At 50.1% G+C, this 115343-nt stretch carries 118 protein-coding genes, 1 other RNA gene, 1 pseudogene and 1 other annotated feature (1 of these 121 running past the window's edge); of the genes and pseudogenes, 68 read left to right on the top strand and 52 right to left on the bottom strand.

The genetic code is table 11. The features are described 5' to 3' along the window. Positions 1-376 precede the first annotated feature (376 nt). Positions 377-619 carry a DinI-like family protein gene (locus GF617_RS05820; RefSeq protein ID WP_203451281.1) on the bottom strand — a complete coding sequence of 81 codons (243 nt, stop codon included), beginning with the start codon at positions 617-619 and terminating at the stop codon, positions 377-379. A 216-nt stretch (positions 620-835) separates the two neighbouring features. Between GF617_RS05820 and GF617_RS27060 the strand changes: the two genes are divergently transcribed. Next, positions 836-1012, top strand: coding sequence for a tail fiber assembly protein (locus tag GF617_RS27060; RefSeq protein ID WP_239006349.1), 177 nt, complete (start codon positions 836-838; stop codon positions 1010-1012). Positions 1013-1197: 185 nt separating this feature from the next. On the opposite strand, the gene GF617_RS05830 is transcribed toward GF617_RS27060, so the two are convergent. The 3 genes from GF617_RS05830 to GF617_RS05840 form a co-directional block, all read right to left on the bottom strand. After that, positions 1198-2778: a hypothetical protein gene (locus GF617_RS05830; protein ID WP_203451283.1), complete on the bottom strand. Its 1581-nt coding sequence runs from the start codon at positions 2776-2778 to the stop codon at positions 1198-1200. A 142-nt stretch (positions 2779-2920) separates the two neighbouring features. Then, positions 2921-3637 carry a bifunctional 2-polyprenyl-6-hydroxyphenol methylase/3-demethylubiquinol 3-O-methyltransferase UbiG gene (locus GF617_RS05835; protein ID WP_203451284.1) on the bottom strand — a complete coding sequence of 239 codons (717 nt, stop codon included), beginning with the start codon at positions 3635-3637 and terminating at the stop codon, positions 2921-2923. Positions 3638-3640: 3 nt separating this feature from the next. Next, the gene (locus GF617_RS05840) at positions 3641-4573 is read right to left on the bottom strand and encodes a glycosyltransferase family 2 protein (protein ID WP_203451376.1); all 933 of its coding nucleotides are present in this window, start codon (positions 4571-4573) and stop codon (positions 3641-3643) included. 574 nt (positions 4574-5147) lie between these two features. Here GF617_RS05840 and GF617_RS05845 point away from each other — a divergent pair. From GF617_RS05845 to GF617_RS05855, 3 genes and pseudogenes are all read left to right on the top strand, one after another. Further along, positions 5148-5318: pseudogene (locus tag GF617_RS05845) on the top strand (NADP-dependent isocitrate dehydrogenase); the annotation flags it as partial. 203 nt (positions 5319-5521) lie between these two features. Beyond that, a complete protein-coding gene (locus tag GF617_RS05850; RefSeq protein ID WP_203451285.1) occupies positions 5522-5680 on the top strand; it encodes a hypothetical protein in 159 nt (52 codons plus the stop codon). A gap of 27 nt (positions 5681-5707) precedes the next feature. Beyond that, positions 5708-6655: an acyltransferase gene (locus GF617_RS05855; RefSeq protein WP_239006357.1), complete on the top strand. Its 948-nt coding sequence runs from the start codon at positions 5708-5710 to the stop codon at positions 6653-6655. A 41-nt stretch (positions 6656-6696) separates the two neighbouring features. On the opposite strand, the gene GF617_RS05860 is transcribed toward GF617_RS05855, so the two are convergent. After that, the gene (locus GF617_RS05860; protein WP_203451287.1) at positions 6697-8196 is read right to left on the bottom strand and encodes a cyclic diguanylate phosphodiesterase; all 1500 of its coding nucleotides are present in this window, start codon (positions 8194-8196) and stop codon (positions 6697-6699) included. Positions 8197-8436: 240 nt separating this feature from the next. Between GF617_RS05860 and GF617_RS05865 the strand changes: the two genes are divergently transcribed. The 4 genes from GF617_RS05865 (at position 8437) to GF617_RS05880 (ending at position 12933) form a co-directional block, all read left to right on the top strand. After that, positions 8437-8880, top strand: a complete 444-nt coding sequence (locus GF617_RS05865) for a hypothetical protein (RefSeq protein ID WP_181623162.1) — start codon at positions 8437-8439, stop codon at positions 8878-8880. 193 nt (positions 8881-9073) lie between these two features. Beyond that, positions 9074-10612: an EAL domain-containing protein gene (locus GF617_RS05870; protein WP_203451288.1), complete on the top strand. Its 1539-nt coding sequence runs from the start codon at positions 9074-9076 to the stop codon at positions 10610-10612. A gap of 239 nt (positions 10613-10851) precedes the next feature. Next, complete coding sequence (locus GF617_RS05875; protein WP_203451377.1) at positions 10852-12366, top strand: sensor domain-containing diguanylate cyclase; 1515 nt, start codon at positions 10852-10854, stop codon at positions 12364-12366. 318 nt (positions 12367-12684) lie between these two features. After that, positions 12685-12933, top strand: coding sequence for a GlsB/YeaQ/YmgE family stress response membrane protein (locus tag GF617_RS05880; protein ID WP_181623164.1), 249 nt, complete (start codon positions 12685-12687; stop codon positions 12931-12933). 129 nt (positions 12934-13062) lie between these two features. Here GF617_RS05880 and GF617_RS05885 read toward each other — a convergent pair whose 3' ends face one another. Both GF617_RS05885 and GF617_RS05890 read right to left on the bottom strand, forming a co-directional pair. Next, positions 13063-13161 (bottom strand): YoaK family small membrane protein, encoded by a 99-nt coding sequence (locus GF617_RS05885; RefSeq protein ID WP_049003319.1) that lies wholly within the window; start codon positions 13159-13161, stop codon positions 13063-13065. A 45-nt stretch (positions 13162-13206) separates the two neighbouring features. After that, entirely contained in the window at positions 13207-14235 is a 1029-nt protein-coding gene (locus tag GF617_RS05890) for a sensor domain-containing diguanylate cyclase (protein ID WP_203451378.1), read from the bottom strand. A 321-nt stretch (positions 14236-14556) separates the two neighbouring features. On the opposite strand from GF617_RS05890, the gene GF617_RS05895 reads away from it, so the two are divergent. Both GF617_RS05895 and GF617_RS05900 read left to right on the top strand, forming a co-directional pair. Further along, on the top strand, positions 14557-14805 hold the full coding sequence (locus GF617_RS05895) for a DUF333 domain-containing protein (RefSeq protein ID WP_181623734.1): 249 nt from the start codon (positions 14557-14559) through the stop codon (positions 14803-14805). Between the two features lie 78 nt (positions 14806-14883). After that, complete coding sequence (locus GF617_RS05900) at positions 14884-15189, top strand: hypothetical protein (RefSeq protein WP_203451289.1); 306 nt, start codon at positions 14884-14886, stop codon at positions 15187-15189. On the opposite strand, the gene GF617_RS05905 is transcribed toward GF617_RS05900, so the two are convergent. Continuing rightward, complete coding sequence (locus GF617_RS05905; RefSeq protein WP_181623166.1) at positions 15182-15535, bottom strand: DUF488 domain-containing protein; 354 nt, start codon at positions 15533-15535, stop codon at positions 15182-15184. The genes GF617_RS05900 and GF617_RS05905 overlap by 8 nt on opposite strands. Next, complete coding sequence (locus tag GF617_RS05910; protein ID WP_181623167.1) at positions 15522-16025, bottom strand: DUF523 domain-containing protein; 504 nt, start codon at positions 16023-16025, stop codon at positions 15522-15524. Before GF617_RS05910 ends, GF617_RS05905 begins: the two co-directional genes overlap by 14 nt. A gap of 156 nt (positions 16026-16181) precedes the next feature. Between GF617_RS05910 and GF617_RS05915 the strand changes: the two genes are divergently transcribed. After that, on the top strand, positions 16182-16889 hold the full coding sequence (locus GF617_RS05915) for a CTP synthase (protein WP_203451290.1): 708 nt from the start codon (positions 16182-16184) through the stop codon (positions 16887-16889). A 32-nt stretch (positions 16890-16921) separates the two neighbouring features. Here the strand turns inward: GF617_RS05915 and GF617_RS05920 are convergent, their stop codons facing one another. Next, the gene (locus GF617_RS05920) at positions 16922-18109 is read right to left on the bottom strand and encodes a CynX/NimT family MFS transporter (protein WP_181623169.1); all 1188 of its coding nucleotides are present in this window, start codon (positions 18107-18109) and stop codon (positions 16922-16924) included. Positions 18110-18208: 99 nt separating this feature from the next. On the opposite strand from GF617_RS05920, the gene GF617_RS05925 reads away from it, so the two are divergent. Continuing rightward, complete coding sequence (locus GF617_RS05925; RefSeq protein ID WP_203451291.1) at positions 18209-19000, top strand: helix-turn-helix transcriptional regulator; 792 nt, start codon at positions 18209-18211, stop codon at positions 18998-19000. Here the strand turns inward: GF617_RS05925 and GF617_RS05930 are convergent. Next, positions 18984-19430 (bottom strand): DUF441 domain-containing protein, encoded by a 447-nt coding sequence (locus GF617_RS05930; RefSeq protein ID WP_203451292.1) that lies wholly within the window; start codon positions 19428-19430, stop codon positions 18984-18986. The two genes, GF617_RS05925 and GF617_RS05930, sit on opposite strands and share 17 nt — an antisense overlap. A 149-nt stretch (positions 19431-19579) precedes the next feature. Between GF617_RS05930 and yoaI the strand changes: the two genes are divergently transcribed. Further along, a complete protein-coding gene (gene yoaI, locus GF617_RS27065) occupies positions 19580-19684 on the top strand; it encodes a small membrane protein YoaI (protein ID WP_239006351.1) in 105 nt (34 codons plus the stop codon). A 21-nt stretch (positions 19685-19705) separates the two neighbouring features. Here the strand turns inward: yoaI and GF617_RS05935 are convergent, their stop codons facing one another. Beyond that, positions 19706-20206 (bottom strand): YbaK/prolyl-tRNA synthetase associated domain-containing protein, encoded by a 501-nt coding sequence (locus GF617_RS05935; RefSeq protein WP_203451293.1) that lies wholly within the window; start codon positions 20204-20206, stop codon positions 19706-19708. A gap of 164 nt (positions 20207-20370) precedes the next feature. On the opposite strand from GF617_RS05935, the gene GF617_RS05940 reads away from it, so the two are divergent. Beyond that, a complete protein-coding gene (locus GF617_RS05940; RefSeq protein WP_203451294.1) occupies positions 20371-21267 on the top strand; it encodes a diguanylate cyclase in 897 nt (298 codons plus the stop codon). 35 nt (positions 21268-21302) lie between these two features. Here GF617_RS05940 and GF617_RS05945 read toward each other — a convergent pair whose 3' ends face one another. Together GF617_RS05945 and yeaG are read right to left on the bottom strand one after the other, a co-directional pair. Beyond that, the gene (locus GF617_RS05945; protein ID WP_181623174.1) at positions 21303-22586 is read right to left on the bottom strand and encodes a YeaH/YhbH family protein; all 1284 of its coding nucleotides are present in this window, start codon (positions 22584-22586) and stop codon (positions 21303-21305) included. A gap of 71 nt (positions 22587-22657) precedes the next feature. Continuing rightward, complete coding sequence (gene yeaG / locus GF617_RS05950) at positions 22658-24592, bottom strand: protein kinase YeaG (protein WP_154125124.1); 1935 nt, start codon at positions 24590-24592, stop codon at positions 22658-22660. Between the two features lie 433 nt (positions 24593-25025). On the opposite strand from yeaG, the gene GF617_RS05955 reads away from it, so the two are divergent. Beyond that, on the top strand, positions 25026-25772 hold the full coding sequence (locus GF617_RS05955; RefSeq protein ID WP_181623175.1) for a MipA/OmpV family protein: 747 nt from the start codon (positions 25026-25028) through the stop codon (positions 25770-25772). A gap of 90 nt (positions 25773-25862) precedes the next feature. Then, positions 25863-26717, top strand: a complete 855-nt coding sequence (locus tag GF617_RS05960) for an aldo/keto reductase (protein ID WP_203451295.1) — start codon at positions 25863-25865, stop codon at positions 26715-26717. A 51-nt stretch (positions 26718-26768) separates the two neighbouring features. Here the strand turns inward: GF617_RS05960 and GF617_RS05965 are convergent, their stop codons facing one another. Together GF617_RS05965 and gapA are read right to left on the bottom strand one after the other, a co-directional pair. Beyond that, entirely contained in the window at positions 26769-27653 is an 885-nt protein-coding gene (locus tag GF617_RS05965; RefSeq protein ID WP_203451296.1) for a D-hexose-6-phosphate mutarotase, read from the bottom strand. A 75-nt stretch (positions 27654-27728) separates the two neighbouring features. Beyond that, entirely contained in the window at positions 27729-28724 is a 996-nt protein-coding gene (gapA, locus tag GF617_RS05970; RefSeq protein WP_181623178.1) for a glyceraldehyde-3-phosphate dehydrogenase, read from the bottom strand. Positions 28725-29065: 341 nt separating this feature from the next. Between gapA and msrB the strand changes: the two genes are divergently transcribed. Further along, positions 29066-29479, top strand: a complete 414-nt coding sequence (gene msrB, locus GF617_RS05975; protein WP_203451297.1) for a peptide-methionine (R)-S-oxide reductase MsrB — start codon at positions 29066-29068, stop codon at positions 29477-29479. A gap of 41 nt (positions 29480-29520) precedes the next feature. Continuing rightward, positions 29521-29796, top strand: a complete 276-nt coding sequence (locus tag GF617_RS05980) for a YeaC family protein (RefSeq protein ID WP_181623180.1) — start codon at positions 29521-29523, stop codon at positions 29794-29796. 59 nt (positions 29797-29855) lie between these two features. Here the strand turns inward: GF617_RS05980 and yajD are convergent, their stop codons facing one another. The 4 genes from yajD to sppA all read right to left on the bottom strand — a co-directional run bounded on the left by yajD (position 29856) and on the right by sppA (position 33848). After that, positions 29856-30200, bottom strand: a complete 345-nt coding sequence (yajD, locus tag GF617_RS05985) for an HNH nuclease YajD (RefSeq protein ID WP_181623181.1) — start codon at positions 30198-30200, stop codon at positions 29856-29858. A gap of 62 nt (positions 30201-30262) precedes the next feature. Continuing rightward, positions 30263-30904, bottom strand: coding sequence for a bifunctional nicotinamidase/pyrazinamidase (pncA, locus tag GF617_RS05990; protein WP_203451298.1), 642 nt, complete (start codon positions 30902-30904; stop codon positions 30263-30265). A 9-nt stretch (positions 30905-30913) separates the two neighbouring features. Next, positions 30914-31930 carry an asparaginase gene (gene ansA / locus GF617_RS05995; RefSeq protein ID WP_181623183.1) on the bottom strand — a complete coding sequence of 339 codons (1017 nt, stop codon included), beginning with the start codon at positions 31928-31930 and terminating at the stop codon, positions 30914-30916. 61 nt (positions 31931-31991) lie between these two features. Next, positions 31992-33848 carry a signal peptide peptidase SppA gene (gene sppA, locus GF617_RS06000; RefSeq protein WP_181623184.1) on the bottom strand — a complete coding sequence of 619 codons (1857 nt, stop codon included), beginning with the start codon at positions 33846-33848 and terminating at the stop codon, positions 31992-31994. Positions 33849-34014: 166 nt separating this feature from the next. On the opposite strand from sppA, the gene GF617_RS06005 reads away from it, so the two are divergent. Then, entirely contained in the window at positions 34015-34566 is a 552-nt protein-coding gene (locus GF617_RS06005; RefSeq protein ID WP_181623185.1) for an NAD(P)H nitroreductase, read from the top strand. A gap of 554 nt (positions 34567-35120) precedes the next feature. Here GF617_RS06005 and GF617_RS06010 read toward each other — a convergent pair. Next, positions 35121-35426: a hypothetical protein gene (locus GF617_RS06010; protein ID WP_181623186.1), complete on the bottom strand. Its 306-nt coding sequence runs from the start codon at positions 35424-35426 to the stop codon at positions 35121-35123. Between the two features lie 886 nt (positions 35427-36312). Here GF617_RS06010 and selD point away from each other — a divergent pair. Together selD and GF617_RS06020 are read left to right on the top strand one after the other, a co-directional pair. Next, entirely contained in the window at positions 36313-37356 is a 1044-nt protein-coding gene (gene selD, locus GF617_RS06015; RefSeq protein ID WP_181623187.1) for a selenide, water dikinase SelD, read from the top strand. A 4-nt stretch (positions 37357-37360) separates the two neighbouring features. After that, positions 37361-39268 carry a DNA topoisomerase III gene (locus GF617_RS06020; protein ID WP_203451299.1) on the top strand — a complete coding sequence of 636 codons (1908 nt, stop codon included), beginning with the start codon at positions 37361-37363 and terminating at the stop codon, positions 39266-39268. A gap of 54 nt (positions 39269-39322) precedes the next feature. Here GF617_RS06020 and gdhA read toward each other — a convergent pair whose 3' ends face one another. Then, positions 39323-40666 carry an NADP-specific glutamate dehydrogenase gene (gene gdhA, locus GF617_RS06025; protein ID WP_181623189.1) on the bottom strand — a complete coding sequence of 448 codons (1344 nt, stop codon included), beginning with the start codon at positions 40664-40666 and terminating at the stop codon, positions 39323-39325. A 242-nt stretch (positions 40667-40908) separates the two neighbouring features. Here gdhA and GF617_RS06030 point away from each other — a divergent pair, with 242 nt between their 5' ends. Beyond that, positions 40909-41166, top strand: a complete 258-nt coding sequence (locus GF617_RS06030; RefSeq protein WP_239006361.1) for a YnjH family protein — start codon at positions 40909-40911, stop codon at positions 41164-41166. Here GF617_RS06030 and GF617_RS06035 read toward each other — a convergent pair. Further along, on the bottom strand, positions 41126-41542 hold the full coding sequence (locus GF617_RS06035) for a pyrimidine (deoxy)nucleoside triphosphate diphosphatase (protein ID WP_275943329.1): 417 nt from the start codon (positions 41540-41542) through the stop codon (positions 41126-41128). The genes GF617_RS06030 and GF617_RS06035 overlap by 41 nt on opposite strands. A gap of 75 nt (positions 41543-41617) precedes the next feature. Here GF617_RS06035 and GF617_RS06040 point away from each other — a divergent pair, with 75 nt between their 5' ends. After that, entirely contained in the window at positions 41618-42187 is a 570-nt protein-coding gene (locus tag GF617_RS06040; protein ID WP_181623191.1) for a carboxymuconolactone decarboxylase family protein, read from the top strand. After that, the gene (locus GF617_RS06045) at positions 42180-42797 is read left to right on the top strand and encodes a CDP-alcohol phosphatidyltransferase family protein (protein ID WP_181623192.1); all 618 of its coding nucleotides are present in this window, start codon (positions 42180-42182) and stop codon (positions 42795-42797) included. Before GF617_RS06040 ends, GF617_RS06045 begins: the two co-directional genes overlap by 8 nt. Here GF617_RS06045 and GF617_RS06050 read toward each other — a convergent pair. From GF617_RS06050 to xthA, 6 genes are all read right to left on the bottom strand, one after another. Beyond that, the gene (locus GF617_RS06050) at positions 42794-44101 is read right to left on the bottom strand and encodes a sulfurtransferase (RefSeq protein WP_203451300.1); all 1308 of its coding nucleotides are present in this window, start codon (positions 44099-44101) and stop codon (positions 42794-42796) included. The genes GF617_RS06045 and GF617_RS06050 overlap by 4 nt on opposite strands. An 85-nt stretch (positions 44102-44186) precedes the next feature. Beyond that, positions 44187-44807 carry an ATP-binding cassette domain-containing protein gene (locus GF617_RS06055; protein WP_203451301.1) on the bottom strand — a complete coding sequence of 207 codons (621 nt, stop codon included), beginning with the start codon at positions 44805-44807 and terminating at the stop codon, positions 44187-44189. Beyond that, the gene (locus GF617_RS06060; RefSeq protein ID WP_203451302.1) at positions 44807-46342 is read right to left on the bottom strand and encodes a thiamine ABC transporter permease; all 1536 of its coding nucleotides are present in this window, start codon (positions 46340-46342) and stop codon (positions 44807-44809) included. The genes GF617_RS06055 and GF617_RS06060 overlap by 1 nt, the downstream gene beginning before the upstream one ends. Beyond that, positions 46315-47478 (bottom strand): ABC transporter substrate-binding protein, encoded by a 1164-nt coding sequence (locus GF617_RS06065; protein ID WP_203451379.1) that lies wholly within the window; start codon positions 47476-47478, stop codon positions 46315-46317. Before GF617_RS06065 ends, GF617_RS06060 begins: the two co-directional genes overlap by 28 nt. A 22-nt stretch (positions 47479-47500) precedes the next feature. Beyond that, on the bottom strand, positions 47501-48181 hold the full coding sequence (locus GF617_RS06070; RefSeq protein WP_203451303.1) for a TVP38/TMEM64 family protein: 681 nt from the start codon (positions 48179-48181) through the stop codon (positions 47501-47503). Positions 48182-48186: 5 nt separating this feature from the next. Beyond that, the gene (gene xthA / locus GF617_RS06075; RefSeq protein ID WP_203451304.1) at positions 48187-48993 is read right to left on the bottom strand and encodes an exodeoxyribonuclease III; all 807 of its coding nucleotides are present in this window, start codon (positions 48991-48993) and stop codon (positions 48187-48189) included. Positions 48994-49426: 433 nt separating this feature from the next. Between xthA and GF617_RS06080 the strand changes: the two genes are divergently transcribed. The 7 genes from GF617_RS06080 (at position 49427) to ves (ending at position 57170) form a co-directional block, all read left to right on the top strand. After that, positions 49427-50647 carry an aspartate aminotransferase family protein gene (locus GF617_RS06080; protein WP_181623198.1) on the top strand — a complete coding sequence of 407 codons (1221 nt, stop codon included), beginning with the start codon at positions 49427-49429 and terminating at the stop codon, positions 50645-50647. Then, positions 50644-51678, top strand: a complete 1035-nt coding sequence (gene astA / locus GF617_RS06085; protein WP_181623199.1) for an arginine N-succinyltransferase — start codon at positions 50644-50646, stop codon at positions 51676-51678. The genes GF617_RS06080 and astA overlap by 4 nt, the downstream gene beginning before the upstream one ends. Then, the gene (astD, locus tag GF617_RS06090) at positions 51675-53162 is read left to right on the top strand and encodes a succinylglutamate-semialdehyde dehydrogenase (protein ID WP_181623200.1); all 1488 of its coding nucleotides are present in this window, start codon (positions 51675-51677) and stop codon (positions 53160-53162) included. Before astA ends, astD begins: the two co-directional genes overlap by 4 nt. After that, positions 53149-54474, top strand: coding sequence for an N-succinylarginine dihydrolase (astB, locus tag GF617_RS06095; RefSeq protein ID WP_203451305.1), 1326 nt, complete (start codon positions 53149-53151; stop codon positions 54472-54474). The genes astD and astB overlap by 14 nt, the downstream gene beginning before the upstream one ends. Before the next feature lie 10 nt (positions 54475-54484). After that, positions 54485-55450 (top strand): succinylglutamate desuccinylase, encoded by a 966-nt coding sequence (gene astE / locus GF617_RS06100; protein WP_203451306.1) that lies wholly within the window; start codon positions 54485-54487, stop codon positions 55448-55450. A 368-nt stretch (positions 55451-55818) separates the two neighbouring features. Next, on the top strand, positions 55819-56313 hold the full coding sequence (spy, locus tag GF617_RS06105) for an ATP-independent periplasmic protein-refolding chaperone Spy (RefSeq protein ID WP_181623203.1): 495 nt from the start codon (positions 55819-55821) through the stop codon (positions 56311-56313). 299 nt (positions 56314-56612) lie between these two features. Next, positions 56613-57170: an environmental stress-induced protein Ves gene (gene ves / locus GF617_RS06110; protein WP_203451307.1), complete on the top strand. Its 558-nt coding sequence runs from the start codon at positions 56613-56615 to the stop codon at positions 57168-57170. A gap of 40 nt (positions 57171-57210) precedes the next feature. Here the strand turns inward: ves and nadE are convergent, their stop codons facing one another. Next, positions 57211-58038, bottom strand: coding sequence for an ammonia-dependent NAD(+) synthetase (gene nadE / locus GF617_RS06115; RefSeq protein ID WP_181623205.1), 828 nt, complete (start codon positions 58036-58038; stop codon positions 57211-57213). 231 nt (positions 58039-58269) lie between these two features. On the opposite strand from nadE, the gene osmE reads away from it, so the two are divergent. From osmE to cedA, 8 genes are all read left to right on the top strand, one after another. Beyond that, on the top strand, positions 58270-58614 hold the full coding sequence (gene osmE, locus GF617_RS06120) for an osmotically-inducible lipoprotein OsmE (RefSeq protein ID WP_181623206.1): 345 nt from the start codon (positions 58270-58272) through the stop codon (positions 58612-58614). Between the two features lie 279 nt (positions 58615-58893). Next, on the top strand, positions 58894-59214 hold the full coding sequence (locus tag GF617_RS06125) for a PTS sugar transporter subunit IIB (protein ID WP_181623207.1): 321 nt from the start codon (positions 58894-58896) through the stop codon (positions 59212-59214). Between the two features lie 80 nt (positions 59215-59294). Further along, complete coding sequence (chbC, locus tag GF617_RS06130; RefSeq protein ID WP_181623208.1) at positions 59295-60653, top strand: PTS N,N'-diacetylchitobiose transporter subunit IIC; 1359 nt, start codon at positions 59295-59297, stop codon at positions 60651-60653. A 46-nt stretch (positions 60654-60699) separates the two neighbouring features. Next, complete coding sequence (gene chbA / locus GF617_RS06135; RefSeq protein WP_181623209.1) at positions 60700-61047, top strand: PTS N,N'-diacetylchitobiose transporter subunit IIA; 348 nt, start codon at positions 60700-60702, stop codon at positions 61045-61047. A 29-nt stretch (positions 61048-61076) separates the two neighbouring features. Further along, positions 61077-61895 (top strand): transcriptional regulator ChbR, encoded by an 819-nt coding sequence (gene chbR / locus GF617_RS06140; RefSeq protein WP_181623210.1) that lies wholly within the window; start codon positions 61077-61079, stop codon positions 61893-61895. Between the two features lie 111 nt (positions 61896-62006). Beyond that, entirely contained in the window at positions 62007-63362 is a 1356-nt protein-coding gene (locus tag GF617_RS06145; protein WP_181623211.1) for a 6-phospho-beta-glucosidase, read from the top strand. A gap of 11 nt (positions 63363-63373) precedes the next feature. Next, the gene (gene chbG, locus GF617_RS06150) at positions 63374-64126 is read left to right on the top strand and encodes a chitin disaccharide deacetylase (protein ID WP_181623212.1); all 753 of its coding nucleotides are present in this window, start codon (positions 63374-63376) and stop codon (positions 64124-64126) included. Positions 64127-64244: 118 nt separating this feature from the next. Then, on the top strand, positions 64245-64484 hold the full coding sequence (gene cedA / locus GF617_RS06155) for a cell division activator CedA (protein WP_239006353.1): 240 nt from the start codon (positions 64245-64247) through the stop codon (positions 64482-64484). A 48-nt stretch (positions 64485-64532) separates the two neighbouring features. On the opposite strand, the gene GF617_RS06160 is transcribed toward cedA, so the two are convergent. The 4 genes from GF617_RS06160 to hxpB form a co-directional block, all read right to left on the bottom strand. Beyond that, positions 64533-65924: an L-cystine transporter gene (locus GF617_RS06160; protein ID WP_181623214.1), complete on the bottom strand. Its 1392-nt coding sequence runs from the start codon at positions 65922-65924 to the stop codon at positions 64533-64535. Between the two features lie 126 nt (positions 65925-66050). Next, positions 66051-66641, bottom strand: a complete 591-nt coding sequence (locus GF617_RS06165) for a metal-dependent hydrolase (RefSeq protein WP_203451308.1) — start codon at positions 66639-66641, stop codon at positions 66051-66053. 94 nt (positions 66642-66735) lie between these two features. Then, positions 66736-67497, bottom strand: coding sequence for a 2-dehydro-3-deoxy-D-gluconate 5-dehydrogenase KduD (gene kduD / locus GF617_RS06170; protein ID WP_181623216.1), 762 nt, complete (start codon positions 67495-67497; stop codon positions 66736-66738). Positions 67498-67639: 142 nt separating this feature from the next. Then, positions 67640-68311: a hexitol phosphatase HxpB gene (hxpB, locus tag GF617_RS06175; protein ID WP_203451309.1), complete on the bottom strand. Its 672-nt coding sequence runs from the start codon at positions 68309-68311 to the stop codon at positions 67640-67642. Positions 68312-68459: 148 nt separating this feature from the next. Between hxpB and GF617_RS06180 the strand changes: the two genes are divergently transcribed. Continuing rightward, positions 68460-68996 carry a YniB family protein gene (locus GF617_RS06180; RefSeq protein WP_181623218.1) on the top strand — a complete coding sequence of 179 codons (537 nt, stop codon included), beginning with the start codon at positions 68460-68462 and terminating at the stop codon, positions 68994-68996. 36 nt (positions 68997-69032) lie between these two features. Here GF617_RS06180 and GF617_RS06185 read toward each other — a convergent pair whose 3' ends face one another. The 3 genes from GF617_RS06185 to pfkB form a co-directional block, all read right to left on the bottom strand. Next, the gene (locus tag GF617_RS06185; RefSeq protein WP_203451310.1) at positions 69033-69893 is read right to left on the bottom strand and encodes a fructosamine kinase family protein; all 861 of its coding nucleotides are present in this window, start codon (positions 69891-69893) and stop codon (positions 69033-69035) included. 105 nt (positions 69894-69998) lie between these two features. After that, positions 69999-70289: a type V toxin-antitoxin system endoribonuclease antitoxin GhoS gene (gene ghoS / locus GF617_RS06190; RefSeq protein ID WP_181623220.1), complete on the bottom strand. Its 291-nt coding sequence runs from the start codon at positions 70287-70289 to the stop codon at positions 69999-70001. A gap of 103 nt (positions 70290-70392) precedes the next feature. Beyond that, positions 70393-71325 (bottom strand): 6-phosphofructokinase II, encoded by a 933-nt coding sequence (gene pfkB, locus GF617_RS06195; RefSeq protein WP_203451380.1) that lies wholly within the window; start codon positions 71323-71325, stop codon positions 70393-70395. 294 nt (positions 71326-71619) lie between these two features. Here pfkB and GF617_RS06200 point away from each other — a divergent pair, with 294 nt between their 5' ends. Beyond that, positions 71620-72378 carry a YdiY family protein gene (locus tag GF617_RS06200; protein WP_181623221.1) on the top strand — a complete coding sequence of 253 codons (759 nt, stop codon included), beginning with the start codon at positions 71620-71622 and terminating at the stop codon, positions 72376-72378. Between the two features lie 265 nt (positions 72379-72643). After that, complete coding sequence (locus GF617_RS06205; protein ID WP_203451311.1) at positions 72644-72877, top strand: hypothetical protein; 234 nt, start codon at positions 72644-72646, stop codon at positions 72875-72877. Positions 72878-73083: 206 nt separating this feature from the next. On the opposite strand, the gene yniD is transcribed toward GF617_RS06205, so the two are convergent. Together yniD and yncL are read right to left on the bottom strand one after the other, a co-directional pair. Next, positions 73084-73191, bottom strand: coding sequence for a small membrane protein YniD (gene yniD / locus GF617_RS06210; RefSeq protein ID WP_008500658.1), 108 nt, complete (start codon positions 73189-73191; stop codon positions 73084-73086). Between the two features lie 98 nt (positions 73192-73289). Continuing rightward, entirely contained in the window at positions 73290-73472 is a 183-nt protein-coding gene (yncL, locus tag GF617_RS27435) for a stress response membrane protein YncL (RefSeq protein ID WP_309228229.1), read from the bottom strand. Positions 73473-73707: 235 nt separating this feature from the next. Here yncL and thrS point away from each other — a divergent pair, with 235 nt between their 5' ends. The 14 genes from thrS (at position 73708) to selO (ending at position 86333) form a co-directional block, all read left to right on the top strand. Beyond that, positions 73708-75636 (top strand): threonine--tRNA ligase, encoded by a 1929-nt coding sequence (gene thrS, locus GF617_RS06220; RefSeq protein ID WP_181623224.1) that lies wholly within the window; start codon positions 73708-73710, stop codon positions 75634-75636. Positions 75637-75639: 3 nt separating this feature from the next. Then, positions 75640-76182 carry a translation initiation factor IF-3 gene (infC, locus tag GF617_RS06225; protein ID WP_181623738.1) on the top strand — a complete coding sequence of 181 codons (543 nt, stop codon included), beginning with the start codon at positions 75640-75642 and terminating at the stop codon, positions 76180-76182. Positions 76183-76278: 96 nt separating this feature from the next. Further along, complete coding sequence (gene rpmI, locus GF617_RS06230) at positions 76279-76476, top strand: 50S ribosomal protein L35 (protein ID WP_001124225.1); 198 nt, start codon at positions 76279-76281, stop codon at positions 76474-76476. Positions 76477-76530: 54 nt separating this feature from the next. After that, positions 76531-76887: a 50S ribosomal protein L20 gene (rplT, locus tag GF617_RS06235; RefSeq protein ID WP_012017122.1), complete on the top strand. Its 357-nt coding sequence runs from the start codon at positions 76531-76533 to the stop codon at positions 76885-76887. 117 nt (positions 76888-77004) lie between these two features. After that, positions 77005-77128 (top strand) — a sequence feature (Phe leader region). Next, positions 77010-77054: a pheST operon leader peptide PheM gene (gene pheM / locus GF617_RS06240; RefSeq protein ID WP_001386830.1), complete on the top strand. Its 45-nt coding sequence runs from the start codon at positions 77010-77012 to the stop codon at positions 77052-77054. (Overlaps the previous feature by 45 nt.) 40 nt (positions 77129-77168) lie before the next feature. Then, on the top strand, positions 77169-78152 hold the full coding sequence (pheS, locus tag GF617_RS06245) for a phenylalanine--tRNA ligase subunit alpha (protein WP_203451312.1): 984 nt from the start codon (positions 77169-77171) through the stop codon (positions 78150-78152). Between the two features lie 15 nt (positions 78153-78167). Beyond that, complete coding sequence (gene pheT, locus GF617_RS06250; protein ID WP_203451313.1) at positions 78168-80555, top strand: phenylalanine--tRNA ligase subunit beta; 2388 nt, start codon at positions 78168-78170, stop codon at positions 80553-80555. Between the two features lie 4 nt (positions 80556-80559). After that, positions 80560-80859, top strand: a complete 300-nt coding sequence (gene ihfA / locus GF617_RS06255; protein WP_003857805.1) for an integration host factor subunit alpha — start codon at positions 80560-80562, stop codon at positions 80857-80859. 100 nt (positions 80860-80959) lie between these two features. Next, complete coding sequence (btuC, locus tag GF617_RS06260; RefSeq protein WP_203451314.1) at positions 80960-81940, top strand: vitamin B12 ABC transporter permease BtuC; 981 nt, start codon at positions 80960-80962, stop codon at positions 81938-81940. A gap of 35 nt (positions 81941-81975) precedes the next feature. Further along, positions 81976-82527, top strand: a complete 552-nt coding sequence (locus GF617_RS06265) for a glutathione peroxidase (protein WP_203451315.1) — start codon at positions 81976-81978, stop codon at positions 82525-82527. Further along, the gene (btuD, locus tag GF617_RS06270; protein WP_203451316.1) at positions 82527-83282 is read left to right on the top strand and encodes a vitamin B12 ABC transporter ATP-binding protein BtuD; all 756 of its coding nucleotides are present in this window, start codon (positions 82527-82529) and stop codon (positions 83280-83282) included. Before GF617_RS06265 ends, btuD begins: the two co-directional genes overlap by 1 nt. A 74-nt stretch (positions 83283-83356) precedes the next feature. Beyond that, positions 83357-83821, top strand: a complete 465-nt coding sequence (locus GF617_RS06275) for an NlpC/P60 family protein (RefSeq protein WP_181623230.1) — start codon at positions 83357-83359, stop codon at positions 83819-83821. Between the two features lie 294 nt (positions 83822-84115). Then, the gene (locus GF617_RS06280; RefSeq protein WP_203451317.1) at positions 84116-84829 is read left to right on the top strand and encodes an EAL domain-containing protein; all 714 of its coding nucleotides are present in this window, start codon (positions 84116-84118) and stop codon (positions 84827-84829) included. Between the two features lie 61 nt (positions 84830-84890). After that, positions 84891-86333 (top strand): protein adenylyltransferase SelO, encoded by a 1443-nt coding sequence (gene selO / locus GF617_RS06285; RefSeq protein ID WP_181623232.1) that lies wholly within the window; start codon positions 84891-84893, stop codon positions 86331-86333. Here selO and GF617_RS06290 read toward each other — a convergent pair. From GF617_RS06290 to GF617_RS06325, 8 genes are all read right to left on the bottom strand, one after another. After that, positions 86330-87109 (bottom strand): heme ABC transporter ATP-binding protein, encoded by a 780-nt coding sequence (locus GF617_RS06290; protein ID WP_181623233.1) that lies wholly within the window; start codon positions 87107-87109, stop codon positions 86330-86332. The genes selO and GF617_RS06290 overlap by 4 nt on opposite strands. Beyond that, entirely contained in the window at positions 87102-88094 is a 993-nt protein-coding gene (locus tag GF617_RS06295; protein ID WP_181623234.1) for an iron ABC transporter permease, read from the bottom strand. Before GF617_RS06295 ends, GF617_RS06290 begins: the two co-directional genes overlap by 8 nt. After that, positions 88094-88915 carry a hemin ABC transporter substrate-binding protein gene (locus GF617_RS06300; RefSeq protein ID WP_181623235.1) on the bottom strand — a complete coding sequence of 274 codons (822 nt, stop codon included), beginning with the start codon at positions 88913-88915 and terminating at the stop codon, positions 88094-88096. Before GF617_RS06300 ends, GF617_RS06295 begins: the two co-directional genes overlap by 1 nt. Beyond that, the gene (gene chuS, locus GF617_RS06305) at positions 88912-89940 is read right to left on the bottom strand and encodes a hemin-degrading factor (protein WP_203451318.1); all 1029 of its coding nucleotides are present in this window, start codon (positions 89938-89940) and stop codon (positions 88912-88914) included. The genes GF617_RS06300 and chuS overlap by 4 nt, the downstream gene beginning before the upstream one ends. Before the next feature lie 46 nt (positions 89941-89986). Continuing rightward, the gene (locus GF617_RS06310) at positions 89987-91972 is read right to left on the bottom strand and encodes a TonB-dependent hemoglobin/transferrin/lactoferrin family receptor (RefSeq protein ID WP_203451319.1); all 1986 of its coding nucleotides are present in this window, start codon (positions 91970-91972) and stop codon (positions 89987-89989) included. 77 nt (positions 91973-92049) lie between these two features. Continuing rightward, positions 92050-92238: a hemin uptake protein HemP gene (hemP, locus tag GF617_RS06315; protein ID WP_181623238.1), complete on the bottom strand. Its 189-nt coding sequence runs from the start codon at positions 92236-92238 to the stop codon at positions 92050-92052. Between the two features lie 220 nt (positions 92239-92458). Then, positions 92459-93505 carry a 3-deoxy-7-phosphoheptulonate synthase AroH gene (aroH, locus tag GF617_RS06320; protein ID WP_181623239.1) on the bottom strand — a complete coding sequence of 349 codons (1047 nt, stop codon included), beginning with the start codon at positions 93503-93505 and terminating at the stop codon, positions 92459-92461. Positions 93506-93658: 153 nt separating this feature from the next. Then, complete coding sequence (locus GF617_RS06325) at positions 93659-94492, bottom strand: pyruvate, water dikinase regulatory protein (RefSeq protein WP_181623240.1); 834 nt, start codon at positions 94490-94492, stop codon at positions 93659-93661. 337 nt (positions 94493-94829) lie between these two features. On the opposite strand from GF617_RS06325, the gene ppsA reads away from it, so the two are divergent. Continuing rightward, positions 94830-97208 (top strand): phosphoenolpyruvate synthase, encoded by a 2379-nt coding sequence (gene ppsA, locus GF617_RS06330; protein ID WP_203451320.1) that lies wholly within the window; start codon positions 94830-94832, stop codon positions 97206-97208. Between the two features lie 39 nt (positions 97209-97247). On the opposite strand, the gene GF617_RS06335 is transcribed toward ppsA, so the two are convergent. The 3 genes from GF617_RS06335 to ydiK all read right to left on the bottom strand — a co-directional run bounded on the left by GF617_RS06335 (position 97248) and on the right by ydiK (position 99402). After that, a complete protein-coding gene (locus tag GF617_RS06335) occupies positions 97248-97904 on the bottom strand; it encodes an epoxyqueuosine reductase QueH (protein WP_203451321.1) in 657 nt (218 codons plus the stop codon). Between the two features lie 83 nt (positions 97905-97987). Next, positions 97988-98095: antisense sRNA RprA (gene rprA / locus GF617_RS06340), an RNA gene on the bottom strand. 194 nt (positions 98096-98289) lie between these two features. Further along, the gene (gene ydiK / locus GF617_RS06345; protein ID WP_181623243.1) at positions 98290-99402 is read right to left on the bottom strand and encodes an AI-2E family transporter YdiK; all 1113 of its coding nucleotides are present in this window, start codon (positions 99400-99402) and stop codon (positions 98290-98292) included. 325 nt (positions 99403-99727) lie between these two features. Between ydiK and GF617_RS06350 the strand changes: the two genes are divergently transcribed. The 3 genes from GF617_RS06350 to GF617_RS06360 all read left to right on the top strand — a co-directional run bounded on the left by GF617_RS06350 (position 99728) and on the right by GF617_RS06360 (position 103481). Further along, the gene (locus tag GF617_RS06350) at positions 99728-102784 is read left to right on the top strand and encodes an FAD-binding and (Fe-S)-binding domain-containing protein (RefSeq protein WP_203451322.1); all 3057 of its coding nucleotides are present in this window, start codon (positions 99728-99730) and stop codon (positions 102782-102784) included. After that, the gene (gene menI / locus GF617_RS06355) at positions 102781-103191 is read left to right on the top strand and encodes a 1,4-dihydroxy-2-naphthoyl-CoA hydrolase (RefSeq protein ID WP_042715638.1); all 411 of its coding nucleotides are present in this window, start codon (positions 102781-102783) and stop codon (positions 103189-103191) included. The genes GF617_RS06350 and menI overlap by 4 nt, the downstream gene beginning before the upstream one ends. Before the next feature lie 95 nt (positions 103192-103286). Next, on the top strand, positions 103287-103481 hold the full coding sequence (locus GF617_RS06360) for a YdiH family protein (protein WP_181623245.1): 195 nt from the start codon (positions 103287-103289) through the stop codon (positions 103479-103481). A gap of 55 nt (positions 103482-103536) precedes the next feature. On the opposite strand, the gene GF617_RS06365 is transcribed toward GF617_RS06360, so the two are convergent. Beyond that, entirely contained in the window at positions 103537-104166 is a 630-nt protein-coding gene (locus GF617_RS06365) for a winged helix-turn-helix transcriptional regulator (protein WP_181623246.1), read from the bottom strand. Between the two features lie 86 nt (positions 104167-104252). Beyond that, positions 104253-104900 (bottom strand): helix-turn-helix domain-containing protein, encoded by a 648-nt coding sequence (locus GF617_RS06370; RefSeq protein ID WP_203451323.1) that lies wholly within the window; start codon positions 104898-104900, stop codon positions 104253-104255. A gap of 367 nt (positions 104901-105267) precedes the next feature. Here GF617_RS06370 and GF617_RS06375 point away from each other — a divergent pair, with 367 nt between their 5' ends. From GF617_RS06375 to fdxH, 8 genes are all read left to right on the top strand, one after another. Further along, positions 105268-105774, top strand: coding sequence for a fimbrial protein (locus GF617_RS06375; protein WP_239006364.1), 507 nt, complete (start codon positions 105268-105270; stop codon positions 105772-105774). Between the two features lie 60 nt (positions 105775-105834). Then, positions 105835-106512, top strand: coding sequence for a molecular chaperone (locus tag GF617_RS06380; protein ID WP_203451325.1), 678 nt, complete (start codon positions 105835-105837; stop codon positions 106510-106512). A 47-nt stretch (positions 106513-106559) separates the two neighbouring features. Further along, positions 106560-109097 (top strand): fimbria/pilus outer membrane usher protein, encoded by a 2538-nt coding sequence (locus tag GF617_RS06385; RefSeq protein WP_203451381.1) that lies wholly within the window; start codon positions 106560-106562, stop codon positions 109095-109097. Beyond that, positions 109073-110041, top strand: a complete 969-nt coding sequence (locus GF617_RS06390; RefSeq protein WP_375289668.1) for a fimbrial protein — start codon at positions 109073-109075, stop codon at positions 110039-110041. Before GF617_RS06385 ends, GF617_RS06390 begins: the two co-directional genes overlap by 25 nt. 10 nt (positions 110042-110051) lie before the next feature. Beyond that, positions 110052-110561 (top strand): fimbrial protein, encoded by a 510-nt coding sequence (locus GF617_RS06395; RefSeq protein WP_181623250.1) that lies wholly within the window; start codon positions 110052-110054, stop codon positions 110559-110561. A 51-nt stretch (positions 110562-110612) separates the two neighbouring features. Beyond that, positions 110613-111272, top strand: coding sequence for a LuxR family transcriptional regulator (locus GF617_RS06400; RefSeq protein ID WP_203451326.1), 660 nt, complete (start codon positions 110613-110615; stop codon positions 111270-111272). Between the two features lie 151 nt (positions 111273-111423). Beyond that, complete coding sequence (gene fdnG, locus GF617_RS06405; RefSeq protein WP_181623252.1) at positions 111424-114474, top strand: formate dehydrogenase-N subunit alpha; 3051 nt, start codon at positions 111424-111426, stop codon at positions 114472-114474. Positions 114475-114486: 12 nt separating this feature from the next. Continuing rightward, positions 114487-115343 carry the 5' portion of a formate dehydrogenase subunit beta gene (gene fdxH / locus GF617_RS06410; protein WP_181623253.1) on the top strand. 31 nt of this gene lie beyond the right edge of the window, so only the first 857 of its 888 coding nucleotides appear in the window; its start codon is at positions 114487-114489; its stop codon lies off the right edge, out of view.

Genomic DNA, 115343 nt, shown 5'->3' on the forward strand with positions numbered 1-115343 from the left:
ACAATCGCACTTCACAAACTCATGTGGTTACGCGAGTTTCGGTAATGCGAAGGTCGTAGGTTCGACTCCTATTATCGCACCATTTCAAACTCTTCCCAGTTCTACAGAAATCAACTCAAATCACATAGACTGCGATTTATAGCCCGTAACTTATCTCCTGTTATCAACTGGACTCAACCGAAATCAAGTCATAGTGGGGGCACTTTGTGTTCGGTCCAGGCAGATGCCCCAATGAAGCTAAATGCTCGATAGATAGACGCTGCCGCCATCACCAACGATTTAGAGTGTTGGTCATTCAATAAGAAGTTTCCAACAGGATGAATACTTATCTGCTACAGCATTCGGCAAAATAAGCCGTAGCCGAACACAGAAAACATTATTCACTTACAAGCCAAAACTCAGCCTCTTCGAACATCTCCTGAACAGCTTTACTGATCTGCTCCTTCTCATGCTTACTGGCATCAGTATTGATCGCAGGTAACGTCATCATTGGTTTAACGCGAACTTCAGCATCCGGGAAAACGCGGGAAATCCTCTTGCTCAGCTCGTTAAGAATAATGTCTTTTGCTCCCGGCAGACCTTCAAAATTGCGTTTGTCATAGACGAGTTCGACGAACATAACCGTTTCCTTAAGTGTGAAAAATGCCTGTGCTTGATCTGTACTCATAAAAACATTACTGTATACGTATACAGTCAAACAATGAATGGAGGTACAGGTAATGCCTCGTCTGCCAGATATTCACGCCGCGTTCGTCGCGGCAGTGCAGTTGAACCCGAAAGGGTATTGCTGCCTGCACACAGAAGACTTTGTTGGAACCCTGAGAGAAAGGAACTTTTGCGTTTACATGCTGATTCAGAAATATCCTGGCGACAGGATGCGGTAACTGATCGTTACGCTACTGAAAGTGAAACTGAAGAACTAAAGGCATGGAAAAAGTACCGCGTTTTTCTTATGCGTGTTGATTTAGCAGAAGTTCCTAATATTAAATGGCCTGTTGCTCCATTAGACTAAATTATATGTCAACACACTTTTATGGCATGCAAATACAGGGCCTGGCTGATGCCTTTAAATATATCCATGAGTTATTAAGTTATCAAGGTTAAATCTTAATAACACTTAGTAGATATATGGGTGTATAAAAGCTGCATATATTATGCAGCTGTTATGTAATAGATAACTGTCTATTATGATCTCTGTTAATCGCCACACGCGCCGGGTGCGATATATATATATACTCCACTAGGTAATGTAGTGGTGTTTATTTTTTTATATTTTTTTTCAATGTAGCCCATTAGGTCTCCATATGTGTATTTTAGCTTCAGTCTTTCAAGCCCATCTACAGTTGCATCAGGAGAAATTAATATGACCTTAACTTTAGATATTGCCTTGATATGGCGAAGCTGAAATTCTGAAGATCTCTGATATAAATAATACATTTCCCAAAATGGAGCTTTTAGCCCTAGGTATGCGTAAATTCCGGGGAATTGTGGCAAAGCCAAAAATTCATTATCAGTAACTTCGCATTTTTGCGTAATTCTGCGAACCTCGCTGAGGATATTAGCTTGGGAGCTATTTATCAAAAATTTATTATTATCTATCTGATAGCTAACAATGGAGCCAGGAAGCGAAGTTTCTGCTCTTAACATTCTTGTTATTGGTAAGCTAGTAACCCAAGCACTGAGACAAACTATTAATGAAAGAATACAAAAAATGTAAGATGCAATACGGAATCGAGGATGCTTTGAAAACTCGCATATCATTGCCGCTATTGCAATAAAAACAGGCAAAATAGATTGTGCAATGTGTCCAAAATCAGCTCGGTCGAAAGCTTGATGTAAGTAAGGTAATCCCGCTAACGATGCCGCACCTAATAGTAAAACGGTATGGTTTTTTGATCCTCTCTTGAATGCGGTTATGAATAAAATGAATAACCCGATTAAATAAACGAGTGGAGCTAAAATACAAACCAGACCAACGGAAAGATAATTTATTGTATCAAAATTAACCCCGGATGAATAATTCATCCTCCAGAAGAAGGGCATCGGTAATGAAAGTTGCCAGTTAAGGACCGATAACACAGAATCTATAAATTCAACCCTGAATTGTTGGTCGAAGGAGATAAGTGATAATATTGGCAGATAACCGACAATGATTCCAGTAATATAACATAAAGCTAAATTACGTGGATTCTTGAGACTTTTATCTATCCAGAGGTATAAAACTAAGATTAATGCAGAAATAACAAAGAAAACACCATGATTTCTACCGAAAAAAGCAGCTATACCAGTAAGTATACCAAAAAAGAACCATCGTTTAATCGAACTAGGTGAAAGAAGAATAAAATAAATGATTGAAACGAGTATCAGTGACAGAGTTTGCTCATAGACTTTATGTCTTGGATAGCATAATGCAATAGCTATAATGATTGCGAAGGTTAGACGCCATGGGAAAGTAATTTTTGCAACCCCCATAGTGTACCAGGATGTGGCCAAACCAACACCACCAAATGCCGATGCTGCTATCAGTAAACTGTTTAGTCCTGAATTTCCAGTTAGATAAAAGATAAAACTATTCCAAAAATACCGTCCTGGATCATAAGCAAAAAAATCTCTTATGGCTAATTCCCCGACATGTGTTCTTTGAGATGCATACCACAGCAATCCTTCATCTTCAAAACCAAAACCGTATTTTGAAAACAATAAGAAAAGGAGTGAGCAAAGTAATATCGAGCCGGATAATGCCTCTATAATTAGATGGTTTTTCGAAAAGATTTTCATTTTTAAATTACATATAGTGAATGAGATTTCATCGCTGCCATTCCTTTTGAAGGAACCGCAGTAGGATGAATATCCCCAAAATAGGGTGGTAATAAATAGTTATGCTTCAATGGGATATGACCTTCATCAGTAGGCAACATAATCACGGTTTTTCTGCCACACAAAAGACTGTCAGTCCAGCTAAGCGATTGCTTGAAAAGAATGGCATTTCGGCAGAGCACATTGCAGTCAAAACTGCATTGACCAAAGGGTGGTGGTTGGATAATTGTGAGTGCGCTTTACTATGGTCACGTTGTACCAGATTACTCGCCAGGCGAATTGTTGATGCTATCGGGAAAACTGCACCAAAAAAATAAGCCCCATGGTTAACGGTTAAGCCGGACTGACGAACAACGTCTTCCAATTGGGTCAAACGGTAGCGTCGTTTGTGTTCCAAAAATATATCATGACCGCTCCACAAAAATTGGAAGGCAGGGACAGAAATTAAAAAACGTGCTCCACTCGGGACTTTGGCAATATATTCTTTCAACAGGCCAACGTCATCATCAACATGTTCCAGAACATCCATTAGGAGCACTAGATCTGCATCTACTTTATCAATTGATTTTCTGTAATGAATAGGCTTCCCAGCCTCTAATGCATCAGAATCGGCTTTGTAGCTAATATCTACACACCAAACTTCTTTTGCTGCAGTGTCCGATAGCAATTTTTTCGAGAAGAATCCTGAACCAGCTCCAATATCTAAGATAGTTGAAGGGGATGTACCAGAGATCAGGCGAGTCATCGCCTTTGCCTTAGATTTGTAGTACCAATGTTTCCCAATATTGGAACCAAGAATATCAATTTCTTTCAGATCCATATTTTAATCCTTCTTAGAGTAAATTCGTCTGACGAGGTAAATTGGACGTCTCTTCGATTCTATATAGGAGCGTCCAAGGTACTCACCAATAATTCCTATGCCAATTAGCTGTAAACCGCCAAGAAATGTCACTGCAACTGCAACTGAGGCATATCCTGGAACATCTATTCCAGAAATTAGTACCTTTAAAACCAAAAAAATAGCAAAAAGAAAAGATATAAAGGCAAACACTCCTCCCAAGTATGTCCAGATTCGTAAGGGGTCAGTGCTAAAACTGGTTATTCCTTCAAGTGCAAAATTCCATAGTTTCCATCCGTTGAATTTTGTGTTCCCGGCAACGCGTTCAGGTCGCGTATACTCCACTTCAACGGTCTTGAACCCTACCCAGGCAAAAAGTCCCTTCATAAATCGTCGTGACTCTGGAAGCTCTTTCAATGCATCCACAACCAAACGGTCCATCAGCCTGAAATCACCAACATTTTCTGGTATTTTAGTTTCCGAAATTTTGTTATGAATACGATAAAACCAAGATGCAGATTTTTGTTTGGCCCACGTATCAGAGTCGCGATTAATTCGTTTTCCCACTACAACGTCATATCCTTCGCGCCATTTTGCAATCATTTCAAGTATGAGTTCGGGGGGATCTTGTAAATCGACATCAATCGGGACCACAACGTGCCCGGATGCAATGTTCAATCCTGCAGTAAGTGCGGCCTCTTTGCCAAAGTTACGACTTAAGTCAATTATGCTGACTTCTGGATTCTGTTTTTGTAACGCAAGGAGTCGTGAGAGAGTATCATCACTGCTACCATCATTTATAAAAATGATATCGAGTTTAACGTTTGTATGCTTGCTGAAAATCACCTTAACGGTATCGGTGAATATCGAGACTGTTTCTGACTCATTAAAAACAGGAACAACGAGCGACAATTTAATATTGTCAATATTTCGAGTCTCTATAATTTCTTCCAATGAATCAGAATATCGCATCACTTCTTTGTCCCAAACAGTTGGTTATCTTGATACACACATTGTTCAATGTTGAAATCATGGGCCTTATATATTACCCAGCTTTTTGGTACAAATCTACCGAAGAAGGGGCTAAACAAAGATTGAAACAGCAGATAATGAGACTGCGAGTAGAGACTGCGCGCGTACCACTTTAAGTACGAGATTGAACTGAGTGAAGCCACAGAAGAAGAACTGGTGCTTCTGATGAAATTGATACTCTACAGTGTGCGACTGAACCTGTTTGATATCACTGTCTGAACTAGACTGCCGCCATTACTCGCTTCGCAACATCAAAGTTGCAGACTTGCCATATGGGGGCGGGGCTGAACCTGATCGGAAAACGTTAGCCATGGCGAAGGCAAAGAAGCTAAAAATTGGTTATCAAAACTCAAAAATGATTACGATAAATCAGGTAGTTAGAAAGGTGGCAAAAAGTGGCGGAGAATTGTGATTTTAATGTGTTTTTCTTTATAAATCATAAGTTAACTTTTTACTCAATGAAATACTGCTGCGTCATATGGAATGGTTCGAAGCGGCCGACCTGATCGTGAAAGGTATGGAAGGCGCAATCAACGCGAAAACCGTAACTTATGACTTCGAACGTCTGATGGAAGGCGCTAAGCTGCTGAAATGTTCAGAGTTTGGTGACGCGATTATCGCGAACATGTAACCCAGACTCTGGGTTAAACAAGAACGGGAGCCGATGGGTTCCCGTTTTTATTGTTAAATAACGACGCCAGCCAGCCTTATTTATCTTCTGGATAAGAGCAAGTTTTCATATTTGTTTGTTATTTTTTGGTTCGCTTCAATAGAAACTTCACATATAATAACCCCCTTTTTTATTGGTAGAATATATTCAGGGTGTGAATTTTTATGTCTGCTTCAGTTAACCATGAAGTGATGCCCAAAAAACGGTTTGAGTTTCTTGATGGTATTAGAGGATGGGCTGCACTGATAGTTGTTTTTGGTCACACGATGGTTGGTGTTATTGCTTTAGACGCTCCCGATTTTGTGCATCAAATTTATCTTTAATTTATTACTCACGCATATCTGTCTGTGATGATTTTCTTCGTATTATCTGGGTACGTTCTCTCTATAAGTCAAATTTTAACAACTAAGCGAAACTTAGCAATAACAACAGTAGCCAGATATTTTCGGTTGTTAATCCCGGTCTTTGTTGTAACAGTTATTGCCTACTTATTTCTCAAAATGGGTTTTTTTTACAATGTCGAATCGTCAACTACTGAGGAGGCAAAGTCGTGGTTAGGTCGTTTTTATACCTTTAGTCCAGATATTATCGATGCTCTAAGATTTGCGTTTTTTGATACATTTTTTAATTATGATGGGCAACATACGTATAATTCGTCTTTATGGACAATGCCAGTGGAGATGATGGGCTCCATTCTCATTTATTCGTACATTGCTATATTTAGGGTGATGGATAAAATATACTGGCTAGTCGCTGCTGTATTGGTTGTTTATTTTTATAACGTTTCGCCATACATGTTTTGTTTTATGGCAGGATATATGTTAGCAGAGCTAAAAATACGGCAAAGAAATTTCACCAACGATATCACACAAGTATTGCTTGTTTTACTTTTTATCGGTGTTATTTTTTATGATACGTTTAATCGTCCAGCGACGGATCAAGGCAATTGCCTGGAAGCCGTAATCCTTATCTTTTGTATCTCATATTCTCAACCATTGATGCATTTCTTTTCAAACTCTTTCTCTAAATATCTTGGGAGAATTTCGTTCTCATTATATCTCATTCAGATAGTCGTTATTTGCTCATGGTCCTCATATCTTCGTATTCACTTACCTGCGTATGGTTTTGGGATTTATGTTGATGCAACTATTAACCTGATATCAACAATCGCAATATGTATTGGTTTTGCACATTTATTGACTCCTGTTGATATTGCTGCGGTGAAATACTCTAAAATTATCGCCAGGAAAATTTTGTACATTAAAACTGGGGAAACAAAACCCGTGGAGATAGGTTAATAGGGGCAGGCGGGAGTCAATAGATTCCCGTTGATTCCTTTTTATCTCTGGAGAGGTGATAAGATGTTGTTCAGTTCGTTTTTGCTCAGTGATTTAGAAAAATACCATCCCTGGATAAGAGAGTGAGGGTATCGGGATGCAATAAAATCATATTGAATATGATCTTCGACTCCTTCGAAAACAAGTGTTTTATTAAGTTTCATCAATGCATCGCAGAAAATAATGAAAATATCTTGTTTATAATTTTCGCTAATACCATCAACAAGTGATTTGTCGATTTTTATTTCATCATACTCAAGTTTTGCCAGTCTGGATATATTAGAGTTTTGCACACCAAAATCATCGATAGATATTTTAACGCCAATTGATTTTAGCTCTTTACAAAACTCTTCGAGAATACCTTCACTGGCGACAGCTTTTTCAGAAAGCTCGATTTTTATCAATGACAACGGTATGTTGTTAAGTAAACACTCGCGATGTAACACTTTACTGAATGTTTTATCTTCAATTTCGGTTCTGCCGACATTCAATGAGATAAGTAGTTGATGTTCCGTAATAAGACTTGATATTTCAGAAAATGCTTTTCGCATTATATGTGTATAGTACTCGTCATAAAGTCCCAACTTTTCAATTAGAGGTATGAAAAATTCTGGTGATATATGCATATGGTTCGTATCACGCCATCTGGACAGAACCTCAACACCAATTATTTTTTGATCATAGGTTCGAATGATTGGCTGGTAGTTGACCTCAAAAGCATTAGCTTTCACTGCTTTGACGAGTGTCCTTTCAAGAGAGAAACGATCTTCATACAGTCTGATAGTGAAAAGTAACAGTGAGAACCAGATAAAATAAAGCACAGCCCCAAGAAGTATAAATACCACAACTGATAGCGAAGCCAGTCCTGCATCATTATGTTTGACGGTAACGCATAAATCCCAGGTTGAACTGCATTTTGTTATGGTCAATGTAAATAACTTTGAGGATAACCAACTTCGATTTTCTGATGATGGAGATGCGGTAAAAAAAGTCCTGCGGAAATCTTTTGTTGTCGAATTTAATGAATAGCTTGCAGTTACCGGAATAAATTTATCATAAGCATATCTGGACGTAAAAATGATAATGTTATTATAAATAGCAGCATTGCCTGTGAAAAAATTTTTTTGCGAAAATTGAACCAGAGTAAAGCCATTTGGGGTCCGATGTAACTCATTGGGAAGTAATATAGGGGTTGTCAGTTTTCCCCAGAATGCCGTGCAGAGTATTTTACCTTTTTGTACAAAGCCAATATCACTGAAGTACAGACTGTCGAGTTTTACTTTTCGGTAATTATCGATGCTTTCTTTGTCACATCCCTGAGAGGTCATACTTTTAAGTGTACTGGCGACACTTAATGATAAATTTTCAGAATACTGCAACAACGTATTGGCGATCTCACGCTGTTTGCTTTTTTGCTGTTGTACAATTGCTGAATTAACCGCACAGAAAGACAGGATAACCAGGATGGTTGAAATGATAGACACAACAATGATCTTTTTCATTTTTATTGCCCTGTCTACTTGTTATCTTAAATAGCCCAGATTTTAACACAAACAAGAGAAGCCTCAAGCCTACCAATAACAGGATGTATCTGTACTTTGCTCATCAATTTTGACTCAGGACTTCGTTTCATTGACTGTTTTAGGGCGTGGATAACATAATAAGTGAGAATACTTCTTGTTGGTGATGTTTTCTGTGCCTTCTGAGTAATCGATTTGGCAACTCTGACGTTAAGGAAAACGATGAAATTTTATGCGATGGCTCTCCTCTTTTTATCCTCAACTTCTGCTTTGGCAACTTACCAGGCTCGTGAATACAATACGTGGTACGCAAAGGATGCTGTCTTGTCTGTTATGACGCAGACATCTGAGGGATTGCCCGTAATGGTGAGCTTCTCTCATCCGGGACAGAATTCTGCTAATCTCGTCATTTCACAGGCAACAGATGGCGAGTGTGCCGATGGCATTCAGACTCTTAATGTGAATGGTGCGATTGTTCCGGCGGCTTATACTTGCATCGATCTGTCCGGAAAAAGAATTGAACATTTTACTGTTGTCGATGCAGATCATGTGAATGACATGTTTGCCCACTTGAGATCAGACTTCACACTTCTGCTACAGGGAAACATCAAAGTCTGGGCGGCAAATGTGAAAAAACCGCGATATGGCATTGCGCCAAAATTTTGAAATGCCTTGCGTCACTTGGCTTTGCGTCGGCTCACTCGGGGTAGAGCCAGTGAAAAAGTCAGGCGCGGTAGCCAGGCCTTCAACTTAAATCTCAGCTATGCTCTACTCATCGCCATAAGCGGCGCTGAGTCAGTCTCTGTCTCTCATTCAACCTGACAAAACGGCTTGTTTTTTCTGTATAAAGGAAAAAATTGTGCGCAACGTTTTTATCCCCTTGCTCAGTGCTTTGTTTCTGTTTATGGCCGGGTCGCTGATCATAAACTGGCAACTTTGGCATATGGCGACGATGAGCACCGCCGAGGCCGCCAGGATCAGCACGCATAAAATAGACACTATTCTTAATGAGGCTCTGAGCGCAACAAATACTGCGCAGCGAGTTGCCGAGCAAGGATGCACGGACCGAGGACAACTAGACTTAGGGACCGAAGCGGCACTTAAACCGCATTTGCGCGCAATTATGATAGAGCAGAAGGGGAGAATTATCTGCACCTCACTTCCCGGAAATGGTGTATTAATTATTCATCCTGAAACTCTGCCCAACCTAAAATTAATGTTGCTTCCTGGTAGGCGGTTATTAAATGATGTTCCTGTTCTTATTTTTCAGACCCCCATCGCTAATGGACGCATTATGATCAGCATCAGTGATGCGCATTTGCGAGATGTGATGGCTGGTGTATCAGAAGGGCTGAATTTGTCATTACAGGTAGGGGATCATAGTCTGAAACGTACAGGGGATGTCAGTATTGTGGCGTCATCGCATGAAGTTCCTGTCATGGTGTCCTCGACAATGTTCCCCTTCAGCATAACCTGGCAGCCTCTACCATTTTTTAACTCAACGCGGTTAGTGCAACAGGGTTGGAGCCTCCTGTTATTGATTTTCTTTCTGTCCGTTGTCATGGGAATTTTGTTGCGTCGGTATATGGGTAAAAGCACTACATTTGAAGATGATCTCCGTAAAGCCATCACCAAAGGAGAAATTACTCCGTATTACCAGCCAGTGGTAAACGGCGAAACCGGTGGGCTTTATGGTGTAGAGGTACTTGCAAGATGGAAGCACCCGAAATCAGGATTCATCCCGCCAGATGTATTTATTCCGATAGCTGAACGTAGTGGATTGATTATTCCTCTTACGAAAAATCTTATGGCGAAGGTCGTTAGTCAACTTAAACCTCTCTCACCTAAGCTACCTGATGGTTTTCATATTGGGATCAATGTGAGTGCCAGTCATATTAATTCGTCCTCCTTTATTGGGGACTGCCACGCGTTTGGTCAGGGATTCAAGGGAAAAAAAGTAAAACTGGTCCTGGAAATCACGGAAAGGGAGCCTTTGCTTGACAATCCTCACTTGATTGAGAATTTAAACACGCTGCATGATGCCGGATTTGTTATTGCATTAGATGACTTTGGCACAGGTTATTCAGGTCTCTCCTGCCTTAATAATCTTGCAATTGACTACATCAAAATTGACAAGAGTTTTGTGAACAGAGTAACAGAGCAGAAAGATTCAACGATGCTTCTGGACTGTGTTATTGAGTTAGCGAAAAAACTATCATTAAGTATCGTGGCTGAAGGGGTCGAAACAAAGGAGCAACTAGACTATCTTAATCGCAATGAAATTACTTTGTTGCAAGGGTATTATTTCGGTAAACCGGTCTCATACATTGAGCTTATTAAGCTATTACTTTCCAAACCCAGGGAGAAGATCAAACTCTACGAAAATGAGAAGATGTGAGCTGGTGTTATCACTGAAAATGTATCCTTTATTGTAGCGATAATATGGAGTTTTCATCGATACATGGGCCTTATCTTTACCATATAATGGGTATCACGACTCCACACATCCGGTTTGCAATGCGGTTGCGAAACTTTCGACGCCTAAGCACAATTTGTTTTTCTCTCCTCTTGACCTTTGCTACAGTAACGAGACGTGCCAGCAAGGGAGTTTTAAGGTGCGATAAGGTGGGTAAGATAGTGCATGTGAAGAGTGTTTTTTACACAACAACCATTACTGTTATCATCGTCTCATTTGTTATTTCGCTGTCGCTTGCTTTTCAAATCACTACATCCAGGCAGCAGTCAATTCATCAAATTAACACGAGTGTCGCCAACCTCAGTCATACGCTAGATGTTTATACTGAGGGGATCATGCGTCAGAGCGAAATGCTTATAACCACGATCTCTGATATGACTGAAATTTATGGCATGATCCCACAACAGGCCGCCAATATTCAGCGGATGATGAAAAATCAGGACGACCTTCTTTCTCAAATTAATAATGTGATCATTTACGATAGCAGAGGAGATGTGGTCACGGCATTGCATGAGGATTTTTCAGGGCGACGAAACAGTGCAGACAGGGCATTTTTCATCTATCACCGGGAACACAGCGGGAAGCGTGTTTTTATCGGACAACCGGTGATCAGCAGGACTAATGGTAAATGGGTTATCACTATCAGTAGACGACTCGAAACCCATACTGGTGATTTCAACGGTGTCGCCGTCGTCACCCTGGGCATTGAAAACTTTCTGGCGCTGTATGGACAGATTGATATTGGCCATTCGGGCGTTATTGGGTTAACCACGGAGTCAGGGGTGCTATTGATAAGATATCCCTTCAAGAATAACTATATTGGTGCGATCGTTTCCGACTCTCCGCTTTTCAGAAAATACCTAAAGGTCCAGAATTCAGGTATTGCCAGGTCAATATCGCGGTTTGACAACATTGAGCGAATATACGCGTTTGAGAAGAATAAGCGTTACGGTTTAGTCACTACGGTCGCCGTTAGTACTGATGAGGCAATGTATTCATGGCGAAAACAGGCTATTCAGTTAGCTGTACTGATATTCATCTTTACTGTGGTCCTCATTGTAGCTTCCTATTTCCTGTATTCAGATTTATCAAAAAAGCACAAAATGAACAAAGAACTTGCTGCCGCTAAAAATGTGTTAAAGCAAGCAAATGAAGAGCTTAAGGTTATTGCCTCAGAAGATGCTCTGACGGGTCTTAATAACAGACGTATTTTTGATGAAAAATTACTCTCTGAAATTGCACGTTGTGCACAGCAAGATTCCCTGATTTCAGTCCTGATTGTGGACGTCGATTATTTCAAAAAATTCAATGACAACTATGGTCACCCGGCGGGGGATCGCTGCCTGGCGCAGCTCGGTGAAATCCTTAAAAAGAGTGTAAGGGGTGACGATCAGATTGTCGCGAGGTATGGCGGCGAAGAATTTACCCTGATCTTACCCCATATGGGCAACGCGGAGGCGATCAGTCTAGGGGCGTCTATAATCCGGGAGGTCAATGCAGAAAATATTGAGCACGGGTTTAGTCCATTTGGTCGTGTCACGGTGAGTGTGGGAATTTCAACGGCGCGTGCTGTCACGCTTGCCGGTAAAGAACAAAGTATCGTCATGTCTGCCGACAATGCGCTGTATCAGGCGAAACGCTCAGGACGAAATCAGTATGCCTTTGTGGCTGGGTAGCTGTGGGCAGGAAAGCCCCTTAAAGAGAAGGGCGCGCAAAAAAAAGCCCACTCGAAAGTGGGCAAGAAATACTGGAAGCAATGTGAGCAATGTCGTACTAAATACCTGAGCGTTTAACTCAACTATTCAGTGTTGAGAACAATAATCTTTCTCAACAAAAGATGCAACCCCGCATTTCATGTGGAAAGCCATTTTTTTCAGCCAGAAACTGCGTCAGGTCATTTTGTGATGTATATCACAAATCATCTTTTGCTCATCTTGTGCTATCCTTTCCTGTGTTGTTGATTTAATGACAAAAACCATACAGAGAGGAAAGCTATGGGAATCATATCCTGGATTATCTTTGGGTTAATAGCGGGTATTCTGGCTAAGTGGATCATGCCGGGCAAGGATGGTGGCGGATTCTTCGTGACCGTCATTCTGGGGATTGTCGGTGCGGTCGTTGGCGGCTGGATCAGCACCTTCTTCGGTTTTGGCAAGGTCGATGGTTTCAATATCGGCAGCTTTGCTGTTGCGGTGATTGGCGCGCTGGTACTTCTGTTTATTTACAGAAAGATCAAAAGCTAAATCTGATATGCGTTGAAAAAGGCTGCCTGATGGCGGCCTTTTTACCTTCAGGCACTACCACCAGCCTAATTGCGCTCCCGCAACGGCCACGATCGCAATGATCAACATAATGATGGTTGTTTTTCTCATTTATGCCCCCGGAGCGGCGTATCCGCCGACGAAAAACCACGTTAAAAAAACCACTGCCGTTATGAAAATAACGACCGGGAAGAGTATTCCAATTCTCATGCCATCACCTGTGTCGGTTTACGTAACATTGCAGAGTGTACGGGCTTAATCCATTGTGAGAAAGCGCGTTTTATTTTTTCCTTTTTTATCCTGATACATCGCCACATCCGCAGCGCGTAATGCGCTGTCTGCATCCGTCTGGGTAGGATCGACTTCAATGACGCCGAGGCTTGCTCCGGGATAAAAAATATGGACGTTTCCCAGCCAGTATTCGCCTGCGATACGGGCGCTGATACGCGTTTTGAGCAGGCTGATCTGGCTCTTTTCTCCATCATTCTCGTTGTGGCTCAGACACGCGACCAGAAACTCATCGCCCCCCAGACGGCCGATAATATCGTCCTCAGTCTGTTCCTGAGTGAGTCGCTTCCCCACCTCAATCAAAAACTGGTCGCCGGCTTCGTGCCCGTGGAGATCGTTAATCAGTTTAAAATCATCAAGGTCGATAAATGCGATGATGGCATTTCGTTTCAAATGCTTCGCGAGGGAGAACAAGGTTGCGAGATGTTCAAATATCGCCCGGCGATTCGGTAATCCGGTAAGCGCATCGGTATAGGAGTGCGCGACGAGTGCGGCATTGGCTTCACGAAGCTGGGCCACCAAAGACTCTTTTTGAATGTACTGCGCAATTAATCCGGCGAAAAGCCTCAGAACCTGTTCACCGCGTTCGCTAAGCTCTTGCTTCTGCGTACTGGTTGCACAAAGTGTGCCGTAGAGTGAGCCATCAGCAAGGTGAATGGGAATGCTCATATAAGTCGTGATTCCCAGTGCTTTGGCTGCGTCGCAGTCCGCCCAGCGTTCAGCCACCTCGTTACTGAAAAAACTGCTGCTATCAATTGCGCGTTTGCACAGTGTGTCGCCCCAGGGAACGCTGAGTCCCTCCGGGATCTGCATTTGCTTGCTGTTGCGGGCATACAAAATATGCTGCAATCGCGCATTGATATCGACTTTCGTCAGGTAGGTTGACTCCATATCGGTCACAATCTCCAGCATTTCCAGTAACTGACGTACCAGGCTTTCGAGGGATTGTTCAGTGGCGAGAGTTTCTGAAACACGGGCAAGAATAATATCCGACATGACGTAGGTGGACTCCCATGCAGAAGACGTCTGTATCTGCATGTTATGCTGAAATTTTCGACTCTTGCCATAGTAAAACATGAATATTAAAAATTTTATATATCTTAAATAGGGGTGGGCTGCAGGAGAGAGAGGGGAGAAAAAGGCCCCGTTGTTGAGACCGGGGCAAAGACATCTTGATTACGGAATGATGTTCTCAGGTCATTGCGAGAACCAGCTCACTATAGAGTTGAAAAGTGCAGGTTTAATGGAGAAATCATGGAGAAAGCCGTGACGACTCGTTACTCTTACGTTTTCAGTTTGTTTAAAAAGGTCAAAGAGATGAGATCCCTGTTGCTGATGCTGGCATTTCCGCTAGCGGCGTGTACGACAACAACGCCACCCGATGCGCCGAAACCTCCACAAATCGGGATGGCCAATCCTGCCTCAGTTTACTGCTTGCAGAAGGGCGGAGAGCAGATCCCGGTGCAAAGTCCGCAGGGGGTTCGTACCGAGTGCAAATTGCCTGGTGGTGAGGTTATTGAGGAATGGGATCTCTATCGTCGGGATCATCCAACACCGGCCAGGTGACAGAGGTATGTTGACTGCGATACACTTCTCTTTAGGATTATTCTTAGCCCCTGCGGCTGCATTCAGTGCGAGAGAAGTATGTTTCAGCTAAAACCGGGTAGCCTGGCAATGGTTATTGGCGCCCGTACGGCAGCAGGCCGTCGTAATATCGGTAAATCTGTAGAGCTGTTTGCGCTTTGCCAGCCGGGTGTACAATTTGTAAACCCGGTCAATGGGATCATGGCGCAATTACCCGCCACCGCGGATCGCGCGCTTTGGCTTGTGACGGGAGATGTTTACGCGTTTGATAACCAACTGGGTTTTGCCTTTGTGCGACCAGAACATCTGATGCCACTTTCTCCGGATAGTGCGCCGCACATGCTGGATGAACTGATGCTCAACTGAGCTCGAGGTGGCGCAGCCAGTCGGCTAATACCAGCGCATGGTTCTGTTTGGTATTTTTCGCGCCATAGAGCAGCGTCAGGGGCTGTTTTTTGCTGAGTTCGACAAGACGCAGGCCTTCATCCTTATGTTGTGCCAGCTCTTCGCGATATTGCTTGCTGAAAGCAGCAAAATCAATTACCTCACCGTGGAAGGCTTTGCGTAACGCATCTGACGGCGTTAGCGTTTTACACCACTCATCACTGTTGAGATCGGTTTTTTTCATTCCTCGTGGCCAAAGTCTGTCCACCAGCACCCGGTAGCCATCCTCTTTACTTGCCTGCTCGTAAACACGTTTACACTGAATCATTGTCCCTCTCCTCAACCCAGGCGATAAGTTCTGCCAATTGGTTATCTGAAAATACCTGAATTCCATTTTTTTGCAGTAGTGCTGCGGCAACCCCCATTCCGGCCTGACGCTGACCGCTAAACGTGCCACTGTAAATCTCCTGGCTTCCGCAGGTTGGACTTCCGTCTGTCAGTATTGCCGCACAACATCCTGCCTCTTGCGCCGCACGTAATGCCAGCCAGGCGGCAAGCTGATAGTGTGCTGTGACATCATGACCGTCACTTTCCAGTATACGGGCGCGACCCTGCATCACGTCATACCCTGTGCCATCCACGATCTCGGCGGGCAAACGAGGAATGGAAAGCCCTGCCGCCAGTTCCGGGCAGTGTGTGACCAGGCGATGCTCATTTTGCCAACGTCTGAGCGTCTCCTCAAGGTGCGCTTTCTCGCTGCCGTTATAACGAACTTTGTGGCCCATCAGGCAGGCACTGACCAGAATTTTCGATTTCATGACGTCATTATCGGTTCGTAGTAAAGGAAGATACGCTATCACACTATAGCCCTCGGTATTTTTCCACCCAATTTAAGGTATTGTGATAATTGCAAAAGATCGGTAGTCTGAGGTTCCTTATGTTATCTGATAATACTCTGGCATAAGGACCCTTTCATGGAACTCTCCCCGGTTAAAAATACACTGCGCATTGCGTTGGTCGGCGATTACAATCCTGCTGTGATTGCGCATCAGGCTATTCCCCTGGCTATCGATGATGCCGCTGCGGTACTGGAACTCACGGCCGATTATGACTGGCTTGCCACTCCGGATTTGACCAGTCCTGAAGATTTAGTGGGGTACGATGCCATCTGGCTGGTTCCCGCAAGCCCGTATAAAAATGCAGACGCGGCGTTCATTGCTGCTCGTTATGCCCGTGAAAACAGCATTCCTTTTCTTGGAACATGCGGAGGGTTCCAGCATGCGTTAATTGAATACGCACGTAATGTACTGGGCTGGAGTGATGCCGCTCATGCTGAGACGGACACTGAAGGCACGATGGTGATTGCGCCATTAGCCTGCTCGCTGGTGGAAAAAAAGGATGCAATTGAACTGCGGGACAACACGCTGATTGCCAAAGCGTATGGCAAATCAGAGATTGAAGAGGGGTATCACTGCAATTATGGCGTTTCACCTGAATTTGCTCAGGCGCTGGAAAGTGGTGATATGCGCGTGACCGGATGGGATGACCAGGGCGACATTCGGGCTGTCGAGTTGGTTACGCACCCGTTCTTTGTTATTACGCTGTTCCAGCATGAACGTGCCGCGTTGGATGGGCGTCCGGTTGTGCTGGCGCAGGCAATGCTACGCGCCGCTCGCGGATAAAAAAAGGCAGGCCAAATGGTCTGCCTTTTTGCTTAGCGGGGGGTGATCTCCCGGTCACGCCCGGCAAGTACCCCGCAGACCGCCATCACCACAGAGGCGAGTGCACACGCCAGCAACGGAATGCGCCAGTCGCCAGTGGTATCGTGAATTTTCCCCATCAGAGGCGGTCCACAAGCAGCCAGAAGATAGCCGATGGATTGCGCCATGCCGGAGAGGGCTGCGGCCTGGTGTGCTGAGCTGGCACGGAGTCCGATAAACGTCAGACCCAGGATCATGGTTGCGCCAGAGCCGAAACCAAACAGCAGCGTCCACAGCACTGCCTGGGAAGGAATAAACCAGAAACCCGCAGCGCTTACCGCACACATCATCGCAACCAACCCGGCGATACCGCGCTGATCTTTCAAACGATGGAGGATCAATGGAACAGCAAGACCTGGCGCGGCAGTGGCGAGTTGCAATAAGCCATGCATGGAACCCGCCTGCGTTTCGCTATAACCGTGGCTGAGCAATATGGCCGGAAGCCAGCCGATAATCACATAGTAAATCAGCGAGTTAATACCCAAAAACAACGTCACCTGCCAGGCAAGGGCAGAGCGCCAGATGGCGTGATTGTGCAGAGTACCGGCTCCGGTCACGGATGCGACTGGCGTCTGACGCCACTGCGGAAGCCAAAGCAGCAAAGCCAACAACGGGAATACCATCAGCATTAACAGTGCGCCATGCCAGCCTCCATTTCCCTGTGCCAGCGGAACAATCAGTGCCGAACCCAGCGCCGCAGAGGCCCCCATTGTCAGGGAGTACGCGCCCGTGAGTTTTGCCACCTGGCCTGGGAAGTCTCGTTTGATAAGCCCTGGCAGCAGCACGTTTCCGAGAGCAATACCGCAACCGATGACTGCCGTACCGCCAAACAGTAGCGCGGGCGAGGGCATCGAACGAATACCAATACCGATGCAAATCAGTAGCAAAGCGATAAAGAGACTGCGTTCCATGCCAATCTTGCGCGCGAGCCCGGCGGCGAGCGGCGAAACTAACGCAAAGGCCAGGAGGGGAAGGGTGGTGAGCAGGCCGGTTTGTGCTGTGGTGAGCCCATAATCAAGGCGGATCATATCGAGCAACGGCGCTGCACCCGTGAAGGTGACGCGCAACGTTGTGGCAATCAGCAGGATGCCTGTAATCAGCAGCATCCCGTGTTTCCCTAAAGTACGAATGGCAGTAGTCATTTTTTTCTCTTACGTCGAAGCAAGCGCACACAATACCGATTTTCACGACTGTTGAAATCAAGCTAAAATGACAGTTTATCGCTAATATCGGACAACTTAATGATTGGTCTGGGACTTGACGGCTATGATCCTGATAGCCAGCACGATGCTGCCGTGGCGTTTCGCATTCGTGTTGTCGAAGACGAACAACGCATCCCTCTGCACCAGCATCGAAAAGGGCAATTAATCCTGGCTCTTCGGGGCGCTATCACTTGTGAAGTTGAAAATGCAATGTGGATGGTTCCACCGCAGTATGCGGTGTGGATCCCAGGCCAGGTTGCACACAGTAATAAAGCCACACCAAGTGCCCAGCTCTGCTTTCTCTTTATTGAACCCAACACGGTTGCGTTGCCCGATCGCTGTTGTACCTTAAAAATCTCCCCGCTGGTTCGGGAACTGATTTTGTCTCTGGCAACGAAAACGCGTGAGCAACTGCTGTTACCTGCCACATCACGTCTGGTTGAAGTTCTTTTTGACGAATTACCGCAGCAGCCTCAGGAACAGTTGCAGTTGCCAGTATCTGCTCATCCTAAAATTCGTCTGATGAGCGAAACCATGGCCCAAGAGCCTGCGGCATGGCAGACGTTAACTCAGTGGGCGCACCATTTTGCGATGAGTGAACGCAACCTGGCGAGGCTGGTCGTGAAAGAGACCGGGCTGAGCTTTCGCCGCTGGCGGCATCAGTTACAGTTAATTCTGGCGCTGCAATTATTGATCAGTGGCAAATCTGTGCAGCAAACGGCGCAATCACTGGGCTACGACTCAACCACGGCGTTTATCACGATGTTCAGAAAAGGGCTGGGACAGACGCCCGCTCGTTACATCACAAGCCTTTCTACGACTTCCCAATAAACAGAGACACCAGCCCGGCCGCAATTAACGGACCAACCGGAACACCACGGAACAAGGCTACACCGAGTACGGTCCCTACCAGTAATCCCGCCACTAATGATGGCTGTGAACTCATCAATGTGACACCCCGCCCGCCAAGCCAGGAGACAAAAATACCGACGGCGATGGCAACCAGCGATTTCCAGTTAACAAAGGAGTGGAGTAGCGTTGACGCTGGTAATGTGCCGCTGGCAATCGGCGCCATTACACCAATCGTCAAAATGATGATCCCGACGGTCAGACCCTGTTTTTCGATCCAGGGGAAAAAAGTATTGAGCGGTGTGACGCGCACAATAATCAGCACCAGTATGGATACGGCGACGGTCGTGTTATGGCTGATAAAGCCCAGTGCGGCCAGCCCCATTAGAACCAGCAGGGTAGGGTCAAACATGATTCATCCTTGCCAAAAAAAAGTAAGCCTGCTTACTGTACGCGTAAAAACTTTTGTAAGCAGGCTTTTATAAAAATATCTTTTGGCTGTCATTTAGCTGTCATGCCTGGGGGATAAAAAGGGCTAAATAAGGCAGAAGGAGATACATCATGAACGATCAAATGTTTCTTGAAACGCTGGTTATCTCGTCATCTTTCTTTACGATCGCAATCATTCTGGTGGCATCGGTCATTTTTCTGGAGAAACATGGCTGACCGCGCCACATATTATGAGCTTCAGGCTTTTCTGAAGGTGACCAGCTCAGGCCGGGCAATACGCAGGTAGTCCTGGGTGTCCATAATGACGGACTTTTCCAGCAAACCGGCGTTAAACGCGATCTCGTCAAAACGCTCGAACAGCAGTGGGTCGGCAACCAGCGTGAGATCAGGGTGAAAGCTAAAAGGCGGAATCGCGCCAAATACACAGGCAGTCAGGTTATCGACTTCTACCGGGCTCGCAAGTGAGGCTTTGAGACCACCAAAATGGCTGGCAAGTTGCGCCAGATCAGCGTGTTGATCGGCTGCAAGGATTGCCAGAATGTGTTTTTTAACGCCGTTTCCCTTTACTTTGCACACCAGCGCTTTTGCCCCTTGTCCCAGGTCAGTTCCTCGAATTTCACTCACTGCTTCACATTTACCGACAGGCTCATGCTCCACAACACGGTATTTTGCCCGTTGAGCAGTTAACAGTGAAATTAATTGCTGGTGGGTTGCTGTCCCTCTTATTTCTTCAGACATGACGTTCATTACCTGTGGGAGATTAAGTCAGCCTTCTACAGTACCACATATTATTTCTCCGATGTGCTGTTACAGCATCAAGGTTATATACGCCCTGCTGACAAATATAGAGATACCGTTTGTTATTATTCTGAACAGTTATTAACTCATTAGCAGGAGCGCTTATGAACAGAAAGTTCAGGGAAATTGACGCAACCCTTCGGGGATTGAATTATTCCACAGATGCCCATTTTAAATGGTTAGTGACCATACTGCGGTTTGTTGCTAACCGGGATGTTGAGCTACCAGAGATCACCCATGATGATGCTCATCATCGCTGTGAGTTTGGGCTGTGGCTAAATAATCAATTACAGGATGAGCAAAACGACAGTCATTATCTGCTCGATATTTCAGCAAAGCACCATCAGGTGCATCAGACGTGTCGACAAATCATGGCGTCTATTGAGCGACAAGAGGAGTGTCCGGCCTCGTACGATGCGTTTGAAGTTGCGCTGCTGGCATTCACTGAATCGCTTTCTCATTATAAGGCACATTTACTCCAGCTCCGCACGAGCTACGATGCGTTGACGGGGCTTCCCTTGCGCCGGATTCTGGACGAATCGTTTGATCGACTTAATGCCGGGGCAGAAGAGAGAGGACTGTATCTGCTGTTGCTCGATATCGATCATTTCAAAAAGGTGAATGACAATTACGGTCATCTGACCGGTGATGCCGTGTTGCGTTCTTTGGCGCTGCATCTTGAGGATAATGTTCGTCGCTCTGAGTCGGCGTACCGTTACGGAGGTGAAGAATTTATCATTCTTCTTCGGGCGAATAACGACCGTGAAGCCGCCGCTGCTGCAGAACGTCTGCGGCACATTATTGCTGACGCTGAAACCATCTTTGGCGGGCATACTATCCGCATCACCTTTACCTCTGGATTGACGCGGGTCCATCGCGGTGAGCCATTACGCGAAGTGTTGGAAAGAGCAGATATGGCGCTATACAGAGGTAAACATGGAGGGCGAAATTGCACCATGCTTATTAACCGGAATCTGGATTGTATTAATGTCAGCACGTAAATAAATGGCCAGCGGGTTATCCGCTGGCCATTGAGTCAGGCGTTACTGGTGGTTGATTGCTTGTGAAACAGCTCTCGGAATACCGGATAAATATCATCCTGATCGCGGATGTGCTGCATCGCAAAGTTATCGAACATGGACTGCAGATGCTCATATTCACGCCAAAGCGTCTGATGTGCCCGACGGGTTATTTCGATATAGCTGTAATAACGCACCACGGGCAAAATTTTCTTCGCCAGAATTTCATGACACAACGGTGAGTCATCAGCCCAGTTATCACCATCCGAGGCTTGCGCTGCATAGATGTTCCACTGCGCGGGATCGTAGCGTTCTTTCACCACATCATCCATCAGCTTCAGCGCGCTCGATACAATCGTTCCTCCGGTCTCTTGCGAGTAGAAGAACTCGTGCTCATCCACCTCTTTCGCCTGCGTGTGATGGCGAATATAGACAACTTCTACGTTCTTATAGGTTCTGCTTAAAAACAGATAAAGCAGGATATAAAAACGCTTGGCCATGTCTTTGGTGGCCTGGTCCATGGAGCCCGACACATCCATCAGACAGAACATGACCGCCTGGCTTGAAGGTTCAGGGCGTTTTTCGTAGTTTTTATAGCGCAGGTCGAACGTGTCGATAAACGGGACTCGCTCGATTTTTGCGCGCAGTTCGGCAATCTCTTTACGCAGGCGCTCCTCTTCCAGTAACTGCGCAGGTTCCGTGTTTTCAACCGTTTTGAGACTGGTTTCCAGTTCACGTAACTCACGGCGTTTACCGGCCGTCATCGCTGTGCGTCGTGCCAGTGAATTTTGTAATGAACGCACGACACTAATATTTGCAGGTACGCCATTGGCGGTATAACCCGCACGGTGGGTTTTATACTCGTTCAACTGGCGATGTTGATTCTTTTTGAGATTGGGTAAGGCCAGGTCTTCAAAGAGCAGATCGAGATATTCGTCTTTTGAAATCTGAAAGACGAACTCATCCTGACCTTCACCGTCCTGGCCTGCCTGCCCTTGACCACTTCCCGAACCGCCTCCGCCCCCTTGTGGACGCTCGATTCTGTCGTTCTGAACGAAGTGATCATTACCGGGATGGACACGATGGCGAAGCCCGCCACGCCCCTGATGGAACATCGGTTCGCTGATATCATCCGTCGGGATAGAGACGGATTCACCGCTATCGACGTCAGTCACCGAACGCTTGTTGATGGCTTCGGAGATCGACTGTTTAATTTGCGCTTTATAACGTCGCAAGAAGCGCTGGCGGTTCACCGTGCTCTTGTTTTTGCCGTTAAGACGCCGGTCAATAAACCAGGTCATATGCCCCCCGTACTGCCAACTATTTGCAGATGTTGTCAGCCCGGCGAGTATCGCGTCGCCGGGCATATGTTTTACGACGATTTACGGACACGCAGATACCATTCGCAGAGCAGGCGAACCTGTTTGCGGGTGTATCCTTTCTCCATCATCCGGTCGACAAAATCGTCATGTTTTTTCTGCTCATCGGTTGAGGTCTTGGCATTAAACGAAATGACCGGCAACAACTCTTCGGTGTTAGAGAACATTTTCTTCTCAATGACCGTGCGCAGTTTTTCGTAGCTGGTCCAGTTCGGATTCCGCCCGCTGTTGTGCGCTCTGGCACGCAGCACGAAGTTCACAATCTCATTACGGAAATCTTTCGGGTTACTGATCCCGGCGGGTTTCTCAATTTTTTCCAGCTCGGCGTTCAGTGATTCCCGGTCAAACAACTGACCCGTATCTGGGTCGCGATACTCTTGATCCTGGATCCAGAAATCTGCATAGGTGACGTAACGGTCAAAAATGTTCTGCCCGTATTCAGAATAGGACTCCAGATATGCTGTCTGGATCTCTTTGCCGATGAACTCAGCATATTTCGGGATCAGATAGCCTTTGAGGAATTCAAGATAACGCTCTGCTTGCTCTTGCGGGAATTGTTCGCGCTCAATTTGCTGTTCCAGGACGTAGAACAGATGAACGGGGTTTGCGGCCACTTCAGCATGGTCGAAGTTAAATACGCGGGAGAGAATTTTAAAGGCAAAACGGGTGGAGAGACCATTCATCCCTTCATCAACCCCAGCGTAATCCCGATACTCCTGATAGGACTTCGCTTTCGGATCGGTATCTTTCAGGCTTTCACCATCATAGACACGCATTTTAGAGTAGATGCTGGAGTTTTCCGGTTCTTTCAGGCGCGACAGAATGGAGAATCGCGACAAAGTTTCCAGCGTGCCTGGGGCACACGGCGCATGTACCAGTTCACTATGATTAAGCAGTTTCTCGTAAATTTTGATCTCTTCGGAGATCCGCAGGCAATAAGGCACTTTGACGATATACACGCGGTCAAGGAACGCCTCATTGTTTTTGTTATTACGGAACGTGACCCACTCTGATTCGTTTGAGTGCGCCAGAATAATACCGTTAAACGGCAGGGCTGAAATACCTTCGGTCCCGTTGTAGTTCCCTTCCTGGGTCGCTGTCAGCAGGGGATGCAGCACTTTAATCGGTGCTTTAAACATCTCGACAAATTCCATTACACCCTGGTTCGCGCGGCAGAGAGCACCGGAATAGCCATAGGCATCCGGGTCGTTTTGTGCGTGGTGTTCAAGTTTACGGATATCAACTTTACCCACCAACGCTGAGATATCCTGGTTGTTCTCGTCGCCAGGTTCTGTTTTGGCGATAGCAATCTGTTCCAGAATGGACGGCCATACTTTGACAACGCGGAATTTGGTGATATCTCCGCCGAACTCATGCAGACGTTTTGCTGCCCATGGCGACATAATTGTGCCGAGGTAGCGATGCGGAATGCCAAATTCTTTGTCCAGAATCTGCGCATCTTCCTGCGGATTAAATAGGCACAGTGGATGATCGTTCACTGGACTGCGTTCACCATTCGCGCTCAGCACATAGATAGGTACGCGTTGCATCAGCGCCTTAAGCCGTTCTGCCAGTGAGGATTTACCGCCACCTACCGGACCGAGTAAATACAGGATCTGTTTCTTCTCTTCCAGCCCCTGTGCGGCATGTTTCAGGTAGGAGACAATCTGTTCTATGGCATCTTCCATGCCATAGAACTCTTCAAACGCGGGATATCGGGCGACGACCCGATTCGAAAAAAGACGGGAGAGCCGTGGCTCCAGGGCAGTATCAACCATGTTTGGCTCACCAATAGCCATCAATAGCCGTTCTGCCGCATTGGCATAGGCACTGCGATCTTGCCGACAAATGGTAAGAAACTCCTGCAGTGTGAACTCTTCGTCCTTGGCAGCTTCATAGCGCTGGCGATAGTGATCGAATATATTCATGGCATGCCGTCCTTTCGTTTTTTAGCACAGGATAAGAGCCGTTCGTATAAGTAATGGAGGCTCCCGGAAGAAAGTTTCTCGCCTCTCACTCTCCAGTGCAGCAACCTGTGTGCCAGGTCAGACGCTGGAAACCGCTGGGCGTTCAGGAAAATTTCTTCTTACGTTAAAGCGTAGATGGCATTTGCAAAACTTGCATGCCAGGAAAATCTAATTTCAATGACATATCAATAACTCATCAAAAAATTTCCACCTTTGTTATAAGGCAAAAGTGTCGCTTTCATTTCGTCGTCACATAAATGAAAGCTGCTGGTCATCTGAAAAGTTGAAATTAAGGGGTTAATCAAACGCATTAGCAGGCAAAAAATTTTGGGATGTACGGGAAGGGCAGGTACACTTCACCCGCTGATTATTTGACTACAGGAAAGAATGGATTGTGACCAAACTCAAACTTCTGGCATTGGGCGTCCTTGTTGCCACCTCTGTAAGTACTGCAAATGCAGCCGACCAATGGTCTGTTGGTGCGGGCGTAGGTGTGATCAATAGCCCTTACAAGCAGTATGATCGCGATGTGTATCCGGTTCCGGTTGTCACCTATGAAGGCGATAACTTCTGGTTCCGTGGCCTGGGTGGCGGCTACTATCTGTGGAACGATCAGGCGGATAAGCTCTCCATTATGGCGTACTACGATCCTATGCACTTCAAGCCTGGCGACAGTGACAGTACCCCACTGCGCCGTCTCGACAAGCGTAAGAGCACGATGATGGCAGGTCTGTCGTACGTGCATAACACCCAATATGGCTTCCTGCGTACCGCGCTGGCGGGCGACACGCTGGACAACAACAACGGCTTTATCTGGGATCTTGCCTGGCTTTATCGCTACACCAATGGCGGTCTGACTTTGACCCCGGGTATTGGTGTGCAATACAGCAGTGAGAACTATAACGACTACTATTATGGTGTTTCCAAAAACGAATCCCGCCGCAGTGGTCTTAAGACCTACGGTGCTGATGACGGCTGGGATCCGTACCTGGAGCTTACCGCGAGCTATAATTTCCTCGGCGACTGGAGCGTATACGGCACAGGCCGCTATGTGCGTCTTAGCGATGAAGTGAAAGATAGCCCGATGGTGGACAAATCCTGGTCAGGTATCTTCTCAGTCGGTGTTAGCTACAAATTCTGATTGTGCATTATTACAGTGCATTCTATGCATCATGATGGGGCGCTTGCGCCCCGTTTGCTTTATGGTGGTACAGAAAAACAGGAGAACACTATGAACGCAAAATCGGTGACTTTTTCTCGTTCGCATACGCTTGCCGCAATCGGGCAAGGCACATGGTATATGGGTGAAAAAGCCAGCCAACGCAACGACGAAGTGAATGCACTGCGCGCGGGCATTGATCTTGGCCTGACATTGATTGATACCGCTGAAATGTATGCTGAAGGCGGGGCTGAACGGGTTGTAGGAGAAGCGATCAAAGGACAACGTGATAATGTCTACCTGGTCTCTAAAGTTTATCCCTGGAATGCAGGTGGTTCTAAAGGTCAGGCTGCTTGTGAAGCCAGCCTTCGACGTCTGGGAACCGATCATATTGACCTGTACTTGCTGCATTGGCGAGGCGATATCCCTCTGGATGAAACCCTTCAACTCATGATCCGGCTTCAGCAGCAGGGCAAGATTGGTCGCTGGGGCGTCTCGAATCTGGATCTCGGAGATATGCAGGAACTGTGGAGCGAGGAAGGGGGGGCTGATTGTGCAACCAACCAGGTTCTGTATCATCTGGCTTCCCGTGGTATTGAATATGACCTGCTTCCCTGGTGTCAGGAACATGCGATACCGGTGATGGCCTATTGTCCGTTAGCTCAGGCGGGACGGCTGAGATCGGGTTTAATGAATCATCCTGTCGTGAACGAGATTGCCCATAATCATCAGTCCACAGTTGCACAGATTTTGCTGGCGTGGGTCATCAGTCATCAGGATGTTATGGCTATCCCTAAGGCGGCGTCGATTGCACATGTCAGGGAAAATGCTGGTGCACTCGATATCATGCTGAGCGCTGAAGAGCTGATTAGACTGGGCAGTGCATTTCCTGCACCAAAACATAAAAGCCCGTTAGATATGGTGTAACGGGCTTTTTACCCTCTCATCACTGGAGAGGGTAAGGCGTCGGCATCAGCATCAGCGTTTAACGATGCGGATCGTCTGAGCCAGACGAGAAGGTTTATCTCCGCTGGCTTTTTGCAGTGGAGAGACACAGGCTGTTTCAACACAGACGAAGGTTTTGTAACCGTCATCCGGAACATCGCCCATGCTCACAGAAAGTGCGGGACCTGGATTCCAGCCCACAACGTTACTGTTGTGGTGGTGGATAACCTCGATGCCACGATTCAGTTTTGTATCGTGGATCACGCTGCATGCTTCTGGGTTCAGATAAACACGGTCTGTGCGGTCAGGGAAGGTCTGCACGCCGTCGGTTAATTTTCCTTCTTTGGCGTTATCGACTTTGTCGATATAGGTATCGCCAAGTCCGCTTACTTTTACTGCATTGATATCACCTACGTTGAAATAGGTGTGCAGGGCAGAAGAGGTTTCGAAGTCACCGTGGGCTTCGAGTTCGATTTCGCAGGTTTTGCCCAGCTTGAAGCGTGCGTACAGGGTGAAATTGTGCGGCCAAAGTGCGCGCGTTTCATCATTGCTGTGCAGCTCAAAGGTCAATACAGCACCGTTGTCATCTTCGTTATGTGCTTTCAGTGTCCACTGCTGGTTACGGGCGAAACCGTGAGAGGGCAAACCTTGTTCTGCTGCCGGGCCAAACCATGGCCAACAGACAGGAACGCCTCCGCGGATCGCGGCCCCTTTTTTGAAAGAGGTGACAGCGCTCAGCCACAGACCTTCTTCTTCCCCTTCAGGCTTCCAGGAGAGAAGGTGCGCACCATTGAGTGCAACAGATGCTTTAACACGCGGATGATCGACGACAATAATGTCAGCTTCATCAATCTTGCGGCGGGAAAGCACAGGGGTAAGTTGTTCGACTACCGGAAGTGCAAAAATTGTTTTAATCATTACGCAATCCTCTGTCTTTAAAGCAATAAAAAAGGCGACCGAGGTCGCCTTTTTGGATCAGTTTCTCATCTCAACTTATTTGGAGATGTGAGCGATCAGGTCCAGTACTTTGTTAGAGTAACCAGTTTCGTTGTCGTACCAGGATACCAGTTTCACGAAGTTGTCGTTCAGTGCGATACCTGCTTTAGCATCGAACACGGAAGTGCACACTTCACCGTTGAAATCGGTAGATACAACGTCGTCTTCGGTGTAACCCAGAACGCCTTTCATTGGGCCTTCGGAAGCAGCTTTGATTGCTTTCTTAATTTCTTCATAAGAAGCAGCTTTTTCCAGACGAACGGTCAGGTCAACTACAGATACGTTAGGAGTTGGAACGCGGAACGCCATACCCGTCAGTTTACCGTTCAGCTCAGGCAGTACAACGCCTACAGCTTTAGCAGCACCGGTAGAAGAAGGTATGATGTTCTGAGCCGCGCCACGGCCGCCGCGCCAGTCTTTGTGAGACGGGCCGTCAACAGTTTTCTGAGTAGCGGTGGTTGCGTGAACAGTGGTCATCAGGCCTTCAACGATACCGAAGTTGTCGTTGATAACTTTAGCCAGTGGAGCCAGGCAGTTGGTGGTGCAGGATGCGTTGGACACGATGTCCTGGCCTGCGTATTTTTCAAAGTTTGCGCCTTTAACAAACATTGGGGTTTTGTCTTTGGACGGACCAGTCAGAACCACTTTTTTCGCGCCAGCAGTGATGTGCTTACGAGCGGTTTCGTCGGTCAGGAACAGGCCAGTTGCTTCAGCAACAACGTCAACGCCCACTTCGTCCCATTTCAGGTTAGCCGGATCACGCTCAGCGGTAACACGGATTTTTTTACCGTTAACGATCAGATGACCGTCTTTCACTTCAACGGTACCGTTGAAACGGCCGTGAGTGGAGTCATATTTCAGCATGTAAGCCATGTAGTCAGCGTCTAACAGATCGTTGATTGCAACAATCTCGATGTCAGAACGTTCCTGAGCAGCACGGAAAACAATGCGACCGATACGGCCAAAACCGTTGATACCTACTTTGATAGTCATATATTCCACCAGCTATTTGTTAGTGAATAAAAGGTTGCCTGTAAAATTACAAAAACCTTACGCAGCGTCAAGCGGAATCGTGTCAATCATTGCGACAAATCAATCCTGTGACTAACGTTTGTGCGACTGACTCGCCTCACTTTCCCTTTGAGCTAGCAACCACATGGGGGCTGCGCCCGGAATTTTAAAGGCCCGTCAGTATAAAAATGTGATTCGCATCACAATTGACTGACCGGCTTTTCGCGACAAGTAAGTTTAGAACAAAAGTTCAGACTTCAGTGTTAATGTTTTGTTAGAATCCGGGTGAGAAGGTGTCTGTTTCTACAGCGAGATGTAAGCATATGTCGAACCAACGTAACCCTGATGAACTGAAAAAAAATCTCACCGAAATGCAGTTCTATGTCACCCAAAATCATGGGACAGAACCGCCATTTACCGGGCGTTTATTGCACAATAAGCGAGACGGTATCTACCACTGCCTGGTGTGTGACGCACCATTGTTCACTTCGCAATCAAAATACGATTCTGGCTGTGGCTGGCCGAGCTTTTATGAGCCGGTAGGCGATGACGCAATTCGTTACCTGAATGACACAACCCACGGTATGCAGCGCACGGAAATCCGCTGCGGAAACTGTGATGCACATCTCGGGCATGTATTCCCGGATGGCCCTCAACCGACAGGCGAGCGTTTCTGTGTTAATTCCGCATCATTGAGCTTCAGTGATGATGAAAATGGTGACCAGACTAAAGGTTGAAAAAACGATTCAGCAAATTATTCCTTTGAAAGGGAGATATCATGAATATTGAGGACATGATTCACAGCATGACGCCGGACATTTATCAGCGTCTGGTCACTGCCGTTGAACTCGGAAAATGGCCTGATGGTGTGGCGCTGACTGCGGAGCAAAAAGAGAACAGTTTGCAACTGGTGATGCTGTGGCAGGCTCGCAATAACACGGATGCCCAGCACATGACCATCGACACACAAGGTCAGATGGTGATGAAAAGCAAGCGTGAGCTAAAAGAAGACTTTGGTATCACGCCGAAGCCGATTGCGACATTTAGATCCTGATTGTTCTCATCCCTCTGGGGCAAATCTTTCGTTTGCTCCGGAGGAAGAGAACAGGGCGATCACTTCTTATCCATCATCGCTTTAAGATTGGCAAACGGGTTGTATTTGGCTTCGCCAACGCTATCCTGCGCGTCTTCCCCTGCCACAACCGTTGAACCATATTGGTCGGCTTCGGTGTATTTCGAATGTTCATGGTCATGGCAGTACAGGCACAACATTTCCCAGTTGCTGCCATCCTCAGGGTTATTCGAGTGGTCGTGGTCGATATGATGCACGGTCAGTTCGCGCAAATTCGAATAGACGAACTCACGAGAACAGCGCCCACAAACCCAGGGGAAGAGCTTTAGCGCCTTTTCCCGATAACCGACTTCCAGTCGCGCGTAATTTTTAGGGATAAAAGCCATAATCCTCAAGTCTCCTGCTTAAATGATGAGCGATAGCCAAGGTGCTATCGCTGATTGATGCTTTACGGCTGGGTCTCTTCCCAGTCTGCCAGTGTATACAGCGTTGCACCCGCAACTGACATCTCCATAAAGGCTAATGTGCTGTCCTGCGTCTGAATGTTGACGCCCCGACATCCGTCGGTGATTACGCTGACGTTGTACCCGAGTTTGAGTGCGTCCAGTACCGTAAATTTCACGCAGTAATCTGTCGCCAGCCCCATTACGATGAGAGCGCGGATCTCATGGTGGCGCAACCAGGCATCCAGTTCCGTCTTTTGGCGATGACCGTTGTCAAAAAACGCACTGTAGCTGTCAATGCGTGGGTTTTCACCTTTGTGGAAGACAGCATCAATCGCTTTCTGGTTCAGCAGCGGGTGCAGTTCCGCACCGGGCGTTTGCTGAACACAATGATCGGGCCAGAACGTTTGCACCAGTCCATCAAGTTCTCCCTGGGTGAAGGGAGCAACGTGATGCTGGCTGGCGAAACTGCCGTGGTTCGCAGGATGCCAGTCCTGGCTTGCGACAACGGCGTCTTCGCGCGCGTTGCACCAGGCAATAAGCCTGTTTGCCACGTCGATGGTACTGTCACCTTCGGTGACAGCCAGCGCGCCACCCGCACAGAAGTCATTTTGCAGATCAACCAGTAGCAAAGCACGATGTGACATACGAGCTCCTTATTCGTCTGGCGTCAGTTCGCCGCGCAGATTTTGCATCATGGCATTGCGGATGGACTGTACATCCAGATCCTGACTGAGTAAGTAGTGAAGTTTAGTCAGCGTCGCCTCGACCGTCATATCAAAACCGCTAATCACCCCCGCATGCGCCAGCGCATTCCCGGTGGCATAGCCTCCCATGTTAACTTTGCCAGACATACATTGAGTCAGGTTGACGACGACAATCCCGCGTTCACTTGCTTCCTGTAGTTCTTTCAGGAACTCGCCGTTCTGCGGGGCATTACCCACACCGTAAGAACGCAGGATCAGGGCCTTCACTGGCTGGCGCAGGAAGTTGCGCACCACGTCGGCGGAAATTCCCGGATAGATGGTTACCACGCCGATAGGTTGTGGCGTAATCGGATGGACAATCAGTTCACCTGCGGTATGGGGGGCAGGCGGTGTTCCCAGACGGCGAATATGGATCCCCGCTTCCAGCAAGGGTTGCAGATTTGGCGAGGCAAAGGCATCAAAACCATCGGCATGGGCTTTCGTGGTGCGGTTGCCGCGATACAGACGATTGTTAAAGAACAGCGATACTTCATTGATCGGGTAGTTAGCCGCCACGTACAGAGAGTTAAGCAAATTGATCTGCCCGTCTGAGCGCAACTCGGCCAGCGGGATTTGTGAGCCAGTGACAATGACAGGCTTACCCAGATTTTCCAGCATGAACGAGAGGGCCGACGCGGTAAACGCCATGGTGTCAGTGCCGTGCAGAATGACAAAACCATCATACTTGTCGTAGTTAGCCTGAATATCGTCAGCAATATGCTGCCAGTCTTCCGGCGTCATATCTGAGGAATCCATCAATGGTTCATATTCGTGGATGGTGAAATCTGGCATTTCCGGGCGATGAAACTCCGGCATCAAGGCGAGCTGGCGTTGCAGGTGACCGGATACCGGGATATAGCCATTTTCAGAGCGCTGCATACCAATAGTCCCGCCGGTATACGCTACATAGATTGATTTCTTCTGCATGATAGTGAGTTTCTTGTGCTTCAAAGAAAAATCCCCTCTTCTCGCAAAGAGGGGACCGGTTTTAACGTACGTTTGCGCAGGTCAGGCAAAACGCATAACGGCTCTGTGGATCATTAAAGGTGGCGAGTTTGTCGCTTTCCACTTTCATCGCTTTTGCAGCAGTAGCGACAGGGGCTGGCAGGTACGCCTGCAAAGCGTCTGGCAACATGGCACGCACGGAGCCAGACATACTATCCATCACCATATCGAAGAAAGACGGTTCATCCTGGTAATATTCAACATGCCATTGTTTGAGTTTTGCCAGTTCAGCCGCTTTGGCTACGGCGTCATCAAAATCACCAAGGCTGTCCACCAGACCGTTGTTCTTCGCATCTTGCCCGGTCCAGACGTGACCTTGCGCAATCTGGTCGATCTGTTCAGGTGTTTTTTTACGGGAATCGGCCACCAGCGAGATGAAGCGCTTATAGCCGCTTTCAATGCTGAGCTGCATCATTTCCGACACTTCTGGCGGCAGGGCTTTCGTTACGGAGATGTCAGCCAGGGGAGAGGTCGAAACGCCATCCGTATGAACGCCCAGATAATCAAGGCTGTTCTCAACGGTATTAATGACGCCGAAGATCCCGATGGAGCCGGTCAATGTGCTTGGGTTGGCCACAATATAGTTAGCAGGCGTGGAGATCCAGTAACCACCTGATGCCGCCATTCCCCCCATGGAGACCACAACCGGCTTGCCTGCCGCGCGGGCGGCGACCAGTTCAGCGCGGATCACTTCAGAGGCGCTAACGCTACCACCAGGACTGTTGACGCGCAGGACGATGGCTTTGACTTTTGGATCAAGGCGGGCATCGCGGATCTGTGAGGCCGTGGTATCACCGCCGACATTTCCCGGCGTTTCCTGGCCGTCCATAATGGCGCCGTTGGCGAATACCACCGCCACGCTGCTGCCAGTTTCCGCTGGTTTCTTCGGCGTGTAATCGTACAGGCTTATCGCACTGTAATTTTTATCTTCTTTGCTCCAGCCAAACTGTTTGGTCAGGGCTTTTTCTATTTCTGCACTGGAACCCAGTGCATCCACCAGTTTGTTATCGAGGGCATATTTCGCGGTATCACCCTCCGCTTTACGCAACCCAGCCAGCATTCCTTGTGCTCCAGGGAAGACTTGCTCAGCAGTGATCTGGCGGTTGGCCGCAATCGTGCCCAGATAGTTCTGCCACAGCTCGCCAATCCAGCGGCTGTCTGCTTCACGGGCAGCAGGTGACATATCATCACGGATAAACGGTTCTACGGCAGATTTATAAGTCCCGACACGGAAAACATGCGTGGTGACTTTCAGTTTATCGAGCAGCGATTTGTAGTACAGACCGTTGGTTGCAAACCCATGCAGATCGACAGTACCTTGTGGCGAAAGCCAAATTTTATTCGCAAAACTCGCCAGATAATATTGTCCCTGGCTGTAGCTATCACCGACGGCAATCACTGGTTTGCCGCTGTCGCGGAATTCGCGTAATGCTTTACCGATGTACTGCATCGAGGGTTGATCAGCCCCGGCAAAGTTTTTCAGATCGAGAACGATCCCGGTAATGTTGCGATCGTCTTTTGCCTGGCGAATAGCATCGACGATATCAAAGAGCGAGTTTTCCTGCAGACGATCGGATGTTGCACCAAACAGTTGACGGCCAATCACGCCCAGGCGGTTGCTGGTGGATGGCTTATCAACGATAACTCCGGCAATATCAAGCAACAATGCGCCGCGGGTCGAATGTTGCGCCTGGCTGGTGCTGCTGATGTGCATCCAGATGCCCGCACAAACCAGAACCAGGAAGATGAAAAACAAGTTCATCATCAGTTCGCGGACAAAGTTGAGCAGTCGCCACGTCCATTTAAAGAAGCCGGCAAAGATTCGCCAAAGGGTTCGCATGTATTCTCCCTAACCAGATAATAACGGTTCCGTCGCTACTGGACGGCAATGTGGGGTTATCGTAATGACCCAACCGCCACTTGTCAGCAGGAATCGCCCACCGCGCTGTAACAAAATCTGCTGTCGTGTTAATTTTGTGAGCAAATTTCAAGACAGGAGTTAATTAATGGACGCACTTGAACTGCTTGTTAACCGTCGTAGTGCTTCGCGCCTGGCTGAGCCTGCGCCTGCAGGCGAGCAACTGGACAACATTTTGCGTGCCGGTATGCGCGCGCCGGATCACGGTACGTTGCAGCCATGGCATTTCTTTATCATTGAAGGTGAAGGCCGCGATCGCTTCAGCGCCTTGCTGGAGCAAGGGGCTATTGCTGCAGGTCAGGATGAAAAAGGGATCGAGAAAGCCCGCAGTGCACCGTTCCGCGCGCCAATGATCATTGCCGTGGTGGCGAAATGTCAGCCTGAACATAAAGTACCGGTGTGGGAACAGGAGATGTCTGCGGGTTGTGCGGTAATGGCGATGCAAATGGCTGCTGTCGCACAAGGTTTTAACGGTATCTGGCGTACGGGGCCGCTCACCGAAAGCCTGGTGGTGCGTGAAGGTCTGGCGTGCGGCGAACATGATAAAATCGTCGGATTCCTTTATCTCGGCACGCCACAGCTTAAAGCATCCAGTACAATAAACGTGCCGGACACGACGCCTTTCGTCAGCCGTTTCTGACCGCGCGCTAACTGTCTGGATCCTGATCACCTGCAGCAGAATTCAGACAGTTAAACTTTTCTTTTTCCCTCAACGTATTATCAAATACCAAATCCGGTTTCGACGTTCCAGACTATAGCGAACATCAGATATAATCTGTTCGAACGTTAACTCCTCCCATACCGCCAAACATTCCAGCATACCTTTAATTTGTCGACTGGAAACCTGGTGGTAAATTACATCCTTTATTTCTTCCTTTGAGTACCAAACAGGACATTTATTTTTGTAATCAAAAATAGGGAACTTATTCATGTTGACTGTAATAACCCACAGCATGTTGATTTTTTTATTTTAAAAGCCGAATCCTTTACACCCTGTAACTGCTATTTTTCGATAACAGGCCAAACCATCTCTGTTTAACAAACGGAGTAAACGTTCTCAGTTGCTTAAACATAGCTTGCTAATACAAGTAAAAAGAAATACAGATTGATCAGGATTGATATTGCAAACAGTGACCAGAAAATGATTTTTTTCATTGACGATTAAAACGTAAAAGGTTGAGCCCGTACAACACATTAAAACCAACACGTCGACCCGTTGTCTGCTTGTGAACCTCCAGTTTCGCCGCAAGCAGGGAGGGTTTTTCCGTCATGGGTAATCATGGTGTAGCCATCGCTGCTTTTATACGTTGAGCTTTGCTTCTTGTGTTTAGGGTGTGGTTTGACATCGCAATCACCGTGAGCCTCCTGGACTTGTGTACAATAGCCGCTTGCATAAAGATCGACATCATCGCCGTCTATACGATGTTTATGAGAATGAGGGGCTGCGACAACACAACCACTTAAAACCATCACCCATGCTATCAAAATGACTTTTTTCATTTTTTAGAACCTATACATTAAACAGATTAAGGAATATTTTTATTATTGATGTAAAACCAATTGTAAGTAACACGAATAACACCCATGTGAAAAAATAGAGCTCACTCATTTCATTGTGCTTGCCTCAGTATAAAATCAACGATCAAATCCATCAAAAAAGAATGTTCAATCCAATGAACTATTTCTAGCCACAAAAGAATACCTATAATTAAATAAAGGCAATGCCAAATACCTTTAATTTGGTTCATTTATTCACTCGGAAGTGTTGTTTTAGTTTAATACCTGATAGTCAGGGGGAGTTGATATAACAGATATTAACAATGCACCTGTTTAACAATCTTCTCCATAGTGTTAACGATAAATGGATAAAGCCAATGTGTTAACGCCGGAAGTATTCATCATTTAATGTGTACTGCATTTTTACTTTAAACATATTTGTCGGCCTTTAATTTCGGCGTGAAATAATGGTAACCCGGTAAAATGCAGGGATCAATGTGTTTCTATAAAAGATACATTAAAGATTTTTATGAACATGCATATAAAATAAATGTTTACTTATTCTGACCCTTTCGTTCGAAATTAGTTTGCTGACCATTAGCCGCCTAAATTAAATGATTGTTGTAAATAACCATTTACTGAGTTAAATCGGGTTCCACATCCTTCATCAGACCCGGTAATAACGCAATGGCCCTGTCAGGCAATTGTACTTCACGCGTATTCTTTTCACCGGGCGGGAGATTAGTCCTGAAGATGAAACACGTCCTTTAGCGGTGATGCCCGCCATGATAGAATTCTTCTAAATTTACACCGATTTTACGATGTGCTATGTGAGATTCTGTAATATATACATCTACTTACATGGCTTTCATCCGGTCAGGAGATGTCAATGAGCGAGCAAACTATTCGTTTAACGCAATACAGCCACGGAGCGGGTTGCGGTTGTAAAATTTCCCCAAAAGTGCTGGAAACCATCCTGCACAGTGAGCAGGCGAAGTTTGTCGACCCGAACCTGCTTGTTGGTAATGAAACGCGGGACGATGCCGCGGTCTACGATTTAGGTAACGGCACAAGCATTATCAGTACTACTGATTTCTTTATGCCTATTGTCGACAATCCGTTCGATTTTGGGCGCATCGCGGCAACCAATGCCATCAGTGACATTTTCGCGATGGGCGGCAAACCGATTATGGCCATCGCGATTCTGGGTTGGCCCATCAACACGCTTGCACCGGAAATTGCTCGCGATGTGATTGAAGGCGGCCGTTTTGCCTGCCAGCAGGCGGGTATCGCCCTTGCTGGAGGTCATTCTATCGATGCTCCTGAACCTATCTTTGGTCTTGCCGTCACCGGCGTTGTGCCAACTGAACGTGTCAAACGCAACAGCACGGCGCAGGCCGGGTGTAAACTTTTCCTCACCAAGCCACTGGGTATTGGCGTGCTCACCACGGCGGAGAAAAAATCGCTGCTCAAACCGGAACATATTGGTCTGGCAACAGAGGTGATGTGTCAGATGAACCTCGCTGGGGCAGCATTCGCAAATATTGACGGCGTTAAAGCGATGACGGATGTGACCGGCTTTGGTCTGCTCGGCCATTTAAGCGAAGTGTGCCAGGGTGCAGGTGTGCAGGCGCAAGTCTGGTATCAGGATGTGCCGAAGCTGCCGGGCGTTGAAGCTTATATTGCACAGGGCGCAGTGCCGGGCGGTACACAGCGTAACTTCGCCAGCTACGGTCATCTGATGGGTGATATGCCTGCCGAATGGCGCGACCTGCTGTGCGATCCGCAAACTTCCGGTGGTCTGTTGTTGGCTGTAACGCCAGATGCCGAAGCTGACGTTCAGGCCACGGCCGCAGAGTTTGGTATCACGCTGACCACGATCGGCGAGCTGGTAACCGCGCGCGGTGGTCGTCCAATGATTGAGATCCGTTAATTCGATGCGGTTGTTTATTGCCGAAAAGCCGAGCCTGGCCCGTGCTATTGCTGATGTGCTGCCAAAGCCACATCGCAAGGGCGACGGTTTTATCGAATGCGGTAACGGGCAGGTGGTCACCTGGTGTATTGGTCACCTGCTGGAACAGGCGCAACCTGATGTTTACGACATCCGCTATGCTCGCTGGAACCTCAACGACCTCCCCATCGTGCCGGAAAAGTGGCGTCTGCAACCTCGTCCGTCGGTGACAAAACAGCTTAACGTGATCAAGCGTTTCCTGCATGACGCGTCTGAAGTTATCCACGCGGGTGACCCTGACAGAGAAGGACAACTGCTGGTGGACGAGGTGCTGGATTATCTCGAACTGGCTCCGGAAAAGCGCCAACAGGTGCTGCGTTGTCTGATAAACGATCTCAACCCGCAGGCGGTAGAGCGGGCGATTTCCCGTCTGCGTGCTAACAGTGAGTTTATTCCATTGTGCGTTTCCGCCCTGGCGCGTGCGCGTGCGGACTGGTTGTACGGGATCAACATGACCCGTGCTTATACCATTCTGGGACGCAACGCGGGCTATCAGGGCGTGCTTTCTGTCGGGCGTGTTCAGACCCCGGTGTTAGGACTGGTGGTACGCCGTGACGAAGAGATCGAGAATTTCGTCGCTAAAGATTTCTTTGAAGTCAAAGCACACATTGTTACGCCTAAGGATGAGCGTTTCACGGCGACATGGCAGCCAAGCGATGCCTGTGAATCCTATCAGGATGAAGAGGGGCGGTTGTTGCACCGTCCGCTGGCGGACCATGTGGTCAACCGGATCACCGGCCAGCCCGCGTTTGTCACCAGCTATAACGATAAACGGGAATCAGAACCTGCTCCGCTGCCATTTTCCCTTTCTGCATTGCAGATTGAGGCTGCCAAGCGGTTTGGTCTGAGCGCGCAAAATGTGCTCGATATCTGCCAGAAGTTGTATGAAACCCATAAGTTGATCACCTACCCGCGTTCAGATAGCCGCTATTTGCCTGAAGAACACTTTGCGGGACGGCAGGCGGTCATGAACGCGATTAGCGTTCACGCCCCGGATTTACTACCGCAACCAGTCGTCAACCCGGATACCCGTAATCGTTGCTGGGATGATAAAAAAGTGGATGCCCACCACGCGATTATCCCGACAGCGCGCAGCAGTTCGGTCAACCTGACGGAGAATGAGTCGAAGGTATATAACCTCGTTGCCCGCCAGTACCTGATGCAATTCTGCCCTGATGCGGTGTTCCGCAAGTGTGTGATTGAGCTGGATATTGCCAAAGGCAAATTCGTCGCTAAAGCACGCTTCCTCGCAGAGGCTGGCTGGCGCACGCTGTTGGGCAATAAAGAGCGTGACGAAGAGAATGACGGCACGCCGTTGCCGGTGGTGGCAAAAGATGACGAACTGTTGTGCGAGAAAGGGGAAGTGATTGAACGGCAAACTCAGCCGCCGCGTCATTTCACCGATGCCACACTGTTATCTGCAATGACCGGGATCGCCCGTTTTGTGCAGGATAAAGATCTGAAAAAGATCCTGCGTGCCACGGATGGTCTGGGAACTGAAGCGACACGCGCAGGTATTATTGAGCTGTTGTTTAAACGCGGTTTCCTGGTCAAAAAAGGGCGCTATATCCACTCTACTGACCCAGGACGGGCACTGATCCACTCCCTGCCTGAACTGGCGGCTCGCCCGGACATGACGGCACACTGGGAGTCGATCCTGACGCAAATCAGTGAGAAGCAGTGCCGCTATCAGGATTTCATGCAGCCACTGGTGGGAACATTGTTTGAGTTGATTAACCAGGCGCGTAGCACGCCGGTGAAGCAGTTCAGAGGAATGGTTGCGCCAGGCGGCGGCGCGAAGAAACCGTTCAAAAAGAAGAAAAGTGCGGCCTGACACCCGATTGTGGCCCTCTCCCGACGGGAGAGGGCCAGCCGCACGATCAATATCTTAAATTACACCTTGTCCGATCATGGCATCGGCAACTTTCACAAACCCGGCAATATTGGCTCCGCGCACATAATTGGTTTGCTTCGCCTCACCGCCGTATTCCACACATGCGTGGTGAATATCCAGCATGATGTGGTGCAGACGCGCATCCACTTTCTCCGCTTTCCAGCCCAGACGTGCGGCGTTTTGCGCCATTTCCAGCCCAGAGGTGGCCACGCCACCTGCGTTTGCCGCTTTACCTGGCGCAAACAGCACGCCAGCTTCCAGGAACAGATCGGTTGCTTCAATGGTGGTTGGCATGTTGGCGCCTTCCGCGACCGCTTTCACGCCATGCGTAATCAATGCGCGCGCGGCTTCAGCGTCCAGTTCGTTTTGGGTTGCACATGGCAAGGCGATATCAACAGGCACAGACCAGGGTTGTTTACCTTCGAGATAGATCAGGCCAAACTCGCGGGCATAATCTGCCACGCGGCCATCGCGGCTGGCCTTGATTTCACAGAGCCGCGCCAGTTTTTCTGCCGTAAAGCCCGCTTCATCTACGACTGTGCCACTGGAATCTGACGCTGTTACTACGCGCGCCCCAAACTGCATCGCTTTTTCAATGGCGTACTGCGCAACGTTTCCAGAGCCTGAAACCGCCACCCGCATCCCTTCAAAACTCAGTCCATGACGCTTCAGCATGGCCTCCGTGAAATAGACCAGCCCATAGCCAGTGGCTTCCGGGCGAATCAGGCTGCCGCCAAACGAGAGGCCTTTTCCGGTAAAGACGCAGGCACTGTTATTGGACAGTTTTTTCATCATACCAGCCATAAAGCCGACTTCACGGCCACCCACGCCGATGTCTCCCGCAGGGACGTCAGTGTCCGGGCCAAGATGACGGTACAGTTCCGTCATCAGCGCCTGGCAGAAGCGCATCACTTCACCTTCGCTTTTGCCTTTTGGATCGAAATCACTGCCGCCTTTGCCGCCACCCATTGGCAGGGTGGTGAGCGCATTTTTAAAGGTCTGTTCAAAGCCCAGGAACTTCAGGATCGACAGGTTTACGGAAGGGTGGAAACGCATTCCCCCCTTAAAAGGACCAATGGCCGAGTTAAACTGCACGCGCCACGCGCGGTTCACCTGTACCTGATTGCGATCATCGACCCAAACAACGCGGAACTGAATCACTCGTTCTGGTTCAACCAGGCGTTCGAGCAGAGACATCTGACGATAACGTGGGTTTTCTTCGAGGAATGGCCACAAGGTGGTCATGACTTCGCGTACGGCTTGTGCAAACTCGCTCTGATGCGGGTCGCGCTGTTGAACATGGGTTAAAAACGATTCCAGAGAGCGTGTCTGATCCATAGATATAAGAACCTCTTATAATATTTTATGTATGTTGTGTAGGCGATTTGTGGTCTTTTTCGACTATACCACCCGTACCGCTTTGCCAGGCAAGCAGAAATTGACCGCTAAAGGGAAATTCATTATCGGGCGCGGGTCATAACAAAAAGCGATGACAAGAGAAATTAAAGGTTCGGCGTTGATTTACCGTTATAGTCAGTATCAGGAGACAACAGGAAGAGACCTCTATGAATCGTTATGTGATGACCGCTGTGTTTGCCCTTTTATCTGCCAGTGCGCAGGCGGACCGTCTTCGTCCGGATGTACAGGTGAATGTCCCGCCGGACGTGTTCAGCTCCGGCGGACAAAGTTCGCAGCCCTGCAATCAGTGCTGCATCTATCAGGATCAAAATTATTCTGAAGGGGCGGTGGTGAAGGCAGACGGTGTGCTGTTGCAGTGTCAGCGTGATGAGAGAACCATCAGCACGAATCCGCTGGTCTGGCGTCGCGTAAAAGGATAAACGCGTGCAGCAGCGGGATATCTGCCGGGGCTAAGGAATAAGTCAACGCCTCTTCAGGCGTACACCACGCCAGGGCGCTGTGGTAGTGCGCCGTAAGTTCGCCAGTATACGCGGGAACATGCCACGCATGCAGATGGATGAGCCTCTGCGAGACCTCCCGCTGATGACTGGCGATATAGCATCCAGGCTGCGCAACAATCCCCAGTTCTTCACGCAATTCGCGGGTGAGTGCCTGCGGTTGCGTCTCTCCTGCTTCCACTTTTCCTCCGGCAAATTCCCACATTCCCGGTTGATCGGCATGGGCGGGGCGTTGTGCCAGCAAAATGCGACCGTCTTTTTCGAGGATTGCAGCCACTACATCGATGGTTTTCAGCATGGTCGTCAATAACAGGTTACGGAAAACGACATAATATCTTGCGCGTCAAAAGAGTCCACCCATCAGGAGAATCAGGTGAAAGAGACAACCGCCTGGGTAGCCCCCGTAAAACATCTTCCCGTCAGCGTAAAACCCATCGCCGCAATGCAACAAAAACACTTCGGTGCGGTACTGAACCCTACACGTTGGTGGGGAAGAATGCCTCGCCTGTTTTGGCTCGTGGCTCTGTTTGTGGGGTTTCTGGAGCGTCGTGCTGCGCGTGTCAGCCCCGAATTGCGTTCGTTGTTAATGACGCGGGTATCGCAGCTTTGTCATTGTGCGTTCTGTATTGATGCAAACAGTCTCCGTCTGGCTGAACGCTCCGGGGCGCTCGATAAAGTTCAGGCCGTTAGCCACTGGCGAGAAGCGTCGATTTTCAATGAAGAAGAGCGTGTTGCACTGGCGTATGCGGAGGCTGTCACCGCCACGCCACCACAGGTAGACGAGGCTATTAAAATGCAGATGAAGCGTTATTTTACCGATGACGCAATTGCCGAAATGACGGCGTTGATTGCATTTCAGAACCTGTCAGCTCGCTTTAATGCTGCCCTGGATATTCCGGCCCAGGGCCTTTGTGCCACGTTCCAGGGGAAACCTCATGCTTGATCGCCATCTGCATCCGCGTCTGAAACCGGTACTGAATCAACTGGCGAGCTTGCTGGATAAGCCCGTTATCTCCCCCGATGGCCTGACGTTAACAGGGTTTGCGACAGGCGTGCTGGCGTTGCCCTTTTTGGCGCTGGGCTGGTATCCGGCGGCACTGGTTGCCATTGTGCTGAATCGACTACTGGATGGGCTTGATGGCGCACTGGCCCGTCGGCGGGGGTTAAGCGATGCGGGCGGATTTCTGGATATTGTGCTCGATTTTCTCTTCTATGCGCTTGTGCCGTTTGGATTTGCGCTGGCTGCACCTGCGGAAAATGCGCTGGCATCCGCCTGGCTGTTATTCGCGTTTATCGGTACGGGAAGCAGTTTCCTCGCGTTTGCAGCGCTGGCGGCGAAACACAATATTGCTAACCCAGGCTATGCGCACAAGTCGTTTTATTACATTGGTGGGTTAACGGAAGGGACAGAGACAATCGCGCTGTTTGTGCTGTGCTGCCTGTTTCCGGCATACTTCCCTCTGTTTGCCTGGATCTTTGGCGCGTTGTGCTGGCTCACCACCACAACGCGCATCTGGAGCGGTTATGTCACGTTAAAATCGCGGGTGCGTTAACGTGAACTTTCCGGCCCGCGCGCTCCCACAGAGACCGGGTTTTGCGGATGGCTGCTCCATTCGTACCAGCCACCATCGTAGACGGCGACATTTTTCCAGCCCATCGCACGGGCGTACATAAAGGTTTCAGAGGCTCGCCAGCCTGTGCCGCAATAAAACGCCACGTGCTGGTCGGGCAGAATGCCCCACTGTTTCCACATCGCGGCGATGTCATCGGCGCTACGCATTGTGCCATCCGGGTTATGGAAGTCTTCCATGTGAGTGGCGTCGCTGCCCGCATGCCCCCATCGAGCACCCGCAATCTCGCCTTTTGGTTTGATGTAGCTATAGCCGCTGGTTTCACCAATGAATTCTGGCCATGAACGAATGCTGACCAACGAGGCATCCTGGCGGTGCAACATGCCGCGCGCGCCTTCCATGTCCACCATCAGCTGTGGCTGGCCAGGGATCGGTGCACCAAAATCGGGGGCAGGTTTCACCTCCGCAGGCATGCCACGCTCAACCGGAAGACCTGCATCGGACCAGGTTTTCCAGCCACCATCAAGAATACGTACATCCTTGACCCCGGCGTAGAGCATGATTTGCGCCACGCGTGCCGCGGCATACACGTCCCGACCGTACAGGATCACCGTAGTGTTGTGACGGATCCCGTGTTTAGCCAGCATGGCTTTTAGCTTATCGTCAGAGACTTTATTCCACAGCGGTTCACTTTCGACTTCATTGGTATCAATGTAGCCCGCGCCAGGGATGTGATTCAGCAGGAAAAACTTCGGCGCGCCCCAGCCGGCTTCAAGTACCTTCCATTCGCCCGCAGGCGCGGCGGCGATCGGTTTACCCAGCTGTAACTGATGGATCCACTGAGGATAAACCAGTTGTTCAAAGTGCGGTAAGCGTTGCAGACGGCCAGCCTGTTGCAGGGCATCACTCAGGACCGATACTTGTGAATACCCGGCTTTTTTCAGACGCGTTCTCACCGCCAGGTTATCGGCCTCGCTGCCATAGAGAGCAATGGGGGCTGAAGGCGCAAGATGATGCTGTTTCGCCCAGCCAGCAAGCTGTTCGTCGCTCATGGCGCTGAGCCAGGAGGCCGAGAGGTTGAGCGCTGCCGGTTCATGTCCAGATGGTCCGCTCAGGGACTGTGGCCAGCCGTTGTAGAAGGCACTCACTCGGGTGTCGATGACGGCCCCGTGTTGTTGTTGCACCTGTTCCAGCGTCAGTGAGTGGGGCATATCAGCAGCCACTGAGGAAAATGAGGCGAGGCCACAGAGCAGAGCCAGCGCGGTCAGTTGAGAAACACGTTTCATCGAAAAGCCTGACGTCAAAAAAAGAGGCGGTCATTGTCATCTCACCTGAAACAGAAAACATTGCGTTAGCACAGATTGAAGCACGTTATTGCCAGCGGGATAGCTGAATCACCTCACCATCTGGTGGAATATCCTCTTCGTCGTGAGTGACCAGTATCACGGGGATTTTGCGTGCGCGTACGGTGGCAAATACCCAGGCCCGAAAGGCGGTGCGCAGAGTTTTGTCCAGGCGGCTGAAGGGTTCATCAAGCAGCAACGCCTGGGGCTGAGCCAGCAAGGCGCGTAATAAACTGACCCTGGCACGCTCGCCGCCGGAGAGCGTTGCTGGATCGCTGGCATAGTGATCTGCCAGACCTGCCGAGGCCAGTGCCTGGTGTACTTCCACTTTTCGCGCGTGCCCGGTGATATGTGCCGGAAGAGCCAGCAACAGGTTTTGCCCTACGCTGAAGTGATCAAACAGCAGAGCATCCTGAAACAATATCCCAAGGCCGCGTTCTTCCACGGGGAGTGTGTCGCAGCGACGATCAGCAAGCCACAGCTCGCCCTGGGCATGAAAATTGGCGGTAAGCGCCCCGACCATCCAGGAAAAAAGTGTCGATTTTCCGCTGCCGGAAGGTCCCATCAGGGTGACAATTTCACCACACTGTACGCAAAAATTAACCTGGCGGAAAAGCGGTTCAATGGAGAGATTTTTCACCATCAGCATTAACGTAATCCTTGTCGGTAACGGCCTGCGAGCCGGGATAACAGGGCCGCAATACTGAATATTGCGCCTGTTAATAATAAAAGTCCCAGCGCACGGGAAGCCAGAATGGGGACGCTGCCGCCACTGCTGAGTGCGACCGCTTCGGTGGTGAGTGTGGCGTAACGTCCCGCACCTAACCAGAGTGTCGGCATGTACTGTGCCATGCTCACGGAAAAACCGGTGGCAAAAGCCAGTAGTGCGGGGCGAAGCATTAGCGGGCATTTTAGCAGCCAAAAGCACTTTACGCGCCGCCAGCCCAGCGTTCGGGCAATCAGGATGAGCCGGGGATCAAGCCTGCGCCACGCAGGTTGCATTACCAGCAACATCCACGGAAATACCCACAACAGATGGCCCCATAATATGGTTGTAAACAGCCCATCGATCCCGAGGTGCAGGGCAATGAAATATTGCCCGGAGACTAACGGTAGCGCAGGAAGTGCCAGCGGCAGCCAGACCCAGACCGCACCACGTTGCGGCCCCCATTCGAGCCAGAGGAAGATCACGACCAGCGCCAGCAAGCTGGAGAGCAGGCCAAAAGAGAGGCTGATGATGAGGGGGGCGAGCGCGGTTTCTCTGTGCTGCGCCAGTACGCCGAGAATCAACAGACTGGCGATCCCGATACCGGGCAGCAACCACTGAAGTACGGCGCCGGGAAGAGGGATGCGCGAGGCGTGACGAACGCCGGAAACATTCGGCAGTCTCCTCCGCCATACTTTCCCTATGCACAAGCCAGTGGCTGCCAGTAACGCCAGCATCAGCACTAAAACCAGGCACAGCAGGGCGCCTTTCGTCTGTTGCTGCGCATCGCCCTGGCTGAGCCATTGCCACGCCAGCACCGCGAGCGTCGGGGGATTTCCTGGCCCCAGAATTATCGCCACATCCACGACGGCGAGCGACCATGCCAGCACTGCCAGCATTACCGCCCCGAGGGCAGGGGCGATGGTCGGGATGACCAGCCAGCACAGTGTCTGAAAACGCCCATAGCCGAGGGTTTGTAATACCACTTTTTGTTGCGCCAGACCTTTGACCGGTAACACGGCATAAATGGCCCACAGCACAAAAGCGCTCTCTTTGAGCGCGAGCGTTAGCCCCAGTCCTACGCCAAACCGGTCAAACGGGGGGGTACAGAATGAGCACAGCTGATACCACAGCCCACCCTCTGCAAACATCAGCAGAAGGCTGGTGGCGAAGGCCACATGGGGAATGGCCAACAGCCACGGCAGACGCGTACTCAGGCGATGCCAGCGTTCTCCAGGCCAAAGCGCGGCAACGAGAAAAAGGGCAATAATGAGTGACCCCAGGGTGGCGATAAGCGTTGAGCTTAGGGTGGCGGCAAATGCCTGTGGGAGCTGCGGATCGCTCAGCAGCGACCGCCAGTTTTCAGCGGAGAATGCCGGAGCCAGTATCGTGACTCCGGCAGGAAGCAGCGGGATATAAATGACCGCAACGGCAAGCCAGGCCAGCCCGCTTAGCGGGTTCCGTAACGGCGAAGCCATTCCTGCTCCAGCAACGGGATCCACGCTGCATGAGGTTCCCCTAGCACATCAGGAAGACCTTCAGGCGTATGCCCGTTCAGTTTTTCTGCATCGCTGTCCGAGAGTTTTTTGACATCCAGTACGCTGGGATCGCCCCAGATGGCCGGATCGGCTTTGCGCAGTTGTGCCCTGGGCGACAGCAGGAAGTTAGCGACAACTTTGGCTCCTGCACTGGCACTGGCGTTAGCCGGGATGGCAACAAAATGTACATTACCGATCATCCCGTTGCGAAAACCGAAGCTGTAACTGTCGGCCGGGAGTTCACCGCTGGCCACTTTTTGTCGGGCATGAGCGGGGTTGAACGTCAGCGAGAGGTTGATGTTGCCACTGGCAAGCAAGGCATCCATTCGCGCGGGGGAAGGCGGAAAATCGCGCCCTTCACGCCACAGATAAGGATGCAGTTTGTCGAGGTATGCCCACAATGGCGCGGTGACCTGAGCCAATGTCGCGGTGTCCGGGGCCGTTTTTAGCGCGTCCGGGTGCGTAGTCAACGTCAGTAAAAGCTGTTCCAGGAACGCTGTACCGGTAAAGTCAGGCGGTCGTGGATAGGTCACTTTTCCAGGATGCTGCTGCACATAATCAAGCAGCATGGCGGGATCGTTCAGCGGCTCAGGCAGGCTCGCGTTGCGGGCGATAAAGGTGAGCTGCGCGCCGCCCCACGGAGATTCTGCCCCATCGGTTGCGATGGCGAAATCTTCCGTCACGGGTTTACGGGTATCGACGTAACGCCAGTTGGGGAGGCTTTGTGCCCAGCCTGTCTGTAGCAGGTTGGCCTCTTTTAAGGTGCGGAAATTCTCGCCGTTGACCCACAATAAATCGACAGAGCCGTTGGTCTTACGCCCGGCGGCGTGCTCGGTCTGAATACGTTTAACCGCATCGGCCGCATCGGCAAGATGAACGATCCTGAGATTGATGGCGTAGTGGCTTTTCATCTCGCCACTGACCCAGTCAAGGTAGCGGTTAACTGCCTGATCGCCGCCCCAGGCATTGAACCAGACGGTCTGGCCACTGGCTTCCCGTTGGATAGTCTGCCAGTTAGTGTCGGCAAAAGCGGGACTTGCCAGTAACAATCCCGTCAGAAACGCGCAAAAACGCACACGGCGCATGATGCCTCCCTGTTTACAGCGAAGAGTGGTAGAAACGAGAAAACAGCCAGCGTGTGACCAGTGGTAATAACCCCAATAGTGTAAAGGCGAATACCATTCCCGGCGACAGAATATCGCGCAGGGAGGTCAGTTTGCCCAGTTCGCGTCCGGCATTAAGAAAGATAACAGTGGCGGGTAGCATCGCAAGCTGGCTGACCCACCAGTACTGGCGCACACCCAGGCGCGTGAGCCCTGCGAGTAGATTCACCAGGAAAAAGGGAAACAGCGGCATAAGGCGGAGTGCAAAAAGATACCCAGCACCGTCGCGATCCATACCGTGATTGACCGTTTTCATCTGCTCGTTAAAACGCTGCTGTACCCAGTCGCGAAGCAAGTAACGGCTCATGAGCATGGCGAGCGTTGCGCCGAGCGTGGAGGCAAAAGAGACTAACAACACGCCTTGCCATAGTCCAAACAGCGCCCCGCCCAGCAGCGTCAGAATCGCCGCGCCCGGAATCGACAACGTCGCGACCGCCACATAGACCGCAAAGTAGAGAGCTGCGCTGCGTACAGGATGATCTTCAACTAGGAGGAGGAGCGTCTGATGGTGCGTTTTTACCGAGTCGAGAGAGAGCGTGCCTGGCGGTAAAAGGGCAAAAGCCAGCAAAAATGCGCCCAGAAGGGCGCACAGGAAGACGATTTTTTGAATGTTCACACAGGTTACAGCTCGAATTTAGCCCACACAGGCGCATGGTCAGACGGTTTTTCCATGCCACGAATAGCGTAATCAATACCGGTTTCGATGCAACGTTCTGCCAGAGGGGCGCTTGCCAGCAGCAGGTCGATACGCAGACCACGGTTATCGTCAAAGCCTTTCGAGCGATAGTCGAACCACGAGAAACGATCCTGCGTTTCCGGGTTCGCGGCGCGGAAGGTATCAACCAGCCCCCAGTCCTGGAGTCGCTGCATCCATTCCCGCTCTTCCGGCAGGAAGGAACATTTACCGGTACGCAGCCAGCGCTTGCGGCTGTCTTCGCCAATGCCGATATCCAGATCGGTTGGGCTGATGTTGACATCTCCCATGATCAGCACCGGGTTGTCTTTGTTCAGTTCGGTGTTCAGGTAATCCTGAAGATCCTGATAAAACTTCGCTTTTGCCGGGAATTTGGTCGGATGGTCACGGCTTTCGCCCTGCGGGAAGTAGCCATTAATCACCGTAATGTTACCCAACGGTGAGGGGATCTCGGCCATGATAATGCGACGCTGTGCCTCTTCATCGTCACCAGGGAAACCACGACGAACGGCAACAGGGGTCTCTTTGGTCAGCAGCGCGACGCCATAGTGACCTTTCTGCCCGTGATAAAAGACGTTGTACCCCAGCTTTGCCACTTCTTCGAGAGGGAACATATCGTCGTGAACTTTTGTCTCCTGCAGGCCAATCACATCCGGTTGATGTTGCTCAACAATGGCTTCCAGTTGGTGAGGGCGGGCGCGCAGGCCGTTGATATTAAAAGAGACAAATTTCATAGTCGCTGCCAATGCAAGGTGAATAGTGCATGGATGGTAGCAGAAATTGCACCGTCTGTTATGCGGGATGACCAATAACTGCAACAGAAAATGCCAACGGTGCAAGATTTGCACCATTCCAACGCGCTACGCCCCTGAATGGTGCGTAAACGGCCAATAAATTTCGCGAGCGATCACAATTCCAGAATTATATTTGGCCTGTGAATAGTCTTTCATGTTTTCGTTCGGCAAACCGCCGCCCGTCATAAAAATATTCACTTTTTATGCAATAACAGTGAATAACTCCATATTGCAACTCGTTGATATTCTGTCCTCCCCTGCCATTTATGCATTTTTATCGCTGGCTGGCACGAACCCTGCAATCTACATTTACAGCGCAAACACTCAATTATTTAACATTTAAACAACTATTTATTTACCGGATGAGGTCGCTATGTCTCTGTCAATTACGCGTGAAAATTTTGATGAATGGATGATGCCGGTTTACGCTCCGGCGGCTTTTATTCCGGTACGTGGGGAAGGTTCGCGCCTGTGGGACCAGCAGGGCAAAGAGTATATCGATTTTGCTGGCGGTATCGCGGTTAACGCACTGGGACATGCGCACCCGGCATTGCGTCAGGCGCTGAACGATCAGGCTGCGAAGTTCTGGCATACCGGTAATGGTTATACTAACGAGCCGGTGCTGCGTCTGGCGAAGAAACTGATTGACGCGACGTTTGCCGAGAAAGTCTTTTTCTGTAACTCCGGTGCAGAAGCCAACGAAGCGGCACTGAAGCTGGCGCGCAAATACGCGCATGACCACTTTGGTGCGCAGAAAAGCGGGATTGTGGCATTTAAGAATGCGTTCCACGGTCGCACGTTGTTCACCGTCAGCGCCGGTGGGCAACCCTCCTATTCGCAAGACTTTGCGCCTCTGCCTCCGGATATTCGTCATGCCGTTTATAACGATTTGCGCTCAGCAAGCGAGCTGATTGACGACAATACCTGTGCGGTCATTGTTGAGCCGATGCAGGGGGAAGGCGGGGTCGTCCCGGCGCAGAAGGCGTTCCTGCAAGGGCTTCGCGAGTTATGCGATCGCCACAACGCCCTGCTGATTTTTGATGAGGTTCAGACGGGGGTGGGACGTACCGGCGAGCTGTATGCCTATATGCACTATGGTGTAACTCCGGATGTGCTTTCGACGGCGAAAGCGTTGGGTGGCGGCTTCCCGGTGGGGGCCGTGTTGACGACCAACAAATGTGCCAGTGCCATGACGGTAGGCACGCACGGGACAACCTATGGCGGTAACCCGCTGGCGTCGGCAGTGGCGGGGCAAGTACTGGACATCATCAATACGCCGGAAGTGCTGAACGGGGTGAAATTGCGTCATGACTGGTTTGTCGAACGCCTGAATGCCATCAATACCCGGACCGGGCTGTTTAAAGAGATCCGCGGTCTGGGGCTGTTAATTGGGTGCGAGCTGGCCCCTGAGTTTGCCGGAAAAGCTAAACTTATTTCACAGGAAGCGGCAAAAATGGGCGTAATGGTGCTGATTGCTGGCGCTAACGTGGTGCGGTTTGCCCCTGCGCTGATTGTCAGCGAAGAAGAGGTAAATACCGGCCTGGACCGTTTTGCGCAGGCCTGTGAACACGTGAAGTCAGAGGTGTCATCATGATGGTCATCCGTCCCGTTGAGCGCGGCGATCTCGCCGGGCTCATGCAGCTCGCGGGGAAAACCGGGGGAGGGTTGACCTCGCTTCCTGCTGATGAACAAACGTTGTCGGCGCGTATAGATCGTTCCCTGCAAACATGGCTTGGAACGTTGCCAAAAAGCGAACAGGGCTACGTATTCGTGCTTGAAGATACCGATACAGGAACCGTGGCCGGGATTTGCGCCATTGAAGTGGCGGTCGGGCTTAATGATCCCTGGTACAACTACCGCGTCGGAACACTCGTGCATGCGTCGAAAGAGCTGAATGTCTACAACGCATTACCGACGCTGTTTCTCAGTAACGATCACACTGGCAGCAGTGAGCTGTGTACGCTGTTCCTCGATCCGGCCTGGCGTAAAGAGGGTAATGGCTATTTGCTCTCCAAATCGCGCTTTATGTTTATGGCTGCGTTTCGCGATCGCTTTAATGAGAAAGTGGTGGCCGAAATGCGTGGCGTGATTGACGAGACGGGATATTCCCCGTTCTGGGAAAGTCTCGGCGAACGCTTTTTCTCGATGGAGTTCAGCCGCGCGGATTACCTGTGCGGTACGGGGCAGAAAGCCTTTATTGCGGAATTGATGCCTAAGCATCCTATCTACACCCATTTCCTCAGCCCTGAGGCGCAGGCGGTGATCGGCGAAGTTCACCCGCAGACTGCACCCGCGCGTGCGGTGCTGGAGAAAGAAGGTTTCCGTTACCGGAACTATGTTGACATTTTCGACGGTGGACCGACGCTGGAGTGCGATATCGATCGCGTACGTGCGATCCGTAAAAGCCGTTTGGTTACGGTGTCCGAAGGCCAGCCTGCGCCGGGGGAGTGGCCTGCGTGCCTGGTCGCCAATGAACAATACGACCACTTTCGCGCCATGCTGGTACAGGCCAACCCGAAATGTGAACGTCTGGTGTTGACTGCCGCCCAACTGGATGCCCTGAAATGTAGCGCAGGCGACACGGTTCGTCTGGTGCGACTCTGCCCTGAGGAGAAAACAGCATGACATTATGGATTAATGGTGACTGGGTCACGGGTGAAGGCGCACCGCGCGTGAAAACGAACCCGGTGAGTAAAGATGCGTTGTGGCAGGGAAATGATGCCAGCGCGGCCCAGGTGGAACTGGCCTGCAAAGCGGCAAGACGAGCGTTCCCGGCCTGGGCGAAACAGCCGTTTACTGTCCGTCAGGCGATTGTCGAAAAGTTTGCCTCTTTGCTTGAGGCGAATAAAGCCGAACTGACACGCGTTATTGCCTCGGAAACCAGTAAACCGCGCTGGGAGGCCGCAACCGAAGTTACGGCGATGATCAATAAAATTGCGATCTCGGTGAAGGCGTATCACACCCGAACCGGAGAGCAACACACTGAGATGGCGGATGGTGCAGCGACACTGCGCCACCGTCCGCATGGCGTGCTGGCCGTATTCGGTCCCTATAATTTCCCAGGGCATCTGCCGAATGGCCACATAGTGCCAGCGCTACTGGCGGGGAATACCGTCATTTTCAAACCCAGCGAATTAACGCCGTGGAGCGGCGAAGCGGTAGTGAAATTGTGGGAGCAGGCCGGTTTGCCGCCAGGCGTACTGAACCTGGTTCAGGGGGGCCGTGAAACCGGCCAGGCACTGAGTGCGCTGAACGATATCGATGGATTACTGTTTACCGGCAGCGCCGGAACAGGCTATCAGCTGCATAAACAGCTGGCAGGTCAGCCGGAAAAAATTCTGGCGTTGGAAATGGGCGGCAATAACCCGCTGATCGTCGAAGATCCGGATGATATTGACGCGGCGGTACATCTGACGATCCAGTCGGCCTTTATTACCGCCGGGCAACGTTGTACCTGCGCACGACGCCTGCTGGTGAGACGCGGCGAACGGGGCGATGCTTTCCTGGCGCGCCTTGTTGAAGTCGCTGCACGTCTTGTTCCTGCCCGGTGGGACGCTGATCCCCAGCCGTTTATGGGGGGACTGATTTCCGAGCAAGCCGCACTTCAGGTTCTGAAGGCCTGGCAGGAGCATGTTGCGCGGGGTGCTAAAACCTTGCTGGAGCCGAAACAACGACATCCTGGAACATCTCTTCTGACTCCTGGGATCATTGAGATGAGCGAGGCAAGTCATGTACCGGATGAGGAGGTCTTCGGCCCGCTGTTGTGTGTCTGGCGCTATGACGCGTTTGAGGATGCCATCCACATGGCGAATAACACGCGCTATGGCCTGTCGAGCGGATTGATCTCTCCTCAGCGTGAAAAATTCGAACAATTGCTGCTGGAGGCGCGAGCCGGCATTGTGAACTGGAACAAGCCGCTCACAGGGGCCGCAAGTACCGCGCCATTTGGTGGGGTGGGAGCGTCGGGTAACCATCGCGCCAGTGCGTGGTATGCCGCAGATTATTGCGCATGGCCAATGGCGAGCCTGGAAACGCCGGCATTAACGCTACCGGAAACGTTGAGTCCGGGGCTGGATTTTAGTCAGGGGAATGCTCATGAAAGCGCGTGAAGTTAACTTTGATGGGCTGGTTGGGCTGACGCATCACTATGCCGGGCTGTCGTTTGGTAATGAGGCGTCGACGAAACACCGTTTTCAGGTCTCGAACCCGAAACTGGCGGCTAAGCAGGGGCTACTGAAAATGAAGGCGCTCTCGGATGCCGGGTTCCCGCAGGCGGTTATCCCGCCACAGGAGCGTCCGAATGTGCCTGTCCTGCGTCAGTTGGGTTTTAGCGGTAGCGACGAGCAGGTGGTCGAGAAAGCGGGGACGCAAGTGTCGCATTTACTCTCTGCGGTCAGTTCTGCCTCTTCAATGTGGGTGGCGAATGCGGCAACCGTTGCGCCTTCGGCGGATACGCTGGATGGCAAAGTGCATTTGACGGTTGCGAACCTGAACAACAAATTCCACCGCGCGACCGAAGCCGGGACCACAGAGCGTGTGTTGCGTGCCATCTTCCGCCATGAGGGCCATTTCAGCGTGCATGGCGCGCTGCCTCAGGTCGCGATGTTTGGGGATGAAGGGGCCGCTAACCATAACCGCCTGGGCGGGGATTATGGCGATCCTGGTCTGCAGCTTTTTATTTATGGGCGTGAAGAGGGCGGTCATTCCGCACCGTCACGTTATCCTGCACGGCAAACGCTGGCGGCGAGTCAGGCCGTTGCCCGCCTGAACCAGGTCAATCCATCGCAGGTGATTTTTGCGCAACAAAACCCGCATGTTATCGATCAGGGCGTGTTTCATAATGATGTGATTGCCGTTTCTAACCGACAGGTGCTGTTCTGTCATGAACAGGCGTTTGCCCATCAGGAAAAGCTCCTTGCTACGCTCCAGGAGCGTGTGCCGGGGTTTATGGCGATCCAGGTTCCGACCGGGGCCGTAAGTGTACAGGACGCAGTTGAAACGTATCTCTTCAATAGCCAGCTGTTAAGCCGTGATGACGGCAGTATGATGCTGGTCCTGCCGCAGGAATCTCGCAATCACGACGGCGTGTGGCGCTACCTGAGTGAACTCGCGAAGGCTGATAACCCTATTTCTGAACTCAAGGTGTTTGATCTGCGCGAAAGTATGGCAAACGGTGGTGGGCCTGCCTGTTTACGCCTGCGGGTGGTGTTGACCACGGATGAGATGAAAGCGGTTAATCCGGCGGTGATCATGAATGAGGCACTCTTTAATACCCTGAATAACTGGGTCGATCGTTACTATCGCGACCGGTTGACGCAGGCTGATTTGGTTGACCCGCATTTGTTGCGCGAAGGGCGCGAGGCGCTGGATGCCTTAACGACGATCCTGCAACTGGGTTCTGTCTATCCGTTCCAGCGTTAAAGGAGATGTTATGGAGAATTTACTGGCACTGACGCTGGCGGATGAAACGCCGGACGCAAGTGAAGGGGAAGGTCCTTCATTCGGCTGGCGATGGCTGGGAAGTGGCATACTCGAACTGACGCCGTTCGAGGCCAGTGAGCAGTCTCTGGTGCTGTCAACGGGCATTCACGGTAATGAAACCGCGCCCGTCGAGATCGTTGATCTCCTGCTGCGTACGTTATACCGCGGGGATATTACGTTACGCTGTCGCGTGCTGGTGGTGTTGGGGAATCCTCCGGCTCTGGCGCAAGATAAGCGCTTTCTCGTGAGCGATATTAACCGGATGTTTGGCGGTCGCTGGGCACAGTTCCCGGACAGTGAAGAGACGCGGCGAGCTCAATGGCTGGAAAATGTGGTGGAGGCCTTCTTTTCCTCTGCTGGAGAAAATCGGTGGCATCTCGATCTACATACGGCGATCCGCGCCTCATATCATGTGCGTTTTGGCGTGTTACCGCAGCGGACGCGGCCCTGGGATGACGATTTTCTGACCTGGCTTGGCGATGCGGGGCTGGAGGCGCTGGTATTCCATCAGTCGCCAGGCGGTACGTTTACTCATTTCACCTGCGAAAAATTCGGTGCATTTTCGTGCACACTGGAGCTGGGAAAAGCCCTGCCGTTTGGGCATAACGATCTTGCGCGTTTTGCAATAACACATCGCGCGCTTCAGGCGCTGCTGTCAGGAAGTGCGCCTGAACACAATGCGGAGACGGTGGAGCGCTATCAAGTGGTTCAGCAGATCACGCGGCAAAGCGAGGCATTCTTATTGCACATGGCGGCGCACACGCTTAACTTCACGCCGTTCAGGCAGGGCTACCTGCTGGCAGAGGATGGTGAGAAACGCTATGAAGTTCACAAGACCACGGAGTATGTGTTGTTCCCGAACCCATCGGTAGCTTTTGGGCTGAGAGCCGGGTTGATGCTGGAAAAAATAACGTAATGTTTATCGCCCCTCTTTCGTAAGTAGAGGGGCGGTATCACTGGTGTGTTTTTTCCAGGGCTATTCCATTTATTTTCTTAGCGATTATGGCGGTCTGATTTTTTTTACGGATTATTCCTGGCTGTTTGCTTTCAAAATAAACACCGTTTCGCTATACTCATAAACAATCCATTTAAAATCAGTAAATTGAATATTTTCATTTCAACTCTCCACGCTTTTTCCTTAATTTCTCCACATTTGGCGATAATTTGTTTTTTACACTTTCATTGTTTTACTGTTGCTCTGACTAATTGACGATAAACCCCGTAAAGTTAATCTCGTCAACACGGCATAGCGCCGAAGAATAACTGAAAGTAAGGACATAAATTATGCGTAAATTAACTGCACTGTTTGTTGCTTCTACCCTGGCTCTGGGCGCTACCAGCATGGCGTTCGCCGCCGATACTGCGACCACCACCGCAGCGCCAACGGAAGGAAAAATGATGATGCATCATAAAGGCAAACCGGGTCCGCATCATGAGATGATGATGTTCAAAGATTTGAACCTGACGGATGCACAGAAACAACAGGTCCGCGACATTATGAAAAGCCAGCGCGACCAGATGAAACGCCCACCGCTGGAAGAGCGTCGTGCAATGCATGACATCATCGCGAGTGATTCTTTCGATAAGGCAAAAGCCGAAGCGCAGATTGACAAGATGGCTGCACAGCATAAAGCCGGTATGCTGGCCCGTATGGAAACACAGAATAAAATCTACAACATTCTGACACCGGAACAGAAAAAACAGTTTAATGCCAATTTTGAGAAGCGTCTGACAGAACGTCCGGCCCCAGAAGGTAAAATGGCTCCGCCTGCTGAATAATCAGCACATCACATTAAGACCGCCGGAATCCTGTTCACAAAAGCGCTATCGCTGTGGACAGGTCCGGCGGTTTTTTCTTTCATGCCCTCTTGCCAGCCGCCAGAAGCGCGGTATTCTCCTGTAGTCGTCCCAGAGAATGTATAACAGAGTCATGGCGTTAGTATTTTTCTCAACGCCTGGCTAATACATGTCTGCTCTGCTGCCGATAATACGTCTGTGATTACCCAACGATAACAATCAAGATAGCGACGATAGGCATATCGTTGCACTGGCGCATGTTGTGCCTTTCAGGAGTGGTGATGGAGTTTTTTGATATCCGTAAGATGCCTGTCAGTCTCTGGCGTAATGGTGCTGGCGAGACACGAGAAATTTGTTGTTTTCCTCCCGCGACGCGCGATTTTTCCTGGCGCGCCAGTATTGCTTCCCTTGCCAGTAACGGTGAGTTCTCTTCTTTCCCCGGAGTTGATCGGGTGATTACGTTGCTTGAAGGCGGTGAGGTGACACTTGATGCAGGTAAGGCTTTTTGCCATACCCTGAAAACTCATCAACCGTTTAGCTTTCCGGGCGACCAGCCAGTAAAAGCCCAGCTTACAGATGGCCAGATGTCGATGGACTTCAATATTATGACGCGAAGGGATCGCTGCCGGGCTAAAGTCCGCGTGGCGGATCGCACCTTTACGACATTTGCTTCTCGTGGTGGGGTGGCGTTTGTGCTCAGTGGCGCATGGCAACTGGGGGATAAGCTGTTGACGGCGGATCAGGGAGCAAGCTGGGAGGAGGGGATCCATACTCTGCGCTTACTTGAATCTGAAGGGAAACTGCTATTCAGTGAAATTATCTGGCTGGCAGGGCATTAATCCCAAAAAGAGGCGGCGTTAGCGCCGCCTGTATGTGTGATTAACGTTTCCAGAAATCATCAAATACGGTGATGGGTGGACGGCGTTTGTGCTCCGTTTTCAGATACCAGCCTTCAATAATCCGCGCCGTACCTTCATCAAGGGTTTTGCCTTCCAGATAGTCATCAATGTTGTCATAGGTGACACCCAGTGCAGCTTCGTCTGGCAGAGAAGGGCGGTCGTCTTCCAGGTCCGCCGTTGGTGCTTTATTGTATAAGTGCGCCGGGCAACCCAATAACGCGAGCAACTGTTTACCCTGACGCTTGTTCAGACGGAAGATCGGGTTAATATCGGTTCCACCATCACCGTATTTGGTGAAGAAACCTGTCACAGCTTCTGCTGCATGGTCGGTCCCAACCACTACGCCTTTTGTCATGCCTGCAATACTGTACTGCGCTTTCATCCGCTCGCGGGCTTTCTCATTACCGCGTACAAAATCGCTTAATTCGATACCGGCTTCACGTAAGGCTTGCTCACTTGCCAGCACAGACCCTTTGATATTTACGGTGAGCACACGGTCAGGCTGAATAAAGGTGATCGCGTCCTGACAATCCTGCTCATCAGCCTGGACACCATAGGGGAGGCGTACGGCGATAAACTGTAATGCCGTGTCGCCAGTTTCTTCACGCAACTCTGAAATCGCCAGTTGGCACAATTTCCCGGTGAGTGTGGAATCCTGACCACCACTGATGCCCAGCACCAGGGATTTCAAAAAGGGATGGGTTTTCAGATAGGATTTTAAAAAATCGATGCTACGGCGGATTTCATCGTGTGCATCGATCGCAGGCTTAACGCCAAGCGCCTGAATAATCTCTTGTTGCAGAGCCATTACGCCCTCCATATGCAGTACTAACCAGAATGTGTGATCTGTTAAAACTAACCCTTTGGGCGTAAAACGACAAGGATCACAGTTTCGAGTGCGGCAAATTGCGGCGATTTAGCAAGTTATCTTTGTTTTATTGGAATCTTCCGAAAGTCATCCTGTAAAGCCCGCATAGTTGAAAAATGATATTTTATATTCCAGGCTTAGATAACACGCTGATAAAAAAGAGGACGAAATATGAACAAGAACGTAGCAGGCGTTTTGGCAGCAGCAGCGGTAGTAACGATGTTGGCAGGCTGTTCAGCTTACGATCGTACGAAAGATCAATTTACACAGCCGGTCGTAAAAGACGTCAAAAAGGGGATGACCCGTGCGCAGGTGGCTCAAATTGCGGGTAAACCGTCTTCTGAGATCACGATGATTCATGCCCGTGGTACATGCCAGACCTATATCCTCGGTCAACGGGATGGTAAAGCAGAGACCTACTTTGTGGCGCTTGATGACACAGGACATGTGATTAATTCTGGTTATCAGACCTGTTCGGAATATGACACTGATCCTCAGGCAGCCAAAGCCCAGTAGGGTCATTTACTGAGCATCGAATGAAACCGGCCCTATGGCCGGTTTTTTTTACTGAGTATAATCTTATTTATTTTCGCGAATTATTTGCCCGAAATGTGAAGGGAGTCAATGCGCGAGGTCAATGAGAGACAATTTTAGGTCATCCGGTAATATCCCCTCCTTGTACCATGCCGTATACTCACTTTAACGATAAACAACGGTAAGCAAACTACCCGTCAGCCAGGATAGCGAGTCGTCTGATGATGCGACGGTGGGTAGTCATACAAGAGGGAAGTTACTATGGAAAAGAAACATATCTATCTGTTCTGCTCGGCGGGCATGTCAACCTCACTGCTGGTTTCCAAGATGCGCGCTCAGGCTGAAAAGTATGAAGTACCTGTGGTAATCGAAGCATTTCCTGAAACGCTGGCGGGCGATAAAGGCCAGACAGCGGATGTCATTTTACTGGGGCCACAAATCGCATACATGTTGCCTGAAATTCAGCGTTTGTTGCCGAATAAACCGGTTGAAGTGATCGATTCTGCGCTGTACGGCAAAATCGATGGTTTGGGTGTATTGAAAGCTGCAGTTGCAGCAATTAAAAAAGCTGCTGTTAATTAATTTATTATTTTTCCCGTCAAAGAGTAATTTCACACACATTACGCCGCAACGTTTGTTGCGGCATTTAAGGGTATTTTCCTATGAGTAAAGTCATCGCTTCACTTGAAAAGGTACTCCTTCCTTTTGCTGTAAAAATAGGAAAGCAGCCTCACGTTAATGCCATCAAAAACGGTTTTATTAAAGTTATGCCGTTGACGCTGGCCGGGGCAATGTTCGTTTTAATTAACAACGTATTTTTGAGCTTCGGAGAAGGGTCCTTCTTTTATTCATTAGGTATTCGATTAGACGCCTCCACTATTGAAACTCTCAACAGCTTTAAAGCTATTGGGGGTAATGTTTACAACGGTACATTGGGTATTATGTCACTGATGGCGCCGTTCTTTATTGGGATGGCACTTGCAGAAGAACGTAAAGTAGACCCGTTGGCGGCTGGGTTACTATCCGTGGCTGCATTTATGACCGTGACGCCATATAGTGTAGGTGAAGCTTATGCGGTAGGGGCGAATTGGTTAGGTGGGGCAAACATTATATCCGGTATTATTATTGGTTTAGTGGTTGCTGAGATGTTCACTTTTATTATTCGTCGCAACTGGGTTATTCGCTTGCCGGATAGCGTACCCGCTTCTGTATCTCGTTCATTTTCCGCGTTGATCCCGGGCTTTATTATTCTCTCCATCATGGGGATTATTTCCTGGGCGCTCTCTCATTGGGGTACAAACTTCCATCAGGTCATCATGGACTCAATCTCAACGCCACTGGCGTCGATGGGTGGTGTGGTCGGGTGGGCGTATGTGATTTTCACCTCTCTGCTGTGGTTCTTCGGCGTACACGGTTCACTGGCACTGGCTGCGCTGGACAGCGGTATCATGACCCCATGGGCACTGGAAAACGTGGCCCTTTACCAGCAGTACGGTTCCGTTGATGCGGCGCTGGCGGCAGGTAAAACCTTCCATGTGTGGGCGAAGCCGATGCTTGATTCCTACATCTTCCTGGGCGGTACAGGGGCGACACTGGGTCTTATCATCGCGGTCTTTATTACCTCTCGTCGTGCTGACCATCGTCAGGTTGCGAAACTGGCTCTGCCATCAGGCATCTTCCAGATTAACGAACCGATTCTGTTTGGTCTGCCAATTATCATGAACCCGGTCATGTTCATTCCGTTCATCCTGGTGCAGCCTCTGCTGGCCGCGATTACTCTGACGGCGTACTACCTTGGCATTATTCCGCCGGTGACGAACATTGCACCGTGGACCATGCCGACAGGCCTTGGCGCATTCTTTAACACCAACGGTAGCGTAGCGGCCTTCCTGCTGGCGATATTCAACCTCGGCGTAGCAACACTGCTGTACATGCCGTTTGTGGTTATCGCGAACAAAGCACAAACCGCTATTGATGAAGAAGAGAGCGAAGAGGATATCGCGCTCGCACTGAAATTCTAAGATTGACCGGCGCGGGGAAACCCGCGCCCGCAAAGGAGAGAAAGAGATGTTAGATTTGGATACAATCGTGGCAGAAGACGTGGTCGAGAACGATCTGGAAGAAGTGGTGATGGGGCTTATCATCAATTCGGGGCAAGCGCGTAGCCTGGCCTATGCTGCACTCAAGCAGGCCAAACAGGGTGATTTCGCCGCCGCGAAAACCATGATGGATCAGTCCAGAACCGCGCTGAATGAAGCGCATCTTGTCCAGACTAAACTTATCGAAAGCGATCAGGGTGAAGGAAAAATGAAGGTCAGCCTGGTCCTGGTGCACGCGCAGGATCATCTGATGACCTCAATGCTTGCACGCGAGTTGGTTGCAGAGTTGATTGAGCTTCACGAGAAAATGCAGTAAGTCGAAACAGGTAGCAGGAGGTCAGCACGATGGAAATTAAAACCGCACTTGAGCAGCAACTGTTTAATGGCAAGAATTTTCACGTGGTTATCTACAACAAAACGGAAAGCGCCAGTGGTTTGCATCAGCATGATTACTACGAATTCACGATTGTTCTGACCGGGCGTTACTACCAGGAGATTAACGGTAAACGGGTCTTACTGGAACGCGGCGATTTTGTCTTTCTTCCGATGGGCTCCTACCACCAGAGCTTTTATGAATTTGGCGCGACGCGCATTCTCAATGTAGGGGTGAGCAGGCGTTTCTTTGAGAAGCATTACCTGCCGCTCGTGCCATTCTGTTTTGTTGCCTCGCAGGTGTATCGCGTCAAGAACGAGTTTATGACCTGGATCGAAACGGTTATCGCCTCGCTCAACTTCCGTGACGGTGAATTTGATGAGTTTATTGAAACCGTGACGTTCTACGTGATGAACCGCCTGCGTCATCATCGTGAAGAGCAACAGGTGATTGATGATATCCCGCAATGGTTACGCAGCACCGTTGAAGTGATGCACGATAAAGGACAGTTCAGCGATAATGCGCTGGAAAATATGGTAGCGTTGTCAGGCAAATCGCAGGAATATCTTACCCGCGCAACCCAGCGCTACTATCGTAAAACCCCTGTGCAAATTATTAATGAAATTCGTATTAATTTTGCTAAAAAACAGCTGGAAATAACCAATTACTCTATTACAGATATTGCATTTGAGTCAGGTTATAGCAGTCCCAGTCTTTTTATTAAAACGTTTAAAAAACTGACTTCATTCACACCGAACAGCTACCGGAAGAATCTGACGGTAATTAATTGATTTCGGCGGAATACTTCGCCGTAAATATTGACGTGGTCGCTTGCCCAAAATAGCGGGACTGGAACGCTATACCTTGCAGGTGACTAACCTGATACGCTAAGGGAGATATATATGCAACAGAAATTAAAAGTCGTAACCATTGGCGGCGGCAGCAGCTATACCCCAGAATTACTCGAAGGTTTTCTGAAACGCTATCATGAATTACCGGTCAGCGAATTATGGCTGGTGGACGTTGAAGAAGGTCAGGAGAAGCTCAACATTATTTATGACCTGTGCCAGCGAATGGTTAAAAAAGCTGGCGTCCCGTTAACCGTTTATAAAACGCTGGATCGTCGTGAAGCGCTGAAAGGTGCGAACTTTGTTACGACGCAATTGCGCGTGGGTCAGTTGAAGGCACGCGAACTTGATGAGCGTATTCCATTGAGCCACGGTTATCTGGGACAAGAGACCAACGGTGCGGGTGGGCTGTTTAAAGGGTTACGCACTATCCCTGTTATTTTTGACATTATTAAAGATGTAGAAGAAATTTGCCCTGATGCCTGGGTCATTAACTTCACCAACCCGGCAGGCATGGTCACAGAAGCGGTTTATCGCCACACGGGTTTCAAACGCTTTATCGGCGTATGTAATATCCCGATCGGCATGAAAATGTTCATCCGCGATGTGCTGGAACTCTCGGACAGCGATGATCTTTCTATCGATCTGTTTGGCCTGAACCACATGGTCTTTATCAAAGATGTGCTGGTAAATGGCAAGTCACGCTTTGCTGAACTGCTGGATGGTGTTGCATCAGGTCGCCTCACTGCGGCATCCGTGAAAAACATCTTTGATTTACCGTTCAGTGAAGGTCTGATTCGTTCTCTTAATCTTCTGCCGTGTTCATATCTGCTGTATTACTTTAAGCAGAAGGAGATGCTGGCGATTGAAATGGGAGAATATTATAAAGGCGGTGCGCGCGCTCAGGTTGTACAGAAAGTGGAAAAGCAGCTGTTTGATTTGTATAAAGATCCAAACCTGAATATCAAACCAAAAGAGCTGGAGCAGCGCGGCGGCGCTTACTATTCGGATGCGGCATGTGAAGTGATCAACGCTATTTACAATGATAAGCAGGCCGAGCACTACGTTAACGTTCCTCACCATGGGCATGTTGGCAACATTCCGGCAGACTGGGCTGTTGAAATGACCTGTATCCTGGGACGTGATGGCGCGAAACCTCATCCGCGTATCACCCACTTTGACGATAAGGTGATGGGACTGATTCACACCATCAAGGGGTTTGAAGTGGCAGCAAGCCATGCTGCACTCAGTGGCGAATTGAATGATGTTCTGCTGGCGTTGAACCTGAGTCCACTGGTGCATTCTGACCGTGATGCAGAATCACTGGCTCGCGAGATGATTCTGGCACACGAGAAATGGCTGCCTAACTTTGCTGCGACAATTGCGAAGCTGCAAGACGAATGCCATTAAGAGGGATAACGATGGAAAACCTGTTGATCGTTAATGCCGATGATTTTGGTCTGTCGAAGGGACAAAACTACGGCATTGTTGAGGCTTGTCGCCATGGCGTTGTTACGTCAACCACGGCGTTGATCAATGGTGAAGCGGTTGAGCATGCGGCATTGCTCAGCCGTGAATTGCCTGAATTGGGTGTCGGCTTGCATTTTGTGCTTACGCTCGGAATGCCACTTTCGCCGATGCCTGGTTTGGCCCGTGACGGGCTGTTGGGTAAATGGATTTGGGAAATGGCAGAGCAGGGAGCATTGCCCCTGGATGAAATGACGCGCGAACTGGATTGTCAGTTCAACCGTTTTGTCGATGTCTTCGGCCGTGAACCGACACATATTGACAGTCATCACCATGTCCATATGATCCCGGCACTGTTCCCGTTAGTGGCAGAGTTTGCACAGCGAAAAGGTGTGTCGTTGCGCGTTGACAGGCAGGCATTACAGGAGGCTTTGTTACCCTCGGTTGTAACGACTGATGGTTTCAGCAGTGGATTTTACGGCGATGAGATCAGTGAATCGCTATTTCTGCAGGTTTTGGATGATTCATCACAGCGCGGGGAACGTTCTGTCGAAGTGATGGCGCACCCGGCATTTGTTGATAATACCGTGCGTAAAAGTGCTTACTGTTGGCCACGGCTGGCAGAACTGGATGTGCTGACCTCCTCATCACTGAAATATGCCATTGCGGAGCGTGGTTATCGCCTGGGAACATTCAGGGATCTCTGACACAACGCGGTTTAGCTAAAGCTGGCAAGGATTGCATGCAAGGCGCGACTTACGAGGCGGGAATCGGCTATGATAGAGGTTTCCGTCTCTGGAATTTGCTTTAGTGAACCCGTCGCTTATGAAACCATTTCGCCAACAAAACCGTCCTGTTATTAGCTACGTGCCCCGCGTCGAACCAGCGCCGCCTGAACACGCCCTGAAGCTTGATGGCTTTCGTGACGTCTGGCAGTTGCGTGGGAAATATGTGGCATTTGTTATGACGGGAGAGCATTTTCGTCGCTCTCCTGTATTCGCCGTACCGGAGTCGGCTCAGCGGTGGGCAGAGCAAATCCGTCAGGATGAAGATGTTGAAGAATAGCAGACATAAAAAAACCGCCAACTGGCGGTTTTTTTATGTCTGAATCGATTAACGATGTGCGAGTTCGACGTCGTCTTCACTTTCCAGAACTGTTTTGTCTGTCTGTTTCAGCCACTGGCTGGTCAGTGTACCTGCAGTCATGGAGCCGCTCACGTTCAGTGCTGTACGACCCATGTCGATCAATGGCTCAACAGAAATCAGCAGGGCGACCAGTGTCACTGGCAGACCCAGAGCGGGCAGTACAATCAGGGCTGCGAAAGTCGCACCACCGCCAACACCTGCAACACCTGCGGAGCTCACGGTAACAATTCCTACCAGCGTGGCAATCCACACCGGATCCAGCGGGTTGATACCGACGGTTGGGGCAACCATTACCGCCAGCATTGCCGGGTAAAGGCCTGCACAACCGTTTTGTCCGATGGTTGCACCAAAGGAGGCTGAGAAGCTGGCAATCGATTCGGGTACACCCAGGCGACGAGTCTGTGCTTCAACATTCAGCGGAATAGACGCTGCACTGGAACGGCTGGTGAAAGCGAAAGTCAGTACTGGCCACACTTTACGGAAATATTTCAGTGGGCTCACGCCGTTTACCCCCAGCAGGATACCGTGCACCACGAACATGATGCCGAGACCCAGATAAGAGGCAATCACAAAGCTACCGAGCTTAATGATGTCCTGCAGGTTAGAACCCGCAACGACTTTGGTCATCAGTGCCAGGACGCCGTAAGGGGTTAACTGCATAACCAGGCGTACCAGTTTCATCACCCAACTTTGCAGCGTATCGATAGCGGTGAGAACACGCTGGCCTTTCGGCGCATCGTCTTTCAGCAGTTTCAGCGCAGCGACACCGAGGAAGGCTGCAAAAATCACCACACTAATAATCGAGGTTGGGTTTGCGCCAGTCAGGTCAGCAAATGGGTTCTTAGGAATGAAGGAGAGCAGCATCTGTGGAACGGTAAGGTCTGCCACTTTACCCACATAATTACTCTGAATCGCAGCCAGACGCGCTGTTTCTGCGGACCCCTGAACCAGACCTTCAGCCGTCAGGCCAAACAGATTAGTGACCAGCACACCAACCAGCGCGGCAATGAGCGTGGTGAACAGCAGTGTACCGATAGTCAGGAAGCTGATTTTACCCAACTGGCTGGCGTTGTGCAGGCGTGCAACGGCACTGAGAATGGACGCAAACACCAGTGGCATAACAATCATCTGCAGCAGTTGTACATAACCGTTACCGACAATGTTAAACCACTGGATAGAATCTTTCAGCACGGGATTATCAGAGCCATAAATAGCCTGCAATGCCAGACCAAATACGACACCCATGGCCAGACCGACCAGTACTTTTTTTGCCAGACTCCACTGTTTATGACGAGCCTGTGCCAGAAGCAATAACAAAATAACGAACACGACTACGTTCGCGATGAGTGGAAAATTCATCCCCGTTCTCCTGATTTATTATGTGGTCGGTATAACCGACTCTGTTGGCGCAAGGTTAGCAGAAGTGTGATGTTGCGCTTATATCCAAATGGAATGGATTATGACAAATGAGATTATTTTGCTGATTTAGTGTTCAATCTGGTGATTAATAAAACGATCAAACTGAAATTGCAGCGAATTGATCATTTGTGATGACCAGCGGACTGCACCATTTTCGGGCAGCGTCTGCGGCATCCAGACGGCATAAGCGAAGAGTGCCATACAAAGAACGCGTTCCAGTTGATTGCCTTTTTGCGGAGCCAGTATCGGGAAGCGAAAACGCCACCGACAGGGCCACAGCAAGGGAACACCGGCAGGCGTTAGCATATCTGCCAGTATATGGCTGAGGTAGCCGATCACCATACCCTGAATGGCATCTGCCGGGAAAATCCAGCTGTCAGGGACTTTCAAATAAAACAGCGTTAACAGGCCAAATACAGCCAACAGACTGTGGGTAAATCCACGATGACCAAATGCCCGGGCGATGGGTTTTGCGATCCATTTTAAACGCTGACCAAGGAAGGATTTTGGATGGTCAATGTCGGGTAACAGACAGGTCAATACGGCGGAAGGGATAATATGCCACCAGTCCCCTTGTGTCAGCACAGGCGTCAGCTCAGCGTTTTTGGCAAACACTGCGCATGCAATAGAAAAAAGCAGATGGCCTTCCGCCGTCATGATAAAACCCACAAAACTGTCAATTCATACAGTATAGGGTTTTTATACAGTGGGCGGAAGAGGTGACGGTGTAACTCTTTGTCACAAACAGGCGCTAGCGCGCCAACCAACCACCATCCACGGCTAAGGTGTGACCATTAACGTAATTTGAGGCGCTTGACGCCAGGAAAACCACAGGGCCTTGCAGGTCTTCCGGTAACCCCCATCGGCCTGCTGGAATGCGTTCGAGGATTTCCTGGCTACGTTGTTCATCGTCGCGTAATTGCTGCGTGTTGTTGGTGGCCATATAGCCTGGCGCAATGGCATTGACGTTAATGCCATGTGCGGCCCATTCGTTTGCCAGAAGGCGAGTGATACCCAGCACGCCACTTTTGGACGCGGTATAGGAAGGGACGCGGATCCCACCCTGGAATGAGAGCATGGAGGCAATATTGATGATTTTTCCACCCTGACCCTGATGAATAAACTGCCGGGCAACAGCCTGAGAGAGAAAAAAGACCGATTTGAGGTTCAGATTGATCACCTCATCCCAGTTTTTTTCGCTAAACGAGAGTGCATCTTCCCGGCGGATCGTCCCGGCATTATTCACCAGAATATCGACCCGCCCCATTTCGGCGACAGCTTTCTTCACTACGTCAGGAATACTTGCCTGCTGGCTGAGGTCGGCCTGAACAGCCACGAAGCGTCTTCCTGTCGCTATAACGCGCGCAGCGGTTTCTTCAGGGATCTTCCGATTAACACCGACGATATCGCACCCGGCCTGTGCCAGTGCAATCGCCATTCCTTGCCCCAGACCGGTATCGCATCCGGTGACGACAGCCACTTTGCCTGAAAGAGTAAAGGCATTCAGTATCATATACACCTCAGAGGTAGGGTTATTTTCTCTCTGAGCGTAAGAATAGGAGGGGGATAAAATAAAATCAATTAAAAATGAAACGATGTTTTATTTTATTTTTTTGGGAAGGTTTCAGGCAGCATAACGCTGCCTGACGAAAACACTACTTGCCGTGCAGGTGTTGGGCTGTCAAGTCTGCAAGTGATGTCAGCTTGACATCCGCCAGCGCAAAGCGTGGGTCGTGTTGGCCTTCTTCGGCAGGTACGACAATTGAACGCATTCGAGCGGCTTTTGATGCCACCATTCCGTTAACGGAATCTTCCAGCGCCACGCAGGCGAGAGGGTCGATCCCCAGTTTCGCAGCACAGTCCATATAGACTTGTGGGTGTGGCTTGCTGTAGGGGAGCTTTTCCGCAGAGGCAAGGGCGTCGAAGCTGTCCCGAAGCTCAAACATGGTCAGCACTTTTTCCAGCATATGCAGGGGCGATGCCGAAGCCAGACCAATTTTCAGGCCTTGTGATTTACACAGCGCGATAGCTTCACGGACACCTGGCAGAAGGGGGCGATTCTCTTCGACCAGCGCAATCGCGCGGTTGATGATGAGCGTTGTAACGTCTTCGCGGCCAGGGCCTTCCCACGGCTGATGGGCATACCAAAGGTCAACCACCATATCGATGCGCAGCCCCAGAGTATCGGGAAGCTCATTACGGCGACGAATATCTACGCCCAGGCTAGCGATTACCTCCAGTTCAGCGCGATCCCAAAGTGGTTCGGAATCGATCAGCAATCCATCCATGTCAAAAATAGCGGCAAGAATTTGGCGCGGTGTCGACATTACAACTTCTCCTTATCTAAGGCGTACGGCAGACGATGCGTACTCAGCACTGATTGCAATTTACCATATCGACCTTAAAGATCGGGCGAAAATGATGAGCAGCGGGTAGACTTAGGCACAAATAACGCGTCTTTTGAAAGGGGAATAGATGACGTATCAACAAGCTGGACGCATCGCTGTATTAAAACGTATTGCCGGTTGGGTTATTTTTATCCCGGCGGTCATTTCTACGCTGATTTCTGTGTGCAAGTTTATGTATGACCACAGCGAGAAACAGCCTGGCATTAATGCAGTAATGCTCGATTTTGCCCACGTCATGATTGAGATGATGCGTTTTAATACGCCTTTTTTAAACCTTTTCTGGTACAACTCACCCACACCTGATTTTCATCAGAAACTTAACATCGTATTTTGGATTATCTACGCGTTGATTTTTATTGCGATGGCGTTGCAGGCGTCAGGCGCAAGAATGAGTCGCCAGACGCGATTTTTGCGCGAAGGTGCTGAAGATCAACTGATCCTGGAGCAGGCAAAAGGAGCAGAAGGGTTGAGCCGCACACAGATCGAATCACGGATTGTTGTTCCACGCCACACGATCTTTGTGCAGATTTTCCCGCTCTATGTGTTGCCCGTTATTATCATTATTGCAGGGTATTTCTTCTTCTCACTGCTCGGTTTTTTATAAGAAAAAATGGGTGGCGTTAGGCCACCCATTTCTATCCTATGCCGCCAATACGCGTTCCAGCGCACGCTGCGCCGTAACAAGATGCTCACCGCCAAACAATATTGCGCGGTTAATCAATGTGTAGAGCTGATAAACGGGTTGGCGCTCCAGAAAATCCGTTGGCAGCGGGGAAATTGACTGATAACCGTCGTAAATCTGTGGGGGCTGTTCTGGATGCAGGGGCAACATGGCAAGATCGCACTCTCTGTCGCCCCAGTAACAGGCAGGATCAAAGATATACGGGCCGTTTGGCCCAAGCGCACAGTTTTCTGACCATAAGTCTCCGTGCAAGAGTGAAGGCTGAGGCTGATGCGATGCCAGGCGCTGTTGCACATGATCAACAATGGCGTCGATATTGCCAAATTCCAGCCCCCTTTCAGCAGCCAGTTCCAGTTGCCAGCCAATTCGTTGCTCGGCAAAAAAGGTGGACCAGCGACGTTGCCAGGCGTTAGGTTGCGGGGTGGTGGACAGATCGTTATCAAAGTCGAGACCAAATTGCGGCTGATCGCTCCACTGATGCAGGCGGGCAATTTGCTGTCCCAGAATGAAGGCGTTATGGGCGTCTAACGGACGGGCAGGAAGATAATCCATGACCAGGAAACTGTAGTCGCGATCGCTGCCTACCGCCCAGACCTGAGGAACGGCGACGGTTTTGCTGCGTGACAACAGTTCGAGTTGATCGGCTTCGGCGGTAAAAATAGGGAGTAATTCCCGTTCATCACACTTAACAAAGAAATCACGTCCAGCGTAGCGTAAATGCCATGCGGCGTGGATCTCCCCGCCTGGCAGTTCGTTACGCAGTTCAATTTCACCTTCACCCAGTTGTTCACTTAAAAGATGACTGATAGCCTGCCACATGATGTCTCTCCCATGTTGTCTGCCAGATCATAACGTTAGCGCAAAACCGTGGTTAAAAAACAAGAACTGACGCACACCTGAGCCGTTTAGATTCATGCAGGGCACTTATTGTCCTTGTTTTTGCCAATTTTCCCAGGTGTCCACGTCAATTTCTGCTGTTCTGTGGATAGCGCTTTCTACGAGGCCGCTTGCCAGTGCTTTCACTTCATCTTTACTGAGGGAACTTATCAAAGCAAATGTTAGTGTGCCAAGTTCGTGAATAGTGCCCTCATCATCTGTCAGCGTGAGCAAGAAGTTTGCGCGGGTCAGGGTGTTATTGATTTCGTTGAGCTCGGTCAGTGATGCTTCATGAAATTTAACGACTATGACGTAGCGAATGATGTCACCACTGCTCATATTTCACCTCATTGTTATCATGGAAGTTTTCTTAGCTTAGTCGATAGCACCGGTTTGGCGACTTTTGATCGTACTCCCCTTGTGCTGGCAAGGGGAGTCGCTGTCAGGATCGGGATAAGTACTCGACGATTTTCTGTGTGTCGGCAAGTGAACACAAGCGTGTTCCGTGATTAATGGTCGCAGCGCTACCGGCGGCAACACCGTAGCGAGTCATCTCCAGCAAAGAAGCGCCTTGTGCGAGTTTTAACGTCATCGCCCCCACCATGCTATCGCCAGCACCAACGGTGCTCTGACTTTTCATCGGTGGTGGCACAACCTGTACAAAGCCTGTTTCATCGACCGCAAGCGCCCCTTGTGGGCCCAGAGAGACGACCACGCGACGCGCTTTTCCACTGCATACCAGCTCCTGTGCAGCGGAACGTACATCGTCGGGTTGGGTCAGCTCACGATTAACCAACGCGCTTAACTCTTTCTGGTTTGGTTTGACAAGTTCAAGATTGCCCGGTATCAGAGCCGCATGAAGCGCCTCACCGGAACTGTCGACAATGCAACGGATCCCTTTTTTCTGCACTGCACGAATGAGCAGAGTCAGTTTTTCTGTGTCAACACCGGGTGGAAGACTGCCGCTAATGACCAGCAGAGCACCACTCTCAATGGCAAGCACTTTTTCCTCTAATTGACAAAACTCATCATCGCTCAGGCGTGCACCAGGCATCACAAAACGGTACTGTTCTCCACTGGACTCAACATGGACGTGTAAGTTTTGCCGCGTCCAGTCTTCAGCATTGACAGTCTCAACGGCCACGTTTTCGTCTGTAAGAAGCGCGACCAGATGTTCCCCGGTTGCTCCACCAACAGGAAAAATGGCGGTGGCTTTACCGCCAAGATGCGTAATTGCCCGCGCGACATTAATACCGCCACCGCCAGGTTCAAAAACAGGGGCGCTGCAGCGCAGTTTACCTTCCGGGTAAATCTGAGGTGTCAGGGTTGCGGAGTCGAGAGAAGGGGAAAGTGTCAGCGTATAGATCGGAACCATCATGACCTCCTTTTTATATGGATATCAGTAAGCCTGGCATCAATTAAGCCGAAGGGAAAGTAAATAACAGTATGATTTTAAAAATGAATGCCGACAAATGTGATGGAAGGTTATTATAAATTAAATGCTGCTTTGAGAGCGTTCTTATTCAAAAAATGAAAGAATAAATCATTGCTATGTTATTAGCGCCTTTTTATAATTTGTTACCTTTCTCTGGACGCCTTGTCATTGATCCTCAAGAAAGTTTCCGGGACCGTGGTGGTCTCTTTTTTTGTTGTACGGACTCCTTAATAAATGAAGCTTTTGAAGACAGTACCTGCTGCACTGATGCTGGCAGGTGGTGTGTTTGCATCAATGAATGCAGCCGCCGATGATACCGTTTTTACTGTCATGGACGATCCCACGACTGCGAAAAAACCCTTTGAAGGTAACCTGAATGCAGGGTATCTGGCGCAGTCGGGTAACACGAAAAGCTCTTCCCTTACCGCTGACACAACCCTGACCTGGTATGGCAGTAATACGGCCTGGTCGCTGTGGGGCAACGCCAGCAATACGTCCGCGAACGACGAGCGCTCCTCGGAGAAATATGCTGCGGGTGGACGTAGCCGTTATAATGTGACTGACGCTGACTACCTGTTCGGTCAGGCAAGCTGGTTAACTGACCGCTATAACGGTTATCGCCAGCGTGATGTATTCACCGCAGGTTACGGTCGTCAGTTCCTGAACGGGCCTGTTCACAGCTTCCGTTTCGAATTCGGTCCGGGTGTTCGTTACGATGAATACACCAACGATGAGACGAAGACACAACCGTTAGGTTATGCGTCTGGTACGTATGCCTGGCAGTTCACTGATAACGCGAAATTTACTCAGGGTGTTTCTGTTTTCGGTGCTGATGATACGACGCTGAACTCTGAGACTGCATTGAACGTTGCCATCAACGAACACTTCGGCTTAAAAGTGGCTTATAACGTGACCTGGAACTCTTCACCTCCAGCCTCTGCGCCGGATCATACCGACCGCAGGACCACGATTTCACTGGGCTACAAGATGTAATTTAGATGGGCCGATATATTATCGGCCCATCTATTTATTTTAACAGGTTGTGCTATTTTACATTGAACAGTGTTTTAAAATAATTGACCTGACAATATCTCCATATTTTCTTCATAATTAGAGCCTGGGATATACAATCAGTTTATTTGACACGAATTGATAAATAAATTGACTAGGAAAAAGTGTGATCAAGATCTACACTCATATCACAGGCAACATTTCGCCTTAAGACGTTCTGCATTAATTTAGAAAGAGAACAACGATTATGAAAAAAATCAAATCCGCTGCTGCAGCAATGGTGCTTTCTGCACTTTCATTTGGTGTATTTGCTGCTGATACAGTCAACCAACCTGCCAGTACCACCACTAGCCAAATTGGTATTACTCAAGCCTCTGATGTAGAGGCTGGCTCTAACATCGCCCCAGACTCTCAATCAACGGGTCAGTCAATGAATGATGCCTTCGATGTGCACAAACTCGTTGCCGGTGAGTGGTCCTGATAAATACACTGTCGTGTTGTTATTGAATTTCAAGCAATAAATCAACCGTCAAAAAACCGGATTTTGTTGTACCGGTTTTTCGCAGTGAATAGTGTAAGGTTATTTAAGTTTTACTATTAATCTGTATTTCGTATTGACAAAAAATGAGCCGCTGTAATTTATTGTCTGAAACGTAGTTTCTTGTTTTTACTTATTCATTTAATTCACTATCCCCAAATCATTGCGGCCCAGCGTAATAACAGCATTGCGCCACAAATGGCAATTAACACCAGCACCATCTTCCAGTGTTTTACGGCAAAACGTTTTGTTGGCATAACTCAGTCCTTGTCAGTTGATACTGTTAGTGTATCAAACCGAGGGGAGAAATGCTGGCATCCTGGGATAAGCTTATACGCCATGAGTGCAGGCAGACTTAAAACCAGTGAAATTTATCGGCGAGAATCAACACGACACCGGCTGCTGAAAGAATGTTCAATATCACCACAGTTCTGCTGGATACGTTCATCGTTTTCCCCTTTGGATTAGAGAACCTGTTCAAGAATAGTTCAGCGCATGTGAAATGCGAGCACCGGGAACTGACCGTTTGTAAACTCATGCAAAAGTATCAGACGCATCTATCTGACCTCAGAGGGTGCATTCTCCCTTTTGTTAGTGTTAACATTGCAGGGCTTGCCGTGAATCATCCTTTATCTGAATTTCGGGCGAGTGCATGATGACGAGCCAATTTGACGATTGTTGGTCAGATGGCGTCGCAATCTACTGTTAAAACACGATTATTTTCTTTGTATATGCTCTTATGTGTGGGGCATCACTGCAAATAAGGATATAAAATGCCTGTAATTACTCTTCCTGATGGCAGCCAACGCCATTACGACCACGCCGTTAGCCCAATGGATGTTGCCCTGGACATCGGTCCTGGACTCGCAAAAGCGACCATCGCTGGCCGTGTTAATGGTGAACTGGTTGATGCGTCCGATCTGATTGAAAACGATGCGCAGTTATCCATCATCACCGCGAAGGACGAAGACGGTCTGGAGATCATTCGTCACTCCTGTGCGCATTTATTAGGTCATGCGATCAAACAGCTTTGGCCGAATACTAAAATGGCAATTGGTCCGGTAATTGACAACGGTTTTTACTATGACGTTGACCTTGACCATACCCTGACCCAGGAAGATATCGACGCGCTCGAAAAACGAATGCACGAGCTCGCTGAAACCAACTACGACGTCATCAAGAAGAAAGTCAGCTGGCACGAAGCGCGTGAAACCTTCGTAAAACGCGGCGAGAACTACAAAGTTTCTATTCTTGATGAGAACATCGCGCATGATGACAAGCCAGGCTTGTATCATCACGAAGAATATATCGACATGTGCCGTGGACCGCATGTGCCGAATATGCGTTTCTGTCATCACTTTAAATTGATGAAAATCGCAGGTGCATACTGGCGTGGCGACAGCAACAATAAAATGTTGCAGCGTATCTATGGTACTGCATGGGCAGATAAAAAAGCCCTGAATGCGTATCTGCAGCGTCTGGAAGAAGCCGCTAAGCGTGACCACCGTAAAATCGGTAAGCAACTTGACCTGTATCACATGCAGGAAGAAGCGCCGGGTATGGTGTTCTGGCATAACGACGGCTGGACTATCTTCCGTGAACTGGAGACTTTTGTTCGCTCCAAGCTTAAAGAGTATCAGTATCAGGAAGTGAAAGGCCCGTTCATGATGGACCGTGTGCTGTGGGAAAAAACCGGGCACTGGGACAACTATAAAGATGCAATGTTCACTACCTCTTCAGAGAACCGTGAATACTGCATTAAGCCAATGAACTGCCCTGGGCATGTTCAGATCTTTAACCAGGGTCTGAAATCCTACCGTGACCTGCCGTTGCGTATGGCCGAATTCGGTAGCTGCCACCGTAACGAGCCGTCAGGCGCGCTGCACGGGCTGATGCGTGTTCGTGGCTTTACTCAGGATGATGCACATATTTTCTGTACCGAAAATCAGGTGCGCGATGAAGTTAACGCCTGTATCCGTATGGTCTACGATATGTACAGCACCTTTGGCTTCGAGAAAATCGTCGTCAAACTCTCAACGCGTCCGGAAAAACGTATCGGTAGCGACGAGACATGGGATCGTGCTGAGGCGGATCTGGCTGTTGCACTGGAAGAAAATAACATCCCGTTTGAATATCAACTGGGTGAAGGTGCATTCTACGGTCCGAAAATTGAATTTACCCTGTATGACTGTCTCGATCGTGCATGGCAGTGCGGTACTGTACAGCTGGACTTCTCTCTGCCGCAGCGTTTAAGCGCCTCTTATGTGGGCGAAGATAACGAGCGTCAGGTCCCGGTTATGATTCACCGTGCGATTCTTGGCTCTATTGAACGCTTTATCGGCATTCTGACCGAAGAGTTTGCTGGTTTCTTCCCGACCTGGCTTGCGCCAGTTCAGGTTGTCGTGATGAACATTACTGATTCTCAGGCTGATTACGTTAAAGAATTGACGCAGAAACTACAAAATGCGGGCATTCGCGTAAAAGCGGACTTGAGAAATGAGAAGATTGGCTTTAAAATCCGCGAGCACACTTTACGTCGTGTCCCGTATATGTTGGTCTGTGGTGATAAAGAGGTGGAAGCAGGCAAAGTTGCCGTTCGCACCCGCCGTGGTAAAGACCTGGGCAGTCTGGACGTAAGTGACGTGATTGAGAAGCTGCGACAAGAGATTCGCAGCCGCAGTCTTCAACAACTGGAGGAATAAGGTATTAAAGGCGGAAAACGAGTTCAAACGGCGCGCCCGAATCGTATTAATGGCGAAATTCGCGCGCAAGAAGTTCGCTTAACAGGTCTGGAAGGCGAGCAGCTTGGTATTGTGAGTCTGAGAGAAGCTCTGGAAAAAGCAGAAGAATCCGGAGTAGACTTAGTCGAAATCAGCCCTAACGCCGAGCCGCCAGTTTGTCGTATTATGGATTACGGCAAATTCCTCTATGAAAAGAGCAAGTCTTCTAAGGAACAGAAGAAAAAGCAAAAAGTTATCCAGGTTAAGGAAATTAAATTCCGACCTGGTACCGACGATGGCGATTACCAGGTAAAACTCCGCAGCCTGGTACGCTTTCTGGAAGAGGGTGATAAAGCTAAGATCACACTGCGTTTCCGCGGTCGTGAGATGGCTCACCAGCAGATCGGTATGGAAGTGCTTAACCGCGTCCGTGACGATCTGAGTGAACTGGCAGTAGTCGAATCCTTCCCAACGAAGATCGAAGGCCGTCAGATGATCATGGTGCTCGCTCCTAAGAAGAAACAGTAAGGCCTTCAAGTAGCAATTCCTGTGGAGCCTATAGGTTTTACAGGCATTGCTCGCCTATGTTTCGTTTATTAACAATGCGAAGTGGAAGTTATTAAGATGCCAAAAATTAAGACCGTACGCGGTGCTGCTAAGCGCTTCAAAAAAACCGGTAAAGGTGGTTTTAAGCACAAGCACGCAAACCTGCGTCACATTCTGACTAAGAAAGCTACCAAGCGTAAACGTCACCTGCGTCCTAAAGCCATGGTTTCCAAAGGCGATCTGGGCCTGGTAATCGCGTGCCTGCCGTACGCATAAGTCGTTAACGTTTTTTAAACCTTTTTTAATTAGAATAGATACAGGAGAGCACATATGGCTCGCGTAAAACGTGGTGTAGTTGCCCGTGCACGTCACAAGAAAATTTTGAAACAAGCTAAAGGCTACTACGGTGCGCGTTCTCGCGTATACCGCGTTGCCTTCCAGGCTGTTATCAAAGCTGGTCAGTATGCTTACCGTGACCGTCGTCAACGTAAGCGTCAGTTCCGTCAACTGTGGATTGCGCGTATCAACGCAGCAGCACGTCAGAACGGTATTTCTTACAGCAAATTCATCAACGGCCTGAAAAAAGCCTCTGTTGAAATCGACCGTAAGATCCTTGCTGACATCGCAGTATTCGACAAATTAGCGTTTACCGCGCTGGTCGAAAAAGCGAAAGCAGCACTGGCATAAGCCAGTTGAAAGAGGGAGCTTTTGCTCCCTCTTTTCATTTAACACCATCAGAAGATTGACTTTTATCCGTTGAGCCTTTTCAATAAGAGCTCAAGATCCTTACCACACAAGGTAACGCAAGCATGAATGCTGCTATTTTCCGCTTCTTCTTTTACTTTAGCACCTGAATTCAGGAGGCTAGCGCGTGAAAGATGAAACGAAAAACAGCGCCAGAAAGCCTCCGAATGGAGGCTTTTTTTGTATCTGCAGCTGATGAATATCGCCACATAATGAGGAAAACCATGTCACATCTCGCAGAGCTGGTTGCCAGTGCAACGGCTGCCATTAACCAAGCGTCAGATGTTGCCGCGTTAGATAACGTCCGCGTCGAATATCTGGGCAAGAAAGGACATTTAACCCTTCAAATGACCACCCTGCGTGAGCTGCCGCCAGAAGAGCGTCCAGCTGCGGGTGCGGTCATTAACGAAGCGAAAGAGCAGGTGCAGCAAGCGCTGAACGCGCGTAAAGCCGATCTGGAAAATGCCGCACTGAATGCTCGTCTGTCTGAAGAGACCATTGACGTTTCCCTGCCTGGCCGTCGTATTGAGAACGGTGGTCTGCACCCGGTAACCCGAACAATCGATCGTATTGAAAGTTTCTTCGGTGAGCTCGGCTTTACCGTGGCGACTGGTCCGGAAATCGAAGATGACTACCATAACTTCGATGCGTTGAACATTCCTGGCCATCATCCGGCACGTGCTGACCACGACACTTTCTGGTTTGATGCCACCCGTCTGCTGCGTACTCAAACTTCGGGCGTACAGATCCGCACGATGAAGGATCAGGCGCCGCCAATCCGTATTATCGCGCCGGGTCGTGTCTATCGTAACGACTACGATCAGACTCACACCCCAATGTTCCACCAGATGGAAGGCCTGATTGTCGATAAAAATATCAGCTTTACTAACCTGAAAGGGACGCTGCACGACTTCCTGCGTAACTTCTTTGAAGAAGATCTGCAGATCCGTTTCCGTCCATCCTATTTCCCGTTCACCGAACCGTCTGCGGAAGTTGATGTGATGGGTAAAAACGGCAAATGGCTGGAAGTGCTGGGTTGCGGCATGGTGCATCCTAATGTACTGCGCAACGTGGGTATTGACCCGGAGGTGTATTCCGGTTTCGCATTCGGTATGGGCATGGAGCGTCTGACCATGCTGCGCTACGGCGTAACCGATTTGCGCGCATTCTTCGAAAACGATCTGCGTTTCCTCAAACAGTTTAAATAAGGGCAGGACAGAACAATGAAATTCAGTGAACTGTGGTTACGCGAATGGGTGAACACCTCTCTTGATAGCGATGCGCTTTCAAACCAGATCACCATGGCCGGTCTGGAGGTTGACGGTGTTGAGCCAGTTTCAGGTGCATTTAATGGTGTGGTTGTCGGTGAAGTTGTTGAGTGCGGCCAGCATCCAAACGCGGATAAACTGCGTGTAACAAAAGTTAATGTAGGTGGCGACCGCCTGCTGGATATCGTCTGCGGCGCGCCAAATTGCCGCCAGGGCCTGAAAGTGGCTGTGGCAACGGTGGGTGCTGTTCTGCCAGGTGATTTTAAAATTAAAGCGGCGAAACTGCGTGGTGAGCCTTCTGAAGGCATGCTGTGTTCTTTCTCTGAACTGGGTATTTCCGACGATCATAACGGCATTATTGAATTGCCACAGGATGCGCCAGTTGGAACAGATATTCGCGAGTATCTGAAACTCGATGACAACACCATTGAAATCAGTGTGACGCCAAACCGTGCAGACTGCTTAGGTATCATCGGCGTAGCGCGTGACGTTGCGGTATTGAACCAGACTGAACTGAACGTGCCGGAAATCACACCGGTTGCGGTAACCATCAGCGACACGCTGCCTATCCAGGTTGAAGCGTCAGATGCATGCCCACGTTACCTCGGTCGAGTGGTGAAAGGCATCAATGTTAAAGCACCAACGCCGATGTGGATGAGAGAGAAGTTACGCCGCTGTGGTATCCGTTCTATTGATGCCGTTGTTGATGTGACTAACTACGTCTTGCTGGAACTCGGTCAGCCGATGCACGCGTTCGATAAAGATCGTATCGAAGGCGGTATTGTCGTGCGTATGGCGAAAGAGGGCGAAACTCTGGTTCTGCTGGACGGTAGCGAAGCGAAGCTGAACGCCGACACGCTGGTGATTGCCGATCACGCTAAAGCACTGGCAATGGGCGGTATCTTTGGCGGCGAGCTCTCGGGTGTAAATGACGAAACGCAAAATGTGTTGCTGGAATGTGCATTCTTCAGCCCGCTGTCCATCACCGGCCGCGCACGTCGTCACGGCTTACATACTGATGCCTCTCACCGCTATGAGCGTGGCGTGGATCCAGCGCTGCAATACAAAGCAATGGAACGTGCGACACGTCTGCTGATCGATATCTGTGGCGGTGAAGCTGGCCCTGTTATTGATGTCACGAACGAAGCGACGCTGCCTAAGCGTGCCACTATCACCTTGCGCCGCAGTAAACTGGACCGTCTGATTGGTCACCATGTTACTGACGCACAGGTAAGCGACATTCTGCGTCGCCTGGGTTGTGATGTAACTGAAGGCCAGGACGAATGGAAAGCGGTTGCGCCAAGCTGGCGTTTCGATATGGAAATCGAAGAAGATCTGGTTGAGGAAGTGGCCCGTGTATACGGCTATAACAATATTCCCGATGAACCGGTACAAGCGGGTCTGATCATGGGTACGCACCGTGAAGCGGATCTGTCCCTGAAGCGTGTGAAAACCATGCTGAATGACAAGGGTTATCAGGAAGTGATCACTTATAGCTTCGTTGACCCTAAAGTACAGCAACTGGTACACCCAGGTCAGGAAGCATTGATTCTGCCAAGCCCAATCTCCAGTGAGATGTCCGCCATGCGTCTCTCTCTGTGGACGGGGCTGCTCGGAACGATTGTGTATAACCAGAATCGTCAGCAGAACCGCGTACGTATTTTCGAAAGCGGTTTACGCTTTGTGCCGGATACACAGGCTAACCTGGGGGTTCGTCAGGATCTGATGCTGGCGGGGGCAATAAGTGGCAACCGTATTGAAGATCACTGGGATCTGGCAAAAGGTACAGTTGATTTCTACGATATGAAAGGCGATCTGGAAGCTGTTCTCGATCTGACCGGTAAATTGTCTGAAATCGAGTTCCGTGCAGAAGCCATCCCTGCTTTGCATCCCGGTCAGAGCGCTGCTATTTATTTAGAGGGCAAACGCGTTGGTTTCATTGGCGTTGTTCACCCAGAGCTGGAGCGTAAACTGGATCTGAACGGTCGCACAATCGTATTTGAACTGGAGTGGAATCCGGTTGCAGACCGCGTCATACCTCAGGCACAGGACATTTCTCGCTTCCCGGCAAACCGTCGTGATATCGCTGTTGTGGTCGCTGAAAATGTTCCTGCAGCAGATATTTTGGCCGAATGTAAGAAAGTTGGCGTAAATCAGGTAGTTGGCGTAAACTTATTTGACGTGTACCGCGGTAAGGGCGTAGCGGAGGGTTCGAAGAGCCTCGCTATTAGCCTTATCCTTCAGGATACCAGCCGTACACTCGAAGAAGAGGAGATTGCCGCTACCGTTGCCAAATGTGTAGAGGCATTAAAAGAGCGATTCCAGGCATCATTGAGGGATTGAACCTATGGCGCTTACAAAAGCTGAAATGTCAGAATATCTGTTTGATAAGCTTGGGCTTAGCAAACGGGATGCCAAAGAGCTGGTAGAGCTGTTTTTCGAAGAGATCCGTCGTGCTCTGGAAAATGGTGAGCAGGTAAAACTCTCCGGTTTTGGCAATTTTGATTTGCGAGACAAAAACCAACGTCCGGGCCGTAACCCGAAGACGGGGGAAGATATTCCCATTACAGCTCGCCGCGTGGTGACCTTCAGACCCGGCCAGAAGTTAAAAAGCCGTGTCGAAAACGCAACGCCCAAAGCAGAGTAATATGAACTAACTAAAAAGGCCGCATTCGCGGCCTTTTTTCTTTGCTCTCCCGCAAACCCACCGTAAAATCAAATACCTCTCATCCTGGTAAACAACATCCATGCTTGATTTCGTGCATCGCCAACGCCAATCTGACCTCCGTACTCTGTCGGTGCTCATGATTCTGCTCGTGATAACGACGGGGGTTAGCCTGTGTGCAGGTGACAGATGGCTCGGCCCCGAAAACTGGTTTGGCATTGATGGGCAACTTTTTGTCTGGCAGATCCGTCTGCCGAGAACCCTGGCGGTGATCCTTGTCGGCGCCGCATTAGCCTTGTGTGGAACCATTATGCAGGCCTTGTTCGACAACCCGTTGGCAGAACCTGGTTTGCTGGGTGTCTCAAATGGGGCGGGCGTTGGCTTTATCGCAGCCGTCATGTTGGGCGGTGGAGAACTTTCAACGCCTGGTATCAGCGCGAGCGCTATTGCTGGCGCGCTGGTAATAACCATTATCTTACTCCGTTTTGCCCGACGCCATCTTTCCACCAGTCGGTTGCTTCTGGCGGGGGTGGCATTGGGGATTATTTGTAGTGCGTTGATGACCTGGGCGGTCTATTTTTCGACCTCGTTTGATTTACGCCAGCTTATGTATTGGATGATGGGCGGTTTCGGCGGAATTGACTGGCGACAAAGCTGGCTGATGGTACTGCTTGTTCCTGTGATGTTATGGGCCTGCTGCCAGTCTCATCCGCTTAATATCCTGGCATTGGGGGAAACAACAGCCCGCCAGCTAGGTATGTCGATCGGCCTGTGGCGTAACATACTGGTTATCGCGATTGGCTGGATGGTGGGGGTGAGTGTGGCGCTGGCGGGGGCAATTGGTTTTATTGGTCTGGTCATTCCGCACATGTTACGCCTTTGCGGAATCACCGATCACCGTACCTTACTCCCGGCATCAGCGGTAGCGGGGGCCGCAACGTTACTGGTCGCGGATATCATCGCGAGGCTTGCACTGTCCGCCGCGGAGTTACCGATTGGCGTGGTGACTGCTACGCTGGGCGCGCCAGTCTTTATCTGGCTACTATTAAAATCCGGACGTTAAAACGACATAATCGTGAGACAAACTGAGGGCATGCTATGCAATACGATATTCTGAATACCGAAGTGACGACGATCGACGGCGAAAAAACCACGCTGGAAGGCTACAAAGGTAAGGTGCTTCTGCTGGTTAATGTGGCCTCTAAATGTGGCCTGACACCACAGTATGAACAGCTTGAAACACTGCAGCAAGAATGGGAGAAAGAGGGCTTTACCGTGCTCGGTTTCCCATGCAACCAGTTCCTGGGACAAGAGCCGGGCAGTGAAGAGGAAATTAAAACGTTTTGCAGCACGACCTATGGCGTGACATTCCCGATGTTCAGCAAAATTGATGTGAACGGAGAACATCGTCATCCGTTGTATGAAAAACTGGTTACTGCTGCGCCTGTTGCTGTTGCGCCGGAAGGGAGTGGTTTTTATGAGCGAATGGCCAGCAAGGGCCGCGCACCGCTTTCTCCTGAAGATATCTTGTGGAATTTCGAAAAATTCCTGATTGGTCGTGATGGTCAGGTCATTCAGCGTTTCTCGCCAGATATGACCCCGGATGATCCTGCGGTAATTAAAGCCATTAAACAGGCCATTGCTCACTAATGACCTTGCTGATGCAGCTGACAGATGTCGCAGAAAAGGGACGTCTTAAGCCCATCACGGCTGCGGTAAATGCAGGAGAAATCCTGCATCTCGTGGGGCCTAATGGGGCAGGGAAGAGCACGTTGCTGGCGCGTATGGCGGGGCTAACCAGCGGTGTGGGCAATATTGCGTTGCAGGGCCATTCTCTTTCTGAGTGGCCCTCCCTGGCGCTTTCAAATCGCCGCAGTTATCTTGTTCAGCAACAAACGCCTCCGTTTGCGATGCCGGTTTGGCACTATCTGATGCTGCATCTGCACGATAAAAACCACACTGAGTTACTGAAGGATGTCGCCCGGTCGCTGGGGCTGGAAGATAAACTCGCGCGTCATGCCAGCCAGCTTTCCGGTGGTGAGTGGCAGCGTGTACGGCTTGCAGCCGTTATTCTCCAGATTCACCCTGCGGGAAATCCATACGGATGTTTGCTTTTGCTGGACGAACCCATGAGTGGTCTGGATGTAGCCCAACAGGCCGCGTTGGATCGAATGTTAAGCGCACTTTCCCTAAAAGGCATTGCGGTGGTGATGAGCAGTCACGATTTGAACCATACACTGCGCCACGCGCATCGGGTGTGGTTATTGGCCTGTGGGGAGATGATTGCCAGTGGGTCGCGTGATAGCGTGCTGACCCCCCCAAACCTTGCCATCGCGTACAATATGCCTTTTCGTCGTCTGGATATTGAAGGGCACAAGATGTTGATTTCTACTGCACAAGAGTAACCGTTTCTTGCGCAGGGGCGTATTTGCACGCTAAATTACGGAAAGAACAATAAAAGCAGAGGATTCGTCTGAAAATGCGATTCTGGATTATCCTTGCAGCGGCATTATTCCTTGCGGGATGCAGTAGCCATCGTGCGCCGCCACCTAACCCGAGGTTATCGGATTCTATCACGGTCATTGCCAGCCTGAACGACCAGTTGAGTCACTGGCGCGGCACGCCCTACCGTTATGGCGGTATGAGCCGTGGCGGTGTGGATTGCTCGGGTTTTGTGTTAATGACGTTTCGCGATAAGTTTGATTTACAGCTCCCGCGTGAAACGCGTAAACAAGCCGAAATTGGCACGGAAATTGATAAAAACGATTTACTGCCAGGCGATCTGGTCTTTTTCAAAACAGGTTCGGGCGAAAGTGGTCTGCATGTCGGTATTTATGATACAGACAACCAATTCATTCATGCTTCGACCAGTCGCGGTGTGATGCGTTCATCGCTGGATAATGTTTACTGGCGCAAAAACTTCTGGCAAGCGAGACGTATTTAATACACCGTAAAAGAAGTCTTTATGCAGGCGCGGTCGCTAAAAAGCCGCGCATGGGTTTCGGATATATGTTGCTTAAAGTTAAATTTCCGCCTAATTAATTATACGCGTATGTGCCTGTTTTACCTAAAACTGGCTATTATTCGGCAACCAGGATAAGATTATTTTAGATTCAGGGACAAATCTGAAAGTTAATACGGAACGAATGAAATTAATCTTATTAAAATCAATACAGTGGAATTGTGCCTGCAATTGCTCCAGGATGTCCTCTATCATCTTTAATGCGGGGCGAGCGCGATGATTATCACGCTAGATAATGCTTACCAGTCTGAATTTTTACTTCTTCCTGCACGTAATAGCGAAGGGGAGCTTAAAGGTTTAGAGATTATGGTTAACTTTGTTGGCGTTGACACGGATGTGCGAATTCCCACTGAACTGGTTATCCCACACCTTTCTGCAGAAGAAGAGTTAGCGCTTTTCAATGAAAAACTGCAGCTGCTTGATACCTGTAAACTGTTCTTTATTCAGCATCATCTAATTGCATGGATAAGTATTACTCCAGTCATTATTGCGTTTTTATTAACGAGCGAAAATGCGGTTTCAATTCTCGATCGTTATCCGTTTCTGGAGTTCACCATTAGTGAGAATTATCCTGGTTTAAATAACGGGAAAGACGATCTGGATCTGGCGAGAATGGCGATCCGTTTCCCGCTCGTTTTAGCCAACTTTGGTGCGGGGGCGGCGTCGCTAAAACCTGTATACGACGGGTTATTTAAACGGGTTATCCTGGATAAAGGGTTTGTTCATCAGCACGTATTTGACCTCTCTTTCGAGCCTTTTATGCGCGCGATCCTCTGGCAAATAACACCACATTGTCAGTCGGTCATTGTGTCCGGAATTGACGATCACAGCATATTGCAACGCGTCATGTCATTTAGCATTGGTGCAATGCAAGGAAATCTCTGGCCTGCGGTCGCGGCAGAGCAAGTCACCACTCTCGTTCAGCGATAACCCTATTTTTCACCCGTGTTTAACCTGGGGTAAACACTCTACACTAAAAGCAGGAGGACTTATGACCCTGTCTTTTACTGCTCACTGGCATGATGAATTACCCGGTTTTTACACGGCGCTCAAACCGACCCCTTTAGATAATGCTCGTCTCATCTGGCATAACGATGTGCTGGCCGACGCACTGAATATTCCGCCCTCGTTGTTCCAGCCAACTTCAGGTGCGGGTGTCTGGGGCGGCGAAACCCTGCTTCCGGGTATGCAACCGTTGGCTCAGGTTTACAGTGGACACCAGTTTGGCGTCTGGGCCGGCCAGTTGGGTGATGGCCGTGGCATTTTATTAGGTGAACAGCACTGCGCTAATGGCCAAACGTTTGACTGGCATCTGAAAGGTGCGGGTCTTACCCCGTATTCGCGTATGGGTGACGGCCGCGCAGTGCTTCGTTCGACAATCCGCGAGAGTCTCGCCTCCGAGGCGATGCACGCTCTGGGTATTCCCACTACGCGAGCTCTGTCGATTGTCACCAGCGATACGCCAGTTGCGCGCGAAACGATGGAGCGCGGTGCGATGTTGATGCGTATTGCGCAAAGCCATTTGCGTTTCGGCCATTTTGAGCATTTCTATTATCGCCGGGAGCCGGAAAAGGTTCGCCAGCTTGCCGACTACGCCATTCATCGCCACTGGCCTCAGTGGCAGGACGAGGCGGACAAATACATGCTCTGGTTCCGTGATATCGTCGCCCGGACGGCGGCAACGATCGCTCGCTGGCAAACGGTAGGCTTTGCTCATGGGGTGATGAACACCGATAACATGTCCATTCTGGGGCTGACCTTTGATTACGGCCCATTCGGTTTTCTTGATGATTACCAGCCGGGTTATATCTGTAACCACTCTGATTATCAGGGGCGCTATAGCTTTGATAATCAGCCCGCGGTGGGGCTGTGGAATTTGCAACGCCTTGCTCAATCTTTGTCACCGTTTATTGATGTTGAGGCTCTCAATGACGCGCTTGATAGCTATCAGGAAATCCTGCTGCGCGAGTATGGAACCCTGATGCGCGGTAAGTTGGGGCTACAGACGCAAGAGAAGGGCGATAATGAGATCCTGAATGGGTTACTTGCACTGATGTCACGTGAAGGGAGTGATTTCACGCGTACTTTCCGCCTGCTGGGCCAGACGGAACAGTACAGCAGTGCGTCACCCCTGCGCGATGATTTTATCGATCGCCAGGCTTTTGATGACTGGTTCCGTCTCTACCGGGAACGCTTACAGCGAGAAAGCATCGATGATGTGATGCGTCAGGGGCAGATGAATGCAGCTAATCCGGCGATGGTCTTGCGTAACTGGCTGGCACAGCGTGCGATTGAGCAGGCGGAGCAGGGGGAATATGAAGAACTGCACCGGCTGCACATTGCCCTGCGCACGCCCTTTGCGGAGCGTGATGATGACTATGTCAGCCGCCCACCGGACTGGGGCAAGCGGCTGGAAGTTAGCTGTTCAAGCTAGGGGGCGAGGAAAACGTGTGGTGCAGCATGAGCCGGATGCCTGCCGACATGAACCTGCGCGCCATACCAGTGCGCCAGGGCGTCGGCCTGTAATACCTGGTCGGGTGTGCCGTGGGACACAATACGACCGTTGTGCAGGAGTATGATGCGGTCCGCCCACAGTGCCGCCAGGTTAAGATCGTGTAGCACCACGCACACATGCAGATGCCCTTGGCCGGTCAGCGTTTTCAGCAGGCGCAACAACTGTTGCTGGTGGTAGAGATCCAGTGCCGAGGTGGGTTCATCCAGAAATAGCCATCCGCGCGGGCTGCCATCGTGCCAGAGTTGCGCCAGTGCGCGGGCAAGCTGAACGCGTTGTTGTTCTCCCCCCGACAGTGCCGCGTAAGATCTTCCGGACAACGGCAAACAGCCGGTTATCTGCATCACGTCGTGGATCACTGATGCTTCCGGCTGGCGAGTCCAGGGCGCGCGACCCATCCCGACGACGGCTTCCACTGGCCAGTCAAAGCCCAGTTGCGTTTGCTGGCGCATCACAGCCCGGCAGCGAGACAGCGCTTCGGTACGCCATTCGGTAAGGGGTTTTCCCCCCAGGATACACTGCCCACCTGACGGAGGGAGATAGCCTGTCAGCAGGCGCAATAATGTCGACTTCCCTGCACCATTGGGGCCAATCAGGGCGACGAGTTCACCTTGTGACAGCGAAAGCGAGACGTCCTTGATAATGGTGCGTTGCGCCACCCGGCAGGAGAGGTGTTGAGCGCTAAAGTGTTCAGCCATGCTGGCCTCCGCGACGGAAAATAAGCCACAGGAACCACGGTGCGCCGAGAAGGCTGGTCAGTAACCCCACGGGCATTTCGGCGGGTGCGACCAGGGTTCGCGCAACTGTGTCGGCTACCAGTAACAGAAATGCCCCCGCCAGCACAGAGCCAGGGATCACCGCCCGATGGTCAGCACCAAGCCACATGCGCATCAGATGCGGCACAACAAGGCCGACAAATCCAATCACTCCGCTAACGGCGACGGCGGCAGCAACCAGCAACGCGCTACACAGCAGCAAAATACGCTGTACAACGCGAACATCCACCCCGAGGTAATGAGCCTCTTCCTCACCCAACTGCAGCAAATTGAGTGTGGCCGCGAGACGCCAGATAATCCACACCGTAGGGACCATCAACGAGGTGACAGCCAGGAGTGTAGACCACTGCGCCTGACCAAGACTGCCCATGCCCCACAGGGACAATTGACGTAACTGGGCGTCGTTACTGACCCAGGAGAGAACCCCTACAGCTGCGCCGCACAGGGCGTTAATGGCAATACCAACCAGCAGCAGGCGTGATAATGAACTGTCCTGCTGTTGGCTGAGAAAGAAGATCACCACTGTTGCGGCAAGCGCGCCGAAAAAGGCAGCTAACATTGGTGCGTACAGCATCATCAGAGCGGGTAAGGTGAACGGAATGACAACCCATAACGCCACGGCAAGTGCCGCGCCGCTACTGATCCCAAGCAGGCCAGGATCGGCAAGCGGGTTGCGAAACAACCCTTGCATCACGCAGCCAGCCAGTGCCAGCGAACCACCAATTACCAGCGCCAACAATACTCTTGGCAGACGGATGATGAACCAGATCTGACGGAGTGCCTCATCGCTGTTATTCCACAGCAGGCTGACGGGCAGACGCAACGCGCCAAACCCGGTCGCCAGCAGGGTCATTAACAGTAATGTTGCGGTTAGCCCCCAGAGTGAAAGCGTGATACGCCGGGTCATCAGGGTAACTGCTCCGCTTTGGTTCGCAATGCCTGAATGGCATGAGGAGTCCGCACACTAAAGCCCAGCAGCGCCATATCATCAATGGCAAGAACCTGCTTATTACGTCCTGCGGGTGTTTGCGCCAGACCCGGCAGTTTCCACAGATTCTCCTCCCCGCCTAATGCCTTTACACCGTCCCTGGAAATCACCACCAGATCGGGCTGGCTGGCAATAACCCCTTCCTGCGAGAGCGGTTGGTAGCGGGTGAATCCTTGCATCGCATTCTGCAAACCTGCGGCGCGAATGGCTGCATCCGCGCCGGTTTGCTGCCCGGCGGCCATGGCGGTCATCCCGCCATGATTGAGGATAAACAGTACGCGTTTATTCAGCGGTGATGCGGGAAGTGCCGCCAACTCCTGGCGTAGCGTATTGCGCAGGGTTTCACCCTGCGCTTCACGATGTGTCGCCTGGGCAATCACCCGTATTTTTTCATCAATAACGCTGAGATCGTTGCTACCCGGAACGGTAACGACCTTCACGTTGCTCTGTTCGACCTGCTGCAATGCAAGAGACGGCTGCGCCTGTGCGCTTGCCAGGACCAGCGTCGGACGAACGGACAAAATGCCCTCCGCATTAAGCTGGCGCAGATAGCCCACATCCGGAAGTATGGTTGCAGGTTGCGGCCACTGGCTGGTGCTGTCGCGGGCAACCAGCGAGGACTGCGCGCCGAGCGCGTACACAATCTCAGTAACATCTCCCCCGAGCGTGACAATTTTCTCAGACGTCGAGGCAAAGGCCACCAGAGGGAAGATGCTCAGCAGGGCGAACAGTTTTTTCATGCCGCCAGTCCTTTTGGTGTCAGGGCGTCAATCTGGCTACGCCACTGGCTTTGCTCTGGTTCGCCTTCGGTACGTTGACCATAAAGCTGGGCGATTTGCGTACCGTCAGCGGCAAACAGCTCAAGGCTGGTGACGTGACCGTCGGCGGTGGGTTTACGCGTTACCCAGGTTTCTGCAATGGTCTCTTCCAGCAGATGCAGGGTAAAGGCGGGGTTAAAGATATTCAGCCAGCCTTTCATCGGAACCAGTTTTTCCACGACGCCAGTAAAGATCTGCACACATCCACGGTTACCGACAAAAACCATAATCTCGTTGCCATCCTGGCGTGCGGTGTCTAAAAGCTGTGCCAGCGCGCGGTTATCCACTTTACAGGCGAGGTCATCACCGACCAGACGGAAAGCCTGTTGGCGGCTCAGGTTGTGACGTTTCAACAGGGTAAAGAACTGGTGTACATCCGTCATGGCGCGCCATTCTTGATCGACGGTCCCGGCATCGGCGTGAGAGGTATTGACCACCGCTTCTGCAGGTTTCAGCGCCAGCGGCGGGTTATCAGCAAAGATAAAGCGGGTCAGCACATCACCCCATGCAGACATGTCAGTGTTGTCCGTGGTGTACACCTTCAGGAGTGCATCACCCTGATGATCGAAGAACTGAATGCTCTGACGCTCACCGCGTGCAGTGGCTTCGCTGATGTGAAAGACGCTCGCCCATTGGTTAAGGAACAGGCGTAAATCAAGGGCGCGTGGGTTCAGCACCAGACCTGCGTGGCCATTGAGATGCTGATTGGTAAAGCTGCCGACCTGCTCGTGTACGGCATACTCGTTGCGGCAGATGCATTTGGTTTCACCAACGGCTTCGAGCGCACTCAGGATGTCACGAATTTCCCCGTGCAGACGCCACGCATCGTGTCCGACGCGGGAGAATGTCAGCTCAGCTTCACTGATGTTCATCAAACCTGCGATGTCACGCGCGTACTTACCTGGGTTTTCTTCTTTTAGCTCAAGCCAGCGTGTGTAGTGATTCATTGTCTCTTCCTTCCAGATAAATGCCCCGGCGAACCGGGGCGAGGGGTTACCACTGATAACTCACAAAAATCTTACCGTTACGGCCATCCTGCGGAATGCCCTGCGGCGACCAGTACTCTTTGTCGAAGGCGTTACCCAGTACCAGCGTGGTGGTCACGCCTTTGAGCTGCTCTTGCCCCTGGTAACTGACGTAGAAGTCATTTACCGCGTAGCCTGGTTGCTTACTGTAGCTGCTGCTGATGTGCGTTGAGCGATCAACGAACGTACCGATCCAGCCTACGGAGAATCCGCTCTGTGCAACAGGGATATCCAGCTTGCTGGTGACGGTATCCGGGTTAATGCTGGAGATGTACTCACCGGTATCGGTGTCTTTGCCACGCGTGCGGTTGTAAGCCATATCCAGGCTGAACAGATCAGCGGAGTATTTAGCCATCACATCCCAGCCCCAGATTTTGGCGTTAGGAACGTTATAGGACATGGTGGTTGCCGCTGCAAAGTCGACGGTGGTCGAGATGTAATCTTTAGCTTTCGTGTCGAAGTAGCTGGCTTTGAACTCCAGCGCATCGTTGGCAAGCATCAGATCGTCAAAGCGCAGACCGAAGCCGTACTCTTGCGTTTCGTTAGTTTCCGGACGCAGATTCGGGTTCGGAACCCAGTAGTTGGTATAGAAACGGCCAATAGAGAAGTGTTTTGCGTCGTTATACATCTCACCCATGGTTGGGGCGCGGAACGCCTGAGCGTAAGAGCCGAACAGCATCAACCAGTCTGTTGGGCTAACCGTTACGCCCGCACGGGATGACCACTGGTCTGCATCGACATCATCGTAACCGTCACTGCTGCCGCGATAATTGTCATAGCGCGTGCCGCCAAGGAGAGTAATGGGCAGATCGCGCAATGTGATTTCATCCTGTAACCAGCCAGAACTGAAATCGATTTTGGCGTCCGGGAAGCCAGTAGTCATCCCGCCCGGATTCTGCTCCTGACGGTAATATTCTCCGCCATAGGTCAGCAGGTGTGAGGCGAATGAATCGGTAAACAGGCGCGTGCGGTTTTCAACTTTACCGCCTTTGGTGGTCTGCTTGCGGAACTCGCCAGAACCATCAACATTCTGAGCGTTAATGCGAGCCTCGGACCAGTACACCTTCGCACTGGCGTTCAGCCAGTCATTGCCTTCGGGAGCAATGGCGTAGCCCAGCTGTGCATCACGCTGAATGGTGGAGCGATCGGTCATCGGGTTGCTGGTGTCGTCCGCTTCAGACGTCTGTGGGTTTTTTGGCTCCTGGGCATCGTTATTGTAGTAACGCAGCGAGCCACTCAGGGTCTGAGCCGGGTCGATCTTCCAACTGCCTTTGGCCAGCATATTGTTGATAGATTCATCGTTTGGGGCGGTTGTGCCATTACTCTGGCGAATATCGCCACGATCGCGGCTTGACCAGGCGACCAGACCATCCAGCGTGTCAGTGCGTCCATACGCGCTAGCGCCCATGCCGATGCTGTGATCGCCGGTCGCGCCTGTGCCAAATACGCGATAACCACTGTTTTTACCCGACTCCAGCAGGTCTTTCGCATCTGCTGTGTCATAAGAGATCACGCCGCCTAATGCGCCGCTACCGTAAAGCAGTGCCGAAGGGCCACGCACGACTTCAATACGTTTGATCAACGCCGGATCCAGGAAGGTACTGTTGAGATGGCCGGTGTCAGTACCCTGACGAACACCATCCACCAGGACCAGGACGCCACGGCGATCGTAACCACGCAGGTTAACATCCTGACCGTTGGTACGACCGGTTCCGTCCAGCGTCAAACCCGGTACTTTACGCAGCAGGTCAGCGGCGGAGCTGGCGGTCTGGTTTTCCGGCGCGGTGGCGTCAATAACGCTCACCATCATCGGGGCTTCAAATGCACTGCGGGCGTTGCCCGTCGCGGTAACGGTTATATCATCTGCGGCAGCAAACGCGACGCCCGGCAGGGTGCTGACAATGGCCAGCGCCAGCAATGATGGACGTAAAGACGCGGAATGCGGGTATGGCATAGCAACTCTCCATTATGAATCGAAAGCGCTGGCTGCCTGGGGATCACCTGGGTGGCTGGCGTATTTTTTTGTTTAGTTTATTTAGTAAGAATGAGTTTTCCGGCATGGGTCTGGCGCAACAGGTACTGCTGGCCGTCATGCTCGATAATCACCCGACCTTCATCGCCCAGCAGAGTTTTGCTGTCAATGCGACGATCGGTAGCGGCGGGGGATGGTGCTGTGTGGTTTTTTGTAGGCGTTGCCGCTGTGTTATCCATACGTGACATAATGTTTACAAATGACAATCAATGTAACAATGATAATCATTATCAATAAAGTTAAATTTCACAGCAAGTCTTTTTGTGAAAAAATTGTGACGGGATCAATTTTGATGTGATTTGTATGGTGTGATGCCTTCGCTTCAACCCCTTCCACGGGCAAGGGAGGAAGAAAAAAACGACAACAAATGTTGCCGTTTTGCATTTACCTTACCAGCCGGAATATGTCTTAAAAACGTGTGTCCACCGCGGTGGCTAGCTTCTCAAGCAGCAATTCACTGTCTTCCCAGTTCAGGCATGGGTCCGTGATCGACTGGCCGTACACGAGGGGCTGCCCTGCGACGATTTTCTGTGTGCCTTCTTTCAGGAAACTTTCGGCCATGATACCGGCCACGGCAGTCGAACCGCTGCGGATCTGCTGACAAATATCGTCGCAGACATCCAGTTGTCGACGATGCTGTTTCTGGCAATTGCCATGGCTGAAGTCCACCACCAGATGTTCCGGCAGATCGAATTCACTCAGCGTTTCACACGCTGCGGCGATATCCTCGGCATGGTAGTTCGGCTTTTTCCCGCCACGCATGATGATATGGCCATACGGGTTGCCGCTGGTCTGGTAGATAGTCATCTGGCCATTTTTGTCTGGCGAAAGGAACATATGGCTGGCGCGAGAGGCACGAATCGCATCGACCGCGATGCGGGTATTGCCGTCGGTTCCGTTTTTAAACCCGACAGGGCAGGAGAGCGCCGATGCCATCTCACGGTGGATCTGGCTTTCGGTAGTGCGTGCGCCAATGGCCCCCCAACTGATCAGATCGGCGATAAACTGTCCGGTCACCATATCAAGAAACTCGGTGGCCGTGGGTACGCCCAACTCGTTCACCTCGAGCAGCAGTTTGCGTGCCAGCTCAATACCGTGATTGACGCGATAACTGCCGTTCAAATCCGGGTCGGAAATCAGCCCTTTCCAGCCGACAACCGTACGTGGTTTTTCAAAGTAGGTACGCATGACAATTTCAAGGCGATGCTGGTGTTTTTCTCGCAGGAGCTGAAGGCGTTTTGCGTAATCCATGGCGGCATCCAGATCGTGGATGGAACAAGGACCGATAATTACCAACAGACGGCGATCTTCACCATTAAGAATTTTTTCAATGCGGCGGCGTGAAGCCGTGACATGTTCCGCAACATGGGCGGAAACAGGGTGTCGCTGCGCCAGTTCAGCCGGTGTCACCAGGCTGTCAATGCGCGCAGTGCGAAGTTCATCGGTTTTATTCATGGGATATCTCAGAAATTTTTTGCTTCATCGGCAGACTACCGGGAAGTGATGGGCATCACCTTAAACCAATCTCTGCTGATTTCAAGTTCGGGGCAAATGAGCCCCCGACGATGTGCAAGATAATACCTGAATCAGAGTTAACGTACTAGCTTATTAGTACATTCGACGATTCAGTCCCATAATGTCGAGGATTTTGGTCGCGATCTCTTCGACCGAATAGTTGGTACTGTTGAGCCACGGGATCTGGTTTTTACGGTACAGCGCTTCAACTTCAGTGACTTCCATCCGGCACTGGCGCATAGAGGCGTAACGACTGTTCTCGCGGCGTTCTTCGCGAATTGCGGCCAGACGTTCGGGGTTGATCGTCAGCCCGAATAATTTGTGTTGCAGCGGTTTGAGGGCGGCAGGCAAAACCAGGTTATCCATGTCGTCGGCAATAAACGGGTAGTTTGCCGCGCGGATCCCAAACTGTAGGGCCAGATAGAGGCTGGTGGGGGTTTTCCCGCAGCGTGACACTCCCAGTAAAATAACCTGCGCCTGATCGAGGTTGCGCATCGAAATGCCATCATCGTGAGCAAGGGTGTAATCAATCGCCGCGATGCGCGCATCATACTTCATAAGGTTACCAGGGTTCAGGCCGTGAGTACGGTGAGCAACCGGAGTCGGGTCGAGCTTTAACTCGCTCTGGAGTGGAGCAACCAGTGCCTGCACGATATCCTGACAGAAACCTTCACTTTGCAAAATGATGCTGCGAATTTCCGGGATGACAATCGAATAGAACACCAGCGGGCGTACGCCTGATTGCTGGTAAATGGCATCTATTTGCTCTTTCACGGCTCTGGCGCGGCTTTCATTTTCCACAAACGGCAGTGTGATGCTGTTGATGGACACCGGGAACTGTGACATCACGGCGTGCCCCAGCACTTCGGCGGTAATCGCCGTACCATCAGAAATATAAAAAACATGGCGATCGACAGCATTATCCATTTTTCTCACCCTGAATATCATACCTAATTGACTGAAAGCATAAATTAAAAAAGTAAAATACAACAGAGAGTAAATTGTCTTAATTATAAATGAAACGGTATTTTTAATTTAAGTGAAAAGTGGATTTCATTTTTTAAAAAGAGGGTATAAACCGATGGTTTTTGTGGGAATCCATTATAATCATTGAGTTAGCTACTGGTGGGGAAGTGTCCGAAAAATGAAAAAATAAAGTTGCTTACACGATTCACCGTTTTTTTCCCGAGAACAAATATGCCAGGATAAATACGCATTAAGGTGTTTCTTAAACCCGTTCTAATATCACAAAAGGATTGTTTCGATGTCCAACAATGGCTCGTCACCGCTGGTGCTTTGGTATAACCAACTCGGCATGAATGATGTAGACAGAGTTGGAGGCAAAAATGCCTCCCTGGGTGAAATGATTACTAATCTGTCCGGTATGGGTGTCTCCGTCCCGAATGGATTTGCGACTACCGCCGAAGCGTTTGACCTGTTTCTTGACCAGAGCGGTGTAAACCAGCGTATTTACGAACTGCTGGATAACACGGATATTGATGATGTCTCCGCGCTTGCCAAAGCCGGGGCGCAGATCCGCCAGTGGGTCATCGACACACCTTTCCAGCCGGAGCTGGAAAAAGCCATTCACGATGCTTACGACCAACTGTCTGCTGACGATGCTCAGGCATCATTTGCGGTGCGCTCGTCGGCTACAGCAGAAGATATGCCGGATGCCTCGTTTGCCGGACAACAGGAAACGTTCCTTAATGTCCAGGGCTACGATGCCGTTCTGGTGGCCGTGAAGCACGTCTTTGCGTCGCTGTTTAACGACCGCGCTATCTCTTACCGTGTACATCAGGGCTATGACCACCGCGGCGTGGCACTATCCGCAGGCGTACAGCGTATGGTGCGTTCTGATGTGGGTTCATCCGGCGTGATGTTCTCCATCGATACCGAATCTGGTTTCGATCAGGTGGTATTCATTACCTCAGCCTGGGGCTTGGGTGAAATGGTTGTTCAGGGGGCGGTGAACCCGGATGAATTCTACGTGCACAAACCGACGCTGGCAGCCAACCGTCCAGCCATCGTTCGTCGCACTATGGGTTCGAAAAAAATCCGTATGATTTACGCGCCGACGCAGGAACACGGCAAGCAGGTCAAAATTGAAGATGTGCCGCAGGAGCAGCGCGACCGCTTCTCACTGACCGATGACGACGTTCAGGAGCTGGCAAAACAGGCTGTTCAGATCGAGAAACACTATGGTCGTCCAATGGATATCGAATGGGCGAAGGATGGCAACACCGGCAAATTGTTTATTGTCCAGGCTCGTCCTGAAACCGTGCGCTCGCGCGGTCAGGTGATGGAGCGCTATACGCTGCACGCGCAGGGTAAAGTGGTCGCTGAAGGGCGTGCTATCGGCCACCGCATTGGTGCGGGCCCGGTAAAAGTCATTCAGAACATTAGCGAAATGAACCGCATTCAGCCAGGCGATGTGCTGGTGACCGACATGACCGACCCTGACTGGGAACCGATCATGAAAAAGGCGGCGGCTATCGTCACTAACCGTGGTGGCCGTACCTGTCACGCAGCCATTATTGCTCGTGAACTGGGTATTCCGGCGGTCGTGGGATGTGGTGATGCGACTGAACGCATGAAGGACGATGAGAACGTCACGGTCTCTTGTGCCGAAGGCGATACGGGTTATGTCTACGCGGATCTGCTGGATTTCAGCGTGAAAAGCTCCAGCGTTGATACCATGCCTGATCTCCCGCTGAAGATCATGATGAACGTGGGCAACCCTGATCGTGCGTTTGACTTCGCCTGCCTGCCTAACGAAGGTGTGGGTCTGGCGCGTCTGGAATTTATCATCAACCGTATGATCGGCGTTCACCCGCGTGCGTTGCTGGAGTTCGACGACCAGGATGCGCAACTGCAGCGCGAAATCCGCGAAATGATGAAAGGCTACGACTCGCCAAAAGAGTTTTATGTGGGTCGTCTGACGGAAGGGATTGCGACGCTGGGCGCGGCATTCTGGCCGAAACGTGTGATTGTCCGCCTGTCAGACTTCAAATCTAACGAATATGCCAATCTGGTTGGTGGCGAACGTTATGAACCTGAAGAAGAGAACCCGATGCTGGGCTTCCGTGGTGCTGGACGTTATGTGTCCGACAGCTTCCGCGATTGCTTTGCGCTGGAGTGTGATGCGGTTAAACGTGTTCGCAACGACATGGGGCTGACAAACGTCGAAATCATGATCCCGTTTGTACGAACGGTTGATCAGGCGAAAGCGGTCGTTGAAGAGCTCGCGCGTCAGGGGCTGAAGCGTGGCGAGAACGGGCTGAAACTCATTATGATGTGCGAGATCCCGTCTAACGCCTTGCTGGCAGAACAGTTCCTCGAATATTTCGATGGCTTCTCTATCGGCTCAAACGATATGACACAGCTGACGTTGGGGCTGGATCGCGACTCTGGCGTGGTTTCTGCGCTGTTCGATGAACGTAACGAGGCGGTGAAAGCGCTGCTGTCGATGTCCATCCGCGCGGCGAAGAAACAGGGCAAATATGTCGGAATTTGTGGTCAGGGTCCGTCCGATCACGAAGACTTTGCGGCCTGGTTGATGGAAGAGGGGATCGATAGCCTGTCCCTGAACCCCGACACCGTGGTGCAAACCTGGCTTAGCCTGGCTGAACTGAATAAGTAATCTAAAATACCCAGCGGGCAACACTCGCTGGGTAAACACTTAACTCTCATCATCCCCGTAAAACAGTTTTCCAATTTTAATCAGTGGTCGACCCTGTGTTTTTCGGTGCATATTTGAATCACGCAGAGAATAGACGCAGCCGCAATACTCCTGCTGGTAGAAACGCTCGCGCTTGCTGATTTCTATCATCCGTGATGAGCCGCCTTGCTTACGCCAGTTGTAATCCCAGTAGATCATCCCTTCATAAGGGGCGACAGCCCGCTGACCGCAGTCGTTGATTTGCTGCATATTCTTCCACCGGGAAATACCAAGGGAACTGGAAATTGTACTGAAGCCATTTTCCCAGGCGTACAGTGCCGTGCGTTCAAAACGCATATCAAAACACATGGTGCAACGTACGCCGCGCTCAGGTTCCCATTCCATACCTTTTGCCCGTTCGAACCAGTTGTCGGTATCGTAATCGGCATTGACAAATGGCACACCGTGTTTTTCGGCAAAACGAATATTCTCCTCTTTACGGATGAGATATTCCTTTTGCGGATGAATGTTGGGGTTGTAAAAGAAAATAGTGTAATCGATGCCGGATGCCTGAATAGCTTCCATGACTTCCCCGGAACACGGGGCACAGCATGAGTGGAGCAGAAGCTTTTCTGCTGCGTTAGGGAGTTCGAGTTTAGGACGTTCAAATGGCGGCATGTTGCACCCGGTACTGTTAATAAAGGGTTAAGTATAGTTTTTTTGGCGGGATGGGTCGAAACCCAATACCTGGTGGGGCGCGGATAAAAAAAAGCCCATCGTGGGAGATGGGCAAAGACTACACACAGCAATTCGTTGTTTCACTCAGGGGATTTCCATGCTTATAAATCAAGGTGTTGATTTATAACCGTGACCTAATAGTAGGCATGGCGAATTTTTGCGTCGATCAGATTCGTCTCAATAGTTAAAGAGACGTAAAGATTCTTTGGCAGGAATCAGTGGATTAAGACGTTTCCGTGGCATGACGAGGCGAAAGGGAGGTAAGAATGGTTAATGTTTCTTAATGTTACCTGGGCGGTCAAGATTCCGCCCAGGCCGAACAATATCAGGTATTGCGTTCTTCGATTTCGCTCAGCTCTTCCAGGATCTGGTCGGGATCGTCACTCGGCGGCGGCACTTCATGCACCCAGGCGGAGAACAGACGCCAGGTCACGGCGAGCAGGACCGGGCCGATAAAGAGGCCGATCATCCCAAACGCAATTAACCCGCCGATGACGCCAGACAGGATCAGTATCAACGGCAGGTCTGCCCCCATGCGGATCAGTATCGGGCGGATCACGTTATCCATCGTCCCGACCACGCAACTCCACACCAGCAATACGGTTCCCCAGGTGGTGTCACCACTCCAGTAGAGCCAGATGATGCAAGGAACGAGTACCAGCAAAGGCCCCAGTTGCGCAAGGCAGGTCAGGATCATGATGACGGTAAAGATAGTGGCGTAAGGAACCCCTGAAATGGCAAGACCAATTCCCCCCAACACGGCCTGAACGAGCGCCGTCACCACGACCCCGAGAGCGACCGCACGGACGGCCTGAGCCGCGAGGAGTATTGCGGCATCCCCGCGTTTGCCTGCCAGTCGGGTTGCAAAGTGACGCACACCGAGCGCCACTTGTTCACCACGCCAGTACAGAAGGGCGCTAAAGACCAGCATCAGCGCACAGTGCATCATAAAGCGGCCGATATGCGCGGCCTGACCGACAAACCAGGTCGTTGTCGTGCCAATGTACGGGCGCACTTTCGCCATAATCGCGCTACCGCCCATCTCCAGCAGGCCGTGCCAGCCGCTGTAGAGTTTCGCTCCAATCACCGGAATGCTGTTAAGCCAGGCGAGATCCGGGAGGGTCATATCTCCGCTGCTTATTGCGCGGATCACGGGGCCACTGGTATCGACCAGGCTGTTGACCAATAGCGCAATGGGAATAATAAAGAGCAGAAAAAGCAGTAATGTCATCACCAGTACAGCAAGCGCGCGACGGCCCCATAACAGCTTCTGTAGACGTAATAACAAAGGCCAGGTAGCGACGACGACGGTAGCAGCCCAGGCGAAGCCGAGCACGAAAGGTTGAACAATCCACAGGCACGCAATAATCATGATTGCCAAGAACAGCACCGACAGCAAAATTTGCGCAACATCCCTGGGCTGACGAAGATTGACCATAAATGAAATTTACCTTTGATGAGCACCAGCTGCGCTGGCGGGAATATGAAACCGCATCTCTCTAATCATTAGTGATTTCAGCGATTTTTGACAGGCGAATTCTGCCTGTAATTCTGCTGGGCGTATAAGAAAAAAATGTGATACAACCTTTGAGACACAACGCAAACGATTATCCCCGTTATATTTCAAGTTGCAGATGCGTTGGCGGCGTGTGCTCACCCCCCGGTTACCGCGATATCTATTTAACCGGCGATCCACGCACTTGCCGCCTTCCTGTCACTCGAATTATTGAGGGGAATTACAACTCTTATTAGGGTCGACCGTAATGATCCCACAGATTTCTCAGGCACCTGGCGTCGTTCAACTGGTGCTAAACTTTTTGCAGGCACTGGAGCAACAGGGTTTTACCGGCGATACCGCGACACGTTATGCCGACAGGCTGACGATGGCGACCGATAACAGTATCTACCAGCTACTTCCCGATGCCGTCGTTTTTCCACGCTCTACTGCAGATGTGGCGCTGATTGCCCGTCTCGCGGCACAAGAGCGATTCACTTCTCTGATTTTCACTCCTCGCGGTGGCGGCACGGGCACAAATGGCCAGGCTCTAAATCAGGGCATCATCATTGATATGTCGCGCTACATGAACCGCATTATTGAGATCAACCCTGAAGAGGGTTGGGTGCGTGTTGAAGCGGGCGTGATCAAAGACCAGCTTAATCAATACCTAAAACCTTATGGCTACTTTTTTGCGCCGGAGCTTTCGACCAGTAACCGGGCAACAATTGGCGGTATGATCAACACCGATGCGTCCGGGCAGGGTTCTCTGGTTTACGGTAAAACCTCCGATCACGTTATGGGCGTTCGCGCGGTTCTGCTGGGGGGAGACATCCTCGATACTCAGCCGATGCCGGTACAGCTCGCAGAAACCCTGGGCCAGGATAACACGGCGAGCGGGCGAATTTACCGCACCGTACTGGAACGTTGTCGCGATAACCGCCAACTGATCCTCGACAAATTCCCGAAACTGAACCGCTTCTTAACCGGTTACGACCTGCGTCATGTCTTTAATGACGATCTCAGCCAGTTCGATTTAACCCGCGTATTGACCGGTTCTGAAGGAACACTGGCCTTTATCACCGAGGCGCGACTGGATATCACTCGCCTGCCGAAGGTGCGTCGCCTGGTCAACGTCAAATACAACTCCTTTGATTCTGCGCTGCGCAATGCGCCGTTTATGGTTGACGCGCGCGCGCTGTCGGTGGAAACCGTCGATTCAAAAGTGCTCAATCTGGCACGAGAAGACATTGTCTGGCACTCCGTGAATGAGTTGATCACGGATGTGCCGGATAAAGAGATGCTTGGGCTGAACATTGTTGAATTTGCAGGTGATGACGCACAACTGATTGAAAGCCAGGTCAGCACGCTGTGCCAGCGTCTCGACGAACTTATCGGGACGGGTGAAGGCGGCGTTATTGGTTGGCAGTTGTGTAACGATCTTTCGGGCATTGAACGTATTTATGCGATGCGTAAAAAAGCCGTGGGCTTACTGGGTAACGCCAAAGGTGCGGCGAAACCCATTCCGTTTGCGGAAGATACTTGCGTACCGCCGGAACATCTGGCGGATTACATCGTGGAGTTTCGTGCATTACTCGACAGCCACGGTCTGAGCTACGGTATGTTTGGCCATGTGGACGCCGGAGTATTGCACGTGCGTCCGGCACTGGATATGTGCGACCCGCAGCAAGAGATCCTGATGAAACAGATCTCTGACGACGTGGTCGCGTTAACCGCAAAATACGGTGGTTTGTTGTGGGGCGAGCACGGTAAAGGTTTCCGTGCGGAGTATAGCCCGGCGTTCTTCGGTGAGCAGTTGTATGCTGAACTGCGTAAAGTGAAAGCGGCATTCGATCCTCAAAACCGCCTTAACCCTGGCAAGATTTGTCCGCCGGAAGGTGTCGACTCCCCAATGTTGCGGGTTGATGCCGTGAAGCGCGGCACGTATGACCGGCAAATCCCGATTGCAGTGCGTTCCTCATGGCGCGGCGCAATGGAATGTAACGGCAACGGGCTGTGCTTTAACTTCGATGTGAAAAGCCCGATGTGTCCGTCGATGAAAATCACCAGCAACCGCATCCACTCGCCAAAAGGTCGCGCCACGCTGGTACGTGAATGGCTCCGCTTGTTGGCCGATCGGGGTGTTGACCCACTGAAACTTGAAAGTGAGCTTCCCGAGAAAGGAGCCAGCCTGCGCACGCTTATAGAGCGAACCCGCAACAGCTGGCATGCCCGTAAAGGCGAATACGATTTCTCGCATGAAGTCAAAGAGGCGATGTCAGGGTGTCTGGCCTGTAAGGCGTGTTCGACCCAGTGCCCGATCAAAATCGACGTCCCGGAGTTTCGCTCACGCTTCCTGCAGCTTTATCACACGCGCTATCTCCGTCCGATGCGCGATCATCTGGTGGCAACCGTCGAAAGTTATGCCCCGCTGATGGCGCGAGCGCCAAAGACGTTCAACTTCTTTATCAATCAGCCGCTGGTGCGCAAGCTTTCCGAAAAACATATCGGCATGGTGGATCTGCCTTTGCTGTCGACGCCGTCGTTGCAACGTCAATTGGTCGGGCATCGCTCAGCAAACATGACGCTGGAGCAGCTTGAGGCGCTCAACCCTGAGCAAAAAGAGAATGTTGTGCTGGTGGTGCAGGATCCCTTTACCAGCTACTACGATGCGCAGGTGGTGGCCGATTTTGTCCGCCTGGTTGAACGCCTGGGCTATCAGCCCGTTGTGTTGCCATTCTCACCGAATGGCAAAGCGCAGCACATTAAGGGCTTCCTGAACCGTTTTGCAAAAACCGCACAGAAAACGTCAGACTTCTTAAATCGCGTGGCAGAACTGGGTATGCCGATGGTGGGTGTTGATCCGGCGCTGGTGCTCTGTTATCGCGATGAATACAAGCAAACGCTGGGCGATAAACGTGGCGATTTCCACGTCATGCTGGTGCACGAGTGGCTACCGGCGGCTTTGCAGCAAACTGCAACCACGGATGTCAGCGGTGAGTCCTGGTATCTGTTTGGTCACTGTACTGAAGTGACCGCATTGCCGGGTGCGCCCTCTCAGTGGGCCTCAATTTTTGCCCGTTTCGGTGCAAAACTGGAGAACGTCAGCGTGGGGTGCTGTGGTATGGCGGGAACCTACGGACATGAGGTCAAAAACCATAGCAATTCATTGGGGATTTATGAGTTGTCGTGGCATCAGGCGATGCAACGTTTACCGCGCAACCGCTGTCTGGCGACAGGTTACTCCTGCCGAAGCCAGGTGAAACGGGTTGAAGGTAACGGGGTGCGTCATCCGTTACAGGCTTTACTGGAGATTATGGGATGATCTGGAAACGTGCAGTGACGTTACAGGCACTGAATGCGATGGGTGAGGGAAACATGGTCGGTCTGCTGGATATCCAGTTTACGCGCATTGGCGAGAACGAACTGGAAGCGACCATGCCTGTTGATAGCCGCACACATCAACCCTTTGGCCTGTTGCACGGCGGTGCATCCGTTGTGCTGGCTGAAACGCTGGGTTCTGTGGCTGGCTATCTGTGCACGGAAGGGGAGCAGAAGGTGGTTGGGCTGGAAGTGAATGCCAACCATATCCGTTCTGTCCGCAGTGGACGCGTACGGGGAATTTGCCGCGCGCTTCACGCCGGGAGCCGCCATCAGGTCTGGCAGATTGATATTCTGGATGAACAGGAACGGTTGTGTTGCTCGTCGCGTCTGACCACTGCGGTTGTTTAAAAGCGTGTAAACATGCTGAATGTTTTGCCTTTGGTCAAAAGATGGGCAGCAAAAGGTGTTATACTGCTCATGTTTTGTACACAAACGAGGACATCATGGATACCGAATTGAACCCAGCCCAACTGGCAATTGAATATTTACGTCGCGATAAGAGCAACCTGTCTCCGGCGCAGTACCTGAAAAAGCTCAAACAACTTGAGCTTGAGTTTGCCGACCTGCTCGCACTCTCTTCTAATGAACTCAAAGAAGAGATCTATTTTGCCTGGCGGCTGGGCGTTCATGTCCATTAATTACAGGGTTTGCAAGTGAACTCAGAATAAAGGCCGCATTTGCGGCCTTTTTTTATCAGTATTTTGCAGGAAGTTTATTGATTCGGATAAGCCTGCCTTCCTCCATTTTTACGTAATTTCCTGCTTTTAAGGCCGCCAGGATCCGCATGGTTCCACTCCGCGACAGATGAGTTTTATCCCTGATGTATTGTTCCGCCGTGATGGATAGGCGAAAGCTCTCCTCTTCACTCATCAGTTCAGTCAACTGGTGGCGAATGACATCATAAGCGGTAAGTGCATTTTGCGGCATGATGTTGTGGTAGAGCCGATTACAGACATACATAAGTTGTTTCGACAGTAGACACCACAAATCTTTTTCTTTGATGACCGCACTGACATCATCCGTCGTCATCACACCGAGCAGACAGGGTTTTAGCGTGATGAGGTAATCATTGAGGAAAATGCCAGCGAGATTACTGACACCAAAAATAGCGGGACTCGTTGCCGTCGAAAGTAGCATCGTGTCTTTACGGCGATAAACGGCCACAGAGCCTTCGAGAATCAGATAACACATGCCCTGACCATTGACCTGAAAATCCAACTGTTTCCCTTGAACACAGCTTTGTACCTGACAAAAAGGCTGCAAATGAGAAATAAACTCCCGGGCATAGGGTGAACCGCGACGGCGTGCGGCAGCAGATAACATAGACGATAACCTTTAATATGGCCTACCTGATTGGGGCGCTATCATTAAGGCAGGCATTTCTTATAGAAGCAATAGCGCATTACCGCTCAATATCTTCGTGGTAAATGACGTATTTCAAGTAATACTCCCCGCTGCATAGTGATGTACTCTCCTGTGCGAAGCTCGGCAAGAATACGCATTATTCCGCTGCGAGAAAGATTGCTGTGATTTTTGATATAGGCAACCGCAGTAATATTTTTTCTGTAAGTATCTTGCTCATTCATCAATGCCACAAGCTGGAAGCGGATAATGTCATAGGCCGATGCCTGCGCGATTTTTACACAATGCTCATAAGCCCTGGATGCGGTGTAGATTAAGAGATTCGAAAAACTCTCCCAAAGGTTTTTATTCGCAACGATCTGGTTAAAGTATGCTAGGGAAATACGCGCGATTTCAGATTTTTCAAGCACTTTGACATAAAGATCTTCTGACGAAAACTGGTTACTCACCCCGAGAACAAAGGGTGCTGATTCTGAATTCAGGACAGTACCATCGCAACGGCGATGCAGTGCCAGGTTGCCCTGTAAAAGTAAAAAACATTGCCTGGCGCTATTATGATAATAATGAATATTCTCTCCTTTCGGTAACGTGATGTGTTCAGCAAAGGGAAGCGTATGAGCGATGATATTGTTGATATGGTCGAAGGGTTTTAATTCAAATGCCCTTTTTTTCTTCTCCGTTGGCAAAGCCTTCATTCGAGGTCCTCGTTAACATTAAAAAGGGAGTTTTCGTATAAACGCTTAGAATTATCTTAAAATTGATTGAAATATGGAATAACAATTGAATGTATACAGTGGGATAGAATTCAATCACTATTAATTAATTCATTGAAAAATAAGTGGAAAAAATCATAGTCTAAAAATAGACAACGCCAGCATTTTGATATGAACGATGTTTATAACATGAAGTCTACAGCTAGACCTTAAAACAAATTGAATTGTCAGAGCGCATTGTTTAGATTTCCCTCACCAAGTATCTCTTCCGCATTATATTTTAGATCTGCGGGGTTAATGATTATTTATCTGGGAAAAATCCATCATGAATAAAATCATCGCAATTTTTATGGTTATTACGGGAATAACACCCCCGGTTTTTGATGTTTTTGCATCAGCAGGAACGATAACATTTACAGGCAATGTTCTGGATTCCGCATGCGAGGTGACTGTTGCTTCACAAAATCAGGCGGTGGTGATGGGCGATTATTACAAAAAAGAATTTCCAGCAGCGGGTTCGAAAACGGCAGCAACGAAATTTGATATCGTTCTGAAGAATTGCCCCACTACGATCAAAAATGCAAAAGTACGATTTGATGGTAAACCGGATGCCACCAACAGTAATTTATTGGCGATTAACACCTCAACCGCAGGTGCTGCGACAGGCATCGCGATCAATCTCATGGCAGCAGATAAAACAGATTTACCTCTGCATGGGAGTAACAATTATACCTATGTGCTTAGCGGTACGACGGATAACACGTTGAGTTTCTATGCGCAGTATATTTCAACGGTAGACGCGGTGGTTTCCGGTAAGGCAAATTCTTCCGCCAACTTTTCCATTGTTTATAATTAAATTCTTGAAGTAAATAATAATAGCGTTGGTACATCGTTCTGTTTATTTATAGAGGTGTAAATGAAGTCAATTCTGAATGCACTTCTGGCCTGTACAGTTGTGGCATCAGCTATTCCTGTTGCGAATTCAGGTGTGATTATTGGTGGGACGCGTGTTGTTTTTGATGGAGCCAGGAAAGAGGCCTCCATCAGTGTAAGCAATCCTGACGACGCTGATTATTTAATTCAGTCATGGATCGAGTCTGAACACGGAGGTGAGGGGCGCGTTCCATTTATTATTACACCTCCCCTTTATAGGCTTGATAAAGGTCAAAAAAATGTTGAACGTATAGTGATGACAGCCCCGCTATCTCAGGTGAGCGAAAGTTTATATTGGCTGAACATTAAGACTATTCCATCAATGATAGAGCAAGAAAACGTATTGCAGATTGCGGTAAAAACCCGCATTAAATTAATCTACCGGCCTGAAAGTCTGAGCGCCGCCTCACCTGAAGAACAGGCGGGTAAACTTATCTGGACACGCACAGGAAGGGGTTTACATGTACATAACCCAACGCGTTATATCATTAATTTTAATGAGATATACATTGATGGTAAAAGCGTCGAGGATGTTTCATACGTTTTACCGGGTATGTCTAAAGAATTTAGTTTTCCAGCCGCTATAAAAGGCTCATGGGTGGCATTCAGTGTGATCAATGATTATGGCAGTGCAGGGGATATGCATAAAGTCAGGTTGTAATTTATAACGAAATTGACTGCGTGAGTAATAATTTAATGATCATGAAGATGCCCGCGAAGGATAATGCAAGCGACTCGGTGTGTATGGCCTGTTTTACTCTTTCGGTACTATTTTTATCATTAAACAGTAATGATGCACAGGGTGCTTTTAATTCAGAACTGGTGGAGCTGGATTCATTGGAAACAGAGAGAGTGGATCTGTCCGTTTTTGAATCAGGTTCATACGGACCAGGAACTTATCGTGTGGATATTACGCTTAACGATCAGAAGATTGAAACGGATGATATTGAATTTGTCTCGATAAAGGGACCCGGTGGATCTCGTAAACTGAAACCTTGTCTGAATATTGGACAACTCAGGCGATGGGGTATCAACGTCGAACGATACCCAACGTTAATAATGAAGCATTCCCCTTGCGCTAATCTGCAGGCGATCCCGCAGGCAGAAACGGATTTTCAATTTGCAGCACTGCGTCTGGCGATCAGCCTGCCGCAGGCCGCGATTATCACCCCGGCAAGAGGATATATTTCCCCTGAATTGTGGGATGAAGGAATTAATGCCTTCATGCTCAACTACAGTATGAGCGGTGCAAATTCACGGATGAAACAGGGAAATAGCACATTAAGCACCAGCCAGTATGCCAACCTGCGGCCCGGTATCAATATAGGTGCATGGCGATTTCGTCACTACACGACCTGGTCGCGTGATACATCCGGACACCGTTCCTGGGATACGGTCTACACCTATGCCCAGCGATCGATTATCCCCCTTAACGCACAACTTGTGTTGGGGGACAGTTCTGCTCCCGCAGATGTGTTCGATAGCATGCCTTTTCGCGGAGTCCAGTTGTCGTCAGATGAGGAGATGTTACCGGATTCTCTGAAAGGGTATGCGCCAGTAGTACGTGGTATCGCAAGAACACATGCGCAGGTGATGGTTCGCCAGAATGGATATCTGATCTACCAGAATTATGTTGCGCCAGGAGCCTTTGAAATTACGGATATGTACCCCGCGGGGGGAGCCGGCGATCTGGATGTCACGATCAGGGAAGATGATGGCAGAGATCAGCACTATACGGTGGCCTATGCCGCATTGCCTGTTTTACAGCGCGAGGGGCGACGAAAGTATGCGCTAACAATGGGAATGTACCGTTCTTACAACCACAGTATAGAAAAAACACCTTTTGCGCAGGCTACCGCGATTGCAGGTTTATCGTCAGGATTGACGCTGTACGGAGGGGGGCAGGTGTCGCCTAAATATCATGCAATGACGGCAGGCATGGGCAAAAATATGGGTGGCATTGGTGCTATTTCCGCCGATGTAACACAAAGTCGGTCGGTTCTCCAGAACAGGCGGCACGCTACAGGCCAGTCATGGCGGGTGCGATATAGCAAAGATGTGGTCAGTACAAGGACTCATTTTTCCATTGCCGCCTACCGTTATTCAACCCGTGGTTATTATGGTATGCAGGACGTTCTGGACTCCTGGGGAAATACACATGCACCACAGGACAGACGACGCAACCGTACAGAACTGTCGATGAACCAGATATTAGGTCGGTATGCAGGGGCGTTGATGTTGAGTATTTCCCGTGAAGATTACTGGGATTGCGATAAATCCGCTGCGTCATATTCCGTGGGTTATAGCAATGCCTGGCACAATATGGGTTACAGCCTGGCCTGGACTTACAGTCAAAGCGGCGGAATGGTTTCATCAGGCCACAAATACGGCCACGACCAGATATTGGCCATTAACCTGAATGTGCCGTTTGATAAATTTCTGCCACAGACATGGGTGAGCCATAGTGTCAATATCCGTCCTGATAACGGTACTCACCACGATATCAGTATTAGCGGTGTGGCGATGGAAAATAATGCGCTGAACTGGAATTTGCAACAAGGTTATGGTTCCCGAGGCGAAGGGTATTCCGGGAGTATGAGCGGTGATGTTAAAACCCGCTACAGCGAAATTAAAGCGGGATACAGTTATGACCCACAAAGTCAGCGTGTAAACCTGGGTCTCCAGGGCGGGGTTATACTTCATTCAGACGGGGTGACATTTTCTCAACCATTTGGCGAGACGAATGTACTGATTAAAGCGCCTGGTGCACACGATATCGGGATCAGAAATCAGTCGGGCATTAAGACTGATTTTCGTGGGTTCGCCGTTGTCAGCGCTATTTCGGCCTATCGTAAAAATGAGATCACGCTGGAGCCGGAAAATATGCCTGCTGATATTGAACTTGAATTAAATAGCCAGACGATAATACCGACAAGAGGTGCTGTTGTTAGTGCTGATTACATTACCCATGTCGGACGACGGGTACTGATGACGCTGAAGAATCAACACCGCTCTCTGCCCTTTGGCGCTATCCTGAAAATATCCGGAGATGAAAACCGTCATTTTATTGTTGGTGATAAAGGGCAGGTATATCTCTCTGGCTTGAAAGAAAAAGGACAACTTACGGTAGTGTGGGGACGGCAGCCGTCGCAACGCTGTATTGTGGAATATCAATTACCAGAGCAGCGTTCATTTGGTGGGATCTCTGAAATGAGCACTTATTGCCGTGGGAGTACAGACCGGTGAGAGTTTTAATATTATGTTGCCTGACCGGTATTATCATCGGTTGTTCTCCCGTCTTCGCCAGCACATGTTTACTTATTTTTCCTAAAACATCGACGATTTCGATTGGAACTATTACTGTTCAACGTGATGCAGCAGTCGGTACGGTTTTATTCTCACAAAAAGCAACCAGCACAAAATCTTACCTTGAGCGCTGCTTTGGCACGTTGACGCTTCGCTTTAGCATGCGATATTACAATGCAATACGCAGTAGTTATGGGGATCATGTTTATGATACGAATATCAGTGGCGTTGGTATTCGCTTTTCTTCCGGTAAATTTTTTGATAATCCGGGTACAACATTTCCATATCCGATGAGAACATCCTATGTTGAATGGTTTGGAGGAAAGGTTGAATTAATTGTCACAGGGCCAGTATCTCCGGGGTTACTCAATTCTGGTGTGTTAGGTGTGATCGCGGTTAAAGACAGACGCGGTGCATTTGTTAATGGGCTTACCACCATGATTACCGGAGGACGCATAAATGTCGTGGCATGCAGTGTTAATACGAAACAACTGAATTTTCCCTTGGGTAATGTTCCGGTTTCCGCATTTGGGTCATCCCCTGGGACTCATCTGCCCGGTGTACAAAATACGCAAAATTTAGGCTTAACCTGTAATGAAGGGACAAATATCAATCTTTCAATCAGTGGCGTGAAAAACCCAGATATCAATGCCAATAGCGTATTGTCATTAACGGGACAGGGACAGCAGGAAACAGCAAAAGGCGTTGGCGTACAGCTTTTATATAATGGGAAACCATTGGTGCTGAACAGTAAAATACGATTGAAATCATCAGCCACAGGTCATGAAACGTTTTCGTTAACGGCGCGGTATTACCAGACCCTGGCGTCAGTTACGCCAGGCACGGCTAATGCCTCTGCCACACTCAATTTAACGTACCAGTAATCAATATAAAATGGCAAAAAAAACACTCCTTTTTGTTTTTTGCTTATTTTCCCGGCTTGTTTTTTCGGCGGATACTGTCAATGTTAATATAACGGGGAATATCGTTGCATCACCTTGTGTATTTAATGGAGGGAATAAGGCACTTAACGTTAATCTTGGTTCTATTCAGGCAATAAATATGGCCACGCCGATGTCGTCGTCGGAATCGGTTCCTTTTAAACTGGCGTTCACCCAATGTCCCATTTCTACTCAAAGTGTGACAGTGATTTTTGCAGGTGTCGCGGACACAACGGCTGGGGGAGATTATTATTTAAATCATGGAACGGCAACGCAAATTGCAATTGCGTTAACCGATTCTCGTACCCATCGCCTTAAAGGTGTCGGTTCCAGTATCACCCAAACAGTAGATAAGGACAGGTCTGTCTCTATTGCGATGCAGGCACGCGCCTATTCATCTGCTGGTCACGTCAGGCCTGGAACGATTAACGCAGTTGTGGTGTTGATAATTCAATATAATTGACCCGCAGTGGTTATCGAATAATAATATTTCCATTATGAGATGATATTATCCATGATTAATATTGTAATAAAAGAACCTAATGTTCTTTACCGTCACGGTCTGTACTGTTTTCTGGCGGATATTTTTTTTGATGAATTTCAACAAGGCACATGCTTTAGTATTGAACTTAACCCAGAGAGTATTTGTTGGGCTGATATTATCATACTCTCTGTACCACTTGAAGAATGTGAATCCTGCTTTTCTGAATTAAAGGCTCGGAAGACGGGGATAATAATAGTGTTGGTGAATGATGAGGGGGTGTCCATCCCGTCATGTTCTTTCTGCTTGCCGGGGAGTGTTTTTATTTCACGGAGGTTATCGCTAAATGAATTTAGAAAATGCTTACTGAGGGAATGGCGCAAAACACAGTTACCTAATTATCAGTTGAGCAATAATTACTGCTGTAACTGTCAGTATCAGACATTATCATTACAACAATTGCGAATTATGAGCTCCTTATATAAAGGAAAATCGACCCTGGAGATTGCGAATGAATTGATGATCAGTAATAAAACGGTTTTTACCCATAAGTACCGGGTTATGAAGAAATTTGGTCTGCGTAGCGACGTCGAATTACGATTATTTCTTATCCGGTTGGCCGAAAAAAAGTTCTGCCCCATTATGTGCCGCGAGATCTCTGATGACGTTGTGGCAAAAATGGGCATTTTTTGACCTGCCTCGCCCGGTCTTGTCAGGAAGAGGGCTGCTCAAAGCCCTCTGAAAGAACATGGCCTTATAACCATAAATGGATAATGGTTTATCCGTGGTAATACCCCTATAATCTCCATCCCTTTTCATGTCTTAAGTTTAAGCTGGAGGAAGCATGGAGCTTAGCCGGAGGCAGTTCTTCAAGATCTGCGCGGGCGGTATGGCAGGAACAACTGTTGCATCTCTCGGATTCTTATCATCTTTTTCTGTTCACGCAGAAACTCGTCAATACAAACTCTTAAAAGCAAAAGAGACGCGTAATAACTGTACCTACTGTTCAGTCGGTTGCGGCATGCTCATGTATAGCCTGGGCGACGATGCCAAAAACGTCAGGGAAAGTATTTATCACGTTGAAGGTGACCCGGACCATCCGGTCAGCCGGGGCTCATTGTGCCCGAAAGGGGCAGGGGTGCTGGATTACATTCACAGTGATAACCGTCTGCTGTATCCCGAATATCGCGCACCGGGGTCGGATAAGTGGCAGCGGATCTCCTGGGATGATGCCATTGAACGTATCGCCCGCCTGATGAAGGCGGATCGTGACGCCAATTTTATTGAGAAAAATGCACAAGGGTTAACCGTCAATCGCTGGACGACAACCGGAATGCTCTGCTCATCGGCGGCCAGCAACGAAACCGGTATTCTTGACGGCAAATTTACCCGGGCGCTGGGGATGACGGCCATCGACTGTCAGGCTCGTTTGTGTCATGGGCCGACGGTTGCCGCGCTGGCGCCAACTTTTGGTCGCGGGGCGATGACCAATAACTGGGTCGATATCAAAAATGCCAACGTGGTGCTGATCATGGGCGGTAACGCCGCAGAAGCGCATCCGGTCGGGTTTAAATGGGTGATTGAAGCCCAAACCAAAAATGATGCCACGGTGGTGGTGGTTGATCCACGTTTTAACCGCAGTGCTGCGGTTGCCGATCTTTACGCGCCGATCCGCGCAGGCTCTGATACAGCATTCCTGCTGGGCGCAATCCGCTACCTTATTGAGCATGATGCTATTCAGCACGAATATGTCCGGGCCTATACCAATGCCAGCCTGCTGATCCGCGAGGATTACACTTTCGACGACGGCCTGTTCAGTGGGTATGACGCCAACAAGCGCCAGTATGATAAATCAAGCTGGTTCTATCAGCTGGATGCGCAGGGGAATGCCCTGCGTGATGAGACACTCAGCCATCCACGCTGTGTGTGGAACCTGCTGAAGGCACATGTCGATCGTTATACGCCAGAGATGGTTAACCGCCTGTGCGGAACCTCCATCGCGGACTTTACCCGCATCTGCGACATTCTGGCCAGTACCAGCGTCCCCGATCGTACCGCAACCATTCTCTATGCTCTTGGCTGGACACACCATTCCGCAGGGGCGCAGATCATCCGAGCGGCAGCGATGCTGCAACTGTTGCTGGGAAACATTGGCATGGCGGGAGGCGGTGTCAACGCCCTGCGCGGCCACTCCAATATTCAGGGCTATACCGACCTGGGACTGCTCTCAACCAATCTACCGGGTTATATGCCTCTTCCGTCTGAAAAACAGCCGGACTATCAAACCTATATTTCGCAAATTACGCCGCCGTCACTGGGGCTGAATGAAGTGAACTACTGGCAAAACACGCCGAAATTTTTCATCAGCATGATGAAAAGTTTCTGGGGAGAGCATGCCACAGCGGAAAATAACTGGGGCTACGACTGGTTACCGAAGTGGGATCGCCTGTACGACGTGATGACCCAGGCTGAGCTGATGCTGGAAGGGAAAATTAACGGCTATATCGTGCAGGGCTTTAACCCGCTGGCGGCATTCCCGGACAAGAACAAGTCTTCCCGTGCGCTCGCAAAACTGAAATACATGGTGGTCATCGATCCGCTGGTCACTGAATCTTCAACGTTCTGGCAGCATCACGGTGAGATGAACGACGTGAACCCGGCGGATATTCAGACCGAAGTGTTCCGCCTGCCGTCATCCTGTTTTGCTGAAGAAGATGGGTCGATCGCGAACTCGGGGCGCTGGCTGCAGTGGCACTGGGCAGCGGCAGAACCGCCAGGAGAGGCGATGCATGACGGTAAGATTCTGGGCCGCCTGTTTATGCGCCTGCGTGAGTTGTACCAGCAGGAAGGCGGTGCAAATCCCGAGCCGGTGCTGAACATGTCGTGGGAGTATAAAAATCCCCGCGATCCGCACCCGGAAGAGATCGCCCGTGAAGCCAACGGTATCGCACTCGCCGATCTGTTCGATGACAAAGGTCAGTTGATTGCGAAAAAAGGTCAACAGCTCAGCAGCTTTGCACAGCTACGTGATGATGGTTCAACCAGCAGCTACTGCTGGGTGTACTGCGGTAGCTGGACGGAGCAGGGCAACCAGATGGCGAACCGTGATAACAGCGATCCGTATGGGCTGGGTTGCACGCCCGGCTGGGCGTGGTCGTGGCCTGCCAACCGTCGCATTCTGTATAACCGCGCATCGGCCGATCCCGCGGGTAAACCCTGGGATGCCAAACGCGCCTTGCTGCACTGGGACGGCAAAAAATGGTCCGGGATGGACGTGGCCGATTTCAATGCGTCTGCACCGGGGAGCCACGTAGGGCCGTTTATCATGAACCCGGAAGGGGTCGCACGCCTGTTCTCCATCGACAAAATGAACGACGGCCCGTTCCCGGAACACTACGAACCGATCGAATCGCCTATTGGTACTAACCCGCTGCACCCGAATGTGGTCTCCAGCCCTGTCGCCCGTATTTTCAGGGACGATATGGCCAATATGGGCAAAGCAGATGCGTTCCCGTATGTCGCGACAACCTATTCCATTACCGAACTTTTCCGCCACTGGACCAAGCATGCGCGGCTTAACGCGATTGCCCAGCCGGATCAGTTTATTGAGATCGGCGAAACGCTGGCTCAGGAAAAGGGCATTGTGGCCGGTGATACGGTGAAGGTGATGTCGAAACGCGGCTTTATCAAAGCTAAAGCGGTGGTCACCAAACGCCTGCAAACCCTGACTATTGATGGGCATCACGTTAACACTATCGGCATTCCATGCCACTGGGGGTTCGAAGGGGCGACGCGCAAAGGCTTCCTGGCGAACACGCTGACGCCATCGGTAGGTGACGCAAACTCACAAACGCCTGAGTACAAGGCGTTTCTGGTTAACATCGAGAAGGCGTAAGGGAGGCCGCGTATGTCCATGCAATCACAAGATATTATTAAACGCTCGGCCACGAACAGCATGACGCCGCCACCTCAGGCGCGTGACTTCAGAGCAGAGGTCGCAAAACTTATCGATGTCTCCACCTGCATTGGCTGTAAAGGGTGTCAGGTGGCGTGTTCGGAGTGGAACGATATTCGCGATGACGTTGGGTATTGCGAAGGTGTTTACGACAATCCAATGGATTTGAGTGCTAAATCCTGGACGGTGATGCGCTTTAGCGAAACCACGCAAAACGACAAGCTGGAGTGGCTAATCCGCAAAGACGGCTGCATGCATTGTGCAGAGCCTGGCTGCCTGAAGGCCTGCCCGTCTGCGGGGGCGATCATCCAGTATGCCAACGGGATCGTGGATTTTCAGTCTGAACACTGTATTGGCTGTGGTTACTGTATCGCAGGCTGCCCGTTCAACATTCCGCGTCTTAACCCGGATGATAACCGTGTCTACAAGTGCACGCTCTGCGTCGACAGGGTCAGCGTCGGGCAAGAGCCTGCCTGCGTGAAAACCTGCCCGACCGGGGCGATTCATTTCGGGACCAAAAAAGAGATGCTGGAGCTGGGCGGATCTCGCGTTGAGCAGTTGAAAAAACGCGGTTACCACCACGCAGGCGTCTATAACCCGCAGGGTGTCGGTGGGACACACGTCATGTACGTGTTGCATCATGCTGACCAGCCGGAGCTGTACCACAATTTGCCCAATGAGCCGAAAATCGACGTGCCGGTGAATCTGTGGAAAGGGGTTCTTAAACCACTCTCTGCCGCCGGGTTTATCGCCACCTTTGCAGGGCTGATTTATCACTATATCGGTGTGGGGCCAAATAAAGAGACGGA

Source organism: Lelliottia sp. RWM.1 (genome assembly GCF_016859735.1).
In the GTDB taxonomy this organism is placed as follows: Bacteria; Pseudomonadota; Gammaproteobacteria; order Enterobacterales; family Enterobacteriaceae; genus Enterobacter.

Coding starts and splice junctions, on each gene's coding strand:
- GF617_RS05820 (WP_203451281.1), bottom strand. CDS start 619: ATGTTCGTCGAACTCGTCTATGACAAACGCAATTTTGAAGGTCTGCCG.
- GF617_RS05830 (WP_203451283.1), bottom strand. CDS start 2,778: ATGAAAATCTTTTCGAAAAACCATCTAATTATAGAGGCATTATCCGGC.
- GF617_RS05835 (WP_203451284.1), bottom strand. CDS start 3,637: ATGGATCTGAAAGAAATTGATATTCTTGGTTCCAATATTGGGAAACAT.
- GF617_RS05850 (WP_203451285.1), top strand. CDS start 5,522: ATGTCTGCTTCAGTTAACCATGAAGTGATGCCCAAAAAACGGTTTGAG.
- GF617_RS05855 (WP_239006357.1), top strand. CDS start 5,708: ATGATTTTCTTCGTATTATCTGGGTACGTTCTCTCTATAAGTCAAATT.
- GF617_RS05860 (WP_203451287.1), bottom strand. CDS start 8,196: ATGAAAAAGATCATTGTTGTGTCTATCATTTCAACCATCCTGGTTATC.
- GF617_RS05865 (WP_181623162.1), top strand. CDS start 8,437: ATGAAATTTTATGCGATGGCTCTCCTCTTTTTATCCTCAACTTCTGCT.
- GF617_RS05880 (WP_181623164.1), top strand. CDS start 12,685: ATGGGAATCATATCCTGGATTATCTTTGGGTTAATAGCGGGTATTCTG.
- GF617_RS05885 (WP_049003319.1), bottom strand. CDS start 13,161: ATGAGAATTGGAATACTCTTCCCGGTCGTTATTTTCATAACGGCAGTG.
- GF617_RS05890 (WP_203451378.1), bottom strand. CDS start 14,235: ATGTCGGATATTATTCTTGCCCGTGTTTCAGAAACTCTCGCCACTGAA.
- GF617_RS05895 (WP_181623734.1), top strand. CDS start 14,557: ATGAGATCCCTGTTGCTGATGCTGGCATTTCCGCTAGCGGCGTGTACG.
- GF617_RS05900 (WP_203451289.1), top strand. CDS start 14,884: ATGTTTCAGCTAAAACCGGGTAGCCTGGCAATGGTTATTGGCGCCCGT.
- GF617_RS05905 (WP_181623166.1), bottom strand. CDS start 15,535: ATGATTCAGTGTAAACGTGTTTACGAGCAGGCAAGTAAAGAGGATGGC.
- GF617_RS05910 (WP_181623167.1), bottom strand. CDS start 16,025: ATGAAATCGAAAATTCTGGTCAGTGCCTGCCTGATGGGCCACAAAGTT.
- GF617_RS05915 (WP_203451290.1), top strand. CDS start 16,182: ATGGAACTCTCCCCGGTTAAAAATACACTGCGCATTGCGTTGGTCGGC.
- GF617_RS05920 (WP_181623169.1), bottom strand. CDS start 18,109: ATGACTACTGCCATTCGTACTTTAGGGAAACACGGGATGCTGCTGATT.
- GF617_RS05925 (WP_203451291.1), top strand. CDS start 18,209: ATGATTGGTCTGGGACTTGACGGCTATGATCCTGATAGCCAGCACGAT.
- GF617_RS05930 (WP_203451292.1), bottom strand. CDS start 19,430: ATGTTTGACCCTACCCTGCTGGTTCTAATGGGGCTGGCCGCACTGGGC.
- yoaI (WP_239006351.1), top strand. CDS start 19,580: ATGAACGATCAAATGTTTCTTGAAACGCTGGTTATCTCGTCATCTTTC.
- GF617_RS05935 (WP_203451293.1), bottom strand. CDS start 20,206: ATGTCTGAAGAAATAAGAGGGACAGCAACCCACCAGCAATTAATTTCA.
- GF617_RS05940 (WP_203451294.1), top strand. CDS start 20,371: ATGAACAGAAAGTTCAGGGAAATTGACGCAACCCTTCGGGGATTGAAT.
- GF617_RS05945 (WP_181623174.1), bottom strand. CDS start 22,586: ATGACCTGGTTTATTGACCGGCGTCTTAACGGCAAAAACAAGAGCACG.
- yeaG (WP_154125124.1), bottom strand. CDS start 24,592: ATGAATATATTCGATCACTATCGCCAGCGCTATGAAGCTGCCAAGGAC.
- GF617_RS05960 (WP_203451295.1), top strand. CDS start 25,863: ATGAACGCAAAATCGGTGACTTTTTCTCGTTCGCATACGCTTGCCGCA.
- GF617_RS05965 (WP_203451296.1), bottom strand. CDS start 27,653: ATGATTAAAACAATTTTTGCACTTCCGGTAGTCGAACAACTTACCCCT.
- gapA (WP_181623178.1), bottom strand. CDS start 28,724: ATGACTATCAAAGTAGGTATCAACGGTTTTGGCCGTATCGGTCGCATT.
- msrB (WP_203451297.1), top strand. CDS start 29,066: ATGTCGAACCAACGTAACCCTGATGAACTGAAAAAAAATCTCACCGAA.
- GF617_RS05980 (WP_181623180.1), top strand. CDS start 29,521: ATGAATATTGAGGACATGATTCACAGCATGACGCCGGACATTTATCAG.
- yajD (WP_181623181.1), bottom strand. CDS start 30,200: ATGGCTTTTATCCCTAAAAATTACGCGCGACTGGAAGTCGGTTATCGG.
- pncA (WP_203451298.1), bottom strand. CDS start 30,904: ATGTCACATCGTGCTTTGCTACTGGTTGATCTGCAAAATGACTTCTGT.
- ansA (WP_181623183.1), bottom strand. CDS start 31,930: ATGCAGAAGAAATCAATCTATGTAGCGTATACCGGCGGGACTATTGGT.
- sppA (WP_181623184.1), bottom strand. CDS start 33,848: ATGCGAACCCTTTGGCGAATCTTTGCCGGCTTCTTTAAATGGACGTGG.
- GF617_RS06005 (WP_181623185.1), top strand. CDS start 34,015: ATGGACGCACTTGAACTGCTTGTTAACCGTCGTAGTGCTTCGCGCCTG.
- GF617_RS06010 (WP_181623186.1), bottom strand. CDS start 35,426: ATGAAAAAAGTCATTTTGATAGCATGGGTGATGGTTTTAAGTGGTTGT.
- selD (WP_181623187.1), top strand. CDS start 36,313: ATGAGCGAGCAAACTATTCGTTTAACGCAATACAGCCACGGAGCGGGT.
- GF617_RS06020 (WP_203451299.1), top strand. CDS start 37,361: ATGCGGTTGTTTATTGCCGAAAAGCCGAGCCTGGCCCGTGCTATTGCT.
- gdhA (WP_181623189.1), bottom strand. CDS start 40,666: ATGGATCAGACACGCTCTCTGGAATCGTTTTTAACCCATGTTCAACAG.
- GF617_RS06030 (WP_239006361.1), top strand. CDS start 40,909: ATGACCGCTGTGTTTGCCCTTTTATCTGCCAGTGCGCAGGCGGACCGT.
- GF617_RS06035 (WP_275943329.1), bottom strand. CDS start 41,542: ATGCTGAAAACCATCGATGTAGTGGCTGCAATCCTCGAAAAAGACGGT.
- GF617_RS06045 (WP_181623192.1), top strand. CDS start 42,180: ATGCTTGATCGCCATCTGCATCCGCGTCTGAAACCGGTACTGAATCAA.
- GF617_RS06050 (WP_203451300.1), bottom strand. CDS start 44,101: ATGAAACGTGTTTCTCAACTGACCGCGCTGGCTCTGCTCTGTGGCCTC.
- GF617_RS06055 (WP_203451301.1), bottom strand. CDS start 44,807: ATGCTGATGGTGAAAAATCTCTCCATTGAACCGCTTTTCCGCCAGGTT.
- GF617_RS06060 (WP_203451302.1), bottom strand. CDS start 46,342: ATGGCTTCGCCGTTACGGAACCCGCTAAGCGGGCTGGCCTGGCTTGCC.
- xthA (WP_203451304.1), bottom strand. CDS start 48,993: ATGAAATTTGTCTCTTTTAATATCAACGGCCTGCGCGCCCGCCCTCAC.
- GF617_RS06080 (WP_181623198.1), top strand. CDS start 49,427: ATGTCTCTGTCAATTACGCGTGAAAATTTTGATGAATGGATGATGCCG.
- astA (WP_181623199.1), top strand. CDS start 50,644: ATGATGGTCATCCGTCCCGTTGAGCGCGGCGATCTCGCCGGGCTCATG.
- astD (WP_181623200.1), top strand. CDS start 51,675: ATGACATTATGGATTAATGGTGACTGGGTCACGGGTGAAGGCGCACCG.
- astB (WP_203451305.1), top strand. CDS start 53,149: ATGAAAGCGCGTGAAGTTAACTTTGATGGGCTGGTTGGGCTGACGCAT.
- astE (WP_203451306.1), top strand. CDS start 54,485: ATGGAGAATTTACTGGCACTGACGCTGGCGGATGAAACGCCGGACGCA.
- spy (WP_181623203.1), top strand. CDS start 55,819: ATGCGTAAATTAACTGCACTGTTTGTTGCTTCTACCCTGGCTCTGGGC.
- ves (WP_203451307.1), top strand. CDS start 56,613: ATGGAGTTTTTTGATATCCGTAAGATGCCTGTCAGTCTCTGGCGTAAT.
- nadE (WP_181623205.1), bottom strand. CDS start 58,038: ATGGCTCTGCAACAAGAGATTATTCAGGCGCTTGGCGTTAAGCCTGCG.
- osmE (WP_181623206.1), top strand. CDS start 58,270: ATGAACAAGAACGTAGCAGGCGTTTTGGCAGCAGCAGCGGTAGTAACG.
- GF617_RS06125 (WP_181623207.1), top strand. CDS start 58,894: ATGGAAAAGAAACATATCTATCTGTTCTGCTCGGCGGGCATGTCAACC.
- chbC (WP_181623208.1), top strand. CDS start 59,295: ATGAGTAAAGTCATCGCTTCACTTGAAAAGGTACTCCTTCCTTTTGCT.
- chbA (WP_181623209.1), top strand. CDS start 60,700: ATGTTAGATTTGGATACAATCGTGGCAGAAGACGTGGTCGAGAACGAT.
- chbR (WP_181623210.1), top strand. CDS start 61,077: ATGGAAATTAAAACCGCACTTGAGCAGCAACTGTTTAATGGCAAGAAT.
- GF617_RS06145 (WP_181623211.1), top strand. CDS start 62,007: ATGCAACAGAAATTAAAAGTCGTAACCATTGGCGGCGGCAGCAGCTAT.
- chbG (WP_181623212.1), top strand. CDS start 63,374: ATGGAAAACCTGTTGATCGTTAATGCCGATGATTTTGGTCTGTCGAAG.
- cedA (WP_239006353.1), top strand. CDS start 64,245: ATGAAACCATTTCGCCAACAAAACCGTCCTGTTATTAGCTACGTGCCC.
- GF617_RS06160 (WP_181623214.1), bottom strand. CDS start 65,924: ATGAATTTTCCACTCATCGCGAACGTAGTCGTGTTCGTTATTTTGTTA.
- GF617_RS06165 (WP_203451308.1), bottom strand. CDS start 66,641: ATGACGGCGGAAGGCCATCTGCTTTTTTCTATTGCATGCGCAGTGTTT.
- kduD (WP_181623216.1), bottom strand. CDS start 67,497: ATGATACTGAATGCCTTTACTCTTTCAGGCAAAGTGGCTGTCGTCACC.
- hxpB (WP_203451309.1), bottom strand. CDS start 68,311: ATGTCGACACCGCGCCAAATTCTTGCCGCTATTTTTGACATGGATGGA.
- GF617_RS06180 (WP_181623218.1), top strand. CDS start 68,460: ATGACGTATCAACAAGCTGGACGCATCGCTGTATTAAAACGTATTGCC.
- GF617_RS06185 (WP_203451310.1), bottom strand. CDS start 69,893: ATGTGGCAGGCTATCAGTCATCTTTTAAGTGAACAACTGGGTGAAGGT.
- ghoS (WP_181623220.1), bottom strand. CDS start 70,289: ATGAGCAGTGGTGACATCATTCGCTACGTCATAGTCGTTAAATTTCAT.
- pfkB (WP_203451380.1), bottom strand. CDS start 71,325: ATGGTTCCGATCTATACGCTGACACTTTCCCCTTCTCTCGACTCCGCA.
- GF617_RS06200 (WP_181623221.1), top strand. CDS start 71,620: ATGAAGCTTTTGAAGACAGTACCTGCTGCACTGATGCTGGCAGGTGGT.
- GF617_RS06205 (WP_203451311.1), top strand. CDS start 72,644: ATGAAAAAAATCAAATCCGCTGCTGCAGCAATGGTGCTTTCTGCACTT.
- yniD (WP_008500658.1), bottom strand. CDS start 73,191: ATGCCAACAAAACGTTTTGCCGTAAAACACTGGAAGATGGTGCTGGTG.
- yncL (WP_309228229.1), bottom strand. CDS start 73,472: ATGAGTTTACAAACGGTCAGTTCCCGGTGCTCGCATTTCACATGCGCT.
- thrS (WP_181623224.1), top strand. CDS start 73,708: ATGCCTGTAATTACTCTTCCTGATGGCAGCCAACGCCATTACGACCAC.
- rpmI (WP_001124225.1), top strand. CDS start 76,279: ATGCCAAAAATTAAGACCGTACGCGGTGCTGCTAAGCGCTTCAAAAAA.
- rplT (WP_012017122.1), top strand. CDS start 76,531: ATGGCTCGCGTAAAACGTGGTGTAGTTGCCCGTGCACGTCACAAGAAA.
- pheS (WP_203451312.1), top strand. CDS start 77,169: ATGTCACATCTCGCAGAGCTGGTTGCCAGTGCAACGGCTGCCATTAAC.
- pheT (WP_203451313.1), top strand. CDS start 78,168: ATGAAATTCAGTGAACTGTGGTTACGCGAATGGGTGAACACCTCTCTT.
- ihfA (WP_003857805.1), top strand. CDS start 80,560: ATGGCGCTTACAAAAGCTGAAATGTCAGAATATCTGTTTGATAAGCTT.
- btuC (WP_203451314.1), top strand. CDS start 80,960: ATGCTTGATTTCGTGCATCGCCAACGCCAATCTGACCTCCGTACTCTG.
- GF617_RS06265 (WP_203451315.1), top strand. CDS start 81,976: ATGCAATACGATATTCTGAATACCGAAGTGACGACGATCGACGGCGAA.
- btuD (WP_203451316.1), top strand. CDS start 82,527: ATGACCTTGCTGATGCAGCTGACAGATGTCGCAGAAAAGGGACGTCTT.
- GF617_RS06275 (WP_181623230.1), top strand. CDS start 83,357: ATGCGATTCTGGATTATCCTTGCAGCGGCATTATTCCTTGCGGGATGC.
- GF617_RS06280 (WP_203451317.1), top strand. CDS start 84,116: ATGATTATCACGCTAGATAATGCTTACCAGTCTGAATTTTTACTTCTT.
- selO (WP_181623232.1), top strand. CDS start 84,891: ATGACCCTGTCTTTTACTGCTCACTGGCATGATGAATTACCCGGTTTT.
- GF617_RS06290 (WP_181623233.1), bottom strand. CDS start 87,109: ATGGCTGAACACTTTAGCGCTCAACACCTCTCCTGCCGGGTGGCGCAA.
- GF617_RS06295 (WP_181623234.1), bottom strand. CDS start 88,094: ATGACCCGGCGTATCACGCTTTCACTCTGGGGGCTAACCGCAACATTA.
- GF617_RS06300 (WP_181623235.1), bottom strand. CDS start 88,915: ATGAAAAAACTGTTCGCCCTGCTGAGCATCTTCCCTCTGGTGGCCTTT.
- chuS (WP_203451318.1), bottom strand. CDS start 89,940: ATGAATCACTACACACGCTGGCTTGAGCTAAAAGAAGAAAACCCAGGT.
- GF617_RS06310 (WP_203451319.1), bottom strand. CDS start 91,972: ATGCCATACCCGCATTCCGCGTCTTTACGTCCATCATTGCTGGCGCTG.
- hemP (WP_181623238.1), bottom strand. CDS start 92,238: ATGTCACGTATGGATAACACAGCGGCAACGCCTACAAAAAACCACACA.
- aroH (WP_181623239.1), bottom strand. CDS start 93,505: ATGAATAAAACCGATGAACTTCGCACTGCGCGCATTGACAGCCTGGTG.
- GF617_RS06325 (WP_181623240.1), bottom strand. CDS start 94,492: ATGGATAATGCTGTCGATCGCCATGTTTTTTATATTTCTGATGGTACG.
- ppsA (WP_203451320.1), top strand. CDS start 94,830: ATGTCCAACAATGGCTCGTCACCGCTGGTGCTTTGGTATAACCAACTC.
- GF617_RS06335 (WP_203451321.1), bottom strand. CDS start 97,904: ATGCCGCCATTTGAACGTCCTAAACTCGAACTCCCTAACGCAGCAGAA.
- ydiK (WP_181623243.1), bottom strand. CDS start 99,402: ATGGTCAATCTTCGTCAGCCCAGGGATGTTGCGCAAATTTTGCTGTCG.
- GF617_RS06350 (WP_203451322.1), top strand. CDS start 99,728: ATGATCCCACAGATTTCTCAGGCACCTGGCGTCGTTCAACTGGTGCTA.
- menI (WP_042715638.1), top strand. CDS start 102,781: ATGATCTGGAAACGTGCAGTGACGTTACAGGCACTGAATGCGATGGGT.
- GF617_RS06360 (WP_181623245.1), top strand. CDS start 103,287: ATGGATACCGAATTGAACCCAGCCCAACTGGCAATTGAATATTTACGT.
- GF617_RS06365 (WP_181623246.1), bottom strand. CDS start 104,166: ATGTTATCTGCTGCCGCACGCCGTCGCGGTTCACCCTATGCCCGGGAG.
- GF617_RS06370 (WP_203451323.1), bottom strand. CDS start 104,900: ATGAAGGCTTTGCCAACGGAGAAGAAAAAAAGGGCATTTGAATTAAAA.
- GF617_RS06375 (WP_239006364.1), top strand. CDS start 105,268: ATGGTTATTACGGGAATAACACCCCCGGTTTTTGATGTTTTTGCATCA.
- GF617_RS06380 (WP_203451325.1), top strand. CDS start 105,835: ATGAAGTCAATTCTGAATGCACTTCTGGCCTGTACAGTTGTGGCATCA.
- GF617_RS06385 (WP_203451381.1), top strand. CDS start 106,560: ATGCCCGCGAAGGATAATGCAAGCGACTCGGTGTGTATGGCCTGTTTT.
- GF617_RS06395 (WP_181623250.1), top strand. CDS start 110,052: ATGGCAAAAAAAACACTCCTTTTTGTTTTTTGCTTATTTTCCCGGCTT.
- GF617_RS06400 (WP_203451326.1), top strand. CDS start 110,613: ATGATTAATATTGTAATAAAAGAACCTAATGTTCTTTACCGTCACGGT.
- fdnG (WP_181623252.1), top strand. CDS start 111,424: ATGGAGCTTAGCCGGAGGCAGTTCTTCAAGATCTGCGCGGGCGGTATG.